The following is a 112543-nucleotide window of genomic DNA, read 5'->3' on the forward strand; positions in this document are numbered from 1 at the left end:
TGTTTGCCAATGTCGATACCGAGAAGCGTCATCGTATTCATGAGAGATCCTCCGCCGAAAACGAGAAAAGCCCTGCAAGCGTAAACCTGCAGGGCTTCTCGGTCAGGCTGACCATCTCATTAAACCCCGCTTGCGCAACGCAAGCGGGGCTTTTTTACTCCCATCGCCATACTGCTTTCGCAGCAACATTTCAGCTAATCAGAGTAAGGGCTCAAGAGCCTGAATAATGTGGTGTCCCAGGGCAGGTTCGAACTGCCAACCTTCCCCTTAGGAGGGGGATGCTCTATCCAATTGAGCTACTGAGACACTGATCGCCACCGTTCTTGCGGAGGACGGCCTGCATGTTAACGGCCAGTTCCCCGTTTGTCATGTCGTACCCTTCCTTTTTAAGCGTAGGCATTTTCGTCAGGAAATTCACGCCCATCGTGCAGATTGCACCAGGACAAAAATCCCATTCTTGCAAAATGCAATGCCGGCCTGCCTACCAATAGCACTAACCTATTGATTTTATTGATATAAAAGCCGATAAATCATTGGCATGCTGCCTGCTTTAACTGCTTTCATACACAAGCGGAGGCCAGCCTCATGAACAGCACTCTATTAGTAGCCAATGCAATCGCCCTGGCGATCGTATTGGGTGTTCATTTTGCTCCGAAGAATGACGAGGTCGCTGCCAACCAGCGAACGCCTCACTACCTTCAGCTGCAAAGGGCTCCTCAGCTTGCCGTCATGAACAACCCAACCCGCGCATCCGCACAGGACGCGAGTCAGGCGATGGCGGTCGCCATCACGCCATCTTCGGATCGCCTGGTTTTTTGAATTTTTTCATCAGGAGTACAGCATGTCCAAATGGGCCACAGGATTTCTCGCCTTATGTCTAATGAGCGGCATGTTGCATGTGGCCCTGACCGAGGACACCCTCGTGACTGCGCCGCTGGTTGTGTGCGCAGTATCTGGCATCCTGTTCCTGCTGGCGCTGATTGCTGGTCGCAAAATCAAGTTTGATCCCGTACTACGCTAACGCCTGCGAATCGAATTGCAATCTCCAAGGGGTCCTCAAAGGGCCCCTTGGCTTTTCCCCAGGCAGCTTCATCATCGCCCAGCGTCCGGATAAGGCAGGCCCGACTGCCATCCATCCTGAATATCCCCTCCCCCACACGTCCTCCCTAGTAAATCGGCCAATTGCCACTACTCTCTAATAGAGGGCGCAATGAGGGCGCGCTTTGACACGAGCTTATGAGGTCTTCGGACATCATCCGCCAGGGAAGCAGGCAACCGGAGACGCGGACCCGCCAAACTTACCAACCAGTCCGCATTTCTGATAATTGGTGCTGGCAGAAAGCCTTTATCCGGTTCAATATTTGTCACAGAATTGACGCCAACGAACTGGCAATCTTGAGGCATCATGCGGGCTTCTATCAATTCAGGTTGAACATTTGGCCCGAACGCTTGTCCTATCAGACATCCTGCGGCCAATCCCAAGAACCGCTCCCCTGAACTAACCGGTTAAATATATGCGCCCATTGAAACAGGCAATTTATTCCAGCCGTACGGCTGACAAGTTTGTCGTACGTCTGCCAGACGGAATGCGTGAACGCATTGCCGAAGTGGCTCGCAATCATCATCGCAGCATGAACTCCGAAATTATTGCTCGCCTTGAGCAAAGCCTTATTCAGGAAGGTGCGCTGGGCGAAGAGCTGAGCATGCGCCTGGACAGCCCGGAGCTGTCACTACACGAACGCGAACTGTTGCAACGCTTCCGCCAACTTTCTCATCGCCAGCAAAACGCGCTGGTTTCACTGATCGCCCATGACGCCGAGATGGCTGCAGACGCGTCCTGATTCAGCCGAATTCCCCAAGCCAGCTTAATTGCTGGCTTTTTTTTGCCTGAAATCCAGGCGTAAAAAAACCCGCCTGATGAGGGCGGGTTTTTAGCTCTGCAGGTCAAAGCAGGAAGATAGTAGCCAGCCCCAGGAAGATGAAGAAACCACCGCTGTCGGTCATGGCAGTGATCATCACGCTGGCACCCATTGCCGGGTCTCGTCCCAGCCGGGCCAGCGTCATGGGGATCAGCACCCCCATCAATGCTGCAAGTAACAGGTTCAGCGTCATGGCGGCCGTCATCACCACCCCCAACGACCAGCTGCCGTAGAGCAGATAGGCAACGATGCCGATAACCCCACCCCACACCAGCCCGTTGATCAGGCCTACCGCCAGCTCCTTGCGCATCAATCGCGAGGTATTGCCGGTACTCACCTGGTCCAGGGCCATGGCCCGAACAATCATCGTGATGGTCTGGTTACCCGAGTTGCCACCAATACCCGCCACAATCGGCATCAATGCCGCCAGTGCTACCAGCTTCTCGATCGAGCCTTCGAACAGGCCGATGACCCGCGAGGCGATGAAGGCGGTGACCAGATTCACTGCCAGCCAGGCCCAACGGTTACGCAGGGACTTCCAGACGGACGCGAAGATGTCTTCCTCTTCACGCAGACCCGCCATGTTGAGTACTTCGTTTTCGCTCTCTTCACGGATCAGGTCGACCATCTCATCGATCGTCAGACGACCTATCAACTTGCCGTTCTTGTCGACCACGGGTGCGGAGATCAAGTCATAACGCTCGAACGCCTGGGCCGCGTCGTAGGCATCTTCGTCCGGGTGAAAGCTCACCGGATCGCTGGCCATCACTTCAGCAACCTGCTTGTCGGGGTCGTTGACCAGCAGACGCTTGATCGGCAGGACACCCTTGAGCACGCCGTCGTAGTCGACGACAAAAAGCTTGTCGGTATGACCCGGCAACTCTTTCAAGCGCCGCAGGTAGCGCAGGACCACTTCCAGGCTGACATCCTCGCGGATCGTCACCATCTCGAAGTCCATCAGCGCGCCAACCTGTTCCTCGTCATAGGACAACGCGGAGCGCACGCGCTCGCGCTGCTGACTATCGAGGGTTTCCATCAGCTCGTGCACGACGTCGCGCGGCAGTTCGGAGGCCAGGTCAGCCAGTTCGTCGGCGTCCATGTCCTTGGCTGCTGCCAGGAGCTCGTGATCATCCATGTCGGCGATCAGGGTTTCACGAACCGAATCAGAAACTTCGAGCAGGATGTCGCCGTCGCGATCGGCCTTGACCAGCTGCCAAAGCGTCAGGCGGTCATCAAGCGGCAGCGCTTCGAGGATGTAGGCGACGTCGGCGGAGTGCAGGTCATCGAGCTTGCGTTGCAGCTCGACCAAGTTCTGCCGGTGAACCAGATTTTCGACCCGTTGATGGTGCGGCCCTTCCTGACGGTGAGTCAGGTCTTCGACCACACGTTGGCGCTGCAACAGCTCAACGACTTGAGCGAGGCGATCTTGCAGGCTTTCTTGCGTTTTCTTTACTTCAACTTCAGACATAGGCGAGCTCCACTCCCAGCAGCGGGGCACGCCGGGAGGATCAATCAGTCAATTCATGATTGGACAATCGGGATTTCAAGTGACTCTTTAAGTAACTACTGGGTAAGTCCATGAAGGTATTCCACAAGCCCCGGCGGGGCTGACGGGCGCAATCATACACCGCCGGGGAGTTTTAAACGTTAAAAAATCGCGGCTGGAAACAAGCGCTTGCAAGACAAACCTGAGTGCCGCCCTGACCGTTTAATGTGCGACGACCCATGGCGAAGAGAAAACACAGTGCTTGAGGAAAATGTAGCGGCCACCCTCCTCTAGGACCGTCATGGAGAACGATTAATGCCATCGCTTGGCTATTATTTTTCCTGGCTGGATTTTTCTGCCTGCCAGGCCCGCGCAGCCGCCACGACATTTCACCACTGCGAAGCGAGGCCGCAGCGCGGCGGTGCAATCGGATGAGAGAAGGGGCATCGCGGAAGAAGGCAAATCCCAGACGGCAAAAAGCCCGCTTTAGAGGCGGGCTTTTTGGTGTTTGGTGCACTCGACAGGATTCGAACCTGTGACCGCTCGGTTCGTAGCCGAGTACTCTATCCAGCTGAGCTACGAGTGCATTTGTGTTTTTATACCAGATCACAACTGGTTGGAGCCAAGTTATTCGCATTGCTGCAAACAACTCTTAAATGGTGCACTCGACAGGATTCGAACCTGTGACCGCTCGGTTCGTAGCCGAGTACTCTATCCAGCTGAGCTACGAGTGCATTTGTTGCCGCGCATTATAGGCCGTCTAATCTCTATGTCAAACACTTTTTCTAGTAATTTCAACAACTTACCGAAAAAGCCAGATTACAACGTACTAAGCAAATAATGGCGGAGAACGGGGGATTCGAACCCCCGACACCCTTTTGAGGTGTACTCCCTTAGCAGGGGAGCGCCTTCGGCCACTCGGCCAGCTCTCCGCAACACGGGGCGTATATTAACCAGCTTCTTCCCCGTTTGCAAACATAAAAAGCGATAAAAATTAATGGCTTGGTTCTTCGTCCTTCTCTTTCTTTATACGCAGGTAAATTTCCTCACGGTGGACCGCTACCTCTTTCGGGGCGTTGACACCGATACGCACTTGATTTCCTTTGACGCCGAGCACGGTCACGGTGATTTCGCCATCACCGATAATCAGGCTTTCTGCGCACCGACGAGTCAGAATCAGCATACCTTTCTCCTCACGCATTTCATTTCAGGGACAACAGTCTGCAAAAAAAAGGCACTCGACCTACCACCTGAAAAGGTCGCAGCCCTACATGCCTGAGTATTGACCAGCGCGAGCAAAAGAACAGCCTTGGGTCGCGCCTTTCAAAAAACAGCAGGCGCGGTCAGACCGCGCCTGTTGGCAAACGCATCACTCGCCTTGACGAGCCGGTGCGTCCAGTTCGAAAGCCGTGTGCAGAGCGCGCACAGCCAGTTCCAGGTACTTCTCTTCGATCACTACGGAAACTTTGATTTCCGAAGTCGAGATCATCTGGATGTTGATGCTTTCCTTGGCCAGGGATTCGAACATGCGGCTGGCTACGCCTGCGTGGGAGCGCATGCCGACGCCGACGATCGAGACCTTGGCGATCTTGATGTCGCCCACCACTTCACGGGCACCGATCTCGCGAGCGGTGTTCTCCAGCACGGTTTGTGCGGCCTGGAAGTCATTGCGGTGTACGGTGAAGGTGAAGTCGGTGGTGTTATCGTGCGCAACGTTCTGCACGATCATGTCGACTTCGATGTTCGCGGCACTGATCGGGCCGAGGATCTTGAACGCAACACCCGGGGTGTCTGGCACGCCACGGATGGTCAGCTTGGCTTCATCGCGATTGAAAGCGATGCCGGAAATGATCGGCTGTTCCATGGTTTCCTCTTCATCAATAGTAATGAGGGTGCCCGGACCCTCCTTGAAGCTGTGCAGTACGCGCAGCGGAACGTTGTACTTGCCGGCGAATTCCACCGCACGGATCTGCAACACCTTGGAACCGAGGCTGGCCATTTCCAGCATCTCTTCAAAGGTAATCTTGTCCAGGCGCTGGGCCACGGACACCACACGCGGGTCAGTGGTGTAGACGCCATCGACGTCGGTGTAGATCTGGCATTCATCAGCCTTGAGGGCTGCTGCCAGGGCCACGCCGGTGGTGTCGGAGCCGCCACGACCCAGGGTCGTGATGTTGCCGTGCTCGTCGACGCCCTGGAAACCGGCGACAACGACTACGCGACCGGCCTTCAGGTCACCGCGAATCTTCTGGTCATCTATCTGCAAGATACGCGCTTTGTTGTGCGCGCTGTCCGTCAGGATCCGCACCTGGTTGCCGGTGTAGGACACCGCTGGCACGCCACGCTTGATCAGCGCCATGGCCAACAGTGCAATCGTCACCTGCTCGCCAGTGGAAACGATCACATCCAGCTCACGGGGAACCGGTTGGCCGTCGCCACTGATTTGCTTGGCCAGATCGATCAGACGGTTGGTCTCGCCGCTCATTGCAGACAGCACAACCACCAGGTCATCGCCGGCATCGCGGAATTTCTTAACCTTGTCGGCGACCTGCTCGATTCTCTCGACAGTGCCGACCGAGGTGCCTCCAAATTTCTGTACGATCAAAGCCATTTCAAAGCCGCCTCTGCCCATGAAGGGCGCCCAAATAATCACTCAAACAGCGCGCCGGCCCGCCACTAGACAACAGGCCGGACACCCTGCCTTATAAACCCTGCTCTACAAATGGAACAGTCAGGGCCAGGGCCGCATCCAGTGCGCCAGCGTCAGTACCACCGCCTTGCGCCATGTCTGGACGACCACCGCCCTTCCCGCCCACTGCTGCAGCGGCTTGCTTCATCAAATCACCGGCTTTGAGTTGGCCAGTCAGGTCTTTGGTTACGCCTGCAACCAGAACGACCTTTTCCTCATGGACACTGCCGAGCAGGATCACTGCGCGGCCGAGTTTGTTTTTCAGTTGATCGACCAGCGCCAGCAGCGCCTTGCCATCCTGGCCGTCCAGACGCACGGCCAGCACTTTCACACCCTTGACGTCCAGGGCGGAGGCCGACAGATCGTCGCCCGCCGCGCTGGCTGCCTTGGCCTGCAACTGCTCGAGTTGCTTCTCCAGCAGACGGTTGCGCTCCAGCACAGCCGACAGCTTGTCGATCAGGTTATCGCGGCTGCCCTTGACCAGGTTGGCCGCTTCCTTGAGTTGTTCTTCAGCAGCGTTCAGGTACGCCAGGGCGGCAGCGCCCGTGACCGCTTCGATGCGTCGCACACCAGAAGCCACACCGCCTTCGCTGATGATTTTCAGCAGGCCGATGTCGCCGGTGCGGTTGGCATGGATGCCGCCACACAGCTCGACGGAGAACGCCCCGCCCATGCTCAGCACGCGCACGTTGTCGCCGTACTTCTCGCCGAACAGCGCCATGGCGCCTTTCTGCTTGGCGGTTTCGATATCGGTTTCTTCGGTTTCAACTGCGGAGTTCTTGCGGATCTCGGCGTTGACGATGTCTTCCAGCGCTTTCAACTGCTCAGGCTTGATGGCTTCGAAGTGGCTGAAGTCAAAGCGCAGGCGCTGACTGTCCACCAGCGAACCCTTCTGCTGGACGTGTTCGCCCAGCACCTGGCGCAGGGCGGCGTGCAGCAAGTGCGTGGCCGAGTGGTTCAGCGCCGTGGCGTGACGGACTTCGGCATCGACGTGAGTCTCCACCGGCGCGCCAATGGTCAGGCTGCCCGATGCCAGTACACCGTGATGCAGGAACGCACCGCCAGTCTTGGTGGTGTCGCGTACGTCGAAACGTGCCTCGCCCGCCTGAAGGAAACCGCAGTCGCCGATCTGCCCGCCGGATTCAGCGTAAAAAGGCGTCTGGTTGAGGACAACGACCGCCTCCTGACCTTCACTCAATACGTCAACCGACTGGCCGTCTTTATAGATGGCGACAATTTTTGCCGAACCGCTGGTGGCTTTGTAGCCGGTGAACTCGGTGGCTACGTCAACCTTGACCAGGGTGTTGTAGTCCAGACCGAACGAACTGGCGGAACGTGCACGGACGCGCTGGGCTTCCATTTCGCGCTCGAAGCCGGCTTCGTCAACGGTCAGGTTGCGTTCGCGAGCGATATCCGCGGTCAGGTCCATCGGGAAACCGTAGGTGTCGTACAGCTTGAACACCACATCGCCCGGCACCACGGTGCCTTTGAGTTCCAGCAGATCCTGCTCGAGAATCTTCAGGCCGTGCTCCAGGGTCTTGGAGAACTGTTCTTCTTCGGCCTTGAGCACGCGCTCGATGTTGCCCTGCTGCTTCTTCAGTTCCGGGAACGCTTCGCCCATCTCGGCAACCAGCGCCGCGACGATCTTGTAGAAGAAGCTGCCGGTGGCGCCCAGCTTGTTACCGTGGCGGCAGGCACGACGAATGATGCGACGCAGCACATAGCCACGACCTTCGTTGGACGGCAGCACGCCGTCGGCGATCAGGAAACCGCACGACCGAATGTGGTCGGAAACAACCTTGAGCGACGACTGATCGCCATTCTCGCAGCCGATTGCCTCAGCCGATGCCTTGAGCAGGTTCTTGAACAGGTCGATGTCATAGTTGGAATTGACGTGCTGCATCACCGCACTGATCCGCTCCAGGCCCATGCCGGTATCCACCGACGGTGCTGGCAACGGATGCAACACGCCATCGGCGGTGCGGTTGAACTGCATGAACACGTTGTTCCAGATCTCGATGTAACGGTCGCCGTCCTCTTCAGGCGAGCCCGGTGGGCCACCCCAGATGTGGTCGCCGTGATCGTAGAAAATCTCGGTGCAAGGGCCGCACGGGCCGGTATCGCCCATGGTCCAGAAGTTGTCGGACGCGTACGGCGCGCCTTTGTTGTCGCCGATACGGATCATGCGCTCGACCGGCACGCCGATTTCTTTGGTCCAGATGTCATACGCTTCGTCATCGGAGGCGTAGACAGTCACCCAGAGCTTTTCCTTTGGCAGCTTCAGCACGCCGGTCAGGAAGGTCCAGGCAAAGGTGATGGCGTCGTGCTTGAAATAGTCACCGAAGCTGAAGTTACCGAGCATTTCGAAGAACGTGTGGTGACGGGCGGTATAACCGACGTTTTCCAGGTCACTGTTCTTGCCGCCGGCGCGCACGCACTTCTGGCTGCTGGTCGCACGGGTGTACGCACGTTTTTCCTGGCCCAGGAAGCAGTCCTTGAACTGGTTCATCCCCGCGTTAGTGAACAGCAGGGTTGGGTCGTTGCCCGGAATCAAAGAGCTGGAGGCTACACGGGTGTGGCCTTGCTCTTCGAAGAAGCGAAGGAAGGCTTCACGGATTTCTGCGCTTTTCATTAGGTTCTTCCACGGAGGCTGCGGCCAAAGGCCTGTTCGAAACGTCAACAGACGAAGCGACGGCAAAGGGCCGCATTATATCGGCCCTGCGCGCGGGGTACAGCGTGTTTATACGATAGAAACGGTCAATTGGACGGCTAACGCTGTCAGTTGCGTGAAAACTCGACGAATGCCGCGATCACCTGTTCGATCCCGGCGCGGTCGACGTCCATGTGCGTGACCATTCTAAGCCGCCCGGCAGCGCTGAGGCGGATACCACGCTCAGCGGCAAAGGCCTTGAAGGCCTCGGCACGGTCGCCCATGTGCACATACACCATGTTGGTCTGCACGGGCTCGACGGCATAACCCGCCTTGACCAGCCCGTTGGCCAGCCACTGTGCGTTGGCATGGTCGTCAGCCAGGCGCTGTACGTTGTTGTCCAGAGCATACAGACCTGCCGCCGCCAGCAGCCCGGCCTGGCGCATGCCACCGCCGACCATTTTGCGCAGGCGCCGCGCCTTGCCGATCAGCTCGACCGAGCCACACAGCACCGAACCGACCGGCGCGCCCAGGCCTTTGGACAGGCATACCGAAACCGAATCAAAATGCCGGGTGATCTCCCGGGCGTCCACACCCAGCTTGACCGCAGCGTTGTACAGCCGCGCGCCATCCAGGTGCAGGGCCAGGCCGTTCTCACGGGTAAAAGCCCGGGCCCGCGCCAGGTATTCCAGGGGCAGGACTTTGCCTTGCATGGTGTTTTCCAGGGCCAGCAAGCGGGTGCGGGCGAAATGGAAGTCGTCCGGTTTGATCGCTGCGGCGACATCGGCCAGGTCCAGCGAGCCATCGGCCTGGACTTCCAGCGGTTGTGGCTGGATCGATCCCAGCACGGCCGCCCCACCCCCTTCGTATTTGTAGGTGTGGGCCTGCTGGCCAACGATGTATTCGTCGCCGCGCTCACAATGCGCCAACAGCCCCAGCAGATTGCTCATGGTGCCGGTGGGGACGAACAGCGCGGCGGCAAAACCCAGGCGCCTGGCCAGCTCGGCTTCCAGTTGATTGACCGTCGGATCTTCGCCATAGACGTCGTCACCCGTCGCGGCGCGTGTCATCGCCTCGAGCATGGCGGCGGTCGGTTGGGTGACGGTGTCGCTGCGAAGATCGATAACGCTCATGAATCTGGCCTCGGTAAGCAGGGGAAATCCCTTTCAGACAGGGATTACTGCGGTCATGTGGACGAATAATCAACCCTGGTACGGGAAAAAACACAAACCCTGTGGGAGCGGGCTTGCCCGCGATAGCCGACTGTCAGTCGATAGGGTCGAAGGCTGACACATCGCTATCGCGGGCAAGCCCGCTCCCACAGGGCTATGCGTCGACTTTGGCTATGCGCCAGGCAAAAAATTGTGTTAAAAACGCTGCGCCGCCAACTTTTATGGCGGCAAACGTTCTCAGGGCGGGGTGCAACTCCCCACCGGCGGTAATTGCGCGCAACGCGCATAGCCCGCGAGCGCTTGGTGGCAGTCCCGGCTTCGGCGGTACTGGCGGCAAGGTCAGCAGACCCGGTGTGATCCCGGGGCCGACGGTCATAGTCCGGATGAAGAGAGAACGGGATTGGCGCCAAAGGGCCGTCCGCGCGCATTCGTGCGAGCGTGCGCACCCTTAAATCCCATTCGATTCATATGCCCTGTTTTTCACACAAACAGGAGTCAGAACATGCAACCCACCGCAATCGACAGCAAAAGCAAAAACCATCAGGGCGAGCGCGTCGCGTTCATCCAGGCCTGCTGGCACAAAGATATCGTCGACCAGAGCCGTAAAGGTTTCCTGGCCGAAATGATTGCCCAGGGTTACCAGGAATCAGACATCGACTTCTTCGAAGTGGGCGGCGCGTTTGAAATGCCCCTGCACGCCAAGTTGCTGGCCAAGACCGGCCGTTATGCCGGCATCGTCGCCGCAGCCCTGGTGGTGGACGGCGGTATCTACCGTCACGAGTTCGTCGCCCAGTCGGTGGTCAGTGGCCTGATGCAGGTTCAGCTGGAAACCGAAGTGCCCGTGTTCTCGGTGTCGTTGACCCCGCATCACTTCCATGCCGGTGAAGAGCACCATAAGTTTTTCTTCGAGCACTTTGTGCACAAGGGCCAGGAAGCGGCGAAGACGTGTGCCGACACACTGCACAAGATCCGCGCGTTGCGTCGCGCTGAGCCGCGGGCGTTGGCCGTCTAAACACCGAACCCCGTAGGAGCTGACGAGTGCAACGAGGCTGCGATCTCTTGATCTGAAAAGAGCAAGATCAAAAGATCGCAGCCTTCGGCAGCTCCTACAGGAACCGCGTCAGGCCAGGTTTTCGTCGGTCGTCGGCACGATCAGGATACCGGCGCGCAGGCCGTTCTTGACCTTGGGGTTGGGGAAGATGATCCGGGCCCCCTCCTCCTCGATGATCCAGCGGGTCTGGGCGATGTCTTCAGCCAGCAAGTAACCCACTTCCAATTCCGAGAAATTCTCGACGTCCGCGGGCAGGTTCAAGCGGAAGCTGTCGCTGTGCTTGATGATTTCCCGTGCCACGCTGAACAGCTGCAGGCCGTCCAGAGAGTCATCGGCCAGCTCGGGCTCCTTGCCTTCGATAATGTGCTTGAGACGTGTCTCCAGGCGATCGACATTGACCCCGTCGTTGTGCCCGAACGGTCGCGCCTTGCCCAACTCCAGGGTGAAAGACTCGGCGCCCAGCTTATCGTAGGTGAACGAGCTGAATACGATCGACGGCTTGTTCTGCAGCAACACCGCCTCCATTCCCGCCGCGCGCAAACGCGCCAGCTCCTTGCGCGAATGCTGGCGACCTTCCTTCCAGGGGTACAGGGCGAACTGCTCGATCTTCGAGCCGCGAATGGCGGTGTGCAGGTCGTAGTGCAGGCGCTCGCGGTCGGGCAGGCTGAAAAAGCTCGCGGCCAAACGCTCCAGCTCACAGGCGCGCAGGGCTTCGGAACCGCTGCTTTGTTCATGACGGCCGTTGAACAGCCGATTGACGTCCTGCTCGATAAAGCGCTCACCCTTGCGAATCGCTTCCGGGTTGCCGAACAGGAAAAGAATACGGGCGCGCGGCTTCAAGTCGCCGCGGGCGATGTCATGCAACAGGCGATCGAGCAGCTCGATCGGTGCTGTTTCGTTGCCATGGATACCGGCTGACAGCAGCAGGTCCAGGCCGTTGTCGCGAGCTTCGGGGGGCCGGACTTCCAGCGCCCCCTCGCTCAACCAGCGCATCCGCACGCCTTCGACAGTCAGTTGAGTCTTCTCCGCCGGTTCGCGGCCGGCGAGGGTCAGTTCAAGCAGTTTGCCGAGGGCGAGCATAGAGCGACTTCCTTAATGGTCGTGATTGCAATCCGGGCCGTGCACGTGTTCCTCGTCGTCGCCGAGGTCAGCCGGTTCCATTTCCAGTTGCAGACTTACCAGATTAGTCGCCAATGGGCGCAGCAGCAGGTTGGCGTATTCGGCGTCACCTTCTTCGACGTCCACACCGATCAGCAACTGGCCACGACCATCCTGCTGGATCCACAGCTCTTTGCCTTGCCACATGACCGCGACGCGGGTGCAGGACGTTTCCAGTTGCGTGCCGTCGGTGTCTTCAAGGATCAGCTGCAGGGTATCGCTCATGTTCTTTTACGCTCTCTAAAGGAGATGAAGCGGCGCATGCAGCGCCGGCGTTCAATTGATCTGGAATGGATAAACCGCGCCCAGTTTAAGGATTTGCGTCAGTTCATCCAGTGCCGTCCGGCATTCAAGCAGCAATTGCGGGTCCGCAAGATCGCTCTCGGCCATGCGGTCGCGGTAGTGCTTGTCGACCCATTCGGTCAGCGAGCCGTACAACGGTGCCGTCATGATAACGCCTGGATTGACCGCCGCCAGTTCCGTTTCATTCAGCGCGACGCGCAACCTCAGGCAAGCCGGGCCACCGCCGTTTTGCATGCTTTGTTTCAAATCGAAGACTTTGACTTCACGGATCAGCCCGCCCGAACTGGTCAGGCCCTGCAGGTATTGCCATACCCGCTCATTGCCACGGCATTCTTCCGGCACGATCAACAGCATCGAGCCGTCGGGACGGGTCAGCAACTGGCTGTTGAACAGGTACGACCGAACGGCGTCTTCCACGGTGACCGCAGAACGCGGTACACAGATCGCCTGAAAATTCCCGCCTGCCTTGGCGAGTTTTCCGTGCAGCTCGGCGAGCATCTGGTCGGTGTCGAGGAACGCGTCCTCGTGATAGAACAGCACCTCGCCGTTACCGACCGCGATCACGTCGTTATGGAACACGCCCTGATCGATCACCGCAGGGTTCTGCTGACCGTAGACCACCGCGTCGTCACTCAGGCCGTGCAGGCGCGCGACCGCCTGGGAAGCTTCGAGGGTCTGGCGCGCCGGGTACTTCTGCGGAGCCGGGTAACGGGTATCGAAGGCACTGCGGCCGAACACGAAAAACTCGACGCCGGCTTCGCCGTATTCACGACAGAAACGCGTGTGGTTAGCCGCGCCTTCATCGCCGAACTGCGCCACGGCCGGCAACGCGGCGTGGTGAGCGAAGTGCTGCTGATCAGCAAACATCGCCCCCAATACGCGACTGGTGGTCGGGTGTTCGATGCTGCGGTGATATTTGCAGTTGAGGTTGGCGGCGGTGAAGTGCACTCGACCGTCGGCAGTGTCGGCGCTCGGGCTGACGGTGGCGGCGTTGGCCACCCACATGCTCGACGCCGAGCAACTGGCGACCAGCAAGGGCATGGCGTCCTTGGCGGCGCGCTCAATCACTTGCGCATCGGTGCCGCCGAAGCCCAGGCGCCGCAGGGCGGCTACGTCCGGCCGTTCCTGAGGGGCGAGGACACCTTGCTGAAAGCCCATTTCCATCAGCGCTTTCATTTTCGCCAGGCCTTGCAGCGCAGCTTCCTTCGGGTTCGAACACTGCTGGCTGTTGCTCTGGGACGCGACGTTGCCGTAGGACAGGCCGCCGTAGTTATGGGTCGGCCCCACTAGACCGTCAAAATTGACTTCATAGGATTTCATCAGCGAGGCTCCACGAGAATTCTGTTGTTAGGCTTCAGTAACCGGATTTGAGACCGAGGCGTGGCCATCGCCAGCAGGCGGCTCCCACAGGGATTTGCGTCGTACACACAGTGTGTAAACACCACCGAACCTGTGGGAGCCAGCCTGCTGGCGATTGGCATCACGCCATTTTCACGCCAGGCGTGAGGGCGGCAGGCAAGGTCAGGCTCGGCGTTTCCAGCGATGCCACCGGGTACGCGCAGTAATCTGCCGCGTAATAGGCGCTGGCACGATGGTTACCCGAGGCCCCCACCCCGCCGAACGGCGCACTGCTGGCCGCGCCCGTCAGCTGCTTGTTCCAGTTGACGATACCGGCCCGGCTTTCCAGCCAGAACTGCTGGTAACGCGCTTCGGAATCCGAGAGCAAGCCGGCGGCAAGGCCGTATTCGGTGTCGTTGGCCTCGGCGATCGCCGCTTCGAAATCAGCGTAGCGAATCACTTGCAGCAACGGTCCGAACAGTTCTTCGTCAGGACGCTCGGCCACGGCCGTTACATCCAAAATGCCTGGGGTCAGCAAGGCAGCCTGAGCCTGTGGCTGGGTCATTTCCAACAGCGCCATGGCGCCATTTGCCAGCAGATGCGCCTGCGCATCCATCAGGGATTTGGCCGCAGCCAGGGAAATGACCGAGCCCATGAACGGCGCCGGTTGCTGATCAAAAGCGCCCACTTCGATGGTCGAAGTCACCGCCACCAGGCGTGCCAGCAACGAGTCGCCCCAGGCGCCCTGGGGCACCAGCAGGCGGCGCGCGCAGGTGCAACGCTGGCCGGCAGAAATGAATGCCGACTGGATGATGGTGTAGACCGCCGCATCCAGGTCAGCCACCTGGTCAACCACCAGTGGATTGTTACCGCCCATCTCCAGCGCCAGGATCTTGTCCGGCCGACCGGCAAATTGCTGGTGCAGGTGATTGCCGGTGCGGCTCGAACCCGTGAAGAACAGGCCGTCGATGCCAGGGTTCGCCGCCAGGGCAATCCCGGTTTCGCGAGCACCCTGCAGCAGGTTCAACACGCCAGCCGGCAGGCCGGCTTCGATCCAGCATTTAACCGTCAGTTCGGCGACTTTGGGCGTCAGCTCGCTCGGCTTGAACAGCACGCTGTTACCCGCGAGCAAGGCTGGGACGATGTGGCCGTTGGGCAGGTGACCGGGGAAGTTGTAAGGCCCGAACACCGCGACCACGCCGTGTGGCTTGTGGCGCAGCACGGCAGTTGCGTCGCCCAGAGGGCCGCTCTTCTCACCGGTACGCTCACGATAGCTCTGAATCGAGATGGCAATCTTGTTGACCATGCTGGTCACTTCGGTCGCCGATTCCCAAAGCGGTTTGCCGGTTTCTTCGCCGATGGTCCGTGCCAGCTCGTCAGCGTGATTTTTCAACGCGGCGGCGAAGGCCTCCAGCACACTGATGCGCTCGTCCAGGGTGCGCCGAGCCCAGCCCGGGAACGCCTGACGCGCGGCTTGCACGGCGGATTCCACTTGGGCAGCGCTAGCGCCTTCACCGGACCAAAGCACTTGCTGGGTCACCGGGTTCAGCGACTGGAACGCTTCGCCCTGGCCAGACAGCCACTCACCTGCAATGTATAGCGAATTCATTATTTCGACTCCCGGGCAGCGGACAACGGAACGGCGCGCACCTGGTCGCCGGCGTTGAGTTGAAGGCGTTTGGCGGTCAGCGGGTCGACCACCAGGGTGCCGGCGGCGAAGCGTGCGGGAGCGGCAGTGATCCGGCAGTCTTCGCGCTTGCGGTTGTGAATCAGGAAAGGCGTGGCGTCGTCACCCGGGGTGCCGATGGCCAGCACCAGCGGCTGGCTGTCGCGCACTGCGCGGATCTTCGTGGTTTCGCACTCCACTGCCGGGCCTGCGTCGAAGATGTCGACGTAGCCCTGGTAGCTGAAACCTTCGCTCTTGAGCATGGCCAGTGCCGGCTCGGTGTCCGGGTGAACCTGCCCGATGATGTTGCGCGCATCCGGCGACAGGAAGCAGGTGTACAACGGAAATTTGGGCATCAGTTCGGCGATGAAAGCCTTGTTGCCGACGCCGGTCAGGTAGTCCGCCTGGCTGAATTCCATCTTGAAGAAATGCCGCCCCAGGCTTTCCCAGAACGGCGAGCGCCCGGCTTCGTCGGACATGCCGCGCATCTCGGCAATGATCTTGTTGCCGAACAGCTGCGGGAATTCGGCGATGAACAGCATCCGCGCCTTGGCCAGCATGCGTCCGTTGAGGCCGTTGCGGTAATCGGCATGCAGGAACAGCGAGCACAGCTCGGAGTTGCCGGTCAGGTCGTTGGCCAGGAACAGCGTCGGAATCTCGCGATAGATGTTCAGCTCTTGCGAAGCGCTGACCGTCAGGCCAACCCGGAAGTTGTACCAGGGCTCACGCAGGCCGACCGCGCCGGCGATGGCGGAAATGCCCACCACGCGACCGTTGTCATCTTCGAGCACGAACAGGTAGTCCGCATCGCCCCGCCCGGCTTCTCCGCGAAAGGTCTTCTCGGCCCAGCCGACCCGGTGGGCCAGCCGCTCTTCATTGGCCGGCAAGGTGGTCAGGCCGGTGCCAGTGCTGCGGGCCAGGTCGATCAGAGCGGGTAAATCGCTGCTGCGTACGGGACGAACGATCATGCTATCTCCTCAGTCGGGTCGCTTGCGCCACCCGCGAAACTTCGCTGCTATCTAGGCAATTCTTTCCAGGCGCGGCAGCGGGGTCAAACCGCTACCAGGCGCACGCTGGCACCTTCACCGACACCCAGGGCCTCGGCTGTTTCCAGGTCCAGGGTCACGGGTTTGCCCGGCGCGTAATCGAGCTCAAGCAACACGGCGCGGTAATCCTGCAACTGGGCATTGGCCACCAGGTACTGGCGCCCGACACCTTTGGCCGGCTCGCCGATTTTCACCGGTACCACACGGCTCTGGGCGATGGAGCGGATCCCCGAGACGCGCGCATGCAGGGTTGGGCCGCCGTCGAAAATATCGATGTAATGATCGGTCTCGAAGCCTTCGCGCATCAGGATGTCGAACGTGATCTGCGCCCGCGGGTGCACCTGGCCCATCGCTTCCTGGGCGGTGTCCGGCAGCAACGGCACGTAGATCGGGTAATGCGGCATCAGTTCGGCAAGGAAGGTGCGGCTTTTCAGCCCGCACAGGCGCTCGGCTTCGGCATAGTTGAGGTCGAAGAAGTTACGCCCGATGGCATCCCAGAATGGCGAGTCGCCGTTTTCGTCGCTGTAGCCAACGATCTCGGTTACCACGGAATCGGCAAAACGCTCCGGATGGCTGGCCACGAACAACAGGCGACCACGGGAGTTAAGCTCGGCCCAGGGCGAACCCACCAACTCACGCTGCACGTAGAAGCTGGTGAGCAAGCTGTTGCCGGTCAGGTCATGGCACTGGGACAACACGTGAATCTTGTTATGAATCTTCAGCTCGCGGGAAGCGTGCACGAAAGTTTCATTGCGAAAGCTGTAGAAAGGTTCCGAGTAACCAGCCGAGGCCACGATGGCCGAACAGCCCACCAGCTTGCCGGTGGCGGTGTCTTCGAGGACGAAGAAATAGGTTTCCTCGCCGTTGAAGCTCACTTCGGCGGCAAACGACGCTTCGCTCGCGGCAATCTTGTCGCTCAGGCGTTCAACGTCATCCGGCAAGGAAGTGACACCAATCGGGCTGTCCGCAGCCAGACGCTGTACCTCGCCCAGATCAGCCATTTGCGCGGGGCGCATCACCAGCATGGTGTCACTCCTTAATCTCAGAACTTACAAAAGAAAAAATCCCGGGCCATCCCTGAATCAACTCAGAGTCAACTGTGGGAGCCAGCCTGCTGGCGATAGCGTCCTGTCAGGCAACAATGATGTTGGCTGTCAGGCCCTCATCGCCAGCAGGCTGGCTCCCACAGTTTGATTCGGTCCGGCATAAAAATTGGGATCGACGCCTGAACGCTCAGGCGCCGAAAGGTCTATCAGGCTTGCGTCAACTTCGCCGCAGCGCGCTCGAAACGATCCAGGCCGGCATCGATATCGGCATCTTCAACCACCAGGCTCGGGGCGAAACGAATCACGTCCGGGCCCGCCTGCAGAATCATCAGGCCTTCTTTCTCGGCAGCGTTGAAGATGTCCTTGGCCTTGCCTTTCCAGGCGTCATTCAGCACGCAGCCAATCAGCAGCCCCAAGCCACGCACCTGGGTGAACAGGCCGTATTTTTCGCCGATTTGCTCAAGGCGCGCCTTGAACTTGGCGTGCTTGGCATTCACGCCAGCCAGCACTTCAGGGGTGTTGATCACGTCGATCACCGCTTCGGCGACCGCACAGGCCAGCGGGTTGCCGCCGTAGGTGGTGCCGTGGGTGCCAACCACCAGGTGCTTGGCCAGCGCTTCGGTCGTCAGCATCGCCGCGATCGGGAAACCGCCGCCCAGGCTCTTGGCGCTGGTCAGGATGTCCGGCGTCACGCCGTAATGCTGGTAGGCGAACAGCTTGCCGCTGCGGCCCATGCCGGTTTGCACTTCGTCGAACACCAGCAGCGCGTCGTGCTCGTTGCACAGCTCGCGGGCGCCTTGCAGGTAAGCCAGTTCGGCCGGCAGCACGCCGCCCTCGCCCTGGATCGGCTCCAGCACCACTGCACAAGTCTTGTCGGACACCGCCGCTTTCAAAGCGGCCAGGTCGTTGTAGGGCACGTGGGTGATACCAGTGATCTTCGGACCAAAGCCATCGGAATACTTGGACTGGCCACCGACGTTGACGGTGAACAGGGTGCGGCCGTGGAAGCTGTTCAGCGCCGCGATGATTTCGTACTTCTCGCTACCAAAACGATCAAATGCGACGCGACGCGCCAGCTTGAACGCGGCCTCGTTGGCCTCGGCACCGGAGTTGCAGAAGAACACGCGCTCGGCAAAGGTGGCGTCGATCAGCTTATGCGCCAGGCGCAGGGCCGGCTCGTTGGTGAACACGTTGGACACGTGCCACAGCTTGTTCGCCTGCTCTGTCAGGGCACCGACCAGCGCTGGATGAGCGTGGCCCAATACGTTAACGGCAATCCCGCCAGCAAAGTCGATCAACTCGCGGCCGGACTGGTCCCACACGCGGGAACCGGCGCCACGCACCGGAATGAATGCGGCAGGCGCATAGTTGGGAACCATTACCTGGTCAAAATCGGCGCGTTCTACCGCAGCGTGCTCAACGGACATCGGAGTCTCCTGAAGAGGAACACCCGCCTGGAACTGGCGAGCGATGGGGGGATTGTAGGGAGAGTTTTCGCCCTGGCCTTGCCGCCAAGCGACAACTTCTTATAGCGCAAACCCCGGTTTCAACCGGGTTTACGGCAATGCGACATATAGCTTCGCAAAGGCGCAGTTTAAACTGTCGAGCGTACTTATAGGCAGTACCGCGCAAACCGATGCTCAGTAGGAGCTGCCGCAGGCTGCGATCTTTTGATCTTGAAAAATCACAATCAAAAGATCGCAGCCTGCGGCAGCTCCTACCGGGACAGTGACCGATTAATTGGCGCTAGCCGCGCTCGGAAGGCACCGACGACAATTCGAACGGGCTGCTGCTGCGCCGCTGGTTGCGATCTTCCCGTGGCGTGGCACCGAAGAAGTTGCGGTAGGCGCTGGAGAAATGCGGCCCCGAGGAGAAACCGCAGGACAGGCCGATCTGGATGATCGACTTGCTGGTCTGCATCAGCATCTGCCGGGCCTTGTTCAGGCGCAGTTCCAGGTAATACTGGCTGGGCACGCGATTGAGGTATTGCTTGAAGATGCGCTCCAGCTGCCGACGGGACACGCACACATGCTGGGCGATTTCGTCGGTGGTCAGCGGCTCTTCGATGTTGGCCTCCATCAGCAACACGGCCTGGGTCAGCTTCGGATGGCTGGAGCCCAGGCGGTTCTGCAGCGGAATGCGCTGGCGCTCACCGCCTTCGCGAATGCGCTCGACCACCAGTTCCTCGGAAACCGCACCGGCCAGTTCCGCACCGTGATCACGGGCCAATACCGCCAGCAGCAGATCGAGTACCGAAAGGCCGCCGCACGCGGTGAGGCGATCGCGATCCCAGTCGAACAGATGACTGGTGGCGATGACTTTGGGGAAGCGCTCGGCGAAATCGTCCTGCCAGCGCCAGTGCACGGCGGCCCGATAACCGTCGAGCAAACCCAACTGCGCCAACGGGTACACACCGGCAGACAGGCCACCAATGACACAACCGGCTCGCACCAGTTGTTTCAACGAACTGCTGAGGGCCGGCGCGAGGGTGGCCGGCGGCTCGTCAGCGAGCAGAAACAGTTTCTGGAAGTTTTCCAGCTTGCCGGCCCAAGGCTCGCCCGGCAATTGCCAGGCACCTTCGGTCGGCGGTTCAGCCTGCAGGAACGACAGCTCGTAGACAACGTCCGGATGCACACGCTGGGCAACACGCAAGGCCTCCTCAGCCAGCGCAAGCGTCAGTGCTTTAGTGCTGGGCCAAATCAGGAAACCAATTCGATGGGCAGTCATGGAGGGCAGTCCGAAACGAAAACAGTGATGAAGGCATGGGCCAATGCTAGCCCGAAAGTGAAGGCAAATCTTGAAACCGGCACCGATAAACTATGGGGGGCCGGCCGGCTCGCGCCCGCCCCTACACCGATGATCTGTAGGAGCTGTCGAGTGGAACGAGGCTGCGATCTTTTGATTTGAACAATCAAGATCAAAAGATCGCAGCCTTCGGCAGCTCCTACAGGGGGATCGCGGCCAGCCTTCAGGCTGCGAAGCATGCACGATCCCGGTGCACAACGGCAGTCCTGATTACTTCAGGCTGCCCGAGAGGAATTGTTGCAGGCGCTCGGACTGTGGGTTGACCAGTACCTCGCGCGGATTGCCGCTTTCTTCGACGATGCCCTTGTGCAGGAACACCAACTGGTTCGACACCTCGCGGGCGAAGCCCATTTCGTGGGTCACCACCACCATGGTCCGGCCTTCCAGCGCCAGGGCCTGCATGACTTTGAGCACGTCGCCCACCAGTTCCGGGTCGAGGGCCGAAGTCGGTTCGTCGAACAGCATCACTTCCGGCTCCATCGCCAGCGCACGGGCAATCGCCACGCGCTGTTGTTCGCCGCCGGACATGTGACCCGGGTAGGCGTCCTTGCGATGGGCCACCCCCACCTTGTTCAGGTAGTGCTCGGCCTTCTCGCGGGCTTCAGCCTTGGACATGCCCAGCACGTGCACTGGCGCTTCCATGATGTTTTCCAGTGCAGTCATGTGCGACCACAGGTTGAAATGCTGGAACACCATCGACAGGCGCGAACGCATGCGCTGCAGCTGCTTGGGATCGGCGGCTTTCATCGCACCGTCCTTGTTTGCCACCAGCTTGAGCTCTTCATTGTTGAGCAGAATACGGCCCGCGTGCGGCTGCTCGAGCAGGTTGATGCAACGCAGGAAGGTACTTTTGCCGGAGCCACTGGAGCCGATGATGCTGATCACATCGCCAGCCGCCGCTTTCAGGGACACACCCTTGAGCACTTCGTGACTGCCATAGCGTTTATGCAGGTCTTGGACTTCAAGTTTGTACATGCGGTCGGTTCTCACAAAAACAGTCAGTCAGTCGTTGAGCAAGCGCCCGTGACGCAGCGCTTCGCGCCCCGCCACCTTGGCCAGCCAGAAACCGGGTTGGGCATAACGCAGCCGTTCAATGGCAAACAGCACCCCGGACGTACCAGCACACACCGTGCTGACCCGATCCGCCAGCGGATCGATCACTTCGAAAATCTCGTCACCGGCCTCGACCCACTCGCCGGGCTTACGCAAAAAGCTGATCACCCCCGGGTGCGGCGCGAACAGCAATTCAGTGCCTTCGAACGGCATGCCTTCGCAGGCATCCCGGCCAGCCTTGGGCCACTCACCGCTGATCAGGCCCTGCTCGGCCAGGAACGCGAGGATGCCTTCGGCATACGCTTGCGCTTCCCCGCGGCCGGTATCAGCCTGACCTCCGAGCTCGATGGTCGTCGCCAGGCACGCCAGTGGAATCTGCGCCTCGGGAAACTGCCGCGACAGGCGCAACCACGGCAGCGAGCAGGCCTCGTCGAAGGAACTGCCGCCGGAATCCTCCGCCAGCAAACCCACCTTCACATCCAGGTGCGCGGCGAGCGAACGCCACTGCGGCCAGTGTTGCGGCAGCGCGTACATGTGCAACGCCGCTTCGGCATCGCAATGCAGGTCCAGCACCACATCGGCGGTGCAGGCATGGCTGAGCAGCACGCGCTGCATGCCTTGCAACTGGCTCGAAGCCGGCGGCAATGCGTCGAGCGCATCGCTCATGGCCTGGCGAATCAGCTGAATGTTGGCGTGGGCATCATCGCCCAGGCGGCCTTGCACGGCAGCGGCCACCGGCGCACTCAACTCGACGAAATCGCGGTTGAAATTCTTGCCGCTGCCGGCCTCGAAGCGCCCTTGATGACTGCCCTGAAGCAACTGCCCAAGCCCCAGTGGGTTAGCCACCGGCACCAGTTCAATCACGCCGTTGAGCAAGCCTTGGGCTTCGAGTTCAGTCAGACGCTTTTTCAGTTCCCAAGCCGTGCGCATACCCGGCAGTTCGTCGGCGTGCAGGCTGGCCTGGATGTAGGCCTTGCGCTCACCGTTACCGAAGCGGAACACCGAAATCTGGCGTTCGCAGCCCAGGTGACTCCACGGCAATGGGTGGTCGATGCGTTCCATATCAATGCTTCCGCGGGGCCAGATAGCCCAGCCAGCGGCGCTCGGCCATCTTGAACAGGCGCACCAGGATGAACGTCAGGCACAGGTAGAACACGCCGGCGGTGATGTACGCCTCGAACGGCAGGTAATACTGGGCGTTCACGGTACGCGCGGCACCGGTGATGTCGATCAGGGTCACGATGGAGGCCAGGCTGGTGGTCTGCAGCATCATGATCACTTCGTTGCTGTACTGCGGCAACGCCCGGCGCAGGGCCGACGGCAGCAGGATGCGCTTGTACATCTTGTAGCGCGACATGCCCATGGCCTTGGCCGCTTCGATCTCGCCGTTCGGCGTGGCGCGCAGGCTGCCGGCGATGATTTCTGCGGTGTAGGCGCTGGTGTTGATCGCAAACGCCAGGCACGCACAGAACGTTGCGCTGGACAGCCACGGCCACAGGAAGCTTTCGCGTACGGCCTCGAACTGCGCCAGGCCGTAGTAGATCAGGAACAGCTGCACCAGCATCGGCGTGCCGCGGATTACGTAGGTGTAGAGCCAGGCGCTCATGTTCACCACCGCGTTCTTCGAGACGCGCATCAGGCCCAGGGGCAGCGCACACAGCAGGCCGAAAAACAGCGACAGGCCAAGCAGTTTCAGGGTGGTCAGCAGGCCGCCGAGGTACAGCGGCAAGGCCTCCCAGATGACGTTGTAGTCGAAGATCATAGATCAGCCGCCCTTACGCCTACCGAGTAGCGCTTCTCAAGTTGACGCAGTATCAGCAACGAGACGCTGGTGATCACCAGGTACATCGCCGCCACTGCGAGGAAGAAGGTGAAAGGCTCGCGGGTGGCATCTGCCGCCTGCTTGGCCTTGAACATCATGTCTTGCAGACCCACCACCGAAATCAGCGCGGTGGCCTTGGTCAGTACCAGCCAGTTGTTGGTGAACCCCGGAATCGCCAGGCGAATCATCTGCGGGACCAACACCCGGAAGAACACCTGAAAACTGCTCATGCCGTACGCCATGCCCGCCTCTGCCTGACCCTTGGGGATCGCCATGAAGGCGCCACGGAAGGTTTCCGACAGGTACGCACCGAAGATGAAGCCCAAGGTGCCGATACCGGCCGCCAACGGGTTCAGGTCGATGTAGTCGTCATAACCGAGCATCGGTGCCACGCGATTGAGCAGGTCCTGGCCGCCGTAGAAAATCAGCAGGATCAGTACCAGGTCGGGAATACCGCGGATCACCGTGGAATACAGATCGCCCAGCCACGCAAGCCAGCGCACCGGCGACAGACGCAATGCAACGCCGATCAGCCCCAGAACGATGGCCAGGGCCATGGACGACAAGGCGAGCTGAAGCGTCAGCCATGCGCCATCGAGGATGACAGCCCCGTAGCCTTTCAACATGATTCAGGTCCTCGAAAGTTGGGATGAAAAAATGGCGCAAACCTCAGAGATCCTGTTGCTTGCGCCATTTCGGACTTGTCGCCGGGACGTTGTTACTTGCCGTAGATATCGAAGGCGAAGTATTTGTCCTGGATTTGCTTGTACTTGCCATTGTCGCGGATGGCAGTGATCGCGGCGTTGATCTTGTCTTTCAACGCGTCACCCTTGCGCACTGCGATACCGACGCCGTCACCGAAGTATTTAACGTCGGTGAAAGCCGGGCCCACGAACGCAAAACCTTTGCCGGCGTCGGTTTTCAGGAAACCGTCGTCCAGCAGGGTAGCGTCAGCCACGGTACCGTCGAGACGGCCAGCGGCCACGTCGAGGTAGATTTCGTTCTGCGAACCGTACGGCTTGATCTCGGCACCCAGCGGGGCCAGCACTTCACGGGCGAAACGCTCGTGGATCGAACCACGCTGCACGCCGATGTTCTTGCCCTTGAGCTCGGTCAGGCCGTCGCTGACCTGAGTGCCGGCCTTCATGACCAGGCGCGCAGGGGTGTTGTAGTACTTGTTGGTGAAGTCCACGGACTTCTTGCGGTCTTCGGTGATCGACATGGAGGACAGGATCGCGTCGATCTTGCGCACCTTGAGTGCCGGGATCAGGCCGTCGAACTCTTGCTCGACCCACACGCACTTGACCTTCATCTCTTCGCACAGGGCGTTGCCGATGTCGTAGTCAAAACCCACGATGCTGCCATCCGGCGACTTGGAGGCGAACGGAGGGTAAGCCGCTTCGATACCGATCTTCACCGGCTTTTCGTCAGCGAAGGAAGGCAGCGACAGCACGGACAGTGCCAGGGCGCCAAGCAGCACGAGTTTCTTCATCTTGGTACTCCATCGGTATAGGGCTAAAAGGCAGAGTGAGCGACAGCCCAACATGCGAGTGAGTAAAACCGGAAAGCGATTGCTGCGTCCTACGTAACACACGTTGTTTTCAACGCACGCAACGACGAGCGAGTGATCGGCATTCTAACGACAGGCCCGAAGCCGATATTTCTTCAATGCGACAACAAATTACAGAAGCACCGAGAATGCCGCCTAGGCACGTTGACAGCCCTGCAATTTCATGCAAGAGCAAAAGAAAGTTAACCGATCTATGCTGCAAATTGCGGGCCTATTATTGGCAAAGCCTTCTAATCCGGCAAGCGTAGCGTGGGGACTTATTTTTTAGACAGGCTGGAGACGCCCAATGATGGGGCTTTGCGTTTCCCTATGCCCCGTATCGGAGCGGGCGGTTACACATTAAGTTACTTGAACGATAGCGGGTAACAGTGGGAAAAGGATGACAGGGGATGCCGATAATTATTGGCTGATGTTCGTTTAGCGTCTGACTGATCGCCATCGCTAGCAGGCTAGCTCCCACAGGGGGACATGCGCTGGACTCAGATTTTGAATCCACTGGAGATCCTTGTGGGAGCTAGCCTGCTAGCGATGGTGCCCGAACAGCCCCCACAAAAACCCCAGACAAAAAAAACCCATCCGGCACAACACCGGATGGGGTTTTACTGACTCAGAGAAGGCGATTAAGCCACATTCATCGTCTTGTGCGTATCAATCAGATGCTGCACCACACCCGGATCCGCCAAGGTGGAGATATCCCCCAACCCATCGTACTCAGCGGTCGCAATCTTGCGCAGAATCCGTCGCATGATCTTGCCCGAACGCGTCTTCGGCAGCCCCGGCGCCCACTGGATCACATCCGGTGAAGCAATCGGCCCGATCTCCTTGCGCACCCAGTTCTTCAACTCCAGGCGCAGCTGCTCGCTCGGCTCCTCGCCGCCGATCAACGTCACATACACATAAATGCCCTGGCCCTTGATGTCGTGCGGCACCCCCACCACGGCCGCCTCGGCGACTTTCGGGTGAGCAACCATCGCGCTCTCGATCTCGGCAGTACCCATCCGGTGGCCGGAAACGTTCAGCACGTCATCCACGCGACCGGTAATCCAGTAATAACCATCCTCGTCACGACGGGCACCGTCACCGGTGAAGTACATGCCACGGAACGTCTTGAAGTAGGTGTCGACAAAACGGTCATGGTCGCCATACAGCGTGCGCGCCTGGCCTGGCCACGAATCCAGAATCACCAGGTTGCCCTCAACGGCGCCTTCCAGAATGTTGCCCAGGTTGTCCACCAGTGCCGGCACCACGCCGAAGAACGGACGAGCCGCCGAACCAGGCTTCAAGCCATGCGCACCCGGCAGCGGGCTCATCATGTTGCCGCCGGTTTCGGTCTGCCACCAGGTGTCGACGATCGGGCAGCGCGACTGGCCGACCTTCTTGTAGTACCAATCCCAGGCTTCCGGGTTGATCGGCTCACCCACCGAACCCAGCAGGCGCAGGCTGCTGCCGTCAGCGCCTTCGACTGCTGCGTTACCTGCCGCCATCATTGCGCGGATCGCCGTTGGTGCGGTGTAGAGGATGTTGACCTTGTGCTTGTCGACGATCTTCGCCACCCGGGTGATGTCCGGGTAGTTCGGCACGCCTTCGAACAGCACCGTGGTCGCGCCATTGGCCAGCGGGCCATAGACGATGTAAGTGTGGCCGGTGACCCAGCCGACGTCGGCGGTGCACCAGTAGATTTCACCCGGGCGGTAGTCGAACACGCGCTCGTGGGTCATGGCCGCATACAGCAGGTAACCGCCAGTGGTGTGCTGCACGCCTTTAGGCTTGCCGGTGGAACCGGAGGTGTAGAGGATGAACAGCGCTTCTTCAGCGCCCATCTCTTTCGGCGCGCAGACACTGCCCGCCACTTTCATCAGGTCTTCGTACCAGATGTCGCGATGCTGGTTCCACTTGATGTTGCCACCGGTGCGCTTGCACACGATGACCTTCTGAATGCTGCTGGTTTCCGGGTTGGTCAGGGCGTCATCGACGTTGGACTTGAGCGGGATCTTCTTGCCGGCACGAATACCTTCGTCAGCGGTGATCACCACCTTGGATTTGCAGTCGATGATCCGACCCGCCAGGGCTTCCGGCGAAAAACCACCGAACACCACCGAGTGAATCGCGCCGATGCGGGTGCACGCCAGCATGGCGACCACGGCCTCGGGAATCATCGGCATATAGATAGTCACCACGTCGCCGCGATGCACATCCTGGCCGCGCAAGGCGTTGGCGAATTTGCAGACTTCTTCGTGCAGTTCACGGTAGGTGATGTTGCGGCTTTCGGAAGGGTCATCGCCTTCCCAGATGATCGCGATCTGATCGCCGCGCTCGGCCAGGTGGCGGTCCAGGCAGTTGTAGGAAACGTTCAGGGTGCCATCGGCGAACCACTTGATGTCGACGTGGTGATCGTCGAAGGAAGTCTGCTTCACCGTGGTGAAAGGCTTGATCCAGTCGAGGCGCTTGGCTTGCTCGCGCCAGAAGCCGTCCGGGTTGACGACCGACTGCTGGTACATGGCTTTGTAGGTTGCCTCGTCGGTCAGCGTGTTGGCCGCTACCTCGGGACGAACGGGATACAGGGAAGCCGCACTCATCTTTCTTACCTCGGTGGAATAGTTGTTTTTGTATGGCCCTGTTGTAGCCCGGGGCGGCCCTATAGAACCATTCGACGATGGTAGTAACAAGCCCCTACAAATTGCCCTGACAATCCCCTGAGCCCCTCAACCCCGCCTATCTACGCCCCCCCGTAGGAGCTGCCGAAGGCTGCGATCTTTTGATCTTCAAAGGTCGCCACGACCAAAAGATCGCAGCCTCCGGCAGCTCCTACCGGGATCGCATACACCAGTCTATTCCGCGATTGTTACGAAATCTGTCAAAAGTGTTTATCAAAACCCCACCTATATGAATCCACCCCCCACGCCTAAAATCCCTCTCGCCAACAAGGCAACCCCTGATTAACCAAGTTGCAGCCCCCACGAAGGCAGTTAATCAAAACCCCGGCAATCAAGTTCCACACGCAACCCCATAAAGGTTGCGTGACCCCACTCGACCTCTAAAAGGTAAAACTGAGATGAAAGCTTTATTAGTTCTGGCCCTCTCCAGCCTGTGCGCAACCGCCATGGCAGACGAGGCCCCGACTGATGTCGCACAGCAACAACCGGCCATTGAGGAATACACTTACTCCACCCACCTGGATATCGCCAAAGTGGTGTCCATGAGCGAAATCCCCAACGTCTGTGAAGTGGTGCCGATGAAAATGGAATACGACGATTCCCACGGCCAACGACACATCCTGCGCTACAGCATCATGGGTAACGGCTGCTCCAACGGCTAAACACCCGCCCTACTCTTTATAAACGGCTCGACCCGTCTCAATCAGACAGATGCAGCGCCGAGCCTTATATATCGATTTATCAGATATTTTTAAGCACTTATTTGCGCTTTTTAATCAACTTATCTGGCGTAGTATCCATTCCACACCCAAGGCACAAAACGCCAACGAACCTGGAGCAACCACCATGAAAACCCAACTGATCCTTGCCCTGACCCTCTCCGTACTGGCCGCCAACACCTTCGCCGCCGATGGTTACGATCGCACCGGCTCGGCAGCTTTCACCACCGAAGCCGCAGTCGCCTCCGACGGCTACGACCACACCGGCTCTGCGTCCTTCGCCGCTGATGGTGCCGATCACGTAGGCGCTGGCAAACTGGCTTCCGATGGTTTTGATCACACCGGCGCCGCCAAAGTCGCCGCAGACGGTTCCGATCACGTCGGCGCAGCGCGCTTCAGCTGATCATATCGCGTGACTTTACAGCCCGACTTCGGTCGGGCTTAGTTGTGTCTGGGGCCATCGAAAACCCGCTCAAAACACAACATGTAGTAAAAAAGCGCTTTTTTGGCTGTTTTTTGTACAAAACAAACGGCCCGGAAAAATTAATCAAAAAAAATCTTCACCCGCGATATCCAGCCAAAGCCCTGTAAACCCTCGCTCCGACCGAAAATCCCCTCTTCTTCACCGCCGCATGTGCGGATTCGCCCCACCACGGCCGCAAAAATTTCCCTATAATGCCGGCTTAAACGGGCCTGCAATATCCCCTTACAGGGATGACAGCCAGTCTGAAGCCCACGCCGAAGTCGTCATCGATTTTTGCGCCCGTCAGAGGCTCTCGGAACCCCGTACAAAATTATGTTTATTTGCCTGCGTGTACCGCTGCAAAAAACGCTATCCAACGCGGCCAGAACGGTCGTGTGAAAAACCAACCTTTCAGTTTTCACACGGGCATCTGGCCCTCACGCAGGAGACGACACGTCATGCTGAGCTGGGACGAATTCGACAAAGAAGACAGCGGCGAGACCGTGGTTAAAGGCGCCAACGCCGGCCACGCGACTGAAGCCAACATGGACCGCCTCGACACCGCCGGTGGTGTTGCTGCTCAAGAAGCTCGCGCTGTAACCGCGTCCGACTCCGCCGCCATCGCTCGCGCCAAGGCAGCCCTGGACAACCTCGACGTCGCCGAAGGCCTCGCCGAACTCGAAGGCGCCTCCGCCCGCGTCGCCGTTGACGAAAAGCGCATGATCAACTGCCGCGCCGACCTCAACCAGCTCGTACCTTTCAAGTACGACTGGGCCTGGCAGAAGTACCTGGACGGTTGCGCAAACCACTGGATGCCGCAAGAAGTCAACATGACCGCCGACATCGCCCTCTGGAAAGACCCGGAAGGCCTGACCGACGACGAGCGCCGCATCGTGATGCGCAACCTCGGCTTCTTCTCCACCGCCGACTCCCTGGTTGCCAACAACCTGGTGCTGGCCGTGTACCGCCTGATCACCAACCCGGAATGCCGCCAGTACATCCTGCGCCAGGCGTTCGAAGAGGCGATCCACACCCACGCCTACCAGTACTGCATCGAATCGCTGGCCATGGATGAAGGCGAGATCTTCAACATGTACCACGAGATCCCATCGGTCGCGAAAAAAGCCACCTGGGGCCTCAAATACACCCGTTCGATCTCCGATCCAAAGTTCGAAACCGGCACCGTCGAAACCGACAAAGAGCTGCTGCGCAACCTGATAGCCTACTACTGCGTTCTGGAAGGCATCTTCTTCTACTGCGGCTTCACCCAGATCCTCTCCATGGGCCGTCGCAACAAGATGACCGGCGTCGCCGAGCAGTTCCAGTACATCCTGCGCGACGAATCCATGCACCTGAACTTCGGCATCGACGTGATCAACCAGATCAAAATCGAAAACCCGCACTTGTGGGATGCCGAGATGAAGGAAGAGGCTTCGCAGATGATTCTGCAGGGCACTCAGCTGGAAATCGAATACGCCCGTGACACCATGCCTCGCGGCGTGCTGGGCATGAACGCGGCGATGATGGAGGACTACCTCAAGTTCATCGCAAACCGTCGCCTGTCGCAGATCGGTTTGAAGGAAGAGTACCCAGGGACGACTAACCCGTTCCCTTGGATGAGCGAGATCATGGACTTGAAGAAAGAGAAGAATTTCTTTGAGACTCGGGTTATTGAGTATCAGACTGGTGGGGCGTTGAGCTGGGATTGATTTCTTGGCTAGTCCCGATTGAACGATGGTTATTTAATCGTTAAATCGAATGAAAAAAGCCCCGACTTGATCGGGGCTTTTTTATTTGTGCGGAATCTTACGCAGCAACGGAAACCTCCTACAAATCTCTCAGCCTCTTCCGCATTGATACCTATTGAAAACATCCTTATGCTTTGCCCAGGTGCCTAAGAAACGCCCAACATAGAAGCACAGCCAATACGTCAGATACGCAATTCACCTTTGGTGATTGTGGTGCAGATGTGCAATGGCTTTGCTCGTTGGGATTTCCTTCCACTCTACGTTGGGTCTGGCACGCCTGAATTCACGTAGAGGTTATGGATATGCCGGAATACACCTTCTTCCCATCTCGCAATGGGGGCTCAGATAATGACTGATCCCTTCTGTGTAACTGTCTTCTCTCGCCGCAGCCTCTCCCTCCACACCCTCCTCCTGGAAAACCAGCCGTGGTTCTGCGCTCGCGATTTGGGTCGTTTAATGGGCTTCCATTTGAGTGATCGGATCGTGAGCAAACTGGATGAAGATCAGAGGCAAAGGTTGCTGATCGAATACTACGGCCAGCCGGAGGAACGGCTGATGATCAGTGAGTCCGGCGCGTATGCGTTGTTGGTTTATCACTACGCGCCGGAGAATCGGTTATTGCGTGAATGGTTAACTCATCAGGTAGTGCCGGCGTTACGTGATGCAGGGGGGGCGAAAAACCTAGACCGTCCAACAATGAGCTTGATGAAAGGGCCTGGAATGTCGCTCAGTCTCCTGCATTGGCAGGACGAAAACTGGATTCGATTGCGCGACATGCCTTGTCTATTGCTTGATCGCACGGGAAGGCGGTGGCCGGTGGTCAAGCCTTGGTGGCGGAAAATATTAGAGGTAGTTCAACCGACGAAGGGTTCAGATGTATAGCTTGGAATGCGTGGGAAGCTCGTGTAGGACCTAACGTAGGAATACACACTCATCTCTGTAGGAATTTTCCTAGACAGTCATGATGGCCACTCAGTATCTTCCGAGGGTTTTCAACCCTCGGCGATTGTATGGACATTGGAAAGAAGAACGAAGATTGGAGCGAGGCCGAGATAAAGGCATCCGTCGGTGCCTATCTGACGATGCTTACACTTGAGCAGAAAGGGCAAAAATTCAATAAAGCGCTAGAGAATCGCTTGCTTCGTCAGGGTGCATTGGCAGATCGCACCGAAGGTTCCGTCGAGTTCCGGATGCGCAACATCTCCACTGTCTTACAACGAATGGGACGCGATTGGATAGTGGGATACAAACCTGCGACGAATGTAGGCGCCAATGTCGAACAGGGCATTCGAGAAGCACTTGTCACTGACGTCTTTGAACCATCTGCCGACGAAGACACTCTTGAGCGTCGTGCCATAGCGCTAGAGCAGAAGACGTTCGAGAAGGCACCAAAAGGGATCTTGAAACCCAAGCAAGCTGTGTCCAGCAGAGCTGCTTACATTCGTGACCCCGAGGTCAGGGCTTGGGTTCGGCAGGAAGCTAAAGGTATCTGTGAGGGCTGCGGTAAGCCTGCACCGTTTGAGAAAGACGGTACGCCGTTTCTAGAAGTCCATCACGTTAAACATTTGGCGCAGAAAGGTTCGGATCGAACGAGCAATGCCGTTGCCCTTTGCCCGAATTGCCATCGACGCTGTCATCATTCGAACGACAGGGAAGCTTTTACCTTGGAGCTTTACACGAGGCTGAAGCGGCTGGTGCGGGAATGATCGCGAACTAACAGGTGTTGACAGATGGGTTAGCTAGGTTTAGCAGGCCATTCGTTATCAATGTGACCCTGCATACCAATTTTCATTGATAACGACATAGGCAGACTCTGCTAGAGCTCGTCTGCGCTCTCCAGGCAATCATTATATGCCTCCATGATTACGCAGATACCCAGCAGCATCGGTGTGCCCTGATGTTCATCAGGGTCACCCAGAACTTTAAAGCCAAGCCGGCTGTAGAATTTGACAGCACCAGGGGCTGCATCCAAATACAAGCCTTTAATGGGTATCTGCATATGCAGTCGTGCTGTTTCTATCAAAGCGTTTCGCATCAGGGCGAGGCCTACCCCACACTTCTGAAGCTTCTTATCCACGCCAAGCATGACGAGCCGTACGACGGGAATCTGTTTCGTTAGATTCGTCGCCTTGGAAAGCCCAGGCTTCGCCTTTTCCCGCGTGATTTCACTGACGGTTAGGGTGCAAAACCCCAAGAGATCGTGGCCGACAATTGCGCCGATGCCTTTAACGTTTTCGCTTTTCAAGGCCCGACGCAGCCGACCATTGAAATATTCATTGATTAGCGGTAGCCCGCAGTCGAAGTCTTTAGGGAAGTTGTACTTCTCAAACGTTGCTAGCAAATTGCAGTCGATTTCACACGTTACGGTCTCTGTAGTTTCCATGAGTCCCTCTCATCAAATTTATCAAAGCCTTGGTAGGCTTCGCGCTTTTGTCCTCATTGAGTACTTCTTGTAGTCGGGCGAAGGTTTTTTCCGAAACCTCAATCCTTCTGTGGTTTTCAAGTACAGCTTCAGCACGTTCAAAAGCGGAAGACATTATGAAAGACGTCATGTCTAAGCCAGATAGCAGTGCTGCTTTTCGGATAGTTTCTTTCGCGATATCCGTGGTCTTGATTTCAAGCCTTGCAGTTTTTGGCGCTTTAAGTAGTTCTAGTAATTCAGTCATGAGAATGCCTTTTGTGTAGTCAGTGGTTTTCCCTTTTAAATGGTTATCCTAGAGGCGCTTGCGCACCTTTACCGTTTTAAGCTTCATGGTAAGTCCCTTAGTGGTTCAGTTTTAGGTTCAGTAGGCGGGACATATCTAGCCTTACGGTACGGACCATAGCCGTACAACGCTCACCATGTCAAGGAGCATCCGTACATCACCCGTACGCTCCAACCATATCGAGCAGCAACGCTCGCAACTACTTGGCCTCTTTGGAGCCGGTAGTGATTGCTCGGTCACCCCGCTACTCCAAAACCTCAACATAACTCGACTCCCCACCGCCACTCGCCCCCGACAACCACCCCCAAACAAACACCAGCGTAGTCCGCCCCGCCTCATCAACGCCTACCGTGCCACGGGACCAGCCAGCCAGGATTTCGCCTTCGGTGGTGATGCAGTGATAAAGCAACTCGATAGTATCGGCGCCGGTCACGCGGCCAACCTGGTGGCCCATGCGAATTCGGCCGCCTTGGTAGGTGCTTGAAATGCCATCGCCCTCAACCAGGTAATGGAACACCGTGCCAGTGCCGGAGAGTCCGTGGGTGTTGCCGGCTACGGTGAAGCGGCGGTTGTTCAGGCGCTGGTTGATTTGAGGAAGGGGTATTCGCATGAGGGGCGCGTCCTTTAGGTCAGTGTGTTCATTCCGTTCTGGATGATCGTAAGCGATTTTGTCGTGACGGATGAAACTGCCTCTCCACACAAGGTCTACCTAAGGCCGGAGGACGTTTTGCGACCCCTTGGGTGACGAGCGATGCGAGGGTTCTGATCATTGCAATAAACCCTCCCTGAGACGCGTTGCCGAATTGGCCGTTGCATTGTTTCCGCTGCGAACGACAACCGCAATCTGTTGCAGGGAATCCGCCGGTAGTGCGTGCCAACCAAAGAACATCGTGCAGCTCTGTAAGCACGATGACACCCGATACGTTTCCCGGGCCTCGAGGGCCGATTGTGCTCAATCAAAAGGTTCGCGGTTTAAGGCTCGTGCTTGCGCTCAACACTGTCACCAAAGGCTCGAATGACCTCCAGTAGCGCCTTCACCCGCAGTGGCAAGTTCCCGGCCGGGTATACCGCGTGCATCTGCGGGTTGTCACCGTTGCTGGAGGTGAGCCGGTACTCGGGGCAGACCCGGCGCAGGCGCCCCGCTTGCACTTCGGGCTCCGCCAGCCAGTCCGCCAGGCGGGCGATGCCGATGCCCGCCAGGGCAGACTGGAATACCGCCACGCCCGAGCTGAAACGAAACCGTGGATGTACCCGAAGGCTGATGGCCTGCTGCTCACTGCGAAAATTCCATTCCTTGAGGATGCGCGGCGCCGTGTGCAGGATCAGCGCGTGGGCTTCCAGCGCGTCAATGGTTTCAGGCGTGCCGCGCCGCTGCAGGTAGCCGGGGCTGGCGTACAGATGACGCGAGTAACGCCAGAGTGGATAGCCGATCAGGTCACTGGATTGCGCGAACGCGCCGCGTATCGAGAAGTCCAGCTTGCTCTTGGCCGGGTCGAGGGTCTCATCGGTAAAGATCACGTCGACGTTCACGTCCGGGTAACGCTCGGCGTACTGGGCGATCAATTGCGGCAAAACACCGTGGCCGAGGAACTCCGGGGCGGAAAAACGCACCCAGCCGCTCGCCATGCCGCTGAGACCAGCCAGGTCTTCATCCGCCTCACGTTGCACATCCAGCATTTTGCAGGCATGGGGCACCAAGCGTTCACCCGCCTCGGTCAGGCTTACGGCGCTGGAGGAGCGATTAAACAACTTGGCCCCGGCACTTTCCTCCAGGCCTTGAACGGCGCGGGTCACCGCACTGGGGGAGCGCCCCAGCGCGCGTGCTGCCGCGATGAAGCTGCGCTTGCGCGCTACGGTCACGAAGGCTTCGAGCGCCCACAGCTGATCCAGAGCCATTGATCACCTCATTGCAGTTATCGCAACGTGGCATTGCAACACAAAAAAGACCGGTCCGTTAACCTTCGCGCTCAACTTACAAGGATGTAGGCAACCAGGAGCAAATGGACATGACCAAGATGGAAAAAATAATCGGGACATCAAAGGCCTCCGGGGGGGAACAGATTCGTGACTGGCAGGGCAGTCACTCAGCGAGTTCAACCCGTCAGGCGATACCGCAGGTTCATATCTCGTTCCAGGAGCAGCAAGCGCTTCGCGCCGGCCTGGCTTCCCTGTCCGTGACCGACAGCCTCTCGGGTATCCGTCACATGCCGGCCTTGGGGCAGTTGCTTGAGAGCGCCCTTTGCAGTGAAAAAATCGATCGCTTGCGCAACTTCCCCAAGGCCCCCGAGGAGGCAATGATCATCAGGGGGCTGCCCTTGGACTCACACCTGCCCGCCACCCCCTACGACAGGGCGCCGGGTATCGAGCAACTGCCGGTCGTGGCCGGCGCGATCCTGGCGGTGCTGCAAACCCTGCACACCCATCCGGTGGCCTACGAGGGTGAAAACGACGACACGGTGTTCCGCCACGTGTCACCCAAGCCACAGTGTGAAGACGAAAAGAGCTCTTACGGGTCGCGCATGGACCTGTGCATGCACGTCGACAACCCGCACCTGCCCTTGACCTGCGAACCGGTCTCAGCGTTGTCGGCCTGTCCGGAGTACCTGTGCCTGACCGGTCTGCGCTGCGAGCTGGATGTGCCGACCCGCATCGTTGCCATTAGCGAGGTGCTGGCCATGTTGCCCGCCTGGGTTGCAACAGCCTTGTCTCAACCGCAGTTCGCTATTTGCCGACCGGTGTCTTTCGGCAAGCCGGGCAATGTGCTGGAACAGGTGCCCCTGCTGTACAAAAGCGCAACCGGCGAGCTGTTTTGCCGTTACAACAAGGCCAGTGTCACCGCCACCGGCGCCATCGCGAACCTGGCCCTGCAGCTGTTCGAGGCCGCCGCCAATCACCCCGATGTGGTACGCCCCGTCCTGCTGCAACCGGGGGACATGCTGATCTTCAAGAACCAGCAAACCCTGCATGCCAGGGAAGGTTTTACCCCGCGCTACGACGGGCGCGACCGCTGGCTGCTGCGCGTTTTCGGGGTCAACGACCCGGCCCGGGTGCTGGCGCTGAACCCCCAACAACCCTTCATCGCAAGAGCCTGATGTTAATGGTCGATATTGTCATTCTTTGTGTGTTCGCCTTCGCCGCGGGCCTGATTGATGCGGCGGTGGGCGGCGGCGGCCTGATCCAGATACCCGCGTTGTTCAACGTGCTGCCGGCCGCCCCACCGGCAGCGCTGCTGGGCACCAACAAGGTCGCGGCCGCGTTCGGCACCGCGTTCGCGGCCAGGTCCTTCGTGCGCAAGGTGGTGATCAACTGGGGGCTGGTAATTCCAGCCGCTTGCGCCGCCTTTGTCATGGCCTTCTTCGGCGCGGCCACGGTTTCGTTCGTGCCCCAGTCGGTGATGCGCCCGATGGTGTTGGTATTGATCGTGGTGATGGCGATCTACACCTTCTGTAAAAAGGACTTCGGCGCCCTGCACACCCCCACACACATTGGTATCCGGCAGAAGTGGCTGGCGGTCGTCATCGGCGGTGCCATCGGTTTCTACGACGGGCTGTTCGGCCCTGGCACCGGTTCCTTCCTGATCTTCCTGTTTATTCGCTGCTTCGCCTTCGACTTCCTGCACGCCTCGGCGTCGGCCAAGCTGGTGAACATCGCGACCAACGTGGCGGCGCTGATGTTCTTCATCCCGACAGGTAACGTGCTGTACCTGATCGCCCTCCCCATGGCGGTCTTCAACATCCTGGGCGCGTTGACCGGCACCTGGCTGGCGGTGCGTAAAGGCGTGCCCTTTGTCCGGGCGCTGTTTCTGGTGTTGCTGGTGATGCTGATCAGCAAACTGTCCTACGACCTGCTACTGAAAATCTGAGGAAAGCCCATGCAGCCCATGTTTGATCGCCTGGTGGCGCTACTCGATGCCCACGCCGCCACCTATCGGGTGTTGATGCACGATGCCGAGGGGCAGTCGGCGCGGGTCGCCGAACTGCGGGGCACCGAACCCGGCCAAGGCGCCAAAGCCATGCTCTGCGCGCTAAAGGGTCAGGCCGAACCCTACGCCCTGGTGATACTGCCAGGGGACCAGAGGCTCGATATGAAGAAAGTCGGCGCGGCCCTGGGCGGAAAAAAAGCCGAGCTGGTCAACGCGCAAACGGCCATGCAGTTGACCGGGTGCAGGATCGGCGCCATCCCTCCGTTTACCTTCGATGAGCGGATTCAATTGATCGTCGACCCGTCCCTGACCACGGGCTACGGCGAAATCGCCTTCAACGCCGGTCGGCTGGATGCATCAATGGTGCTCGATACGCAGGATTACCTGTCAATTGCCAAGCCCCGGTTGGTGGACATCCGCCAGGGTTGATCACCGGCGGGCAGGGGTTGCGACGAAAGCCGAAACGCCGCGAGGTGTCAGGTTTTATGCGTTATCGTTAGCAACCATTGCGAGCAAGCTCGCACCTGCAAGGACCTGAGCCCACCATGAAATTCGACCTCGCCTACTGCCTCAGCCTCGACACCAAGCTGTCGATCTATGACGTGCGCGATTTGAATTTCGACGAGACGATGGCGTTCGATTCCGCCAAGGAACACTTCCAGTGCCCTAACGATGCTTGCCGGGCGGCATTTGATGCGGCGAATGTGTTGACGACGTTCAACGCCAAAAACGTGAACTACGTTCGCACCCCGCATTTCAAGAACACACCCGGCACCCGCCATGTTGCAGATTGCCCTTACGTCAGTCTCAAGTCGGCGGCGCCAGGGGTAGACGGGGTGGAAGGAGATGACAGTCGGGAGGAACATTTCCCATCCGAGCTGTTACTCACTCGGCGGCAGTACGTGCGTAAACCGCCGAGCCCGGCCTTGGCTCCGGATGCAGTGCGCAACACTGCGAAAGCACCTTCGGCCGCTGACCATGGCGAACACCCGACCTACGATTCGGCGCCGGACAAGACCACGGTCTTCGCGCACCCGGTGGAGTGTTTTGTCTCTAACTTCGGTGACAAGGAACTGCTCAAGCGCACACCGCTGAAGATTGGCGAGCACACCGCACCTTATGCCTCGTTCTTCAAGAAGGTCGAATACCTGCAGGACAATCAGGGCTTGATCTACTGGGGCAAGATCAAGGAGATCAAGGACTACACCCAAAGCTTTCGCATCGATTTCGAACAGAAGGTCTGGTTCAAGCAAGCGGACGAGGCGAAGAAGAAGCCCTATTCGGTCAACGTTTACCTGAGCAAGAAGCTGATCGAGAACTACCGCAAGCGCAAAGCGTTTCTGCAAGAGATCAAGCACGCCATCGACAGCGATAAAGAACTGTTTTGTTTCTTCTACGGGGTCACGCCGGAATTGAAGCAGGTGCCGAGCAAGAAAAACCCCGAGCAGACGTTCGGGGTATTCACTGCGAACATAGAGAACCTGGACCACTTCATTGTTCGGGAAGCGCCGGGGCTGGCTGAGAAGTAACTCAACCTACCCGACACACATCCCCAGCATCACCAAAACCAGCAGGCCAATGTAAACACGCGCATGAACTCGATCGGCAATTCTCCCGATCCAGGGCGCGGCCAATCGAATCCCCAACAACGACCCCAGCGTCAAAACCGCAAACGCCAGCACATCCACATAACCCATAAATCCAGGTCCCAAATCGAGCTTAGCCATCGCCATATAAGTGACTGTCCCGGCAAGGGCCACGGGCAAGCTCAGCGGGTTCGCCATGGAGGTCGCCTGGCTCATGCTTAGCCCGCAGCGCCGCAGCAGGGGCACAGTCATGACGCTGCCGCCTACGCCGAGAAAGGTCGCAATGGCGCCGATGCCTACGCCGCCTGCGGACACTTCTGCCCTCTCCAACCGTCGTGGCATTCGGTTCTCGGCATGGGAAAGAAATCCGCGTCTGAACAGGCAGTCGACGATTGTCACGACCAGGTAGGCGATGAAGGCATATCGAACAACTGCGCCGCTGACCCACATGGCGGCGACAGCGCCGACTATCGCGCCCAGCCCAATAAATCCAGCCAATGGCCACAGGTAATGGCCAATCAGGTTGCCGGCGCGCCAGTGTTTTGCGGTGGCGACCAGGGCGTTTACGATCATTACGCAGGTAGAAGTGGCAACGGCAATGTGCATGGCCGCTTGGCCGATGGGGGAGTCGGCGCCGTGGCTGGCCATGAGCATGCTGTACAGCAGTGGCACCACCACGAAGCCGCCGCCGAAGCCGAACAGTACGGCGGTGACGCCGGTCATGCAGCCGAAAAATGCCAGCAAGAGGTAGAACATTGTGTGTCGTCCGTCAGTGGGAGCGGTCGACGATAGAGCGAAGCGCCTTGGCCTGCTTCAGCAAGTCAGCCAATAATGTTTGCGTTTACGCCAAAAATGGACGTTGTTCGATGCGCAATGTTTCGATTGAAGTACTGGACGACACGCCGCGAGCGGTGGTGGCGACGGGTACGGATTATTCCTACGGCTATCTGCTACCTCGTCATATACACCGTCGGGCACAGCTGTTGTATGGCGCTACCGGGGTGATGCAGGTCAGCACGCGCGAGGGCAACTGGGTGGTGCCACCCCAAAGAGCGGTGTGGATTCCGGCGGGTGTGGCCCATGAGGTGCTGATGTTAGGGGTGAGCACGCGCAGCCTCTACGTCGAGCCCGCCGCCGTCGATTTAGGTCCCCGGTGCCAGGTGCTGGGTGTTTCGCCCTTGATGCGCAATTTGCTACTGGAGGCGGTGGAAATGCCCCTGGAGTATGACGAGCGCGGGCGCGATGGCGTGTTGATCGAGTTGTTGCTGCATGAACTGCGCCGCTGCGCGCACCTGCCGTTGCACATTCCGCTGCCGGTCGAGCCCAGGTTGCTCGCGCTGTGCCAGGGGTTTCTGCAGAACGCCGACGCTCATCAACCGCCGCAGCAGTGGGCTGATGCATTGCACGTCAGCCTGCGTTCGTTCAATCGTCTGTTTCGCCTGCAGACAGGCTTGAGCTTCAGCCAATGGCGCCAGCGCGACTGCGTCGTACTGGCGCTGGCGCGATTGGCGCAAGGCTCACCGGTAACGCGGATCGCCCTGGATTTCGGGTATGACAGCCCGGCGGCGTTCTCCACGATGTTTCGACGGGTGCTGGGGCAGGCGCCGTCCGTCTGGCTGAAGGGGACGAAAGTGTAAAAAACGAAAAATGAGTTTGATCCGGGCGCAAAACCACTGTACAAAAACACAGTAGATCAAAAACAGCACTCTCGAGCCCGGAGAACATCATGGCCTCTCAAGCGATCAAAATCACCCTGGAACGCATCGCCCTTTTCCAATTCACCCCCGCCCACTGCGCCCAGGCCCGGGCCATGCTGGATTGGAGTATCGAAGAGTTGTCCCGAGAGTCCGGGGTGTCGGTGGAGGCCATTCAACGATTCGAGAATCAGCAGCCGGTGCTGGATGTCACGCGGCTGGCGTTGGCCTATCGGTTTGAGTCGCAAGGGTTGGCGTTCTTCCCGGGTTTTGCGCCGGGTCGGGGTATGAATGTGCGCGGGTCGACGCCCAATCCTGTGGGTCGGGCGGATTATGCGATGGTTGAGTGAGCGATCATGGATTGACGAATATACCAATATAGGTATATTTTTATATGAGCACAAGGAAGTCGCTCCTGTGGGCTCGTGCGGTCTACACGGTGAGATTTGGCAATGCCATCTACGTTCTGCACTGCTTTAAAAAAAGTCATCTTCGGGAATTAAAACGGCGCAGAGCGACGTCGAATTAATCAGAACGAGACTCCAGGCAGCGCAGGCTCACGCAAAAGGATCGAAGAATGATTGAAATTGAAAAAAGCAGCGGCAACGTTTACGAAGACCTCGGGACACCCGAAGCCAGTGAAATGCAGGTCAAATCCCAGTTGGCGGCGAAGATTGGCGAGATCATCAAGGCCCGGCATTTGACCCAAGTTCAAGCGGCCGAAATTCTAGGGCTGACACAGCCTAAGCTTTCGCAAATGCTGCGAGGAAAGTTTCGTGGCATCAGCGAGTCCAAGATGATGGACTGCCTGTTATTACTCGGGCGTGATGTGCAGATCGTTATCAAGTCAGCCCCCCGTTCAAGGAAAGAGGGCCGAATTGAAGTGGTATTCGCCTGAAGACTACACATTCACCAACCGTGCGATGACGGATGGCCAGTGACAGAACTCACTGACTCGCCAGCCTGCCGAGACTGTTCAGAACTGCATCATCACCGTTCCTCAGATCACGTACGAATACTCACTCCAAGCCGTAGCTTTTACCCCGGGCTTTGTTGGTTCTGGTAAACCGGCTGCTCGACTTCGTACCACCAGGCTTCCCCGCGACAAGGTTGCTTCAGGTTAAACGCCTCCCCCATCTGCGGGGTCGTTATCGACACACTGCGCTCCCAGGCCAGTGCCATGATGCGGTCGAACGGTTCGTACCAGGCATGCATCGACAAGTCGAAAGTACCGTTGTGGATAGGCAGCAGCCAGCGCCCTTTGAGGTCGATGTGCGCCTGCAGGGTTTGCTCAGGCTGCATGTGCACATGCGGCCACTCGACGTTGTAGGCGCCGGTTTCCATCAGCGTCAGGTCGAACGGGCCGTGCTGCTCACCGATGCGCTTGAAGCCATCGAAGTACCCGCTGTCGCCGCTGAAGAAGATCCGCGTATCGGCGTCGATCATCACCCACGAAGCCCATAGCGTACTGTTGCCATCGAACAGACCACGCCCGGAAAAATGTTGCGACGGCGTGGCGATGAACTGGATGCCGTCGACCTCGGTACCTTGCCACCAGTCCAGTTGTCGCACCTTGCTGGCATCGATTCCCCACTTGATCAGCGTGTCACCGACACCCAGCGGCGCGAGGAAATAGTTGGCCTTGCTTGCGAGCTGGAGCACGGCCTGATAGTCCAGGTGATCGTAATGATCATGGGAGAGGATCACCGCTTCGATCGGCGGCAGTGCTTCGAGGCTGATCGGCGGTTGATGAAAGCGCTTGGGCCCGGCCCATTGCACGGGCGATGCGCGTTCGGCGAACACCGGATCAGTAATCCAGAATTTGTCGCGCATTTTCAGCAATACAGTCGAGTGGCCAAGGCGGTAGACGCTGTGATTGGGTGCGGCGATCAGCGCCTCGCGGGTCAGCGGCTGCACCGGCACCGCGGCGGCTGGGCGGGTGTTGCGCGGTTTGTGGAAGATCATGTTCCACATGATGCGCAGCATCTTGCGCAGGCCTTCGCGCTGGACGGGGGCATGGTTGCGAAAGAGCCCTTCGACCTGACGGGAAGATTCAGGTTCGCGAACCGTGTCTGAATCAGAGATGGCCATAAAAAACTCCAGAACGAGCGCAAACGATTGCGTGTTGGCTCGGTGAACCGGGATGAATGGCCAAGCATGCACGCATCAGCCAGAAATCTATTTTTACCAGCGCAGGATTAACACAACATTACACTGCACGGTGTAGTTTCAAGGTTGCATCAAAGCCGATCACAAGTAAACTGCTGAGTGTAATTCTTCTCTCTTCCTGCCGAAGCGTACTTATGACAGCTCCAAAGCGCCTGACCGATCGAAAACGCGAAGCCATCATCCAGGCTGCCATTGCCGAATTCCGCGCCAACGGTTTCGACATCACCAGCATGGACAAGATTGCCGCGACGGCAGACGTGTCAAAGCGCACGGTGTACAACCACTTCCCGAGCAAAGAGGAATTGTTTGCCGAGATCCTCAATCAATTGTGGGCCCGGGTCACCGCCGAACAGGACGTGGCGTACCAGCCCGACCAGCCCCTGCGCGGCCAGATGCGCCAGTTGCTGATGGCAAAGATGCACACGCTGGGGGATGAGAATTTTCTCAACCTGGCGCGCGTCGCCATTGCTGCCACCATCCATTCCCCCGAGCGCGGGCAGGACATGGTTGCGCGCATGAACGAGCGCGAGGGAGGCCTGACGGTGTGGATTCGTGCAGCACAGGCGGATGGTCGCCTGAAGCCGGTCGACCCGGCCTTCGCCGCGCATCAGATACAAGGCATGCTCAAGTCATTCGCGTTCTGGCCACAGATCTCCCTGGGTTTGCCGAGCATTGAGGCCGCGATGCAGGACCAGGTGGTGGATTCGGCCCTGGATATGTTCCTGGCCTGTTATCAGCTGGCATAAATGACAAGGTCTGACCGCTGGTCAACGTTGCGCTGACGCGGCATGAAACTTCGCGATGTGTTTCAGAATGAAACCGGCGCCAGCGCTATAGTGTGGCTCTGTCCTAACGACCCGCAGAGAGCACCATGACCACGACGACTGATTCCAAACCCGCAGCCCCTGTCGATCACCTGCGGTTCCACCGCCGTCATGCTCACCTCGCCCCGACCTTTGGCACCGACAAGTTCGCCCTGCGCGCCGAGGCATTCGCGCGGTTCTTCGGTACCCCGACCTTTCTCGGCGCACAGACGCTGATCGTAGTGCTGTGGGTGTGCCTCAATGTATTTGGCGTGGCGCACTTCGATCTGTATCCGTTCATCCTGCTCAACCTCGCGTTCAGCCTGCAGTCAGCCTACGCCGCGCCCTTGATTCTATTGGCCCAGACTCGCCAGGCAGCACGGGACAAAGCCCAGTCGGATGCCGACGCCCAGCACCGCGAAGCACTGGCGGTGGCCAACACCGAGCGCCAGGCACAGGCCGCGCACAACTCCGCGCAGTTATTGGAATTGCTGGAACAGAACACTCGCCTGACCGAGATGACAAAAGCGCTGACCGAGCGCATCGAGAACCTCACTTCGCAAATGCACCAGCACCTTGTGCTCGAGCACCCGCCAACTAACAATTGATCTGGCGGCTGGTCGGGCCACTTCGTCGGTACGCCTCACCCCTGCACAAGACTGCGCTGCGCCAGAATCTGCGGCACTTCCCTGCGGTTCATGTACACCCGCAACGGTTCGGTCACGTTGATCCGGTCATCGATGTTCTGATCCAGCAGCAACTGAATCGACTCCCGGTTGAGCGTCATGCCCTGCCCCGGCCCAGGCGACCAGACGAACTCACTCACAGGAATAATGCCGTCATCCGCCACGTCCATGCCGAAGGAATCCTCGCTGAAACGTACGATGTATTGGCCGGTTTTGCGGTTGAGGCCAACGAAACCCTTGAGCTGGTCGGCGGCCTGGCAGATGAGCTGGGAAGTGATGCGCATATAAACCTCACAACAAGTGATCGATGGTTTACACGCAAGGCGGGTTCACGGGTTTCCCTCTGCCGGGGAAACTGCCGTGGCCAAGAGTACTGCAAAGAAGCGTACAAATGCGCTGAAAAAAACTGCTTTAAACAGGTTTATGTCGGTCTGGCGATAGCGCTGTCGGCGCTCAGTTGTTAAAAGGGACGTCTTTGAAAACTGCGAAAGGACCTCGACCATGGCTGTCACCTTCACCCAAAGCGCTCTGCTGCTGAGCGTGCTGCTCGGTCTCGGCCAGGCACAGGCCGCCAGCGAGCCAAGCCCTACGGCGCTGGCAACCCGCCTGGGCATACCGCACCCGGCGGTGATTGCGCACCGCGGCGCGTCATTCGATGCACCGGAATCCACCGCTGCCGCCTACAAGCTGGCTCGCGACCTGGGCGCCGATTATCTCGAGCTGGACCTGCAGCGCAGCAAAGACGGCGTACTCTTCGCCCTGCACGACGACAACCTGCAACGCACCACCGACGTGGCCAGCAAGTTTCCCGAGCGCAAGGACAGCCCGGCCAACGCCTTTACCCTCGCCGAGCTCAAAACCCTCGACGCCGGCAGTTGGTTCAACAAGGCCTACCCAGACCGCGCGCGCCCCTCATTCGTCGGCCTGCAGATCCTGACCCTCGACGAAATCATCGACATCGCCCAGGGCAATCCGTTGCACAAGCCGGGCCTGTACATCGAGACCAAGGAACCGAAGCAGTTTCCAGGGCTTGAACGTGATTTGAAGGACAAGCTCCAGGACCGCGGCTGGCTGAGCCCCGCCGGGTCAAAGTTGGCAAAGAGCCCACTGGCCGTGGGCCAGGGCAAAGGCAAGGTGGTGCTGCAGACGTTCGAGAAGAGCAGCCTGGAACTGCTGGAAAAGGAAATGCCCCAGGTGCCGAAGATCTTGTTGCTGTGGGTCGGCCCGGGCAGCATCGAGCCCAAGTCCAAGGTGACCTTCGCTGAGTCCGGCGACAAGGACAAAGCCACCTACTACGCCAAACAGGAACCCAAGAGCAAAGCCGAATTCCAGCAATGGGTCGAGTACGCTAAATCTGCCGGCGCCATCGGCACCGGTCCTTCTGCGGCGTTGACCAAAGGTGGCGACCAGAGCTACTCCGATCTGGTGCAACCGTGGATGAACCAGTACACCCACGACCAGGGTTTGCTGGTGCACGTGTACACGATCGACGATGCGGTGGACTATCAGAAAGTCACGGATGCAGGGGTTGATGGCATCTTCACCAACCGTGCCAGTGAGCTGCTGAAGTTCTACAAGCGTCCCGCGGCGGCGAGCGTCGGGCAATTGTTGCAGAATAATGGGTATTGAGTCGGGACCGAGGTGAGTCGATCGCGGGCAAGCCGTGCTCCCACAGCGAGGACACTCAGTTCCAGCCGCAATAGGGAATTAAGCCTGAATTAAGTTGCCACAGTTAATCTGATCCCACTTAAACAGTTCATCCAAGGAAAGAACCTATGAAAACTTTGACTGCTCTCTTCACTGCTGCTGCCCTCACCCTTACCGCTGGCCTGGCCCAGGCTGACGTTCCAGTGGATCAGATCCCGCAACTGGTCAAGGACGGCAAGATCAAGCCGTTGGCAGAACTGAACCAGGTCGTCATGAAGCTGCACCCGGGCGCCACCATTACCGATAGCGACCTGGACAACCACTTCAATGGTTACGAGTACGAAGTGGAATTGCGTGACGCCCAGGGCGTTGAGTGGGATGTCGACTTGAACGCCGCGACGGGCGAAGTTCTGAAGAACAAAAAAGACGACTGATTGAACAATTAAAAAGCCGCACGATTTCACGATCGTGCGGCTTTTTGCTGTTCCGCAAAAAAACTACGCACTCAGGCGCGCCGTCACCTCATTCAACTGCCCGGACAAACCGTGCAGGTTGTGGCTGGCCGCTTCGGTACGCTGCACGTTATCCAGATTGGTGCTGGCAATGCTGGTGATCTCGGTCAGGTTCCGCGAAATATCCTCGGCCACTGAGGTCTGCTCTTCGGCAGCCGTAGCAATCTGGCGGTTCATGTCGCGGATCGCTTCCACCGCCAGGGTGATGCGCTCAAGCATGGCGCCAGCCTGGGTAACTTGCGCAACGCTTTCCTCACTGCGGGACTGGCCACTCTCGATTGCATGAGCCGCATCCACCGCACCGGTTTGCACCGTCTGGATAATCTGGTTGATCTCGATAATCGAAGCCGCCGTGCGCTGCGCCAGGCTGCGAACTTCATCGGCCACCACGGCAAAACCGCGTCCTGCTTCGCCAGCCCGTGCGGCTTCGATCGCGGCGTTGAGCGCCAGCAGGTTAGTCTGCTCGGCGATGCCGCGAATCACTTCCAGGACCTTGCCGATGCGCCCGCTGTCGGTTTCCAGCTGGCGAATGACCGTCGCGGTATTGGCAATTTCACCGCGCATCAAGGTGATGGTCTCAATAGTGCCCTGCATGACTTTTTCGCCCTCCTGCGCTGACTGGTCGGCGTCGTCGGCAGCACGTGCTGCGTCGGCTGCGTGACGCGCCACTTCCTGGGCGGTAGCGGACATTTCGTTCATCGCCGTCGCCACCTGATCAGTGCGGTTGAACTGTTCATTGGTGCCACCGGCCATGAGGCTCGCGATCGACTTCAACTCGCCGCTGGCGCTGTCCAGGTCCGACGCACTGCGCTGCAGACGACTAAACGTATCGGCGAGAAAGTCGCGCAGGGTATTGGCCGCAACGGCGAGCTTGCCCAACTCATCCTGCCGGGTGCTGGCCACTCGTTCGGCAAAACGTCCCTGGCTGAGTTGCGCCACGTAGTCGATCAATTTGCGGATCGGCTCAACCAGGTTGCGGTTGACCAGCCACAGGCTCAACAGGCCGATCAACAAACCCGAGACCAGCATCACCACGAGACCCAGCAACACGGTGCGATCGGCACTGGCGCTGATCACTGTCGACTGCTCAGTGCCCTGCTTACGCAACTCGCTGACCAGTTCGCTCATCTGCTCGCTGGCGGCACGGTCGACACCTTTGACCGCGGCGTCCCCCGCCGTGGGATCAGCACCCGCCGCCACATAGGCATCGCGTCCCTTCTGGTAAGCGGCGCCCAGCAGGCGATGCTCATCGCGCAGACGTTCGATGCGTGTCTTCAGTTGCGGTTCGATGCCCTTCTGCCCGGCCAGTTCACCGAGAATATTCTGCACGTCGCGCTGACGGTCCTCGAACTGCTTCCAGTACTTGGCCAGTTCAGCCGGTTGCTTGCCACGCAGCAGGACGTTTTTCCATTCCTGCACTTGCACCTTGAATTGCAGGTTGGCTTCGTCGATCAACTGCGAAGTGTGTAAAGGTCCTTCGATGAGATTGGCGTAGCTCTGAACGCCGCCAGACAAGAAGTGAAAGCAGGACAGCGCGATCAGCAACATCGCCAGCAGGCTGCCGCTCAACAAAGCGAGGATTTGTGCTCTCAGGGATTTTTGCAAAAACATCGAGTGGTATCTCATGGCAGGGATAAGACACGCCAGGCAGGCGTGCGAGATGTCCGGACATCCCTGTCGGCGACGCAGGTCCACGACCTTCATCGCAATCGAACCAGCTACCCGTCATCGGCGCGTCAAAGCCTTTCTTTAGCGATTTAGACCCAATGGCGCACAAGACTCATCCATCATCAAAACGTCATAAAACGGTAAGAATTCAGCGCCATGCTGCGGCTCAAGTGTCCCTGTAAAACTTTGCAATATTTGCCTCCCGCAGCGAGACCTCATGAACCACAGCATCGATCACAGCCATCGCGACCAGGACCTGTTTGGTCTGCTGTACGGTTTCAGTTTTCGGCCCGGCGAGCCTGGCCGAGAGATCGATTCGGCCCGGGCACTGCAGTGCCTGCAGCAGCCCCAGGACAGCGAGGAATTCCTCTGGCTGCACCTGAACCTGGCACACGCCGCCTGCGAGCGCTGGATGAAAAGCCATCTGGAATTGCCCGATGAGTTTTTCGAAGCCCTTCACGAAGGCTCGCGATCAACGCGCATCGAGCATGTGGATTCAGCGCTGCTGGCGGTGGTCAACGATGTGGTATTCAACCTCAGCAGCATGGTGTCCTCCGATGTGTCGACGTTGTGGGTCTGCGCCCGCAGCCGGCTGATCATCAGCGCGCGCCTGCAACCCTTGCACTCGGTGGACAAGCTGCGCTCGTCGGTCAAAGCCGGTGAACGCTTTCGTTCGCCTCTGGAGTTGCTGGTTCATTTGCTGCGCGATCAGGGCGAAGTGCTGACCCAGATTGTGCGGCGCACCAGCCTCAGCGTTGATCAGATTGAAGACGAGCTACTGTCCTCGCGACTGTCGACCAACCGCGCCGAACTGGGCGCCAACCGTCGGGTGCTGGTGCGCTTGCAGCGCTTGCTGGCACTGGAGCCGGGTTCATTGCTGCGCTTGCTCAATCGGCCGCCGCAGTGGTTGCAGAAGGAAGACGTGAAGGAGTTGCGCAAGTCCACCGAGGAGTTCGCGTTGATCATTAACGACCTGACGGCGCTGGGTGAGCGCATCAAATTGTTGCAGGAAGAAATCGCCGCCAATCTCAACGAGCAAAGCAACCGCACGTTGTTCACCCTTACCGTGGTGACGGTACTGGCACTGCCGATCAACATCATTGCCGGTTTTTTTGGCATGAACGTGGGTGGGGTGCCGCTGGCGGGAGATCCGCAGGGGTTCTGGATTCTGGTGGCGCTGGTGGCCACCTTCACCGTGATTGCCGGGCGCTGGGCTTTTCGCAAGCGGCAGGATTATTAAGATCAAAAGATCGTCCGAACGCGGCCCGAGCCTTCGGCGCCGCCTAAACGGTTGTGTGTCAGGCCTGGCAGGCCCGACGCTGCAGCACACGCTCGCGAATCACGTCATACACCCAGTGATAAACGTAGGTGTACGGCAGGAAGAACAGCAGCACGCCGATGTCCAGGACAAAAGCCTGCCACAGGCTGATATCCAGCCACCAGGCAATCAACGGCACGCCCAGCGCCACCAACCCGCCTTCGAACAGCAGCGCATGCACCACCCGAACCCAGGCTGTACGGACGATGGCAAGTCGTGTCAGTAAACGGTCAAACATGCCGTTGAACAGCACGTTCCAGGCCAGCGCCAGGGCCGCGATGGCCATCGTGACGACGCCCATGTCGAGCATCGGTTTATCCATGACCCACGCCAGCAACGGGGTACAGATGACAATGGCCAGCAGTTCAAAACCTACCGCCTGGAATACACGTTCTGTGATGGATTTGTCGGCGCTCATGACCTGACTCCTTGAGTGACTGTGGTTGCCATGATCCGCCATCAACCCGATACTTCATAACCAATAACCATCGATCAAGGCGATAGTTCAATGCCCTCCCACGAAGTGTTGCTGGCGTTTGTCCAGGCAGCCACTCAAGGCTCGTTTTCCGCAGCGGCGCGCAAGCTCGGGCGCAGCCAGTCGACCATCAGCGCTGCCGTGGCCAGCCTGGAAATCGACCTCAACCTGACACTGTTCGATCGCAGCAGCCGCAAACCCGGCCTGACACCGGCCGGGCATGTGATGCTGCAACGGGCCGAAGAGATCCTCGCGGCCACCAGTCGCCTGGAAATGACCGCCAGCCAGCTGTCACAAGGTGTCGAGGCAAAGCTCACCGTGGCGATCTCCGATACCTACCAGTCCGACCGGTTCGAGGCGGCGTTGGGGGCATTTGAGCAGCGTTACCCGGATCTGGAGCTGGAGTGCCTGATTGCCGAGTGCGATGACCTGGTGGCACTGGTCCAGCGCGGTCGGGCGCATGTGGCGTTTGCCGAGAAGCAAGACAGCTACCCACCGGACCTGGTCAGTTCGACGGTCGAGGAGCAAACGGAAATTGCCTTGTTTGTCTCGCGCAAACATCCGCTGGCGCAGCTCAGCCCTATCGATCAGGACCTGCTGCTGCAGCACCGCGAACTGCGCCTGGCGACCATCGTCAATCCGTATGAAAGCCGGGCCAAAGGGCGCGTGTGGTCAGCGCCCAGCTACCTGATGCTGCTGGAAATGGCCCAGGGCGGGTTCGGCTGGGCGCCATTGCCGCGCTGGCTGGTGGGACGATTTGGTGCGGGAGAGCTGGTGGAGTTGAAGGTGCGTGGCTGGCCGAAACCGTTATTCGTTGATGCACTGTGGTCGCGGCTGCATCCGCCGGGGCCAGCGGGGAGTTGGTTGTTGGGCAAGATGTTGGAATGAGAGCAAAAGATCGCAGCCTTCGGCAGCGCCTACAGGGGGATCGCATTTCAATGCAGGAGCCGCCGAAGGCTGCGATCTTTTGCTAATCCAAACCGCGCAACCGCTCCTGCAGAAACCGCCGTTCCGGCACCTGCTGCGTCAATTCCAGCGCCCGTAAATACGCCGCCCGAGCCTCCTCTACCCGGCCCAACCGCCGGCAAAACTCGGCGCGGGCCGAATGCGCCAAGTGGTAATCCAGCAGTTCACCGCGCTGCAAAATCCCGTCGATTAGCGTCAACCCCACCAATGGCCCATCCCGTTGTGCCAGCGCCGCCGCACGATTCAGCTCGACCACGGGCGACGGCACCGCCCGCAGCAACACGTCGTACAAACCCACGATCTGTGGCCAATCCGTATCCGCCGCAGTTGCCGCCTCGGCGTGCACCGCCGCTATTGCCGCTTGCAGGCAGTAAGGTCCGAACGGTCCGGCGGACAGTGCGCGCTCGATCAAGCCGCAGCCTTCGGCGATCAGCCCGGCATCCCACAGCCCGCGATCTTGCTCATCCAGCACAATCAACTCGCCGTCAGCAGAAGTTCGCGCCGGCCGGCGGGACTCGTGCAGCAGCATCAGCGCCAGCAGCCCCATCACTTCCGGCTCGGGCAGCAGTTCCATCAACAGACGGCCCAGGCGAATGGCTTCGCGAGTCAGATCCTCGCGGGTCAACTCATCACCGACAGACGCCGAGTAGCCTTCGTTGAACACCAGGTAAATCACCCGCAACACGCTGTCGAGGCGCTCGGGCAATTCCGTCAGGGTCGGCACCTGGTAGGGGATTTTCGCGTCACGGATCTTCGCCTTGGCCCGCACGATTCGCTGGGCAATGGTGGCGGGGGCCGCGAGGAACGCCCGGGCGATTTCTTCCGTGGTCAGGTCGCACACTTCCCGCAGCGTCAGCGGCACCTGCGAGTCGGCGGCGAGTGCCGGGTGACAGCAGGTGAAAATCAGGCGCAGGCGATCGTCTTCCACTTCCTCGCCACTCCAGTCCGCCTGCTCCAGTTCTTCCAGCTGCGCGATCAACAGGGGGCGAGAGGCGTTGAACCGGGCCCGCCGACGCAACACATCAATAGCCTTGAACCGCCCGGTAGACACCAGCCAGGTGCGTGGATTATCCGGTACGCCGTCCCGTTGCCAGCGCTCGACCGCGACGAAGAACGCTTCGTGCAGCGCCTCTTCAGCCAGGTCGAAATCCCCGAGCAGGCGAATCAGCGTCGCCAGGATTCGCCGCGAGTCTTCCCGGTAAACCTGCTCGACCCGAGCGCTGACGGCGGCGCCAGGCATCAGTCCGGCATGCCTTCGGTCACCAGCGTGACCAGTCGATCCAGGCTCTGCCCCCAACCATCGTGAAAGCCCATGGACTCGTGCGCCTGGCGGTCTTCTTCCGACCAATGCATCGCCCGCGCTGTGTACAGCGTTTTGCCCTCACGCTCTTCAAGCGTCACCTGGGCCGACATGAAAGGTTTGCCCGAAGGGATCCAGCCGGGGGTAAACGCGTCGGTAAACACCAGCCGCTCGGGCGCGACGATTTCCAGAAACACCCCCTGGGTCGGGTATTCGGCACCGTCCGGGGCGCGCATCAGGGTGCGAAATTGCCCGCCCACCCACAGGTCCATTTCGCATTCGGGCGTGGTCATGCCGTGGGGTCCCCACCACTGGGTGAGCAGGGCCGGCTCGGTCCAGGCGCGGAAAATCTTGCGCCGCGGGGCATCGATCAGGCGGCTGATGGACAACTCGAAAGCCGCAGGTTTTTGTTGAAGGGCATGCGGACTCATGAAGGATCTCCTGTTGTGATTGTTATTCAGGGATTCAACTGGCGAACGGGGCGCACCTCGACACAGCCGACCCGGGCCGCCGGGATATTCCCGGCGACCTGCAAGGCTTCATTAAGGTCCCGTGCATCGATCAGGTAGAAGCCGGCCAACTGCTCCTTGGTTTCGGCAAACGGGCCATCGGTGATCGACACCTTGCCGTTGCGCATGCGCACGGTGGTGGCGGTCTGCACCGACTCCAGCGCCTCGGCCGCGATCATCCGGCCGCTGCCCTGGATCGACTCGGCATAGGCCATGCACTCTTCGTCTTTGGGGCTCTCTGGCAGCGAATGCAGTTCACGCTCGTTGCTGTAGACCAGGCATAAATACTTCATGGCGCACTCCCGGATCGAACGGATCAACTATGGCTCAGTTTGGCGCCCAGGCGCCCTTTCCCGACGACCAGCCCACGCATCAGGGCTGCACATCGAACAGCATGGCGCCGCTGGCCATGTCGAACGGGGCCGACCAGTGCTCGTGCACGATGCGCCATTGCCCCGCGTCGCGACGGTAGCAGGCGGTGACACGCATCCAGCAGGCCTGGGTCTCGCCCTTCTCGTTGGTGCCGCCGCAATGGGCCAGCCAGTGGGCAAATGCAATGTGCTCGTCGGCGACGATGTTGACGTGATCAAAGTCGAAGGTGTGGGGCCCCGGGCACATCTCCATGCACTCCAGCCAATGCGCGCGGTAGGCGGCCTTGCCACGAAATTGCAGGGCCTTGACCGCATCGTAGGAGACGACGTCGTCGGCATACAGGGCCATGATTTTCTCCACATCCTTGCCGATCACCGCCTGGCGGTAGGTGTCGATCAGGGTCTGGATTTCTGTGGTAGCAGTCATGAGCGTTCTCCGTGATTGTTGTTGTGAAGACACCCTTAGTCGTCCGGTGGAATGCCAAATCGACAGCCAAAATAAAAATAAACCCTGCGCGCAAAATCGCTAGAATCCGGGAATCATTTGTGTTGGAACAAGGACTCTCCAGTGACAGTTCGACTCGTGCCTTATGAAAGCCTGACGACGCTCCAGCGCCAGCAGGTCGAGGCCATTGAAGTTCATCCGCAGCAGATCAGGTTCAGCGGCGATATCCACGGCGCGCTGCACTCCCTGCTGTCCAAGCCAGGCCCGGGGGTCAAGGGATTTGCCCTGCTGGTAGAAGGCGTTCCCGTCGCCTTCCTGCTGCTCAAACGCCCGCCGGTGCTGCCGGCCTGGGCCAATGAACACAGCGCCACCTTGCATGCCTTGCAGGTCGATCAACGGGCCCAAGGCAAGGGTTACGGCAAGGCCTGCCTGCAGGCCCTGCCCCACGTTGCGCGCCAGGCCTGGCCGCAAATCAGGGGGCTGGAACTGTCGGTGGATGCGGACAACACCGCGGCGATCGCGTTGTATGCCCGGTTTGGCTGGGTCGACAGCGGCGAAGCCTATCGGGGCCGGATCGGCTACGAACGACGAATGGGTCTGGTTTTCGAGGAGTCTGGTCATGCTCAACACCATTGAAGAACTGGAGGCGTTGTACGGCCTTCCCCACGATCGCGCCGTGCGCAAGCAGATTCCGTTCCTCAACGAGGATTACCAGGCGATGGTCCGCGCTTCGCCGCTGGTGATCATCAGTTCGGTAGGCCCCGACGGCATGGATGGCTCGCCACGGGGCGATACGCCCGGTTTCGTGCGCATCATCGATTCGCAGACCCTGGCCATCCCCGACCGCCCCGGCAATAATCGCATCGACACGCTGCGCAATGTGGTGCTGGATTCAAGGGTGTCGCTGCTGTTCATCATCCCGGGGATCGGCGAGACATTGCGCGTTAACGGCACGGCGCAAATCAGCGCCGAACCGCAGTTGCTGGAGAGTTTTGCGGTCAACGGCAAGCCGGCGCGCACGGTGATGCTGGTGACGGTGGACGCGGCGTATTTCCATTGCTCGAAGGCAACAGTGCGCTCGGACCTGTGGAACCCGGACAAATACCTGGATCGCTCGGCACTGCCGACGGCCGGGGCGTTTCACAAGCGGTTGAATGATGGGGCGTTTGATGCCGAATCGTATGACCGGGAAGCACCAGCGCGGGTGAAGGACAGTCTTTACTGACTCAAACATCCCCCGGTAGGAGCTGCCGAAGCTCCTACGGGGGGAGACCGAGGATCAGGATCAGAAGATCGCAGCCTTCGGCAGCGCCTACAGGGTCAGGATCATCTCATGCCACGCCATCCCGCCATGGTCCGACGTCGATGGCTTGATGTAGGCAAACCCGAAACCGGCATACAGCGGGACATGCCGCTCCTTGCACATCAGGTGAATGCTCGCCTTGCCCAGCCCGCGCATCCTCTCGATGAACTCGCCCAGCAACACTTTCGCCAGTCCCTGCCCCTGATAATCCGGGTGCACCACCACCGACATGATCACCACGTTAGGCCCTGCCGGATCGTGGCCGATCAGCTCCTTGAAGGCCTCGTCCGACATTTCCACTTCATACGCCGCACCGGAATTGATGAAACCGGCAACCACGCCATCCACTTCGGCCACGATGAAGCCTTCAGGCCAGGTGGCAATGCGGGTCGCAATCTTTTCCCGGGTCGCGGCCTCATCGCCCTCGTAGGCGAGGGTTTCAATGGCGTAGCAGCGATCCAGGTCGGCAGGCGTGACGAGGCGGATAACAGGGGTCATGACAACTCGATTTCAGCGATGAAAGGGCTGCAGATCATAGATTATTGCGGCTTGAGTGGCAGCCAGATTTCCAGCAAACCGGTGTGCCGTGTCGGGTTGAAGTCTGCACTGTAGCGCTCGAATTCCGGCGCATCCGCCGCCTCGCGCCCGGAACCCGGCAACCAGGTTTTCCAGATGTACTGGAACGTCTGGGGCAACCTGTCCAGTGAGCCTTTGTGCTCGAACACTGCATATTGCTGGGGCTGAACCTCGACCCAGCGGTACTTCTCGGGCAAGTCATCGAGCTTGCTGATCTCGACGCCGGCAATGTACTCGAAGCCGCCCTTGCCATCGGGATTGCAGCAGATGCCGTAGGTCACTTCGTCCTTCTGGCCAGGAATGTTGCCAATCTCGGGGATGAATTTTTCCCAGAGTTCAGGGATGCCGGCCGTAGTGTCCTGGGTGAATCGCCCGCCAAGCCCTGCAATCAGCAGGAAATGCCCATGCTCGAAGCGAGGTTCAGCTACTTCCACGGTTTTTTGCTCGTCCATGATTCGACTCCTTGAGTGTAAAAAGTGGGTTCGGCTGGGAGTATAGAAGCCAAACCCGATTCGCCAAATTACAGCGTGTGTAACTGCTCGGCCGCGCCGCCGCCGATAAATTCGTTATAGCCCGATAGAATCACATACACCGCGAAATAGCAGAAGATCGCTGCAGATGCCATGTAGGAGTAACGCAACAGCTTGTCGCCCAACAGCTTGCCGCCATGACTCGCAGCGAAGCACAGAGCACCACTCCACAACAGCCCGGCACAGAAGAAGCCCCCCAGGAACAGCGCCGACCCGAGCGGGCCACCGGCACCCGAACGCGCGATCAAGGTGCCGCCGACTGCGGCAAACCAGAGGATGGCACTGGGTGAGGACATGGCCAGGAAAATCCCGCGCAAGAATTCCTTGCGATGGGAGTTCTGCCCTACCTCGGCGGTTTGCGCCAATACCGCTTCGTGGTGAATGGCCGAATAGATCATCTTCGCCGCAAAGTACATCAGCAGCGCCGAGCCGCCGACCCACAACACCCAGCGCACGGTCTCGTACTGCAGCAAAACCGTCATGCCCGCCAGTGCCAGCACGGCGTAGATCAGGTCGCCGACGCAGGTTCCCAGGCCCAGGGCAAACCCCTGAAAATATCCGCGCTGCATCGCCAGGGTGATCATCGCGATGTTGGCCACGCCAATGTCCAGGCACAGCGAAAGGCTCAGCAAGAAGCCACTGGTGAACTCCATCGAACGGTTTCCTTCGGAAAATTTTGTTTACAAAGCCGCTGGACAGTTTGCCACAGCTGCCCTTACATTCCGCCACAGGCCACCGCAGTGGCCAACGTCGCTCGGACGGTTCCGGGCGCTTACGTTATCCGAGGCAACAATGGCCGAACAAGGTTCGCCGCGCCGCTTTGCGCGCATAGATCGACTCCCCCCCTATGTTTTCAACATCACCGCCGAGCTGAAAATGGCCGCCCGGCGTCGTGGCGAAGACATTATCGACTTGAGCATGGGCAACCCCGACGGGCCGACACCGCCGCACATTGTCGAGAAACTGGTCACCGTTGCCCAACGCGAAGACACCCACGGTTATTCCACGTCCAAGGGTATTCCACGCCTGCGCCGGGCGATTTCCAATTGGTACAAGGATCGCTATCAGGTCGACATCGACCCGGAAACCGAAGCCATTGTCACCATCGGCTCCAAGGAAGGCCTGGCGCACCTGATGCTGGCCACGCTGGATCAGGGCGACACCGTGCTGGTGCCGAACCCCAGCTACCCGATTCACATCTACGGTGCCGTGATTGCCGGCGCCCAGGTGCGCTCGGTGCCGCTGATTCCGGGTGTGGATTTCTTCGCCGAACTGGAGCGGGCCATTCGCGGCTCGATTCCAAAGCCGAAGATGATGATCCTGGGTTTTCCATCCAACCCCACCGCCCAGTGCGTGGAACTGGATTTCTTCGAGCGGGTGATTGCCCTCGCCAAACAGTACGACGTGCTGGTGGTACACGACCTGGCTTACGCCGACATCGTCTACGACGGCTGGAAAGCCCCCTCGATCATGCAGGTGCCGGGCGCCAAGGACATTGCGGTGGAATTTTTCACCCTGTCCAAGAGCTACAACATGGCCGGCTGGCGCATCGGTTTCATGGTCGGGAATCCGGAGCTGGTCAACGCCCTGGCGCGGATCAAGAGCTACCACGACTACGGGACCTTCACCCCGCTGCAGGTAGCGGCCATCGCCGCGCTTGAGGGGGATCAGCAGTGCGTCAAGGACATCGCCGAGCAATACCGGCAGCGGCGTAACGTGCTGGTCAAAGGCCTGCATGAATTGGGCTGGATGGTGGAAAACCCGAAAGCGGCGATGTACGTCTGGGCCAAGATTCCAGAGGCGTATGCGCACCTGGGTTCGCTGGAGTTCGCCAAGAAGTTGCTGGCCGAGGCCAAGGTCTGCGTCTCGCCGGGCGTGGGGTTCGGTGAATACGGCGATGATCACGTGCGCTTCGCCCTGATCGAAAACCTGGACCGGATCCGCCAGGCCGTGCGCGGCATTCGCGGGATGTTCCGCGCCGATGGGCTGGCCGGCAAAACCAGCGGCTGACGCCTGACCCGCGCCCAACCAAAATCGGCCACAAAAAAACCGCATCGCTGCGGTTTTTTTGTGCCTCAAACAGCGCTTACACGAACATCGACAACAGCAGGATAAAGCCCAACGCCACCACGGACAGGATGGTTTCCATCGCGGTCCAGGTCTTGAAGGTTTCTGCCACAGTCATGTTGAAGTACTGCTTCACCAGCCAGAAGCCGGCGTCGTTGACGTGGGACAGGATCAGCGAACCGGCGCCAGTGGCCAGCACCAGCAGCTCACGGTTCACGCCCGGGATCATGCCCACCACCGGCACCACGATGCCTGCACCGGTGATGGTCGCCACGGTGGCCGAACCGGTCGCGATACGGATCACCGCAGCCACCAGCCAGGCCAGCAGGATCGGCGAGATCTGCGCGTTGACCGCCATGTGGCCGATCACGTCACCCACACCGCTGGTTACCAGCATCTGCTTGAAGCCACCACCGGCACCAATGATCAGAATGATCGCGGCCGTCGGCGCGAGGCTGGCATCGAGCAATTTGAGGATCTGGTTGGAGCCGATGCCCTGGCGGTGGCCGAAGGTGTACAGCGACAGCAGCAACGCCAGCAGCAGCGCCGAGATCGGGTGACCGATCAGGTCCATGAACGAGCGGAAGAAGTTACCTTCAGGCAGTACGACATCGGCGAAGGTCTTGAGCAGCATCAGGAACACCGGCAGCAGCACGGTGATCAGGGTAATGCTGAAACTTGGCAGTTCTTTGGCGTCCGGCTCGCGCGCCAGTTGATCCACCAGCTCCTGATTGGGATGGCCGGGAATGTACTTGGCAATGAAGGTGCCGTAGATCGGCCCGGCAATGATGGCGGTTGGCAGCGCCACGATCAGCCCGTACAGGATGGTCTTGCCGATATCGGCACCGAACACGCCGATCGCCAGCAACGGGCCCGGGTGCGGTGGCACCAGGCCGTGCACTGCTGACAGGCCGGCCAGCAGCGGGATACCGATCTTGATGATCGATACACCGGTGCGCCGCGCGACGATGAACACCAGCGGGATCAGCAGCACGAAGCCGATTTCAAAGAACAGCGGGATGCCGACCAGGAAGGCAGCGAACATCATGGCCCACTGCACCTTGTCCTTACCGAATGCGCGAATCAGGGTCTGGGCGATCTGGTCCGCCCCGCCGGATTCGGCCATCATTTTGCCGAGCATGGTGCCCAGCGCCAGGATGATCCCGACAAAACCCAGCACCCCGCCGAAGCCATCCTGGAATGCCTTGATGATGGTGCCGATCGGCATGCCCGAGGTCAGGCCGAGAAACGCTGCGGCAATGATCAGGGCGATGAACGGGTGGAATTTGAACTTGGTGATCAGGACGATAAGCCCGATCACCGTGACCACTGCATCAAGCAGCAGGAACGTCTCGTGGGACATGCCAAACATTAGGGGTGTCTCCTGGTTGTTGTTGTTATTAAAGCGGGTAATTCGCAAGCCATCAGGACAGCGCTGTCTTTTCGCAGAAAACTCATACGCCGGATTTCAGGCCATGTTCCAGCCACCAGCGGTGTGCTTGAACGGCCAACTCGTCGACGCTATGGCTGGAGGCATCCAGCGCCAAGGTCAGCGGTTCGCCCTTGGGCGACTCGAGCGTGGCGAACTGGCTGTCGATCAGGGTCGACGGCATGAAATGGCCGGGGCGGTGGGACACACGCTCGGCGGCCACTTCTGGGGTCAATTCGAGAAACACAAAACCCAGGCCTGGCAGCGCACTGCGCAATACTTCGCGATAGCTGTGCTTGAGGGCCGAGCAGGTCAATACCGGGCGTTGGCCCTGGGCGTCGACACGGCGCAGTTCATCGCACAGGCTGTCGAGCCAGCCGGCACGGTCCTGATCATTGAGGGGGATGCCCGCGCTCATCTTTTCGATGTTGGCAGCAGGATGGAAAGTGTCGCCTTCGATGGCCGTTGCGCCGCTGAGCTGGCACAGCGCTTCGCTGACGCAGGTTTTGCCGCAACCGGCAACGCCCATGATGACCAGGGCGGTGATGGGATGATTCATGTAACACCTCAGCACGCAGACAGCGCTACCTTTGCCAGCTTTGACACTGGTTCAAAAGCAGAAGTTGCCGACGCCTTCTTGTCATTTTTGTGGGTTGCAACATTTCGTACCCAACGCCGAGAAGCGAGGTTCAGGCAAAACTCGCTTACGCATTTGCAGCTGCTTCGGGACAGCGCTACCTTAGTGCCTCGAATTTTGTTTGGCAAGCCGTCCGATGATCTCCCCTAAAAACGATAAGAATACGCGCACCACTGGCCGCCCTACCCTCAACGAAGTGGCGCGCCTGGCCGGTGTCAGCCCGATTACCGCATCCCGAGCCCTGCGCGGGGTCAGCACGGTGGCCGCCGACCTGGTGGAGAAGGTGCAGAAAGCGGCGCTGGAACTCAACTACGTGGTCAACCCCGCCGCCCGTGCCCTCGCCTCTGCACAGGGCCACTCCGTGGTGGTGCTGGTGCCGTCGCTGTCCAACCTGCTGTTCATCGACACCCTGGAAGCCATTCATCAGGTGTTACGTCCCAAGGGCTTCGAGGTGCTGATCGGCAACTTCCACTACTCGCGCGATGAAGAAGAAAACCTGCTGCGCAACTACATGGCCTATCAGCCAAGGGGCTTGCTGCTGACCGGTTTCGACCGCACTGAAAGCTCGCGACGCATGATCGAGGCCAGCAACATCCCGTGCGTGTACATGATGGAGCTCGACAGCGCTGCGGGCGTCAATTGCGTGGGCTTTTCGCAGTTGGCCGCCGGTGAAACGGCGGCGCAACATTTGCTGTCCCGCGGTCGCAAGCGCCTGGCCTACATCGGCGCCCAGCTGGACCAGCGCACCCTGTTGCGCGGCGAAGGTTTTCGCAAGGCGCTGCAACAGGCCGGGCTGTACGACCCAGATCTGGAGGTCCTGACTCCGCGCGCATCCTCCGTTGGCCTGGGCGGCGAGTTGTTCATGCAGTTACTGGCCAGTCATCCAGACGTCGATGCCATCTTCTTCGGCAACGACGACCTGGCCCAGGGTGCGTTGCTCGAAGCCATGCGGTTCGGGATCAAGGTTCCGGAGCAGGTGGCAATCCTGGGCTTCAACGACCTGCCAGCCTCAGCGCACATGGTGCCGCGCCTGAGCAGCATCAGCACACCGCGCGAGGCCATCGGCCGGCGTTCGGCGGAGTTGATGCTGACCTTGCTGGCAGGCAACACCGTGGCCAGGCCGGTGCTGGACATGGGGTTTGAGTTGAAGGTGCGCGAGAGCACGTAAATCCCGACGATTCTGGAAAAACGCGCCCCCCCCCTGCGCAAGGAGGCCGGTGTCATTGGTTGGCCATCAGCTCCACAAACGCCAACGCACCCTTCTGCAGCGGCTGGCTCTTGAGCCACACCGCATGCACCGGCAGCACCAGGCCATTCTCGATATTGCGGAAATTCAGGCGCTGCAGCCGGCCCGCGTCGAGTAATGGCTGCACCACCGACTGCGGAAAATTGCCCCAACCCAACCCGGCTTCAACCATGTCCAGCGCCATCGCCAGGGTGTCGGTGCGCCAATGGGACTCGCCCAACAGCGGGCGGGTGTCACTGATCGGCAGATCACGGCTGGCGACGATGATCTGGCGCAGGTGCACCAGGTCTTCCAGAAACAGCTCCTGCCCCGGTAACAACGGATAGTCCGCCGAGAGTGTGGCAATCATCCGTTCCGAACCGACAAACTGGAAGCGTTCGAGCACGTTCATGTTCAGCCCGGCGAACGCCAGGCACACGCTGACCCTGCCGCTGTGCAGCATGGCCAACACGTCATCTTGCGCAGCGGTGAGCAGTTCAATGTCCAGTAACGGAAAACGCCGGGCGATGACCTTGATCGCGGCCAACACCGCGCGCTTGTCCAGGTCGGCCACCACCCCAATCGACAACTTGCTTTCCAGCCCCAACGACAGCTCGATAGCGTGCACCTGCAACTGCTTGAGCTGCTCGGCGATCAACCGTGCATGGGGCACCAGCGCCGCAGCCATGGCGGTCGGCACCGGTTCGCGATGGCTGCGATCGAACAACAGGTAACCGAGTTCAGCCTCCAGGTTGGCTATACCCATACTGACCGCCGACGGCACCCGGCCCAAAGACCGAGCGGCAGCAGAAAACGACCCGCGCTCAATCACGGCAAGAAACAGTTCGATGCTGTCGCTGTTGAAACTCATGTTTAACCTGTCAATAAAACTGAAAGCATCTGACTTTTTCTGTCACCCCTATTGAAGCTATCTTGCGCCGCCTCCGCCAGTGGGTTCAACACATCTGGCTTTTTTTATTCGTCGCAAGAGGTTGTATTCATGCAAGGTGTCAAACGAAAGCTGGTCTATGTGTCGCTGTATGAAATCATCGGCATGACATTCTCGGCACTTGGCCTGGCGCTGTTGTCGGGCACATCGCCCGGCAGCACCGGTCCCCTGGCGGTGATCATTACCACCATCGCCGTGACCTGGAATTTCATCTACACCTCGCTGTTCGAGCGCTGGGAAAGCCGTCAGGTGTCGCGTACCCGCACCGTGAAACGGCGCATCGCCCATGCAGTGGGATTTCAACTAACCTTGATAGTGTTTCTGATCCCGTTGATCGCCTGGTGGATGAACATCAGCCTGGTACAAGCCTTCCTGCTGGACCTGGCACTGATCATCTTCATCCCCTGCTACACGTTCGCGTTCAACTGGTTGTTTGATCGCACCTTTGGTTTGCCCGCTTCTGCACTACCGGACCCGGCCTGATTGCCAGTCGGACACTACCCTGTCAGATTCCTGAAGCGGCTGAACGCTAAAGGAGTAGCTCGATGGAACATGCACTGAAGATTCTTGGTAAAGCGTCCTCGATCAACGTCAGAAAAGTCCTGTGGACCTGCGACGAACTGGGCGTTTCCTACGAACGTGAGGACTGGGGCAGCGGCTTCGCGTCAACCCACAGCCCCGAATTCATCAAGCTCAACCCCAACGCCCAGGTGCCGGTGATCATTGACGAGGCCGGCGTGTTGTGGGAATCCAACACCATCTGTCGCTACCTCGCGGGCAAGCACCATCACACCGAACTGCTGCCTGGCGAACCGGCAGCCCGGGCCCGCGTCGAGCAATGGATGGACTGGCAGGCCACCGAACTCAATCGTTCCTGGAGTTATGCGTTCACCGGGCTGGTGCGTCGGGATCCGGAGTTCCTTGACCCGCACCTGATCGCCACCGGGGTGCGCGGCTGGAACCAGAAAATGGCCATACTCGAGCAACAGCTCAAGGCCACCGGTGCCTATGTCGCCGGGCCGCATTTCACCGTGGCCGACATCGTCATCGGCCTGTCGATCAACCGCTGGCTGATGACCCCCATGGATCGCCCCGACTTGCCCGCCGTCGATGAGTATTTTCAACGGCTGGCGCAACGCCCGGGGTTTCTCAGGCATGGCTGCAATGGCTTGCCGTGAAGGTGGGTGAGTTCAATCGCGGCGGTCAGTTCAACTGTAACGTCGAGTTGAACTGACTGATCGCATCCACCACATGTCGCGAGCCCTGCTGGATTTCCAGGATCACCTCCCCGGCTTCGTTCGCCAGTTCAACCCCAAGCCCTGTGCGGCTCAGGCTCGACTGCATGCTCGTCACCGCACTCAGCGACAGGTCATGGTTCTTGCGTACCACTTCGACAATCTCCAGCGTCGCCTGGCTGGTCCTCGCTGCCAGGCTGCGGACTTCGTCGGCCACCACCGCAAAACCACGGCCGTGCTCCCCCGCCCGGGCCGCTTCGATGGCGGCGTTGAGTGCCAGCAGATTGGTCTGATCCGCAATGCCGCGAATGGTCTGGACAATGGTGCCGATGATTTCGGACTGCTTGCTCACAGCATCAATGCTCAGTGCCGCCTCGTTCAGGTCGCGGGAAATGTCCTGGATGATCTGCACGGTCTGCTGCACCACCTGGGAACCTTTCTGTGCGCAGGCGTCGTTTTGTACCGACGTGCTGTGGGCCGATTCGGCAGCGGTCTGCAGGGTGGTGACCTGAGGCGTGATGTCACTGGCGAACTTGACGACTTTGTACAGGCGCCCCTTGGCATCGAACAGCGGGTTGTAGGACGCTTCCAGGAACACCGTATGACCGTACTTGTCTCTGCGCTCGAAACGGTGCGAGTGATATTCACCGCGATTGAGCGAGGCCCAGAACGCTTTATAGGTCTGCGACTCGCTCTCAGCTCGATGGCAAAAAAGGCTGTGGTGCTGGCCCACGACCTCGTTCAGCGAGTAATGCATGGTTTTGAGGAAGTTATCGTTGGCCGTGATAACGGTACCGTCCGGCTTGAATTCGATGACGGCCATGGAGCGCCCGATAGCGGCGAGCAGGCTGTCGTTTTCGTGCTCCCGATTGATCCGGGCGGTGATGTCCGCCGCGACTTTCATCACGCTGCGCACCTGCCGATCAGCCCCGTAAACCGGCATGTAGCTGGCCTCCAGCCAGACTTCCCGACCGTTCCTGTCCAGGCGCTGGAACGTACCACTGACCGGCTCGCCCCGCGCCAGGTCCCGCCACAGTTTCGCGTATTCCTCGCTGCGGTAAAAAGCCTCCTCACAAAAAATCCGGTGGTGCTTGCCGCGCACTTCCTCGGCGCTGTAACCCATGGTGCTGCAGAAATTCTCGTTGGCATCGATGACGATGCCATCAGGCGTGAACTCGATGATTGCCATCGACCGGCTGACCGCAGCCAGCTTGGCATTGGCTTCGGTCAACGCGCCGCTGAAGCGCTCGATTTCCAGCAGGTCAGCCTTGTGATGTAGGTTAAACATGTCGTATCACCCTAAGCACGGTCTTTTGATTGAAGAAAGTTCGGCCTTTCTACGTATCCACCACAATGCTCCATGGAACATGGCATACGCCCCCCCATTAAATGGGGGGTTCGCTCAGGTGATAAATGATGTTCAATCGGAGGGTCCATGGTGCGACGCTCTTATCAAGACATCCTTCTCTTGATAGCCCGGAATCGAGCCAAACCTGACAGTCTCATGAGTAACTCCCTTTCGCGTACCACTCCTTGTTACGAGTCAGCATAGACAGGCAATAACCGTACGCAAGGCCACTAGTCGGCCATTACGCAGCATAAATTGAACTTTTTTCAGCGGGCGAACCTTACGGGCATCGCGGGGGACGTGATGCTTACGCCGCACAGCCGTGCAGCAGGAGCCCGAGGACCGGGCTCCCTTGTTGCGGGATCAATGGCCGAACACGTCCACCTTCTTGGCCTTCTTGTCCGCGCGCTTTTCATCAGCGGTTTTCGCCGGTTTTTTCTTCGCTGCTTTCTTTGAATCCATGCCTTTGGCCATGATACGTACTCCACTCATACGGGATGTGAGATCAGGTATACACCTATCGCCGTGCGCGCGTTCTTTTATAATCCCAGGCTTTGCGCACCAACAGACCGAACCCATGCCCGACACCCAGTACACTCTGCTCGCCGAGCCCTTGTGGCCGCTGATGAACAAGTTTTATCGAAGCCATCAATCGTCGATGAAAGCCGTGCGCGACGCCCAGCTATGGGTCGCCAGGCGTGAGCAAATCATCGGTGCATTGTGTTTGCGGCCGGTGGCGGACGGGCATTGGTTGACCGGACTGTTTGTTGACCCGGGTTGTCGTGAACAGGGGATCGCGGGCGCGTTGATCGCCGAGGCCATCAAGGGGCTGCAGGGGCCGGTGTGGTTGTTCTGTCATCCGGACTTGCGCGGCTTCTATGAGCGCCGGGGGTTCAGCTTCGACCCGGTGCTGCCGTATGCGATGGCTGAACGGTTGAGTCGTTATGCGCGCAGCAAGCCGATGATTGCGATGGGGGCAGGCCTGTAACCCGCCCCTGTGGGAGGACCCTATTGCATTGAGGTTAATTCTGGTCAGTCGTCAGCGTTCGGGTCGAGGTCCGGGAACATCACTTCAGTGAAGCCAAACTTGCTGAAATCGGTGATGCGCGACGGGTACAGTCGTCCGATCAGGTGATCGCACTCATGCTGCACCACCCGGGCATGGAAGTCCGAGGCAAAACGCACAATGGGTTGGCCTTTAGGATCAAAACCTTCGTAGCGGATTTCCCGATACCGATTTACCGCACCGCGCAGGCCCGGGACCGACAGGCAGCCTTCGAACCCCTCCTCCATCACCGGGCTCAGCGGCGTGATCAGCGGGTTGATCAGGATGGTCTGCGGCACGGCCTCGGCATCCGGGTAACGTTCACTGTGCTCGAACCCGAAGATCACCAATTGCAGGTCAACGCCGATTTGCGGAGCGGCCAGGCCGACACCGCCAACGCTCTCCATGGTCTGGAACATATCGTCGATCAACTGCCACAACTGCGGCGAGTCGTACATTTCGACAGGCACCGGCGGGGCGATGCGCAGCAGTCGCTCATCGCCCATTTTCAGGATTTCACGGATCATTTGATGACTTCGTCAGTGGATGGCTTGATCGAGTGATCCCGACCCAGTCCGGAAACATGTTGTTTAGGTTCTTCGGCGAGCTCACCGGGGACTTTCTCGCCCGGGTCCTTGCCTTCGCTGGACATGTGTTCGATCACCGCATTCATCTCCGCCCCCAGCAACAACACGGCAGCAGAAATGTAGAAATACAGGAGCAACACGATGATCGCGCCGATACTGCCATACATGGCGTTGTAGTTGGCGAACTCCTTCACGTACAAGCCAAAACCCACGGACGCGAGTATCCATACCACCACCGCCAGCACCGAGCCTGGGGTGATGAAACGGAACTCCTGTTTGACGTCAGGCATCACGTAGTAGATCAACGCCACCGCCACCATCAGCAGGATCACCACCACAGGCCAGCGGGCGATGGTCCACAGGGTCACGATGAAATACTCCATGCCCACCTGCGCGGCGATCCAGCCCATCACCTGCGGCCCGAGCACCATCAGCGCCGCCGCGATCAGCAGCATGCCGGCAATGCCGATGGTGTAGAAAATCGACAGCGGCAGACGTTTCCACGCCGGACGTCCTTCGACCACGTCATAGGCAGCGTTCATCGCACTCATCAACAGGCGTACGCCGGCAGACGCGGTCCACAGCGCGATCACGATACCTACCGAGAGCAACCCGCCCTTGGATTGCTGCAACTGGTCGATCACCGGGTTCACCTGCTCCACGGCCTGGGGCGGCAACACCAGCTCCGACTGCAGGCGCAACCAGGAGAAGAAGTCCGGCAGGTGCAGAAAACCGATCAGGGCGATCAGGAACAGAATGAAGGGGAATAGCGAGAACAACATCTGGTAGGCCAGCGCCGACGCATAGGTCGACATCTCGTCATCGATGAATTCGGTGACCGTGCGCACCATCACGCGGTGGATGGGCAGACCTTTCATGTCCGGGAAAATCATTAGCGTCTCCTTTCGCCGCAAAAATCGGGTTCAAGTCGGGGCGACTCAGGGGCCGTTGCCATCAATGTAGCCTGCATCAAAATAGCCTTGTTCGGCGGCTTTGAAACAAATTCTGTGTTCAAGTTCCAGCTGAAACAAAAACGGCCATCCGCAGATGGCCGTTCATAATAGCTTCACAGGCCCGATCAGGCCTTGTCGACGCCTTTCTTTACCGCGTCTTTGGCTTTGCCCACTGCTTGCTGAGCTTCGCCTTTCTTTTCCTGCACTACGCCTTCGGCACGCATTTTGTCGTTGCCGGTCGCCTTGCCTACGCCTTGTTTGACGTTACCGACTGCTTCGTTAGCTACGCCTTTTACTTTATCGCCAGTGCTGCTCATGGTGTCTCTCCTGTGAACAATTGAACGAACAAAAGTGCTTACAGAAAGATTGACCGGAGGGATTTGCCGGGAGTTTCATTTATTTTGCGCAGAAGATTTCATCGATCCGGGCAGGTTGGGCTTTATGTTTGCCCGCCAACACCCGAGAATGCGCAACGTATTCAGGCCATGGCGCTGAAGATCCAACCCTGTAGGAATGTTATGAAACTCGATAAAAAGCAGGCCATTGCCCGCAGAAACCAGGAACTCGGTGGTGCTGTGCTTGGCGTCAACAACTGCCATTTCACCGAATTGAACCGCAACCGCAATATCTGGTGGTTCGACATCCCGGTAGCACGCCTGGCCATTGGTCAGTACGAGTGGGTGCACCTGCTGATGCACACACCGGATACCGACGAACTGCTGCACCTGAAGGTGCCCACTGTGTTCCTGCGTGAGAAGCTCGAAGGGCTGGTGGTGCGCAACGAGGGCAAACGCAAAGCAGCCCTGAGCCTGGAACTGAGTGCCGACAAAGACTCGTACCTGCAAGACATGCGTCCAGCGGGCACCAACGTCAACTTCGCGCCGTTCCGCCTGTAATCGCCGGGGTAGAAGGACTGGCCGTTTGCGCGCCCGACGAAGTCTTGTCCGGAACGAAGACGAGGGTTTTCCCGTAGAGTTTCGCCAAGTCCATCTTGAATGGATGGAGGTCGATCAGGCGCTGCACCAGGTCCCGATCGATTTCACCTTTACGATATGGCTCCTGTTTTGTATCCAGCCACAATGGCAACAATCGAAGATTGAACGATTTGATTTCAGGTACCTGGTTATAGCCACGATTATTGAACAACATCTTCACCAGCGTCGGCAGGTGGCGCTGCAGCGCGACGTCATCCAAGCGTTCCAATTGCTTGATCACCGATAGCATTAATAAGTTTTTCAGTTCCTGATAAGCGGGATCGATGCTGTGGATAGACTCCAATAAATTCCCGAGGCTCACGCCTGTCCTGGCCTCTTGCAGAGTTCGCCTGATGGAATTTTGATTCAAGGACATCTGCACGTTACTGAGATTGGCGCCGCTGAACTTCACTTGATCAAGGTCAAGGTTGGTTAGGTCGGCGTCAGACAAATTACAGTGCGAGAGATCGGTAGATTTGAGTGTCGCCCCTGCCAAGTTGGCGCCACCGAAATACGAACCGGAAAAGTCGACATTCCCCAGTACCAGATTTGGCAGGTTTGCGTTGGCAAACAAAACTCCTTTCATATCAATGTCGTAGATCTGCGAATCAGGCCAGTTGACCGCAGAAAGATTCGCAAATCCGTGCCGGACACGGTCAGTGACTGCCGGAAGAGGTAACTGGAGCGGCGAGTAATGGCCAATGCAAACAGGACCTGAATGGTTTTTTAGCGCTGGTAAATCAAACGCATCGTCAGAACCAAATGTTAATGTTGACGCTTTCTTCTCAGCCAAGAAACGTTTGGCAGGGTTGAGGACTGTGTTGCCAGTGCGCTTCAGCGTCTTGGCAACAACACTTGATCCCCCGTTGGATCCTTGGCTCTCGCGAGAGCGAGAACAGTTCCTGGTGGGCGAAAGGGATAAGGGTGGCAGCGGCATAAGCATCACTCCATGAAAGATAGCATTGGCCAGGAGCCCGCAATCAAATCACGCCCCCATACCCAAGACTTTCAGAAAACGCACAACGGGCTGATGCATGCGTGCGGCAGTGCGAGCCATTGCGGAATCGCGCGCAAAAAAAATCCGCCGGCCGTTTCGGGCTGCGGATTTTTCGACGGTTCCAATGATCAGCCAGCGTCCCCCGATTGGCAGGCGACGCCAGTTGCCATTCAGGCCTTCTTCAGGCCCAGCTTCTTCAACTCCTCGTCGCGCAATTCGCGCCGCAGGATCTTGCCGACGTTGGTGGTCGGCAGCGCATCGCGAAACTCCACGGAGCGCGGCACCTTGTAGCCGGTGACATTGGCACGCATGTGCTCCATCACCGTTTCCTTGGTCAGGGTCACGCCCGGCTTGACGACGATGAAGAGCTTGATCGCTTCACCCGACTTCTCGTCCGGCACGCCAATCGCTGCGCACTGCAACACGCCTGGCAGGGTCGCCAGCACGTCTTCCAGCTCGTTGGGATACACGTTGAAGCCGGACACCAGGATCATGTCTTTCTTGCGATCGACAATACGCATGTAGCCATCCGGCTGGATCAGGGCGATGTCACCGGTCTTCAGCCAGCCTTCGCTGTCGAGGATCTCATCGGTGGCGTCCTGGCGCTGCCAGTAACCCTTCATCACCTGCGGCCCTTTCACGCACAGTTCACCGATTTCACCCAGCGGCTGTTCCACACCGGCATCATCGATGATCTTGCACAGGGTCGACGGTACCGGAATGCCGATGGTGCCGATCTGGATGTGCTGGATCGGATTCACCGTGGCCACCGGGCTGGTTTCGGTCATGCCGTACCCTTCACAGATGGAGCAACCGGTGACCGCCTTCCAGCGCTCGGCGGCCGCCAGCTGCAAGGCCATGCCGCCTGACAGGGTCACCTTCAGGGCTGAGAAGTCCAGCTTGCGGAAACCTTCGTTGTTGCACAGCGCAACGAAGAGCGTATTGAGGCCGACAAAACCGCTGAACTTCCACTTCGACAACTCCTTGACCATCGCCGGCAGGTCGCGCGGGTTGCTGATGAGGATGTTGTGGTTGCCGATCAACATCATCGCCATGCAATGAAAGGTGAAGGCGTAGATGTGGTACAGCGGCAGCGGCGTGATCAGGATCTCGCAACCTTCATTCAGGTTGGACCCCATCAGCGCCTTGCACTGCAGCATGTTCGCTACCAGGTTGCGATGGGTGAGCATCGCGCCCTTGGCCACGCCGGTGGTGCCGCCGGTGTATTGCAACACGGCCACATCGCTGCTGGCCGGGCAGGCTTCGGTGACTGGCTGGCCGTGGCCCTTGCTCAATACGTCGTTGAACTTGATCGCCTTGGGCAAGTGATAGGCCGGGACCATTTTCTTCACGTACTTGATGACGCTGTTGATCAGCAGGCGCTTGAGCGGCGGCAGCAGGTCGGCGACTTCGGTGACGATGACGTGCCTGACCCCGGTCTTGGGTACCACGGTCTGCGCCAAATGGGCCATGTTGGCCAGGCAGACCAGGGCCTTGGCACCGGAGTCGTTGAATTGATGTTCCATTTCCCGCGCGGTGTACAGCGGGTTGGTATTGACCACGATCAGCCCGGCGCGAATCGCGCCGAAGACGGCCACCGGGTACTGCAACACGTTCGGCAATTGCACGGCGATTCGATCGCCTGGCTGCAAGTCGGTATGCTGTTGCAGATAAGCGGCGAAGGCGCCCGACAGTTCGTACAATTGACCGTAGGTGAGTGTCTTGCCCAGGTTGCTGAACGCCGGCTTGTTGGCGAAGCGTTGGCAGGACTGCTTCAGCACTGCCTGAATATTCGGGTACTCGTCCGGATTGATGTCGGCAGCAATCCCGGCAGGGTACTTATCCTTCCAAAAGTCTTCGATCATGGAAGCCCACTCCTCAGCAACGCGAATTCAGCACCGCATTTGATGCGATTATTATTGGTGTTTGATCAGAGGCAAAACCGGCGTTTTCCAAAGGCCGGCAAGTCCCAAAGCGCGCCGAGAGTAGCAGCTTTGCCAAGGGTCGACTAGAGCCAAAAGCGGGCTCTACAGTCACAATGGTGACTCTTGAATATCTTATAGTCAGTTTTAGAGCAAAAATTCTATAGGTCGCCTGGAAGCAAAAGATCGCAGCCTTCGGCAGCTCCTGCAGAGGAACGCATTCTCATGCAGGAGCTGGGGAAGGCTGCGATCTTTGACGTCATCCAGCCCTAGTGATCACTAAGCAATATCACGCAACTCCCGCCGCAATATCTTGCCCACCGGCGTCATCGGCAACGATTCGCGTAACACAATATGCTTGGGTACTTTGTAAGCCGTGAAGTTTTCCTTGCAGTAGGCCTTCAGCTCTTCAAGGCTGACCCCGGACTCGCGCGCCACCACAAACAATTTCACCGCCTCCCCCGAGCGCTCGTCAGGTACACCGATCACCGCGCAGTTGGCGACTTTCGGGTGAGCCATCACCACGTCCTCGATCTCGTTCGGGTACACGTTGAAACCCGAGACGATGATCATGTCCTTCTTGCGATCAACGATGCGCACGAAACCATCCGGGTCGATCACAGCAATATCGCCGGACTTGAACCAGCCCTCGGCATCCAGTACTTCGGCTGTCGCCTCAGGCTTGTGCCAGTAGCCTTTCATGATCTGCGGGCCCTTGATGCACAGCTCGCCGCGTTCGCCCAAGGCTTGCTCGACGCCCTCATCGTTGATGATTTTCAGCGTGGTACCCGGTACTGGCAGGCCCACCGTACCAATGCGCGACTTGTCACCGTAGGGATTGGTGCAAGCCACAGGTGACGTTTCGGTCAGACCGTAGCCTGCGGTGATGCGGCATCCGGTGAGTTTTTCCCAGCGCTCGGCAGTGGCCTTGACCAACGCAGTGCCACCGGAATTGGTCAGCTTGAGGCTGGAGAAGTCCAGGGTCTTGAAATCAGGATGATCCATCAACGCGACAAACAAAGTGTTCAACCCCAGCAACGCAGAAAAACGCCAGTTCTTCAGTTCCTTGATAAAGCCCTTGATGTCCCGTGGATTGGTGATCAGCACGTTATGGTTGCCGGTGACCATCATGCACATGCAGTTCGCCGTGAAGGCATAGATGTGATACAGCGGCAGCGGCGCAATCATCACCTCCTGCCCTTCACGCAGCAGCGGCTGGCCGTCGGTACCGAACTGGCCGAGGCAGGCCCTCGCCTGTTGCATGTTCGCCACCAGGTTGCCATGGGTCAGCATCGCGCCCTTGGCCAGGCCAGTGGTGCCGCCGGTGTACTGCAGCACCGCGACATCGTCGAGGCCGGCGTTCAACGGCTTGATCCCCTGCCCCTTGCCCATGCGCAGCGCGCTCTTGAAGGAGATGGCCTGGGGCAGTGAATAGGCCGGAACCATTTTCTTCACTTTGTCGACCACGGTATTGATCAGCCAGCCCTTCGCGGCCGGCATCAGGTCGCCCATTTTGGCTTCGATCAAGTACTGGATGTCGGTGTCCGGCAGCACTTCCTGGACCTTTTGCCCGAACATATTCAGGTACACCAGCGCCCGGGCACCGGAATCCTTGAATTGATGACGCATTTCCCGCGCGGTGTACAACGGGTTGGTATTGACCACGATCAGGCCGGCACGCAAGGCGCCAAACACGGCGATCGGGTAATGCAGGACGTTCGGCATCTGTACCGCGATGCGATCGCCTGGCACCAGGTCGGTATGGGCTTGCAGGTAACCGGCAAACGCGGCGCTGTAGCGTTCCAGTTCGGCGTAGGTCAGGGTCACGCCCATGTTGCTGAATGCCGGGCGGTCGGCGAATTTCTTGCAGGAACGCTCGAACACCTCAATGACCGACTTGTAGGCCCCAAGGTCGATGTTCAGGGGTACGCCGGCCGGGCGTTTGTCATTCCAGAAATCAGGTTGCATTGTTCTTGTCCTCTTTACCTGAACCTATCCGGGCCGCTGTTCTGTCAGTTTCGTCAGACCTGACGCGAAAAGCGGAGCTTCACGGACACTAGCAGTTATGGCGAATCAGGCAAACATGACCGGTACCGTCATTGATCGTGTGAATCTTCCTGCCGTGGTGTAAGGCAGTTCGCACGGCCGCACCCGGAATGCGCTATACAATGCATCGACCCAGCGCAAAGGAATCGCCATGATCCACGACACTTTCTGGCTGACCGCGAGTGACCGCAGTCGCCTGTTCGTCAATCAGTGGCTACCCACCCCTCCCCTGAAAGCCATCGTGCTGCTGGCCCACGGCATGGCGGAGCACAGCGCCCGCTACCAGGGCCTGGCGCAAAAACTCTGCGACCAGGGCTACGGTGTCTATGCCCCCGACCTGCGGGGACATGGCAAAACCGCCGAACATGGAACCCTGGGGCATTTCGCCGACGATGATGGCTGGTGCAAGGTCGTCGGCGACCTGGCGAGCCTCAATCAGCACGTCGGTCAGCAGCATCCCGGGGTGCCGATCCTGCTGATCGGCCATAGCATGGGCAGCTACATCGCCCAGGCCTATCTGCTGCACCACAGCGCCAGCCTGCACGGCGCCGTGCTGAGCGGCTCGAACTTCCAGCCCGTGGCGCTTTATCGCGCAGCCCGGCAGATCGCCCGCGCCGAACGGCTGCGCCAAGGCCCCAAGGGCCGCAGTGCGCTGATCGAGTGGTTGTCGTTCGGCTCGTTCAACAAGCATTTCAAGCCGGTACGCACGCCTTTTGACTGGCTGAGCCGCGACCCGGCCGAAGTCGACAAGTACATCAACGACCCGCTTTGCGGCATGCGCTGCACCAATCAGCTGTGGGTCGATTTGCTGGGCGGCTTGCAGCAAATCAGCAAAGCGTCCAATCTCGCGCAGATCGATCCGGGCCTGCCGCTGCTGGTGATAGGCGGCGAATGTGATCCGGTGAGTGAAGGCAAGCGTCTCAAAGGTCTGGCCAATGCCCTGCGCAAGGCCGGCAGCCAGAATCTGCATCTGATTATTTACCCCCAGGCCCGGCATGAACTCTTCAACGAGATCAACCGCGATCAGGTTATCGACGATCTGTTGAACTGGATCGAGCAGGCGCTGAGCCACCGCCGACCCACCCGGTCGGAATAGTTTTTTTGCGATTTATTTATTCGTGACAGGAATTGAAACAGATGACCCAGGTTACCAACACCCCTTATGAAGCCCTCGAAGTCGGCCAGACCGCCAGCTACAGCAAAACGGTCGAAGAGCGCGACATCCAGTTGTTCGCTGCGATGTCCGGCGATCACAACCCGGTGCACCTGGACGCCGAATATGCTGCAGGCACCATGTTCAAGGAGCGTATCGCCCACGGCATGTTCAGCGGCGCCTTGATCAGCGCAGCCGTGGCCTGCGAACTGCCCGGGCCGGGGACTATCTATATCGGCCAGCAGATGAGCTTCCAGAAGCCGGTAAAGATTGGCGATACTTTGACCGTGCGCCTTGAAATCCTCGAAAAACTGCCGAAGTTTCGTGTGCGCATTGCTACACGCGTATTCAATCAGCGGGATGAGCTGGTGGTAGATGGCGAAGCGGAGATTCTGGCACCGCGCAAGCAGCAGACCGTGACGTTGACGACATTGCCGGCGATCAGCATCGGTTGAAGGGCAAAGATCGTCCACAAGCGGCCCGAGCCTGCAGACGATTTTCAGACGCAAAAAAACGCCGGATCAACCGGCGTTTTTTATGGCTGCCACAAACGCTTACGAGCGAGCGCGAGCCTGGTTACGCAGGGCTTTCACCTGGTCGTGGTTGCGCTGTACGCCGTGGTACTGACGCTCAACCAGGTCACGAATGCCCACCAGATTGTGCTTGTTGATTTTTTCGATGGCTTCTTTGTAAGCCTTCAGCGCATGGTCTTCACCGCGCTCGGCTTCGTTCAACACGGCTTCTTCATCCTTGCCGGTGAACATTGCCTTCACGTCAACCCAACGGCGGTGCAGATCGCCGCTGACGCTGGTGGAAGTTTCCGGATCGCCACCCATGGAGCGCACGGCTGCCTGCAGTTCTGCGGCGGCGGTTGCGCAATCAGCGGAACGGGTCACGAACAGGGTTTTCAGTTCTGGGTGCTTGATGTCTTCAGCGCAGGTCTTGAACCCTTCCTGACCGTCTTTGCTGACTTCGATCAGGTCGTTGAGTACAGAGATGGCTTCTTTATTCATGTCGGTCATTTTTCAATTCCTTGCGGGTTGATGAAAGATGCAATAGCTATTGCACCCTGCATGCCAGCTTTTCACTGAAAACAAATTGCTTATATTTCAATTGCTTATGTTTTATCGTGAAATCTGTATCCGCTTCTTTTGCATGATCTGTCATTTGGCCTGCATGCAGAATGCCTGTATTTTCAAATGTGACTGAATCAAGACGACCCATTGATGAACCCGCAAAAGCTCGAACTGCTGATTACTCGCCAAATGCCCTTTGGAAAATACAAAGGACGCATCATTGCCGACCTCCCCGGCCAGTACCTCAACTGGTTTGCCCGGGAAGGTTTCCCCCACGGCGAACTGGGCGGGCTGCTGGCCCTGATGCAGGAGATCGACCACAACGGCCTGTCGGAGCTGCTTGAACCGCTGCGCGCCAAACACGGCAAACCTGCCCCGCGTCATTGAAGACTGAGTAAGCCATGCCCGATAACACCCGCCGCGCCCGTGATGAGCTGTTCTGGCTGACGTTTGCCGATCGTTACTCGAAGGAACCTGGCCCGATCAATCTTGAAAACGGTTATTTCGGCCGAATGTCGCGCACGGTGGTTGAGGAATACCAGCGCAACATCGAGCTGATCAACCGCAGCAACTCGGTTCATGTGCGCCAGCGCTTCGAACAGATCGAAAGCCTGGAGATTCGCGCGCAGCTGGCGGAGCTGATGGGTGTGCGGGCCCAAGCCGTTGCCCTGACCCGTAACGCCAGCGACGCCCTGCAATCGCTGATCCGCAATTACAACCGCCTGCAGCCGGGCGATCAGGTGCTGATCTGCGACCTCGAATACGACACGGTAAAAGGAGCCATGCGCTGGCTGGCGCGTTATCGCGGTGTGGAGGTGATAGAGATTGATCACCAGCACCCGGCCTCTTTCGACTCGCTGCTGGCCAGTTACCGTGAGGCTTTCGAGCGTTACCCACGGCTCAAGCTGATGGCACTGACCCACGTCACCCATCGCACCGGGCTGGTCATGCCGGTGCAGGCCATTGCGGCGGCTGCGCGGGAACACGACATCGATGTGATCCTCGACGGCGCCCATGCGCTGGGGCAGATGAAGTTCAATCTCGAAGAGCTGGGCATTGCCTTCGCCGGTTACAACCTGCACAAGTGGATCGGGGCGCCGCTGACTCTGGGTTTCATGTACATCGCCCCGGAACGCCTGGCCGATATTGACCCGGACATGGGCGAGATGCATTTCCCGCTCAACGACATTCGCGCCCGCACGCCCTACAGCACCCCCAATATCCCGGCGCTGCTGACGCTGCCGCTGGTGTTCGAGGAACACTTGGCCATGGGCGGCTCCGCAGCCAAAGGCGCGCGGCTTAATTATCTGCGCAATGAGTGGGTCCGGGTGGTGCGGGATTGGCCGGGTATCGAGGTGATGACCCCGGACGACCCACGGTTGTATTGCGGGATAACTTCGATGCGGTTTACCCGGCATGCGGATCAACAGGTGATGGTCGACCGGCTGTTGAACAAGTTCAACCTGTTTACCGTTGTACGCAGCGGCGCGGCGAGTGGACCCTGTATCCGCATTACACCGGGGCTGACGACCACAGCGGCGGATATCGCGGCGCTGATCAAGGCGCTGATCAAGGCGCTGGACCAGTTGCGCTGATTCAACACCGCCCGCCTGCAGGAGCGAGCTTGCTCGCGAAAAACCTGAGCCCGCCAAGGGGTGTCAGGTTTCCAGCGTTATCGTTAACGACCATCGCGAGCAAGCTCGCTCCTACAGGGTTATGGCGTACACGGTGGGGCTTTCTTCAGACAAAAAAAACGGTGCACCGACCAAGCGCACCGTTAAAGCCGTAGAACACACAACGACGTGTCAGGTAAAACCAATCAGTCCAGCAGCGCCAACGCCTCTGCAGTGCATTCCTGGATGCGGGCCCAGTCGCCGTTCCTGATCCACTGCGGATCAAGCATCCAGCTGCCGCCCACGCACATCACATTTTTCAGCGCCATGTAGCTTTTGATGTTGGCCGGGCTTACGCCGCCAGTCGGGCAGAACTTAACTTCGCCGAACGGACCGCCCAAGGCTTTGATCGCCGCGACGCCACCGCTGACTTCCGCCGGGAACAGCTTGAAACGGCGATAGCCCAGGCCATAACCCTCCATGATCCCGGAAGCATTGCTGATCCCCGGCAACAGTGGAATCGGGCTGTCGACACTGGCTTCCAGCAGGTCACGAGTGATGCCTGGCGTGACGATGAATTGCGAACCCGCCGCCTCGGCCGCGGCCAGCATGCTGCGATCCAGCACGGTACCGGCACCGGTCATCAGTTCCGGGCGCTGCTCGCGCAGAATCTGGATGGCCTTGAGGCCGAACTGCGAACGCAAGGTCACTTCCAGTGCAGTCAGGCCACCGGCGGCAAGGGCATCGGCCAGGGGCAGGACGTCCTGCTCGCGAGCGATGGTGATGACCGGCAGAATCCGCGCCTTGGCGCAGAGGCTGTCGATCAGGGCAACTTTGTCCGCCATGGAAACGGTCGGGGGAGTGTTTTTCATAGCGGCTGATCCTTGGCTCATGGGCACCAGTAAATCTCTAACGTAGGTTGCAGAAACGCGCGAATCGGCATGGCGCCGACATCGTCACCGGCCAATGCGGCACTCAGGGTGGTCAGCTTGGACTGACCGGAAATCGATAGAACAGTGGTCTCGGCCGAAGCCAGCAGCGCACGACTCATGGTCAGGCGCTGATGCGGCACGGTCGGTGCCAGCATCGGGTAGCAGCGTCGGGTGCCATCGGCTGCCAATGCTTCAGCCAGGTTCGGGCTGTTGGGGAACAGCGACGCGGTATGACCGTCATCGCCCATGCCGAGTATCAGCACGTCGATCGGCGGCAACTCTGCCAACAGGCGATCGGCTTGCTCGGCGGCCAGCTCCAGGTTCGCCGTGGCGCTGTACAGGCTCAGGAATTGCGCCTTGGCCGCCGGGCCTTGCAGCAGGTAGCGCTTGAGCAGCCCGGCATTGCTGTCGGCATGCTCGACCGGCACCCAGCGCTCGTCGGCCAGGGTGACAACCACCTTGGACCAGTCGAGCTTTTGCCTGGCCAGGTTCTGGAAAAATGCCACCGGGCTACGGCCACCGGACACCACCAGCGTCGCGGTGCCGCGAGCATCAATAGCGTCACTCAGCTGCTTGGCCACATTCAGTGCCAAGGCATCGGCCAACAGCACCGGGCTCTTGTACTCATGGGCGCTGACGCCCTGAGGCAGTTTCAAATCAGATATCGCCATACCACGACCTCCCGTCCCGCGTGATCAGTGCAATGGAGCTCATGGGGCCCCAGGACCCGGCCGCGTACGGCTTGGGCGCATCACCGGATTTTTTCCACCCGGCGATCAACTGGTCACACCACTTCCACGCGGCTTCGATTTCATCTTTACGGACAAACAGGTTCTGATTGCCGCGCATTACTTCCAGCAACAACCGTTCGTAGGCATCGGGAATCCGTGCGCTACGCCAGGTATCGGAAAAATTCAGCTGCAACGGACCGCTGCGCAGCTGCATGCCCTTGTCCAGGCCTTGCTCCTTGGTCATCACGCGCAAGGAAATGCCTTCGTCCGGTTGCAGGCGGATAATCAGCTTGTTGCTGATCTGCAAGCGCTGCTCCGGCGCGAAGATGTAGTGCGACGGTTCCTTGAAATGGATAACGATCTGCGACAGCTTCTGCGGCATGCGCTTGCCGGTACGCAGGTAAAACGGCACTCCGGCCCAGCGCCAGTTGCGAATGTCGGCGCGCAGGGCGACAAAGGTTTCGGTGTCGCTCTGGGTATTCGAATTCGGCTCTTCCAGATAGCCCGGCACCGGCTTGCCTTCGCTGTAGCCGGCGATGTACTGGCCGCGCACCACTTGGGTGGTCAGGCCTTCCGGGCTGATCGGCGCCAGCGCCTTGAGCACCTTGACCTTCTCGTCGCGAATACTGTCGGCGGACAGATCGGCTGGCGGGTCCATGGCGATCAGGCAGAGCAGCTGCAGCAGGTGATTCTGGATCATGTCGCGCAGCTGGCCGGCCTTGTCGAAGTAGCCCCAGCGGCCTTCGATCCCGACTTTCTCGGCCACGGTAATTTCCACGTGGGAGATGTAGTTCTGGTTCCACTGGGTTTCGAACAGGCTGTTGGCAAATCGCAGGGCGATCAGGTTCTGGACGGTTTCCTTGCCCAGGTAGTGGTCGATGCGATAAGTGCGGTTCTCCGGGAAAAACTCGGCCACCGCGTCGTTCACCGTGCGCGAGGATTCCAGGTCCGAGCCGATCGGTTTTTCCAGCACCACGCGGGTATTTTCAGCCAGGCCGACTTTCGCCAGGTTTTCGCAGATGGCGCCGTACACGGCGGCCGGGGTAGCGAAATAGGCGATGACTCGCTGGGCGCTACCGGCTTGCTCCGCCAGGGCGACGTAATCATCGGCCTTGAGGAAATCGACATGCAGGTAACTCAAGCGGGCGAGGAAACGCTCGACCACGGCTTCGTCCAGCTCTTTGGCGCCGACGTAGCGGCGCAGCTCCGTGGCGATAAACGCCAGGTGCTCCTGTTGGCTGCCCGGCTCACGGGCCAGCGCGATGATGCGCGTGTCCTCGTGCAGCAGGCCGGCGCCGTCAAGCTGGTAGAGAGCTGGAAACAGCTTGCGCAGGGCCAGGTCGCCAAGGGCGCCGAACAAGGCAAAGGTGCACGGTTCAACCGTAATCGAAGGCATGATGTTGGTTCTTTTATCAAGTTAAGCTACAAATACCTTTTTTCAAGGCATCGCTCAAGAGAAAATGTAGTAATAACCACAACATTTTCGCAAAATATGGATTGCGAGTGGTGGTCAGTCGGAGCCATCAGTAGGATAGGCCACCGTCACGGGCCTCACCAAAGGCTCAATTCGCATAGCCGAGCGGCTTTTTACAGGTGAATCAAGGAACATATATGGACCGCGTGCGAAATTTACTGGAACAGATCCAGAATCGCCTTGAAGACCTGAACAAGGCCGAACGCAAAGTCGCCGAGGTGATCCTGCTCAACCCACAGCAGGCCACCCGCTTCAGCATCGCCGCCCTCGCCCAGGCCTCGAAGGTCAGTGAGCCGACGGTCAACCGTTTCTGCCGTTCGTTCGGTGTCAGCGGCTACCCGGAACTCAAGCTGCAACTGGCCCAGAGCCTGGCCAGCGGGGCCGCGTATGTCAGCCGTGCGGTGGAGGCGGACGATAATCCGGAAGCCTATACCAAGAAGATTTTCGGCAGCGCCATCGCCTCCCTGGACAGCGCCCTGCAGGCCCTGGACCCGAACCTGATCAGCCGCGCTGTCGACCTGTTGATCCAGGCCCGGCAAATCCACTTCTTCGGCCTCGGCGCTTCAGCACCGGTTGCGCTGGACGCGCAGCACAAGTTCTTCCGTTTCAACCTGGCCGTCACCGCCCATGCCGACGTGCTGATGCAGCGCATGATTGCGTCAGTGGCACATACCGGCGAACTGTTCGTGATCATTTCCTACACCGGCCGCACCCGCGAGCTGGTGGAAGTGGCGCGCATTGCCCGGGAAAACGGCGCCTCGGTGCTGGGCTTGACCGCTGAAGGCTCGCCCCTGGCCAAGGCCAGCACCCTGAGCCTGAATATTCCACTGCCGGAAGACACCGACATCTACATGCCGATGACCTCGCGGATCATTCAACTGACCGTGCTCGATGTGCTGGCCACCGGCATGACCCTGCGCCGGGGGGTGGACTTCCAACCGCATTTGCGCAAGATCAAAGAGAGCCTGAATGCGAGCCGGTATCCGGTGGGGGATGAGTTTAACTAAGCCCAACATCGGTGTTGCCTGGTCGGGCCTCGTCGCGGGCAAGCCTTTCTCCCACAGAGATCGTCAGTAAGCATGGATTTGTGTGCTTCGCAGATCCCTGTGGGAGCGGGCTTGCCCGCGATGAGGCCAGCCGCAACACCACCCATTCCGAGCTAAGCACCCACCCGCGCCTGCAAACTCAAATTCGCCTGCTCTCCCGGCGCCAGTCCCCGCCCACCGCCACTCGCCGCCTCGACACAGACGAATTCAGACATTTCGTTCCAGCTCACTCCCAGCAACGGCCGCGTCCCCGGGTGCCAGACCACGGTGTTTGCGTCATCCCCGGTATCGATGCACAACTGCCGCTGCCAGACAGGGTCCTTGAGCTGTAATTCGCCCTCGTGCTGGAACACCCGCTGGCAGCCACCATCCACCCGCAGTTCGCCTTCCTGCTGGCATGCCTGGCGGTTCAACTGGTCGTAACCTTGCACCCCATCGAGCCCAGACAGCGCTACCTCACCCACGTCGCCAATACGCCAGTAGGCATGCAAAGCCTGACTCAACTGACACGGCAGGCTGTCCTGGTGCTCAGTCGCCAGGCGCAGGTCCAGGCGCTCGCCAAGGTGCGCATGCAGGTCCACTTGCCAGTCGCACAGCTGCAGCTGCCAGTGCAGGCGCACGCCGTCGTCGTCCGTGCTGCTGTCGAGTAACTTCCAGTCGAGCAGACGCGCCCAGCCATGGGACGGCCAGGCGTTTTCGCTCGGATGGCGGCCATACCACGGCCAGCACACCGGCACCCCGCCTCGAATCGCGCCGACATGCGGCCACTTCGCCGCGCACCACAGCCAGGGTTTCTGGCCTTTGGGCTGGAAGTGCAGCAACTGCGCACCCTGGCGGCTGAACACCGCCTGGCAGAGCGGATGATCGATCACCAGCACGTCGCGCAGCTGATAGCGCTCCCACGCGAACACAGGACGCTCGCGCAAGGATTTGAAGAAGCGTTGTAGCGGATGCTCATGCATGTGCCGCAGTCCTGAAAATCATCTGTTACCGGGAAGTGCTCGCCCCAAAAAAAAGCGGACAGCCTTGGCCGTCCGCAAAAATGCGCACATGGAGAGAAGCTTATCGCAACAGCGTTAGAACACCGACTGAATTTTCAGGCCGGCCACAATCGCGTCGTCCACCTGATCCACACCACCGGGGTGCTTCACGTACTGCAGGTTGGGACGCACGGTCAGCCAGTTGGTAACGTGGAAACCGTAGTTGATTTCAGCGTTGTACTCAGTGTCCTGGATAGGCAGGAAGGCCGGGTTGTCGTAGTCGTCGATGCCATTGACGCCGTTGATCAGCTTGCGGTTTTTCTGCGCGTCTTCGTTGACGTGGATACGGGCGATGCCGATGCCCACATCATCTTTGGGGCGCGCGTTGAACGGGCCTTTGTAGACCAGCATCAGGTTCTGATAGTTGTCCACGACGTTGGTGTCCTTGTCATGGAAGGTGGCGTTGGCCGCGATGCTCAGGCCACGGCTCTTGTCGCCATTGTGGTCGGTGAGCTGTTGCTGGGCCACGAACCAGTAGCCGGACTTGCTGCTGTGGCTGCGGTACGCATCACCGCTGACGGCCGCGTCGTTGCCGTTGGCGTCTTCACGAACGTCGTCGGCCTTGGCGGTGCTTTTGTAGTAACCGACGCGGTACTCGCCCGGCAGGCTGTTGACGTTTGGCGACCACACCAACTCGACTGGAATGATGGTGCCCTTGGTGCCGCTGCCGCTGAGCTTGAAGCCGTTGCCGGTTTCCAGTTGCGACGGGTTCTGGTTGTACGCGCCGATCTGCGCGTAGAGCTCGTCGTTGATGTTGTACTTCACCCGGATCGCCGCCTGGCTGACCGGCCAGTTGTACCAGATGCCGCCCACCCAGTTACCCACTTGCGAGCCGCAGAACGCCAGGTTCTGGAAGTCGCACGGGAAGCTGTTGAAGTCTTCGCCTTCGCCGAAGTAACCAGCCTTGACGTCCAGGGCGCCATCGAAATACTTCTGCTTGACCCACAATTGCGTCAGGCGCCAGGTCTGACCCCGGCCCCAGACTTCCTGGGAAGAACTGAAGGTGCCAGCCCGTGGATCGCCGATGCGATCGTTGGAGATGTTCTTGCCGCTACGCTCGGTGATCGCCAGTTTGAACTCGGCGTCTTTCCAGCCGAAGATCTTTTCCAGGTCCAGTTGCGCCCCCAGGGCAAACTGGTCGCTGTAGCGCGCCGTGGTGTCATCGTTGTAACCGCCCTTGAGGTTGGAGCCGACTTCGCCCACGTACTCCAGCGTGAAATCGTAGCCCGCCTCGATCAGCTTGGTCCGCTCACCACCCCAGTCGCCCGTCATCCACTTCGACTCGGGGCTGAACGCTTCAGCGGCGTGCACGGTGCCAGCCAGGCTCATCGCCGCAATCGCTGACAATTGGCAGATCAGCTGAGCGTTGTTCTTCTTCTTCATCCCTACATCCTCGTTTTATTGTTATTAACTGTTTTTATCTAACGCGGTTTACACATCCTCGTTCCTGCATCAGCGACCCTTGAACTGGGCGACGTTGGCGCTGTGGGCTTCGGCTTTTGGTTGGCCGGCGACGCCCAGGCGCTCGCCGGTCTTGGCGTCGAATAACAAAACCTTCGACGGATCAAATTGCAGGGTCAGGGTCTCGCCGACATTCGGCGCGACGTCTGGCGCCAGGCGGCAGCACACCTTGGTGTCGTTGAGGTTGACGAACACCAGGGTGTCGGGGCCGGTCGGTTCGGTCACCTGGACCTCCGCGCGAATGGTCGGCAGCCCGTTCGGCTCGTTGCCCGCCAGCACGATCTGCTCCGGACGCAAGCCCAGAATCACTTCACGATCTTCCAGACCGGCGTCCTGCATGCCCAATGGCAACTCGCAACGGGCCTGGCCGCTGTCGAGCAATGCCAGCAGGCGACCGTCCTTGCGCTGCAAACGCAGGGGAATGAAGTTCATCGGCGGCGAACCGATGAAGCTCGCCACGAACAGGTTGGCCGGGTTGTTGTAGATGTCTTTCGGCGTACCGAACTGCTGGATGATCCCGTCTTTCATCACCGCCACTTTGTCGCCCAGGGTCATCGCTTCGATCTGGTCGTGGGTCACGTACACCGTGGTGGTTTTCAGACGCTGGTGCATCAGTTTCATTTCGGTGCGCATCTCGACCCGCAGCTTGGCGTCGAGGTTGGACAGCGGCTCATCGAACAGGTAAATCTTCGGCCGCCGCGCCAGTGCCCGGCCCATGGCCACACGCTGTTGCTGGCCGCCAGAGAGTTGGCCCGGTTTGCGGCTGAGCAGGTGTTCGATCTGCAGCAGCTTGGCGACGCGCGCAACTTCTGCGTCGATTTCGGCCGCCGGCATTTTGCGAATCTTCAAGCCGAAAGCGATGTTGTCGCGCACGCTCATGGTCGGGTACAGCGCGTAGGACTGGAACACCATGGCGATGTCGCGATCCTTGGGGCTCATGCCGCTGATGTCGGCGTCGTCCACCAGGATCGCCCCGCCGCTGATGTTTTCCAGGCCGGCGATGCAGTTCATCAGCGTGGATTTACCGCAGCCGGATGGACCGACCAGAATCAGGAACTCACCGTCATTGATCTTCAGTTCGATGTTCTTCAGGGTATCCGGCAAGCCGGCACCGTAAGTCTTGTTGACGTTGCGTAATTCGAGAGTTGCCATGTTCTACCCCTTGACCGCGCCGGACGTCAGCCCACGCAGGAAATACTTGCCAGCGAATATGTAGACCAGCAGTGTCGGCAACCCGGCGATCATCGCGGCGGCCATATCAACGTTGTATTCCTTGGCCCCGGTGCTGGTGTTGACCAGGTTGTTCAGGGCCACGGTGATCGGTTGTGCGTCGCCGCTGGCGAACACCACGCCGAATAGGAAGTCATTCCAGATCTGCGTGAACTGCCAGATCAGGCAGACCATGACGATCGGGATCGACATCGGCAGCAGGATCTTCCAGAAGATCGTGAAGAAGCCCGCGCCATCCAGGCGTGCCGCCTTGACCAGCGCATCCGGAATGCTCACGTAGTAGTTGCGAAAGAACAGCGTGGTGAACGCCAGGCCGTAAACCACGTGCACCAGCACCAGGCCGGTGGTGGTGTTGGCCAGGCCGAATTTGCCGAGGGTGAACGAGGCTGGCAGCAGCACGGTCTGGAACGGCAGGAAGCAGCCGAACAGCAACAGGCCGAAGAACAGTTGCGAGCCACGGAAGCGCCACATCGACAGGACGTAGCCGTTCATGGCCCCGATAAACGTAGAGATCAGTACCGCCGGCACGGTGATCTTCACCGAGTTCCAGAAGTAGCCGCCCACGGTGTCCCAGGCCTTGATCCAGCCGATGCCGTCAATTACGGTGGGCCAGCTCAGCAGGTTGCCGGTGCGAATGTCTTCCGGGGATTTGAAACTGGTCAGCAGCATCACCACCAGCGGGATCAGGTAGACCGCAGCGGCCAGCAACAGCGTGGCGTAAATGGCGATACGGCTGAAGCTGAGCGCCGGTTTGCCCAGTTGATTACTCATGGCGTTTGCCTCGCAGTTCCGAGTACAGGTAAGGCACCAGGATCGCCAGGATCGCACCGAGCATCATCATGGCGCTGGCCGAACCAATGCCCATCTGGCCACGGCTGAAGGTGAAGGAATACATGAACATCGCTGGCAGGTCGGACGAGTAGCCCGGGCCGCCTGCGGTCATTGCAGCCACCAGGTCGAAGCTCTTGATCGCGATGTGCGCGAGGATCATGAAGGCGCTGAAAAATACCGGGCGCAGGCTCGGCAACACGATCTTCAGGTAGATGGTCGGCAAGCTCGCACCGTCGACTTGCGCGGCACGGATGATCGATTGATCGACACCGCGCAAGCCGGCCAGGAACATCGCCATGACAAACCCGGAGGCTTGCCATACGGCAGCGATCACCAGGCAATAGACGACGCGATCCTGATCCACCAGCCAGTCGAGCCGAAAGCCTTCCCAGCCCCAGTCACGCAGCATCTTGTCCAGGCCCAGGCCCGGATTGAGCAGCCATTTCCAGGCGGTACCGGTGACGATCATCGACAGCGCCATCGGGTACAGGTAGACGGTGCGAATGAAGCCTTCCTTGCGAATGCGCTGGTCCAGCAGCACCGCCAGGAACACCCCCAGTACCAGGCTGATGCCGATGAACATGCCGCCAAACAGGGCGAGGTTCTTGCTCGCGACCCACCAGCGGTCGTTGTCCAGCAACCGGGTGTATTGCTGCAGGCCGACCCATTTGTAGCTCGGCATGAAGCTGGAATTGGTGAAGGACAGGACGAATGTCCAGATGATGTAACCGTAGAAACCAACCAACACGATGAGCATGCTCGGCGCGAGTACCAACTTGGGTAACCAGCGTTGCAGCGCATCGAACGGTGAGGCTTTGCTGAAAACCGCCACAGAGCTCATCGGGATAATCCAGGTTTAGATTTAAGGATCGGAGTGTGATCCCTCGTAGGAGCTGCCGCAGGCTGCGATCTGTTGATTTTGTTTTTTACAATCAAGATCAAAAGATCGCAGCCTGCGGCACTCCTACCAGGGGCTCACTCGCTGTCGGGGATTACTGGGCCGCTTTGACAGCCGATGCCAGTTGGGCGCTGGCCTTGGCCGGATCAGCGTCCTTGTCGTTCATGAAGTTGGTGACCACGTCGAAGATCGCGCCCTGCACGGCCAGGGAGGTGGCCATGTTGTGCGCCATGCTCGGTTGCAGGCCGCCGGACTTCTCGTCAGCCAGGAAGTCCTTGGCTGCGGTCTGGGCGCAGGAATCGAAGCCCAGGACGCTCATGTCGTTGAGCATGTCGGTGCGCACCGGGATCGAGCCTTTGTTCATGCTGAAGACTTTCTGGAAATCGGTACCCAGGGCGACCTTGGCCAGATCTTGCTGAGCGGCGATGTCGCCTTTGCGATCGGCCTTGAGCTTGAACACGGCCAGGGAATCGATGTTGTAGGTGAAGGCTTTTTCGGTGCCCGGGAACGGCACGCACTGGTAGTCCTTGCCGGCGACTTTCTTCGCCGCCGTCCATTCGCTTTTCGCCCAGTCGCCCATCATCTGCATGCCGGCCTTGCCGTTGATGACATCGGCGGCAGCGATGTTCCAGTCACGACCGGCGCGGTTCTGGTCCATGTAGCCGGTGAGCTTTTTCAGCTCGGTAAAAGCCTTGGTCATTTCAGCGCCAGACAGGGTTTTCTGGTCCAGGTCTACCAGGGCTTTCTTGTAGCCGTCGGCGCCCATGGTCGAGAGCACCACGTCTTCGAATACCGTGCTGTCCTGCCAAGGCTGACCGCCGTGGGCCAGGGCGATGAAGCCGGCGGCCTTGAGCTTGTCGCCGGCGGCGTAGAATTCTTCGAGGGTGGTGGGAGCCTTGTCGATCCCGGCTTTCTTGAAGACTTCCGGGTTGATCCACAGCCAGTTGACGCGGTGGATGTTCACCGGCACCGCAACGTAGTCACCTTCGTACTTGACGGTGTCGGAGACCTTCTTCGACAGCAGGCCGTCCCAGTTTTCCGCCTTGGCGACGTCGGTCAGGGTGTCGGTGCTGAGCAAGCCGGTGCTGCCCCACTCCTGGATGTCGGGGCCCTTGATCTGGGCAACGCCAGGCGGGTTCCCGGCGACGGCGCGGCTTTTCAACACGGTCATGGCCGTGGATCCGCCACCCCCGGCAACGGCGCCGTCTTTCCAGGTGAAGCCGTCTTTTTCAACTTGAGCCTTGAGCACATCGACCGCTGCTTTTTCACCACCCGACGTCCACCAGTGAACCACTTCCACCGAACCTTTGGCATCGGCGGCAAGAGCACTGAGAGGGAGCGCAGACAGGGAGGCAAGAGAAATGAGCGTAGCGAGGCGAGAAATCGCATTCATCTGGAAGTACCTTTCTTGTTGTTATGCATGCAAGTCTGGTGCTTGCGCTGCATGGATTTTAAACAGGAGTCAGCCCCTCGCAGGTAACGAAGGGACGCTGGAATGTCACCACATGGTTACACAGGAACGCCCTGGGACACCCACCCCAGAGCGGTGGCCAGGCTCGGAGCCAGGGGCAGGCCGGGAATGAGGACGGCCTGCCAGGCGTGATACAGATCGGGTTTTCCGGGCCAGATATCGGCACTGGGAACGTTTTGCGGGTCCAGTTCGTGATGCCAGCTGCCCGCTTCGCGATCGATGAAGTGACGGTCACAGAATTCCCAGAACAGCCGGTACCAGGCTTCGTACTGGCTGTCGCCGGTGCGCTTGAGCAATGCGCTGGCGGCGGCGCTGGCCTCGCAATGGGTCCAGTGCAGACGGTGCCGCACCACCGGGCGATTGCCCCAGTCGAGGGTGTAGACAAGGCCAGGAGCGCCATCGACCTCCCAGCCGTGATGGCAGTTGTGCTCGAAGAGTTTTTGCGCGTCGCTGAGCAGCCAGCCCGGCGTGAGCATCCCGGCCTGGACCCGTGCCGCTTCGAGGTGCAGCAACAGCCGCGCCCACTCGAACCCGTGGCCTGGCGTGGTGCCGTAGGGGCGAAAACCGTCGGCCGGGTTGTCGTGGTTGTACTCGCGCAGGGGCTGCCAGTCGCGGTCAAAGTGTTCGACCACCAGGTAGTCGTTGGCGGCGGCATGACCATGGATCAACCGCTCGACAATGCGCTGGGCGCGGCACAGCCAGCGTTTGTCCGTGGTGACATCGGCCAGGGCGAGGAAGGCTTCGGTGGCGTGCATGTTGCTGTTGGCGCCGCGGTAGCGCTCCTCTTCACTCCAGTCCCGATTGAAGGATTCGCGCATGGCGCCCTCCTCTTCACTCCAGAAACGCGTGTCGATGATGTTGATCGCGTCAGCGAGCAAGGCGTGCGCGCCAGGCCGTTGCGCGACGACAGCGGAACTGGCAGCCAAAGCGACGAAAGCGTGCAGGTAGGCGGCCTTGCCGGTGTTTGCGTCCTGATGATCGGCAACGGCGAACCAGCCACCATGCTCGGCATCGCGCATTGGGCCGCTGAGGGCCTTGACGCCATGGTCTACCAGCTCGGCAAAGCCCGGCAGGCCCTGGATGTGAGCCATGGCAAAGCTGTGGGTCATGCGTGCGGTGTTCATGGTTTCGGCGCGGGCATTGGCCGGCAGGCGGCCCTTTTCATCAAGGTTGCCGAAGCCCTCAGGCAGTCTGGAGGCTTTAGCGAACGCCAGCAGACGCAAGCCTTCGGCGGCCAGCCATTGCTGATGCGCGTGGGCGTTCAGCCAGCTGCTGAAGGCAGGTTGGAAGGTGTGCATGGTGTGCCTTTTTTGTTGTTATGACTGGGGGCAGTCTAAACAACGGGGAGTGGCGGGCTTGTAACGAAGGGGGTGGGTTATGTCACCACTTTGTGACATTTGATCTGAGTATAGGTTGGATCGACTGACGCCTTCGCGGGCAAGCCCGCTCCCACGGGGTTATGCACACAATTTGAGAATGCAGGTAATCCTGTGGGAGCGGGCTCGCCCGCGAAGAACGATTACGCGGTGTACCTAATCAACACTACGCGGCAACTGTAACGTCACCCGCAAACCACCTTCACGCAGGTTCTGCAGGCTGACTTCGCCGCCATGACTGTGGGCGATGTTGCGCGCAATGCCCAACCCCAACCCATACCCCTGCTGCTGCCCGGCCAACCGGAAGTGCGGCTCGAACACCTGCTCCAAACGCTGCTCCGGCACACCCGGGCCTTCATCATCGACATGCAGGATAAATGCGCTTTCATCGTCATCGATATGCAGGTGCGCGTTCTGCCCGTACTTCAAGGCATTGTCGATCAGGTTGCCAATGCACCGCTTCAGTGCCAGCGGCTTGCCGGGGTAGGCCGCCAGTGCCCGGCCCTGCTGGGTTACGCGACCGTTGCCGTTGGGCGCCAGGTACGGCTCCACCAGGCAATCGAGCACGTGATTGAGGTCCACTGCCTCGATGTTCTCGTGGATGTCGGTGTCTTTCACGCATTGCAGCGCACCTTTGACCAGCAATTCCAGCTCATCCAGATCGCGGCCGAACTTGGCTTGCAACTGTTCGTCCTCGAGCAATTCCACGCGCAGGCGCAACCGGGTAATCGGCGTGCGCAGGTCGTGGGATATGGCGCTGAACAACTGGCTGCGCTCGGTCAGGTAGCGGCTGATGCGTTCACGCATGGCGTTGAAAGCGCGGCCCACTTCGACCACTTCACTGCCACCGCCTTCAGCCACTGGTTCTACCTCGGCGCCCAGGGACATGTCTCGCGCGGCTCGCGCCAGGCGCTTGAGCGGCCGGCTTTGCCAGTGCACCAGCAAGCCGATGAACAACAGCAAAAAGCCGCTGGTGAGCACGATGAACCACACTTGCTGCGCAGGCAGGCCCTGCTCTTCCAGGCTGGTGTAGGGCTCGGGCAGGAGCGAGGCGATGTACAACCATTCGCCGGGCGCCATCTGGATCTGCGTGACCAGCACCGGTGGATTCACCGGTTCCAGGGTCAGCGCGTAATGCGCCCAGGAGCGTGGCAACTCGTCGAGTTTCAGGCCGCCGTTGAAAATTCGCAGGTCCTCGGGGCTGACGAAGGTCACGGAGATGTCCGCGTCCTGTCCCAGGGACTGGCGCAACACTTCGTCCACCGCCTTGAGCACCGCCGCTTTACGCGGGGTGATCGGCAGCACTTCCATGCCCAGGGGTTTGTCGTTGAGCGTCACGACAAAACGGGTGCCGCCCATGCTGCGCAACTGATCGAGGACCAGCGGCCTGAAGGCGACGGGCAGGGATCGAAAGTAACTGACGCTGGCGGTCATTGAGTGCGCGAGGCTGCGGGCACTGGTGACCAGGCCTTCAAGCTGGGTAGCACGCAGCTGCGACACCCAGATCACGCTCGACAATGTCTGCGCAAACAACACCGCCAACAGTGTCAGCAGCAACATCCGCCCCAGCAGCGAACGCGGCACCGGCACCCTGGCCGCCAGTTTGCGCAGGAACTCAGTGACCATTGCTGGCAACCACATTGGCTGCCAGCTGATAGCCGCTGCCGCGCACGGTGCGGATCAGCCGTGGCGGTTTTTCCGTGTCGCGCAGGCGTTGGCGCAGGCGGCTGACCGCCATGTCGACGATACGATCCAGGGGCATCAGGTCGCGGCCACGGGTGGCGTTGCCGATGGTGTCGCGGTCGAGGATTTCCTGGGGATGATCGAGAAACAACTTGAGCAAGGCGAAATCGGCGCCGGAGAGAATGACTTCCTCGCCGTCCGTGTGGAACAGTCGATGGCTGACCATGTCGAGGCGCCAGTCATCGAAGGCCAGCACTTCACCGCCGGAGCGTTCCTGGGCAAATTGTGCTCGCCGCAGCAGCGCCTTGATCCGCGCCTGCAGTTCCCGGGGACTGAAGGGTTTGCCGAGGTAGTCGTCGGCCCCGAGCTCCAGGCCGATGACGCGGTCGGCTTCATCGGAGCTGGCGGTGAGCATGATGATGGGCACCTGGGCCTGCCGCGGGTGCTGGCGGATCCAGCGGCACAGGCTGAAACCGTCTTCGTCCGGCAGCATCACGTCGAGGATCACCAGATCGCTCGGCGCCTCGTTCATGGCCTGCCGGAAGCCGGCCCCGTCCGGTGTGGTACGCACCTGGAAACCCGCGCGGGTCAGGTAGGTATCCAGCAACTCGCGTATTTCCTGATCGTCATCGACCAACAAAATCGACTTGTTGACTGAGCTCACGGGGCGGCGTCCTTGTTGTTTGGGTTGGGGCGGATTATGCCTGATGAACCTTGGAAATTTATTGCCTGTTCGGGGCCCATCGCGGGCAAGTCCCACACAAGGTAATGCGCACATTTTCAGATGCAGGTAATCCTGTGGGAGCGTGGCTTGCCCGCGATGGAGGCGACGCGGTTTCAGGCCTGGTCCAGCGCCACACCCGCCCCCATCAACCCGGAATACGGCGCCGTCACCAGCCACACCGGGATGCCCTTGAAGTAATCGCTCATGCACCCCTTGTCGGCAAAACACCGGGCAAAACCGCTTTCAATGAAGAAATCGGCAAAGCGCGGAATCACCCCGCCGACGATGTACACGCCGCCCCGTGCGCCAGTGGTGAGCACGTTGTTGCCCGCCACACGGCCGAGCCAGCAGCAGAACTGCTCCAGCACTTCCAGCGCAATCGGGTCGCCGGCCAGGCCGGCGGCGGTGATCGACTCCGGGGTGTCGAGCACCGCTTCGTGCCCGTCCACCGCACAAATCGCCCGGTACACTCGCGGCAAGCCACCGCCGCTCAACGCCGTCTCGGCGCTGACATGCCCGATCTCATTAAAAATATGCTGCCACAGCTGGGTTTCCCGCAGGCTGCTCAGGGGCAGATCGACGTGACCACCCTCCCCGGGCAAGGCGGCAAAACGCCCGGCGCCCAAGTCAAGCAAGGTGCCGACCCCCAGGCCGGTGCCCGGACCGATGACCACTGCCGGCCGCAACGGCTCCGGCGTGCCTGGGCAAACGACCCGAAACTCGTCCGGCTGCAACCGGGTCATGCCCAGCGCCATGGCTGAGAAATCATTGACCAGCAGCAGCTCATCCACCTGCAGGATCTGGCAGAACGCCTTGCGACTGAGTCGCCAGTGATTGTTGGTGAACTTGAATTCGTCGCCGCTCACCGGGCCAGCCACCGACAGGCACACCGAGCCGATGGAGCCCGGCGCCAGGTCGAGCCCGCTCAGGTAGAGGGCAATGGCCTCCTCCGGACTGGCGTGATCGGCCGTCGCCAGCACCTGGATGGCCTCCAGTTGCTGGTCTTTCCACAACGCAAACCGTGCGTTGGTGCCACCGATGTCACCGACCAAAGCCAGTTTCAATTAAGCGTCTCCAGGGCAGAAGTGAAGGCGCTGGCGCCCTGCTCCGCCGAGCTGAAGGCCATGCGCATGAAACCAAACAGTTCGCGACCGCTGCCGATGTTATTGCCCAACAGGCCCTTGGCAGGTTCGCGCGCTGCAAATTCGTCGGCGTCCACCTTAAGCTCCAGGGTGCCTTTGACGCCATCGACGCGGATGATATCGCCCTCTTGCACCCGGGCCAAAGCGCCGCCGACATAAGCTTCAGGGCTGACGTGAATCGCCGCCGGGATTTTCCCCGAAGCGCCGGACATGCGCCCGTCGGTCACCAGCGCCACTTTGAAGCCACGGTCCTGCAACACGCCAAGGAACGGCGTCATCTTGTGCAGTTCCGGCATGCCATTGGAACGCGGGCCCTGGAAGCGCATCACGGCGACGAAATCCTTCTCCAGCAGACCGGCCTTGAACGCATCGGCCAGGTCCTGCTGGTCCTGGAATACCATCGCTGGCGCCTCGACTATCTGGTTCTCCAACGCCACTGCCGAGACTTTCATCACGCCGCGCCCGAGGTTGCCCTCCATCACGCGCAGGCCGCCCTCGGGGGAAAACGCCCGGGCCACCGGACGCAGGATGCTCTCGTCGAGACTGTCGGTCGGGCCTTCGCGCCACACCAGCTCGCCGTTATCCAGGAAAGGCTCCAGGGTGTAGCGGCTCAGACCATGACCCAGCACGGTGTTGACGTTTTCATGGAGCAACCCGGCCGCCAACAGTTCGCGGATCAGGAACGACATGCCGCCCGCCGCCTGGAAGTGGTTGATGTCGGCTTTGCCATTGGGGTACACGTGGCTCAGGGTTGGCACCACCTCGGAAAGGTCGGCCATGTCCTGCCAGGTCAGCTGGATACCGGCCGCCATCGCGATGGCTGGCATGTGCAGGGTGTGGTTGGTCGAGCCGCCGGTGGCATGCAGCGCCACGATCGAGTTGACCAGCGAACGCTCGTCGACGATTTCGCCGATGGGCATGAAGTCGCCATTCTGCTTGGTCAGGCGGGTCACCTGATGGGCCGCTTCGCGGGTCAAGGCTTCGCGCAACGGCGTATTCGGGTTGACGAAGGAAGCACCCGGCAAGTGCAGGCCCATCACTTCCATCAACAACTGGTTGGTGTTGGCGGTGCCGTAGAAGGTGCACGTACCCGGGCTGTGGTAGGACTTCATTTCCGATTCCAGCAGCTCTTCGCGGCTGGCCTTGCCTTCGGCATAGCGCTGGCGCACATCGGCTTTCTGCTTGTTGGAAATACCCGAGACCATCGGCCCGCCGGGGACAAAGATGGTCGGCAGATGACCGAAGCGCAGTGCCCCCATCATCAGGCCCGGCACGATCTTGTCGCAGATGCCCAACATCAATGCGCCGTCGAACATGTTGTGGGACAGGGCCACGGCGGTCGATAGCGCGATCACTTCGCGGCTCGGCAGGCTCAGCTCCATGCCGGGCTCGCCCTGGGTCACGCCATCGCACATGGCCGGGGTACCGCCGGCGAACTGGCCGACCGACCCGATCTCGCGCAGTGCCTTCTTGATCTGCTCAGGGAAGACTTCGTACGGCTGATGCGCCGAGAGCATGTCGTTATATGACGAAACAATTGCGATGTTGGCGGAGTTCATCATCCGCAGGCTGTGCTTGTCTTCAGTGCCGCAACCCGCCACGCCATGGGCGAAGTTGGCGCACTGCAGCTTGCCGCGCATCGGACCGTCGCTGGCAGCACCGCGAATGAGCGCAAGGTAAGCCTCGCGGGTTGCGCGGCTGCGGGCGATAAGCCGTTCGGTGACCTCAAGGACGCGGGGATGCATGTGTAGAACTCCAGGCTAACGGATGTGGCGACCTGATTGTCTATGCTGAACAAGCACCGCTGTGATTGAGATGACAGACGGCTTTCTTGATCGGTCGGACCAGTTGATTCAGGTCACTCGTTGTAGATTGAACAAAATATTGCCACTAAAAAGGCTTGTTTTCTATTTTTATGCGAATAATCTTGTAATTCCAACAACAAAACGACGGCGGCCCAGTTAAATGACTCTTCGAATTGCAATAAATGGTTTTGGCCGTATCGGCCGCAACGTCCTGCGCGCACTGTATACCCAAGGCTATCGCCAGGACTTGCAGATCGTTGCTATCAATGACCTGGGTGACAGCTCGATCAACGCTCATCTGCTCAAATACGACACCGTTCACGGCACGTTCGACGCCGATGTGCAGCACGATCAGGAAAGCCTGACCGTCAACGGCGACCGCATTGCCGTCAGCGCGATTCGCAATCCGGCAGAACTGCCTTGGGCTGCGGAAAAAATCGACGTGGTGTTCGAATGCACCGGGCTGTTCACCGACCGGGCCAAGGCCGCCGCGCATATTACTGCCGGTGCGCGCAAAGTCATCATCTCGGCCCCGGCCAAGGGCGCCGATGCCACCGTGGTGTATGGCGTCAACCACGATATTCTGCGCCAGTCGCACCAGATCATTTCCAACGCTTCGTGCACCACCAACTGCCTGGCCCCTGTTGCGCAGGTGCTGCACCGTGAGCTGGGTATCGAAAGTGGCCTGATGACCACCATTCACGCCTACACCAACGACCAGAACCTGACTGACGTCTACCACACCGACCCTTACCGCGCGCGCTCGGCGACCCAGAACATGATCCCGAGCAAGACCGGTGCGGCTGAAGCAGTCGGGCTGGTGTTGCCGGAACTGGCGGGCAAGCTGACGGGCATGGCGGTACGGGTGCCGGTGATCAATGTGTCGCTGGTGGACCTGACCGTGCAGTTGAAACGCGAAGCCTCGGCTGATGAAGTGAACGCGCTGCTCAAGGAAGCCAGCCAGCATTCGAAGATCCTCGGATACAACACCCTGCCGCTGGTCTCCAGTGACTTCAATCACAACCCGCTGTCGTCGATCTTTGACGCCAACCACACCAAAACCAGCGGCAAGCTGCTGAAGGTGCTGGCCTGGTACGACAACGAATGGGGCTTCTCCAACCGCATGCTGGATAACTGCCTGGCGCTGTGTAACGCCGAATAAATCGGCAACTCACCACGAATTTCCGTAGGCGCTGCCGCAGGCTGCGATCTTTTGACAGCCAAATCAAAAGATTGCAGCCTGCGGCAGCGCCTGCACAGATTTTCACGATTAAGCGCTTGACCATGACAGTAGATGATAAGCATTATCATTCGCTCGAAATGGATCAGGTCCTCCCGTGAGTCAATCGCGCTTCAACCACGTCTTCATCGCCCAGCGGGTTTCCCTGCTGCGCACGCTGGAGCGGATGGTCAACAATCACAGCACCGCCGAAGACCTCCTGCAGGAAACCTACCTGCGAGTGACGCGCGCGCTCAGTGAACGGGCCATCGATCACCTTGAACCCTTTGTATTCCAGACCGCCCGCAACCTCGCGCTGGACCACCTGCGCGCGCGGCGCATCCAGTCGCGCACTCTGGTCGATGACGTGCCACCGGACGTGGTTGAAAGTGTCGCCGCGCCGGTCAGCAGCGCCGAGGATGCCGCACATGCCGAACAATTGCTGGAGCGCCTGAACGTGAGCCTCAATCAACTCAGCTCGCGCCAACAGAAGATTTTCATCCTCAGTCGCCTGCACGGCCACAGTTACCTTGAAATTGCCGAGCAACTGGACGTATCGATGAGCACCGTGCAAAAGGAACTGAAGCTGATCATGGCGATCTGCATCGGGGTTGCCGAACGCCTGAACGGCGCCTGAGTTCGCGAGGCTTTGCTACCCTTGCGTCTTTTCACGCTCCACTAAAAAAACAGCAGTGCACAGACACTGCCGAGGAAAACCCGTGACGCACACCCGCCGCTCGCCTCCGCCCTCCCCGGCGCAGGACCGCGCCAACGCGATGGACCAGGCCCTGGACTGGCTCATCGTGCTGGGCAGTCCGAGCGAGGAACAGTCTCAGGCATTTCAGGCCTGGCTCGCCGCCGACCCGATGAATGCCCAGGTGTTTGCCGAGGCGCAGGCGATATGGGATGGCCCGCAAGTGATGCTGAGTGCGCAGACACTGGCGGCCCGGCCGCCAAAGGTATCGGTACTGTCGCGCCTGCGTCCGCACTGGAAACCCCTGGCAACCGCCGCCGTGCTGATCCTCGGCCTGTTCAGCTTCAGCAATCTGCCCATACGCCTGCAGGCCGATCATCTGACCGTCGTCGGGGAGCGCCAGCGCCTGCAACTGGAGGACGGTTCAAAAGTCCTGCTCAATACCAACTCGGCGTTTTCCAGCACCATCAATGATCGGCAGCGCATTGCCCGCCTGTATCAGGGCGAAGCGTTTTTTGAAGTGGCCGGCAATCGTGGCCAGCCGCTGGAAATCGATGCCGGCCCGGTGAAGGCGAGCGTGCGCGATACCGCTTTTGCCGTGCGTTACCTGGACGGCGTGGCGCAGGTTCAGGTGCAGCGCGGGGATGTCGACCTGCGCGCCACACGCGACGATGCAAGGGTGCGCCTGTCGGCTGGGGAAAGTATTCGCATCGGCCCCAACGGTTTTGACCGCCCGGCCAAACTCGACGCCGCCACAGAACTGGCGTGGGTCCAGGGCCGCCTGGTGTTCGAGAATTGCCCGATGAGCCAGGTCCTGGCCGAACTGCGTCGCTATTATCCTGGCTGGATCATCAACAACAACGAGCAATTGGCGCAGATCAACGTGACCGGCAATTATCGCCTCGACCAGCCGCTGGACGTGGTGCGCTCCCTGGCCCACATCACCTCGGCGCAACTCAGGGAATTCCCGGCGCTGGTGATTTTGAACTAAATGAGAATTATTTTTACTCGATAGCTGACGCTCGTTCGTCTCGTTATAGCCAATGCAATTGATTCGCATCCACAAATGCCAATCAGCACCTATAAAGATTCGTGCGACACGGAGCGCTATCGATGTCCTCTCGCCTTACCCGCCAGTCCCCTACCCCTTCGCGCGTGCTGTCGCTGCTGACCGCCGCCATTCTGATGGCCGGCAGCGCGCCATTGCTGGCCGCCACCGCCGACGGCCAACAGACCCGCAACATCGGTGACTACGCCTTCGCCATTCCCCAGCAATCCCTGGTGTCGGCGCTGAATGCGTTTACCGCTGTGACGGGCTGGCAGGTCGGGTTTTCCGCCGAGCTGGCGCAGGGGGTGGCCTCGCCCGGCGTGCGCGGCTCCCTGCCGCCGGAAACCGCCCTCGATCGCCTGTTGGTGGGGACCAACCTGAGCTATCGCAAACTGGGCAACAACAACATCGTCCTGGAGTTGCGCAACAACACCGGCGCGCTGAACCTGCAGCAGGTAACCATCAGCGCGACCCGCCAGGAACAGGACGTGAGCAGCGTACCGAGCACGGTCACGGTGCACACCCGTGAAGAACTTGACCGCAACAACGTCAATTCCATCAAGGACCTGGTGCGCTATGAGCCAGGCGTATCCGTAGGTGGTACAGGGCAGCGCTCAGGCATCACCGGCTACAACATCCGTGGCATCGATGGCGACCGGGTGCTGACCCAGGTCGACGGTGTACAAGTGCCTGACGGTTTCTTTAACGGCCCCTACGCCCAGACCAATCGCAACTACGTCGACCCGGAAATCGTCAAGCGCGTAGAGATCCTCCGCGGACCGGCCTCGGTGCTGTATGGCAGCAACGCCATCGGTGGTGCAGTCAGCTACTACACCCTCGACCCGAACGACATCATCAAACACGGCCAGGATGTCGGCGCTCGCTTGAAGACCGGCTACAGCTCGGCCGACGAAAGCTGGCTGACCTCCGGCACCGTCGCCGGGCGCACTGGCGACTTCGATGGCTTGCTGCACCTGAGCCAGCGCAACGGGCATGAAACCGAGTCCTATGGCGAGACCGGCGGCACCGGGCTCAATCGCACCGAAGCCAACCCGGAAGACGTGCGTACTACCAACATCCTCGCCAAGCTGGGCTGGGACTATGCCGAGAACGGGCGATTCGGTCTGACTTACGAGCACTACAAGGACGACCGTGACACCAACCAGCTGAGTGCAGTGGGCGGACCGTTTAACGCCGGGCGCGGTTTTGGTTTTTATAAAGCGCGCAGCGGCAACGAAACCATTACCCGCGAGCGCTTTGGCCTTGAGCACCGCTTCGGCCTCGACAGCGCGCTCGCCGACAACATCAAATGGACCCTGAACTACCAGCTCGCCAAGACCGATCAGAGCACCCAGGAAATCTACGCGCCGTCGCGCACCGTGCTGCGTAATCGCAACACCACCTACAAGGATCGCCAGTGGGTGTTCGATGCCCAGGCCGACAAGGCGTTTGCCGTCGCCGCAACCGATCACCTCGTCACCTACGGCACCACCTTCAAGCAGGACAAAGTCACCGGCCTGCGCACCGGCGACGGCACCTGTCTGAGCGTGGGCGGGGCCTGCCGGGTGATCGGAGCGCCGAGCGCCGCCGACACCCTGACCCCGGCCAGCGATTTCCCGGACCCGACCATCAACACCTATAGCCTGTTTGCCCAGGATCAGATCAGCTGGAACAACTGGACCTTCGTACCCGGCCTGCGCTACGACTACACCCAGCTCAAGCCGCAGCTGACCGAGCGATTCCTGGCCACCGCCGACCAGAGCGGCAATGGCGAGGTGAATGACAGCACCAAGACCTGGCATCGCCTGTCGCCGAAGTTTGGCACCACTTACCAGTTCAACGACCACTACACCTGGTACGGCCAGTACGCCGAAGGCTTCCGCACACCGAGTGCCAAGGCCCTGTACGGCCGCTTCGAAAATACCTCCGGCGGTTATCAGGTCGCACCCAACCCCAACCTCGAACCGGAAAAGAGCAAGAGCTACGAAACCGGCCTGCGTGGCCAGTTTGAAGCCGGCAACTTCGACGTCGCGGTGTTCTATAACAAGTACCGCGACTTCATCAACGAGAACGCCATTACCCCGGGTTACGACGAACTCACCTTCCAGAGCAACAACATCAAGCATGCCACCATCAAGGGTGTGGAGCTCAAGGGTCGCCTGAACCTGGACACATTCGGCGCGCCCGATGGCCTCTACACCCAGGGTTCTTTGTCTTACCTGTACGGTCGCAACGATGACAGCGGCGAACCGCTGAACAGCATCAACCCGCTGACCGGCGTATTCGGTCTCGGTTATGACCAGGACAAATACGGCGCACTGCTCAGCTGGACCCTGGTCAAACGCAAGGACCGGGTCGACAGCACCAACTTCAATACCCCTGATGGCACCAGCACCCAGTTCAAGACCCCGGGTTATGGCGTGCTCGACCTCGCCGGTTTCTACAAGGTGACCGACGATGTGACCGTCAACGCCGGCCTGTACAACCTGACCAACAAGAAGTACTGGCAGTGGGATGACGTGCGCGGCTACGACAGCGTGGGCGAAGCCTCCGTGACCCAGCCTGCCAACCTCGACCGCCTGACCCAGCCGGGGCGTAACTTCTCGGTCAATCTGGTGTGGGATATCTGAACCACTGAAGCTCACTGTGCTGTTTGAAGAAAGGCGCAGTGAGATTTTTTACTCGACCGTGACTGCTGGTTCGTCTAGTTCATAACAAAATGACCAGTACTGATTTCTCAAGGAAAGAACGACATGTCTGCACAAACTTCGACTTCCGAGGCCAGCCCGGTGATGATTCCACGCTCCCAGCGAGTCCGGGAACTGACTCACGACCTGCACAAGAGCCTGGAAAACACAGTCGCCGAATTTGCCCCCACCGATACGCATGCCGGCTTCGCCCGGTTCGTCCAGATGCAATATTTGTTTCAATCGGAAATCCAGGGGTTGTACCAGGACCCGGAGCTGATCAAGCTCTTTCCCGACTTGCCGGAACGTTGCCGGGTAAAAGCGGCAGAGGCAGACCTGGCCGACTTGGGTTCGAGTATCCCTGAAGCAGTCCCGGGTGCGCTGCAGTCCCCTGCGTTTGCGGAGGCCCTGGCCTGGGTCCGGGTGTCCGAAGGCTCGAAACTGGGTGCCGCCATACTGTTCAAGCAAGCTGTCGGCCTGGGCTACAGTGAGACCCGGGGTGCGCGGCACCTGGCGGAGCCAGCAGGCGGCCGCGCGCGGGGCTGGAAAGCATTCAATGCCATCTTCGACAGTTTACAGTTGAGCGCCGAAGAAGAAGCTCAGGTGGATAAGGCATCCAGAGATGCCTTCGCTCGTCTGGAGTTGCTGCTCCGGACAGTAGGAAAAAGTCAGGTGAAGGCTCAGACCGTTTAAGCTGCCCCCTGTTGACGGCAAAAAACCGGTCGTTGAAGCGGCCGGACCTCTTACCTGATATTGGTCATGACTCAACCTCCAGCCTCTACTTCAAAACTGTCCCGCATCCTGTTTGGCATGCTCGCCTATATCAGCCTCGGAATCGGCCTGATTGCGATTGTGGTGCCCGGCCTGCCCACCACCGAATTCATCCTGCTCGCTGCCTGGGCCGCTACCCGAAGCTCCCCACGCCTTAGCGCCTGGCTGGAGAACCACCGCCTGTTCGGCCCGATGCTCCGCAACTGGCGCAACGGCAAAATCATCACCCGTCGCGCCAAAGTCAGCGCCACCCTGAGCATGTTGCTGTGTGCCGGGTTGATGCTGGTGATGCTCGATCACGGCTGGCCGATCTACCTTGCCATCGCCGGGATGAGCCTGGGCAATCTGTGGATCTGGTCGAGGCCCGAGTCCCTGGCACAACCTTCCTGAAAGACCGAGTCCTGCCCATCGCCAGCAGGCTGGCTCCCACAGGTGTCCGCCACAGTGACCTGGTTCAACGTGGGAGCGAGGCTGCTCGTGATAGCGAGCTTCCAGACACCCCGTAAACCCTCGCAAACGCTTGCGCTGACCGTTCATCGGCTTTTGCTCATGCAAAGCTTTCCTACGCCGATGCCTCTCCCATGGCGCTGAATGGACTTGGCGAACCGGGTCGATCCCGACCCACAGCCAAAACCTCATCCATTCGCGAGTTCGCCTTATGTTCGACTCTCTCTCCATCCGCCTGAAAATCGTGCTGCTGTCCGGCCTTTGCCTGCTGGGCGTGATTGCCTTGATCGTGGGCATGAATATCTACCAGACCAATCAGAACGACGAACTGGTCAGCGCCTCCAGCAGCAAAATGCTCACCGACAGCGTGCAGAATCTGCTGCAAGCCAAAGCCGCCGAGCAAGCGGTGCGGGTGCAGAAGACCTTCGGCGAGAGCCTGACGGTGGTTACGGCATTGGCGGATCAGATCAAGGACCTGCGCAACATGGCGGCCAAACGGTCCCTGGACGCGGGGGCTGTGCGTGAGGAATTGAACCAGAGCCTGCGAACCGCCTTTGAGCGCAACGGTAAAGTGCTGGGGTTCTGGCTGGCATTCGAACCCAACGGCCTGGACGGCAAGGACAGCGAATTTGCCAACGACGCAGCGCGCCAGTCCAACGAGGCCGGGCGATTTGCCAGTTACTGGAGCCGTGCCGGTGGTGCCGGGATCAACACGATCATGGTCGAAGACGACATGACCAAGACCACCCTCAACATCAACGGCACGCCCTATAACAGCTGGTACACCTGCCCTCGCGACAGCAAGCGAACCTGCCTGCTGGACCCGTATGCCGATACCGTCAACGGCAAGGAAATGCTGATGACCACCATTTCCGTGCCGCTGCTGGTGGATGGCACAACCATTGGCGTGGTCGGTGTGGATATCGCCCTCGATGCCCTGCAAGCCGCCGCTGTCGAATCCCAGCGCGACCTGTTCAACAGCGCCGGGCACATGCTGATCGTCTCCGGCAGTGGCGTGCTCGCGGGTTACAGTGTTGACGCCAGCAAGGTCGGCAAAAGCATCGCCGACACCCTGGGCACCGATGGCAAGGAAGTGCTGCAGTTGCTCAGCGCTGGCACAGCGAAAATCCTCGAGCAGGGCGAACTGATTCGCGCCGTGTATCCGGTCAGCCCGATTGCCGATTCCAAGCCCTGGGGCGTGGTGATCGACCTGCCGAAAAGCGTACTGCTGGCCGATTCGGTAAAGCTGCAAGCGGTACTCGATGAGGCCCAGCAAAGCGGCACCATCAAAGCCGTGCTGGTGGCTGTGGCGGCAGGCCTGGTCGGCCTGTTGCTGATATGGCTCACCGCCTCGGGCGTGACCCGGCCGATCAACAGCGTTGCCCAGATGCTCAAGGCGATTGCCAGCGGCGACGGCGACCTGACCCAGCGTCTGCAGTACAGCAAGAAAGACGAACTGGGCGAATTGGTCAGCTGGTTCAACCGCTTCCTCGACAAGCTGCAGCCGACCATCGCGCAGATCAAACAGAGCATTACCGATGCGCGCGGCACGGCCGACCAGTCTTCGGAAATTGCCCGCCAGACCAGCGAAGGCATGCAGGTGCAGTTCCGCGAGATCGATCAGGTTGCCACCGCGTCCAATGAAATGAGCGCCACCGCCCACGACGTCGCCAACAGTGCCTCCAATGCGGCCAACGCCGCCAAAGGCGCCGACCAATCGGCCCGCGATGGCATGCAGATCATTGAGCGCAGCACCCGCGACATCAATCAACTGGCCGACGAAGTCAGCAAGGCGGTCACCGAAGTCGAAGCGTTGGCGGTCAACAGCGAGCAGATCGGTTCAGTGCTGGAAGTGATCCGCAGCATCGCCGAACAAACCAACCTGCTGGCCCTCAACGCCGCCATCGAAGCCGCCCGCGCCGGCGAGAGTGGCCGTGGTTTTGCGGTGGTGGCTGATGAAGTGCGCAACCTGGCCAAACGTACCCAGGACTCGGTGGAAGAAATTCGCAGCGTGATCGAACGTATTCAGACCGGCACCCGAGGCGTGGTTGCCACCATGCACTCGAGCCAGACCCAGGCCCACAGCAACGCTGGCCAGATCCAGCAAGCGGTCCAGGCCTTGAGCAAGATCAGCGACGCGGTCACCGTGATCAGCGACATGAACCTGCAAATCGCCAGCGCCGCCGAGCAGCAAAGCGCCGTGGCCGAAGAGGTCAACCGCAATGTCTCGGCCATCCGCACCGTGACCGAAACCCTGACCGGGCAAGCGACCGAATCGGCACAGATCAGCAGCCATCTCAATTCGCTGACGACCCATCAGATGAAGCTGATGGATCAGTTCCGCGTCTGACCGGCCCCTGTGGGGGTGAGCCTGGAAATACTCGAACGAGCTCGCTTTACTGGAAATATCGCGCTGTTCGGTCCACTCTCGGACAGCGAAACGATTATCCAGGCCCCTGCCGGCGCTCCCGCCTGCGCGGCGACACCTGGCATTACCAACTGATACGGAGAGATGCCAATGGCTACGTTCGAGCCCGGTCACCTGCATATCGAGCGCACGGCGCTGAACAAGGATGACTACAGCTACGCGCTGAGCATCGACTATGAAGTGACCCAGGACCCCAAGGAAGGTGAAGGCATGCTGTTCAAGATGCATGGCTCGGTGCAGGGCAAGGAACTGCAGGAAGAGTTTTTCCTGCCCAAGGACCAGGCTTTCGATTTCGCCCGCCATGCCACTCGCCTGGCGCAAAAGCATGGCCTGCCCAAGGACGCCGGCATTGGTACGGTGCACAAGGCGTACGACCTGATGTTTGAAGACGTCCGGGCACAGCTCGACGTCAAATCCGGCGACCCGGTCAAACCCGAACACCTCGAATAACCGGCACAGCCCTGCAGGAGTAAAGCTGTAATGGAGGCCTGTGGGAACAAAGCAAGCTTTGCTCCCACAGGCCAATGCACACCAGGCAACCTTTGCTTCTGACGGGCCGCGATATCAGTCCAGGATTTCACCTGCAGCCCTGGCCAAGGCATACTTGCCACCCTCCGCACGCCAGAACCCCATCGCCCCATGCGCATTCACGTCAGCTTCATCGACCGAGTCGGCATCACCCAGGAAGTTCTGGCGTTGCTCGGTGGGCGCAACCTCAACCTGGATGCGGTCGAAATGGTGCCGCCCAACGTCTACATCGACGCTCCGACCTTGAGCCCGGAAGTACTTGAAGAGCTGCGCGATGCGCTGTTCAGCGTGCGCGGCGTGCAGGCCGTGACGGTGGTGGACATCCTGCCTGGCCAGCGTCGGCACCTGCAGCTCGATGCCTTGCTGGCCGCCATGACCGACCCGGTGCTGGCGCTCGACAGTGCGGGCAATGTATTGCTGGCTAACCCGGCACTGATTGCCCTGTATGGTCGCGAACCTGCCGGGGAAAGCGTGGCGGAGCTGTTTGCCGACCCGGCGCTGCTCGACGCGTTGCTGGAGCACGGCTTTCGCCTGCCGCTGCGCGAGATCACCGTCAACGGCCAGACCTTGCTGCTCGACGCCACGCCCATTACCGACGCCGGTGCGTTGCTGACCCTGTATCAACCCAACCGCATCGGCGAGCGCCTGTCAGCGCTGCACCACGACCATGCCGAAGGCTTTGATGCGCTGCTCGGCGAATCTCCCGCCATCCGCACCCTCAAGGCCCGTGCCCAGCGCGTGGCGGCCCTGGATGCCCCCCTGCTGATCCAGGGCGAAACGGGCACCGGCAAGGAACTGGTCGCACGCGCCTGCCACGCCATCAGCGCCCGTTACAGCTCACCTTTCCTGGCGCTTAACTGCGCGGCATTGCCGGAGAACCTCGCCGAAAGCGAACTGTTCGGCTACGCCCCCGGCGCATTCACCGGAGCGCAACGAGGCGGTAAACCGGGACTGATGGAACTGGCCAACCAGGGTACGGTGTTTCTCGACGAGATCGGCGAGATGTCTCCCTACCTGCAGGCGAAACTGTTGCGCTTTCTGAATGACGGCAGCTTTCGGCGAGTCGGTGGTGACCGCGAAGTGAAGGTCAATGTGCGCATCCTCAGCGCAACCCACCGCGACCTGGAAAAAATGGTCAGCGAAGGCTCGTTCCGCGAAGACCTCTTCTATCGCCTGAATGTCCTGAATGTCGAAGTCCCGCCGCTGCGTGAGCGGGGCCAGGACATCCTCCTGCTGGCCCGTTACTTCATGCAGCAGGCCTGTGCACAGATCCAGCGTCCGGTGTGTCGCCTGGCGCCCGGGACTTATCCGGCGCTTCTGGGCAACCGCTGGCCAGGCAACGTACGGCAGTTGCAGAACGTGATTTTCCGCGCCGCTGCCATTTGCGAGAGCAGCCTGGTGGACATCGGCGACCTCGACATCGCCGGCACCTCGGTGGCGCGCCAGAGCGACACCGAAGTCGACAGCCTGGAGCAGGCCATGGACGAGTTCGAGAAAACCCTGCTGGAAAAACTCTACGTCAGTTACCCCTCGACCCGGCAGCTCGCCAGCCGCCTGCAGACCTCCCACACGGCGATCGCGCATCGACTGCGCAAGTACGGCATCCCCACCAGGCAGTAGCAGTCGCTGAATGCTCCGGCCTGGCCCCCATCCTGTAGGAGCTGCCGAAGGCTGCGATCTTTTGACGTTGTTACTGTGTTGCCTGCGACAAGATCGCAGCCTTCGGCAGCTCCTACGGGACGAATTCCAATCGGAAGGCTTCTAACCTGCCTGGAAACGACCTCCAGCCGTACTGAAAGCGCTACAGCGGAACGATATCGCTACAACCGTCCCCAGCCACCGGTGTGCAAGGCTTTGATACAGATAGCCTTTTTTCCACGCCCCAAGCTGTAGCGATTTCGCTACACTCAAATCATTCCCCGCTGTCTTAAAATCACGCAACTAACTGTTTTATATAGCCTTTAAAACATTGGCCGCGATTTTGCTTATTACCCCTGCATAAATCAGGGCTAACGCCCAAGCATTCAATCGCGTCCACCAGACGAGTCTGGCCCCCTTAGGAGTTTCCATGAGCGAGTTGCGTTTTACTGAAGATCACGAATGGCTGCGCACCGAAGCTGACGGCAGCGTCACAGTCGGCATCACCGCCTTCGCGCAGAACGCCCTGGGCGACGTGGTTTTCGTACAACTGCCAGAGCTGCAGTCCTACGAAAAGGGCGCGGAAGCGGCCACCGTGGAGTCGGTAAAAGCGGCCAGCGGCGTGTACATGCCCCTGGACGGTGAAGTGTTGCAAGTCAACCCGGCGCTCGACAGCAGCCCTGAACTGGTCAACGAAGATCCAATGGGTGAAGGCTGGTTCTTCCGCTTTCAGCCAACCGACGCCTCTGCCGTCGCCAAACTGCTGGATCAGGACGCTTACGACCGTCTGATCAAAGCCAACGCCGAAGCCTGAGGAGCGCCGACATGACTCAAGTAAACCCTGCCGTTGTAACCACAAGCACCGCCAACGAATTCATCGCGCGCCACATCGGCCCGCGCGCCGGCGATGAGCAAGCCATGCTCAACAGCCTCGGTTTCGACTCCCTGGAAGCCTTGAGCGCCAGCGTGATCCCGGAAAGCATCAAGGGCACCAGCGTGCTCGGCATGGACGACGGCCTGAGTGAAGCCGACGCCCTGGCCATGATCAAAAGCATCGCCGGCAAGAACCAGCTGTTCAAGACCTTCATCGGCCAGGGCTACTACGGCACCCACACGCCGTCGCCTATCCTGCGCAACCTGTTGGAAAACCCGGCCTGGTACACCGCCTACACCCCGTATCAGCCAGAGATCTCCCAGGGTCGCCTCGAAGCATTGCTCAACTTCCAGACGCTGATCAGCGACCTGACGGGCCTGCCGATCGCCAACGCTTCGCTGCTCGATGAGGCCACCGCTGCAGCCGAAGCCATGACTTTCTGCAAACGCCTGAGCAAGAACAAAGGCAGCCACGCGTTCTTTGCATCGGTTCACTGCCACCCGCAGACCCTCGACGTGCTGCGCACCCGCGCCGAGCCTCTGGGCATCGACGTGGTCGTCGGCGACGAGCTTGAGCTGACTGACGTGACGCCGTTCTTCGGCGCACTGCTGCAATACCCGGCAAGCAACGGTGATGTCTTTGACTACCGCGCACTGACCGAACGCTTCCACGCCGCCAACGCTCTGGTGGCGGTTGCCGCTGATCTGCTGGCCCTGACTGTGCTGACCCCGCCAGGCGAATTCGGCGCCGACGTAGCCATCGGCAGCGCCCAGCGTTTCGGCGTGCCGCTGGGCTTCGGTGGCCCGCACGCAGCGTACTTCTCTACCAAAGATGCATTCAAGCGTGACATGCCGGGCCGCCTGGTCGGCGTTTCCGTCGACCGTTTCGGCAAACCGGCCCTGCGCCTGGCCATGCAGACTCGCGAGCAACACATCCGCCGCGAGAAGGCCACCTCGAACATCTGCACAGCGCAGGTTCTGTTGGCCAACATTGCCAGCATGTACGCCGTGTATCACGGTCCAAAAGGCCTGACGCAGATCGCCAAGCGCATTCATCACCTGACTGCGATCCTCGCCAAAGGCTTGAGCGCGCTGGGGCTGAACGTCGAGCAAGAAAACTTCTTCGACACCCTGACCCTTAACACTGGCGCCAACACCGCCAAGCTGCACGACCAGGCGCATGCGCAGCAGATCAACCTGCGCGTCGTCGATGGCGAGCGTCTGGGCCTGTCCCTTGACGAAACCACGTCGCAAGCTGATGTCGAAACCCTGTGGGCCCTGTTCGCCGACGGCCAGGCGCTGCCGGACTTCGCCGCCCTCGCTGCTGCAGTGGTCAGCACCATCCCGGCTGCGCTGGTTCGTCAATCGCCGATCCTGAGCCACCCGGTATTCAACCGTTATCACTCGGAAACCGAGCTGATGCGCTACCTGCGCAAGCTCGCCGACAAGGACCTGGCCCTGGATCGCACCATGATCCCGCTGGGTTCTTGCACCATGAAACTCAACGCTGCCAGCGAAATGATCCCGGTGACCTGGGCTGAATTCGGCGCCCTGCACCCGTTCGCCCCGGCCGAGCAAAGTGCCGGCTACCAGCAACTGACCGACGAACTGGAAGCAATGCTCTGCGCCGCGACCGGCTACGACTCCATTTCCTTGCAGCCGAACGCCGGTTCTCAAGGTGAATATGCCGGGCTGCTGGCTATTCGCGCTTACCACCAGAGCCGTGGCGAAGACCGTCGCGACATCTGCCTGATCCCGTCGTCTGCCCACGGCACCAACCCGGCGACGGCCAACATGGCCGGCATGCGCGTGGTCGTGACCGCCTGCGATGCCCGCGGCAACGTCGACATCGAAGACCTGCGCGCCAAGGCCATCGAGCATCGCGAGCACCTTGCGGCGCTGATGATCACCTACCCGTCGACCCACGGCGTTTTCGAAGAAGGCATCCGCGAAATCTGCGGCATCATTCATGACAACGGCGGCCAGGTGTACATCGACGGCGCCAACATGAACGCAATGGTCGGCCTCTGCGCACCGGGCAAGTTCGGCGGCGACGTCTCGCACCTGAACCTGCACAAGACGTTCTGCATCCCTCACGGTGGTGGCGGTCCGGGCGTTGGCCCGATCGGCGTCAAATCGCACCTGACCCCGTTCCTGCCGGGTCACGGCACCATGGAGCGTAAAGAAGGTGCGGTCTGCGCGGCACCGTTCGGCAGCGCGAGCATCTTGCCGATCACCTGGATGTACATTCGGATGATGGGCGGCGCGGGCCTCAAGCGTGCTTCGCAGCTGGCGATCCTGAATGCGAACTACATTTCCCGTCGCCTCGAAGAGCACTATCCAGTGCTTTACACCGGCAGCAATGGCCTGGTAGCCCACGAATGCATCCTGGACCTGCGCCCACTCAAAGACAGCAGCGGCATCAGCGTCGATGACGTGGCCAAGCGCCTGATCGATTTCGGCTTCCATGCACCGACCATGTCGTTCCCGGTCGCTGGCACCCTGATGATCGAACCGACCGAAAGCGAATCCAGGGAAGAACTGGACCGCTTCTGCGACGCCATGATCCGCATCCGCGAAGAAATCCGCGCAGTGGAAAACGGCACGCTGGACAAGGACGACAACCCGCTGAAGAACGCTCCGCACACTGCGGCGGAACTGGTCGGCGAGTGGACTCACCCGTACAGCCGTGAGCAGGCGGTCTACCCTGTAGCGTCGCTGATCGAAGGCAAATACTGGCCACCGGTCGGTCGCGTCGACAACGTGTTCGGTGATCGCAACCTGGTGTGCGCCTGCCCGTCGATCGAAAGCTACGCTTAAACCAATGAGGGGCGGGTGCGCCTGCTCCTCTTTCTCAAGAACACCACAAAATCTGTGGGAGCTGGCTTGCCTGCGATGGCGGCCTGTCAGACAGCGTCGATGGCGACTCAACCAACGCCATCGCAGGCAAGCCAGCTCCCACAGGACCGTGTCCAGTTAAAAATTCCGCCAATTCCCATAACAAGAAACCGGAGAACAACCATGGCTTTAAGCGTGTTCGACCTGTTCAAGATTGGCATCGGCCCCTCCAGTTCCCACACCGTCGGCCCAATGCGCGCTGCCGCGCGTTTCGCCGAAGGCTTGCGCCGTGAAGGACTGCTGGCTGCAACCGCCTGCGTCAAGGTCGAGCTCTACGGCTCACTCGGCGCCACCGGCAAAGGCCACGGCAGCGACAAGGCCGTATTGCTCGGGCTGGAAGGCGAACACCCGGACACCGTGAACACCGAAACCGTCGCTGCTCGCCTGCAAGAGATTCGCGGCAACGGTCGCTTGAACGTGCTGGGTGAACACAGCATCGCGTTCAACGAGAAAGAACACCTGGCGATGATTCGCAAACCGCTGCCGTATCACCCCAACGGCATGATTTTTCGTGCATTCGATGCGGCCGGTTTGCAAACCCGCAGCCGCGAGTACTACTCGGTAGGCGGCGGGTTTGTGGTCGATGAGGATGCAGCCGGGGCCGACCGCATTGTCGAAGATGCCACCAAACTGACGTTCCCGTTCAAGAGCGCCAAGGACCTGCTGGGGCATTGCGCAACCTACGGCCTGTCGATCAGCCAGGTAATGCTGACCAATGAAAGTGCCTGGCGACCTGAAGCCGAAACCCGCACCGGCCTGCTGAATATCTGGCAAGTGATGCAGGATTGCGTGGCCGCCGGTTGTCGCAACGAAGGCATCCTGCCCGGTGGTTTGAAGGTCAAGCGTCGCGCTGCGGCGCTGCATCGGCAATTGTGCAAAAACCCCGAATCGTCCTTGCGCGATCCGCTCTCGGTACTGGACTGGGTCAATCTGTATGCCCTGGCGGTCAACGAAGAAAACGCCAACGGCGGACGAGTCGTGACGGCGCCCACCAACGGCGCGGCGGGGATTATCCCGGCGGTGCTGCATTACTACATGCGCTTCATTCCTGGCGCGAACGATGACGGCGTGGTGCGCTTCCTGCTCACCGCAGCGGCCATTGGCATTCTGTACAAGGAAAACGCCTCGATCTCCGGTGCCGAAGTCGGTTGCCAGGGCGAAGTTGGAGTGGCCTGCTCAATGGCGGCCGGAGCCTTGTGCGAAGTCCTCGGCGGCAGCGTGCAGCAAGTGGAAAACGCGGCGGAAATCGGCATGGAACACAACCTCGGCCTGACCTGCGACCCCATCGGCGGCCTGGTGCAAGTGCCTTGCATCGAGCGCAATGCGATGGGCTCGGTCAAGGCCATCAATGCGGTCCGCATGGCCCTGCGCGGTGACGGGCAGCACTTCGTCTCTCTCGACAAGGTTATCCGCACCATGCGCCAGACCGGCGCCGACATGAAAAGCAAATACAAGGAGACCGCCCGCGGCGGTCTGGCGGTCAACATTATCGAGTGCTGATGCGCGCGCATTGGCCTCTGCACATTTTTTCAGGAGCAAAACATGTCCACCGAACAATTGCTGACTACCCCCCTGCACGCCCTGCACATCGAACTAGGCGCGCGCATGGTGCCGTTCGCCGGCTACGACATGCCGGTGCAATACCCGCTGGGCGTGATGAAAGAACACCAGCACACCCGCGACCAGGCCGGGTTGTTCGATGTCTCGCACATGGGCCAGATTCGCCTGACCGGCGCCAAGGCAGCCGAGGCCCTGGAAACCCTGGTACCGGTAGACATCATCGACTTGCCGGTGGGCATGCAGCGCTATGCGATGTTCACCAACGAGGCCGGAGGCATTCTCGACGACCTGATGGTCGCCAACCTGGGTAACGACGAATTGTTCCTGGTGGTCAACGCCGCCTGCAAGGACCAGGACCTGGCGCACCTGCGCAAGCACATCAGCGAGCAGTGCACCATCGAGCCGCTGTTCGAAGAGCGTGCGCTGCTGGCCTTGCAAGGCCCCGCCGCCGTGACCGTCCTGGCGCGCCTGGCGCCTGAAGTGGCCAAGATGACCTTCATGCAGTTCACGCGCGTCCAGCTGCTGGGCGTGGAATGTTTCGTCAGTCGCTCGGGCTACACCGGCGAAGACGGTTTCGAGATCTCCGTGCCGGCCGCGAATGCCGAAGCCTTGGCCCGCGCCCTGTTGGCCGAGCCGGAAGTGGCCGCGATCGGTCTGGGGGCTCGCGACTCCCTGCGCCTGGAAGCCGGCCTGTGCCTCTATGGCCACGACATGAACACCGAGACCACCCCGATCGAGGCGAGCCTGCTGTGGGCCATCTCCAAGCCGCGCCGTGCCGATGGCGCACGGGCCGGCGGTTTCCCGGGCGCCGAAAACATCTTCGCGCAACAACAGGGCGGCGTCAGCCGCAAACGCGTAGGCCTGCTGCCGCAAGAGCGCACGCCGGTGCGCGAAGGCGCGGAAATCGTCAACGACGCGGGCGAGATCATCGGCAGCGTCTGCAGTGGCGGTTTTGGACCGACCCTGGGCGCCCCTCTTGCCATGGGTTACCTCGACTCGGCGTACGTCGCGCTCGATACGCCGGTCTGGGCGATCGTGCGTGGGAAAAAGGTGCCTTTGCTTGTAAGCAAAATGCCATTTGTTCCACAACGCTACTATCGCGGCTGATT

Annotated in this window: 110 protein-coding genes, 4 tRNA genes, 1 pseudogene and 1 riboswitch; of the genes and pseudogenes, 50 read left to right on the forward strand and 65 right to left on the reverse strand. The window is 59.7% G+C overall.

Annotation, left to right across the window (positions count from 1 at the left end; all coding sequences use genetic code 11):
- On the forward strand, positions 1-227 hold a 227-nt coding region (locus EQV97_RS17270; protein WP_240889348.1), incomplete at its 5' end, for a hypothetical protein.
- Between the two features lie 2 nt (positions 228-229).
- On the opposite strand, the gene EQV97_RS17275 is transcribed toward EQV97_RS17270, so the two are convergent.
- Positions 230-306, reverse strand: a tRNA-Arg gene (locus EQV97_RS17275).
- Positions 307-585: 279 nt separating this feature from the next.
- Between EQV97_RS17275 and EQV97_RS17280 the strand changes: the two genes are divergently transcribed.
- From EQV97_RS17280 to EQV97_RS17290, 3 genes are all read left to right on the forward strand, one after another.
- Positions 586-819 carry a hypothetical protein gene (locus EQV97_RS17280; protein ID WP_122840237.1) on the forward strand — a complete coding sequence of 78 codons (234 nt, stop codon included), beginning with the start codon at positions 586-588 and terminating at the stop codon, positions 817-819.
- 22 nt (positions 820-841) lie between these two features.
- A complete protein-coding gene (locus EQV97_RS17285) occupies positions 842-1021 on the forward strand; it encodes a PA3371 family protein (protein ID WP_240889349.1) in 180 nt (59 codons plus the stop codon).
- A 493-nt stretch (positions 1022-1514) separates the two neighbouring features.
- On the forward strand, positions 1515-1841 hold the full coding sequence (locus tag EQV97_RS17290) for an Arc family DNA-binding protein (protein ID WP_003178899.1): 327 nt from the start codon (positions 1515-1517) through the stop codon (positions 1839-1841).
- A 103-nt stretch (positions 1842-1944) separates the two neighbouring features.
- On the opposite strand, the gene mgtE is transcribed toward EQV97_RS17290, so the two are convergent.
- The 8 genes from mgtE to ltaE all read right to left on the reverse strand — a co-directional run bounded on the left by mgtE (position 1945) and on the right by ltaE (position 9877).
- A complete protein-coding gene (gene mgtE, locus EQV97_RS17295) occupies positions 1945-3387 on the reverse strand; it encodes a magnesium transporter (protein ID WP_240889350.1) in 1443 nt (480 codons plus the stop codon).
- Between the two features lie 527 nt (positions 3388-3914).
- Positions 3915-3991 (reverse strand) — tRNA-Arg (locus EQV97_RS17300).
- A gap of 71 nt (positions 3992-4062) precedes the next feature.
- Positions 4063-4139, reverse strand: a tRNA-Arg gene (locus EQV97_RS17305).
- A gap of 107 nt (positions 4140-4246) precedes the next feature.
- Positions 4247-4337 (reverse strand) — tRNA-Ser (locus tag EQV97_RS17310).
- Positions 4338-4399: 62 nt separating this feature from the next.
- Positions 4400-4588 carry a carbon storage regulator CsrA gene (gene csrA, locus EQV97_RS17315; protein ID WP_002554426.1) on the reverse strand — a complete coding sequence of 63 codons (189 nt, stop codon included), beginning with the start codon at positions 4586-4588 and terminating at the stop codon, positions 4400-4402.
- Positions 4589-4774: 186 nt separating this feature from the next.
- Positions 4775-6016, reverse strand: a complete 1242-nt coding sequence (locus EQV97_RS17320) for an aspartate kinase (RefSeq protein WP_031319071.1) — start codon at positions 6014-6016, stop codon at positions 4775-4777.
- 91 nt (positions 6017-6107) lie between these two features.
- On the reverse strand, positions 6108-8726 hold the full coding sequence (gene alaS / locus EQV97_RS17325; protein ID WP_122840234.1) for an alanine--tRNA ligase: 2619 nt from the start codon (positions 8724-8726) through the stop codon (positions 6108-6110).
- 146 nt (positions 8727-8872) lie between these two features.
- Positions 8873-9877 carry a low-specificity L-threonine aldolase gene (gene ltaE / locus EQV97_RS17330; RefSeq protein WP_240889351.1) on the reverse strand — a complete coding sequence of 335 codons (1005 nt, stop codon included), beginning with the start codon at positions 9875-9877 and terminating at the stop codon, positions 8873-8875.
- A gap of 268 nt (positions 9878-10145) precedes the next feature.
- Positions 10146-10316: riboswitch (FMN riboswitch) on the forward strand.
- Between the two features lie 102 nt (positions 10317-10418).
- On the opposite strand from ltaE, the gene EQV97_RS17335 reads away from it, so the two are divergent.
- Positions 10419-10928 carry a 6,7-dimethyl-8-ribityllumazine synthase gene (locus tag EQV97_RS17335; protein WP_045057445.1) on the forward strand — a complete coding sequence of 170 codons (510 nt, stop codon included), beginning with the start codon at positions 10419-10421 and terminating at the stop codon, positions 10926-10928.
- Between the two features lie 108 nt (positions 10929-11036).
- On the opposite strand, the gene astE is transcribed toward EQV97_RS17335, so the two are convergent.
- The 14 genes from astE to acs all read right to left on the reverse strand — a co-directional run bounded on the left by astE (position 11037) and on the right by acs (position 27350).
- Positions 11037-12047, reverse strand: coding sequence for a succinylglutamate desuccinylase (gene astE, locus EQV97_RS17340; RefSeq protein ID WP_122840232.1), 1011 nt, complete (start codon positions 12045-12047; stop codon positions 11037-11039).
- A 12-nt stretch (positions 12048-12059) separates the two neighbouring features.
- A complete protein-coding gene (locus EQV97_RS17345; RefSeq protein ID WP_045057447.1) occupies positions 12060-12350 on the reverse strand; it encodes a hypothetical protein in 291 nt (96 codons plus the stop codon).
- Positions 12351-12401: 51 nt separating this feature from the next.
- Positions 12402-13748 carry an N-succinylarginine dihydrolase gene (gene astB / locus EQV97_RS17350; protein WP_122840231.1) on the reverse strand — a complete coding sequence of 449 codons (1347 nt, stop codon included), beginning with the start codon at positions 13746-13748 and terminating at the stop codon, positions 12402-12404.
- Positions 13749-13908: 160 nt separating this feature from the next.
- A complete protein-coding gene (gene astD, locus EQV97_RS17355) occupies positions 13909-15378 on the reverse strand; it encodes a succinylglutamate-semialdehyde dehydrogenase (RefSeq protein ID WP_240889566.1) in 1470 nt (489 codons plus the stop codon).
- Positions 15375-16400, reverse strand: coding sequence for an arginine N-succinyltransferase (gene astA / locus EQV97_RS17360; protein WP_122840229.1), 1026 nt, complete (start codon positions 16398-16400; stop codon positions 15375-15377). Before astA ends, astD begins: the two co-directional genes overlap by 4 nt.
- A gap of 83 nt (positions 16401-16483) precedes the next feature.
- A complete protein-coding gene (aruF, locus tag EQV97_RS17365; protein ID WP_045057451.1) occupies positions 16484-17503 on the reverse strand; it encodes an arginine/ornithine succinyltransferase subunit alpha in 1020 nt (339 codons plus the stop codon).
- A gap of 227 nt (positions 17504-17730) precedes the next feature.
- A complete protein-coding gene (locus tag EQV97_RS17370) occupies positions 17731-18951 on the reverse strand; it encodes an aspartate aminotransferase family protein (RefSeq protein ID WP_122840228.1) in 1221 nt (406 codons plus the stop codon).
- 319 nt (positions 18952-19270) lie between these two features.
- Positions 19271-20251 carry a transcriptional regulator ArgR gene (argR, locus tag EQV97_RS17375; RefSeq protein ID WP_122840227.1) on the reverse strand — a complete coding sequence of 327 codons (981 nt, stop codon included), beginning with the start codon at positions 20249-20251 and terminating at the stop codon, positions 19271-19273.
- Between the two features lie 288 nt (positions 20252-20539).
- Entirely contained in the window at positions 20540-21304 is a 765-nt protein-coding gene (locus EQV97_RS17380; RefSeq protein ID WP_045057453.1) for an ATP-binding cassette domain-containing protein, read from the reverse strand.
- Positions 21305-21331: 27 nt separating this feature from the next.
- Positions 21332-22444 carry a M14 family metallopeptidase gene (locus tag EQV97_RS17385; RefSeq protein WP_240889352.1) on the reverse strand — a complete coding sequence of 371 codons (1113 nt, stop codon included), beginning with the start codon at positions 22442-22444 and terminating at the stop codon, positions 21332-21334.
- A gap of 1 nt (position 22445) precedes the next feature.
- On the reverse strand, positions 22446-23144 hold the full coding sequence (locus EQV97_RS17390) for an ABC transporter permease (protein ID WP_045057455.1): 699 nt from the start codon (positions 23142-23144) through the stop codon (positions 22446-22448).
- Positions 23141-23830 (reverse strand): ABC transporter permease, encoded by a 690-nt coding sequence (locus EQV97_RS17395; RefSeq protein WP_045057456.1) that lies wholly within the window; start codon positions 23828-23830, stop codon positions 23141-23143. The genes EQV97_RS17390 and EQV97_RS17395 overlap by 4 nt, the downstream gene beginning before the upstream one ends.
- 92 nt (positions 23831-23922) lie before the next feature.
- A complete protein-coding gene (locus EQV97_RS17400) occupies positions 23923-24696 on the reverse strand; it encodes an ABC transporter substrate-binding protein (RefSeq protein WP_240889353.1) in 774 nt (257 codons plus the stop codon).
- Positions 24697-25394: 698 nt separating this feature from the next.
- Positions 25395-27350, reverse strand: a complete 1956-nt coding sequence (gene acs / locus EQV97_RS17405; protein WP_122840225.1) for an acetate--CoA ligase — start codon at positions 27348-27350, stop codon at positions 25395-25397.
- A gap of 476 nt (positions 27351-27826) precedes the next feature.
- Between acs and EQV97_RS17410 the strand changes: the two genes are divergently transcribed.
- The 5 genes from EQV97_RS17410 to EQV97_RS17430 all read left to right on the forward strand — a co-directional run bounded on the left by EQV97_RS17410 (position 27827) and on the right by EQV97_RS17430 (position 32064).
- Positions 27827-28090, forward strand: coding sequence for a DUF2790 domain-containing protein (locus EQV97_RS17410; RefSeq protein ID WP_122840224.1), 264 nt, complete (start codon positions 27827-27829; stop codon positions 28088-28090).
- A gap of 184 nt (positions 28091-28274) precedes the next feature.
- On the forward strand, positions 28275-28550 hold the full coding sequence (locus EQV97_RS17415; protein WP_122840223.1) for a hypothetical protein: 276 nt from the start codon (positions 28275-28277) through the stop codon (positions 28548-28550).
- Positions 28551-29068: 518 nt separating this feature from the next.
- Entirely contained in the window at positions 29069-30319 is a 1251-nt protein-coding gene (locus EQV97_RS17420) for a ribonucleotide-diphosphate reductase subunit beta (RefSeq protein WP_045057829.1), read from the forward strand.
- A gap of 387 nt (positions 30320-30706) precedes the next feature.
- Positions 30707-31240: a Bro-N domain-containing protein gene (locus EQV97_RS17425; protein ID WP_240889354.1), complete on the forward strand. Its 534-nt coding sequence runs from the start codon at positions 30707-30709 to the stop codon at positions 31238-31240.
- Between the two features lie 128 nt (positions 31241-31368).
- Positions 31369-32064, forward strand: coding sequence for an HNH endonuclease signature motif containing protein (locus EQV97_RS17430; RefSeq protein WP_240889355.1), 696 nt, complete (start codon positions 31369-31371; stop codon positions 32062-32064).
- A gap of 110 nt (positions 32065-32174) precedes the next feature.
- Here the strand turns inward: EQV97_RS17430 and EQV97_RS17435 are convergent, their stop codons facing one another.
- The 4 genes from EQV97_RS17435 to EQV97_RS17450 form a co-directional block, all read right to left on the reverse strand.
- Positions 32175-32741, reverse strand: a complete 567-nt coding sequence (locus EQV97_RS17435; protein ID WP_240889356.1) for a GNAT family N-acetyltransferase — start codon at positions 32739-32741, stop codon at positions 32175-32177.
- Positions 32713-33024 (reverse strand): DUF1778 domain-containing protein, encoded by a 312-nt coding sequence (locus EQV97_RS17440; RefSeq protein ID WP_225571137.1) that lies wholly within the window; start codon positions 33022-33024, stop codon positions 32713-32715. Before EQV97_RS17440 ends, EQV97_RS17435 begins: the two co-directional genes overlap by 29 nt.
- A gap of 283 nt (positions 33025-33307) precedes the next feature.
- On the reverse strand, positions 33308-33673 hold the full coding sequence (locus tag EQV97_RS17445; protein ID WP_240889357.1) for a hypothetical protein: 366 nt from the start codon (positions 33671-33673) through the stop codon (positions 33308-33310).
- Between the two features lie 362 nt (positions 33674-34035).
- Positions 34036-34959, reverse strand: coding sequence for a LysR family transcriptional regulator (locus tag EQV97_RS17450; protein ID WP_240889358.1), 924 nt, complete (start codon positions 34957-34959; stop codon positions 34036-34038).
- 110 nt (positions 34960-35069) lie between these two features.
- On the opposite strand from EQV97_RS17450, the gene EQV97_RS17455 reads away from it, so the two are divergent.
- The 4 genes from EQV97_RS17455 to EQV97_RS17470 all read left to right on the forward strand — a co-directional run bounded on the left by EQV97_RS17455 (position 35070) and on the right by EQV97_RS17470 (position 38514).
- On the forward strand, positions 35070-36155 hold the full coding sequence (locus EQV97_RS17455) for a TauD/TfdA family dioxygenase (protein ID WP_240889359.1): 1086 nt from the start codon (positions 35070-35072) through the stop codon (positions 36153-36155).
- Positions 36156-36160: 5 nt separating this feature from the next.
- Positions 36161-36925, forward strand: a complete 765-nt coding sequence (locus EQV97_RS17460; RefSeq protein ID WP_225569416.1) for a TSUP family transporter — start codon at positions 36161-36163, stop codon at positions 36923-36925.
- Positions 36926-36934: 9 nt separating this feature from the next.
- Entirely contained in the window at positions 36935-37414 is a 480-nt protein-coding gene (locus tag EQV97_RS17465) for a YbaK/prolyl-tRNA synthetase associated domain-containing protein (protein WP_225569417.1), read from the forward strand.
- 116 nt (positions 37415-37530) lie between these two features.
- Positions 37531-38514, forward strand: coding sequence for a hypothetical protein (locus EQV97_RS17470; RefSeq protein WP_240889360.1), 984 nt, complete (start codon positions 37531-37533; stop codon positions 38512-38514).
- 6 nt (positions 38515-38520) lie between these two features.
- Here the strand turns inward: EQV97_RS17470 and EQV97_RS17475 are convergent, their stop codons facing one another.
- The gene (locus EQV97_RS17475; protein ID WP_240889361.1) at positions 38521-39327 is read right to left on the reverse strand and encodes a sulfite exporter TauE/SafE family protein; all 807 of its coding nucleotides are present in this window, start codon (positions 39325-39327) and stop codon (positions 38521-38523) included.
- Positions 39328-39437: 110 nt separating this feature from the next.
- On the opposite strand from EQV97_RS17475, the gene EQV97_RS17480 reads away from it, so the two are divergent.
- The 4 genes from EQV97_RS17480 to EQV97_RS17495 all read left to right on the forward strand — a co-directional run bounded on the left by EQV97_RS17480 (position 39438) and on the right by EQV97_RS17495 (position 41163).
- Positions 39438-40208 (forward strand): helix-turn-helix transcriptional regulator, encoded by a 771-nt coding sequence (locus EQV97_RS17480; protein WP_240889362.1) that lies wholly within the window; start codon positions 39438-39440, stop codon positions 40206-40208.
- 89 nt (positions 40209-40297) lie between these two features.
- On the forward strand, positions 40298-40615 hold the full coding sequence (locus EQV97_RS17485; protein WP_122840212.1) for a helix-turn-helix transcriptional regulator: 318 nt from the start codon (positions 40298-40300) through the stop codon (positions 40613-40615).
- A 44-nt stretch (positions 40616-40659) separates the two neighbouring features.
- Positions 40660-40794, forward strand: a complete 135-nt coding sequence (locus tag EQV97_RS17490; protein ID WP_240889363.1) for a type II toxin-antitoxin system RelE/ParE family toxin — start codon at positions 40660-40662, stop codon at positions 40792-40794.
- A 48-nt stretch (positions 40795-40842) separates the two neighbouring features.
- Complete coding sequence (locus EQV97_RS17495) at positions 40843-41163, forward strand: helix-turn-helix transcriptional regulator (RefSeq protein ID WP_122840210.1); 321 nt, start codon at positions 40843-40845, stop codon at positions 41161-41163.
- A gap of 140 nt (positions 41164-41303) precedes the next feature.
- Here EQV97_RS17495 and EQV97_RS17500 read toward each other — a convergent pair whose 3' ends face one another.
- Complete coding sequence (locus tag EQV97_RS17500; protein WP_240889364.1) at positions 41304-42356, reverse strand: MBL fold metallo-hydrolase; 1053 nt, start codon at positions 42354-42356, stop codon at positions 41304-41306.
- Between the two features lie 212 nt (positions 42357-42568).
- Between EQV97_RS17500 and EQV97_RS17505 the strand changes: the two genes are divergently transcribed.
- Together EQV97_RS17505 and EQV97_RS17510 are read left to right on the forward strand one after the other, a co-directional pair.
- Entirely contained in the window at positions 42569-43180 is a 612-nt protein-coding gene (locus EQV97_RS17505) for a TetR/AcrR family transcriptional regulator (RefSeq protein ID WP_225569422.1), read from the forward strand.
- 125 nt (positions 43181-43305) lie between these two features.
- Positions 43306-43845: a DUF1003 domain-containing protein gene (locus tag EQV97_RS17510; RefSeq protein WP_122840207.1), complete on the forward strand. Its 540-nt coding sequence runs from the start codon at positions 43306-43308 to the stop codon at positions 43843-43845.
- A gap of 35 nt (positions 43846-43880) precedes the next feature.
- On the opposite strand, the gene EQV97_RS17515 is transcribed toward EQV97_RS17510, so the two are convergent.
- The gene (locus EQV97_RS17515) at positions 43881-44207 is read right to left on the reverse strand and encodes a DUF2025 family protein (RefSeq protein WP_225569423.1); all 327 of its coding nucleotides are present in this window, start codon (positions 44205-44207) and stop codon (positions 43881-43883) included.
- 217 nt (positions 44208-44424) lie between these two features.
- Here EQV97_RS17515 and EQV97_RS17520 point away from each other — a divergent pair, with 217 nt between their 5' ends.
- Positions 44425-45552 (forward strand): glycerophosphodiester phosphodiesterase, encoded by a 1128-nt coding sequence (locus EQV97_RS17520; RefSeq protein WP_122840205.1) that lies wholly within the window; start codon positions 44425-44427, stop codon positions 45550-45552.
- A 146-nt stretch (positions 45553-45698) separates the two neighbouring features.
- Entirely contained in the window at positions 45699-46004 is a 306-nt protein-coding gene (locus EQV97_RS17525) for a PepSY domain-containing protein (RefSeq protein WP_122840204.1), read from the forward strand.
- A 63-nt stretch (positions 46005-46067) separates the two neighbouring features.
- Here the strand turns inward: EQV97_RS17525 and EQV97_RS17530 are convergent, their stop codons facing one another.
- Positions 46068-47693 carry a methyl-accepting chemotaxis protein gene (locus EQV97_RS17530; protein ID WP_240889365.1) on the reverse strand — a complete coding sequence of 542 codons (1626 nt, stop codon included), beginning with the start codon at positions 47691-47693 and terminating at the stop codon, positions 46068-46070.
- A gap of 274 nt (positions 47694-47967) precedes the next feature.
- Here EQV97_RS17530 and EQV97_RS17535 point away from each other — a divergent pair, with 274 nt between their 5' ends.
- Entirely contained in the window at positions 47968-48990 is a 1023-nt protein-coding gene (locus tag EQV97_RS17535; RefSeq protein ID WP_122840202.1) for a transporter, read from the forward strand.
- A gap of 58 nt (positions 48991-49048) precedes the next feature.
- On the opposite strand, the gene EQV97_RS17540 is transcribed toward EQV97_RS17535, so the two are convergent.
- Positions 49049-49486, reverse strand: coding sequence for a multidrug/biocide efflux PACE transporter (locus EQV97_RS17540; protein WP_240889366.1), 438 nt, complete (start codon positions 49484-49486; stop codon positions 49049-49051).
- Positions 49487-49576: 90 nt separating this feature from the next.
- Between EQV97_RS17540 and EQV97_RS17545 the strand changes: the two genes are divergently transcribed.
- Positions 49577-50431, forward strand: a complete 855-nt coding sequence (locus EQV97_RS17545; RefSeq protein ID WP_122840200.1) for a LysR family transcriptional regulator — start codon at positions 49577-49579, stop codon at positions 50429-50431.
- An 82-nt stretch (positions 50432-50513) separates the two neighbouring features.
- On the opposite strand, the gene EQV97_RS17550 is transcribed toward EQV97_RS17545, so the two are convergent.
- The 4 genes from EQV97_RS17550 to EQV97_RS17565 all read right to left on the reverse strand — a co-directional run bounded on the left by EQV97_RS17550 (position 50514) and on the right by EQV97_RS17565 (position 53116).
- Positions 50514-51749 carry an RNA polymerase sigma factor gene (locus tag EQV97_RS17550; RefSeq protein ID WP_240889367.1) on the reverse strand — a complete coding sequence of 412 codons (1236 nt, stop codon included), beginning with the start codon at positions 51747-51749 and terminating at the stop codon, positions 50514-50516.
- The gene (locus tag EQV97_RS17555) at positions 51749-52240 is read right to left on the reverse strand and encodes an SRPBCC family protein (RefSeq protein WP_122840198.1); all 492 of its coding nucleotides are present in this window, start codon (positions 52238-52240) and stop codon (positions 51749-51751) included. The genes EQV97_RS17550 and EQV97_RS17555 overlap by 1 nt, the downstream gene beginning before the upstream one ends.
- Positions 52241-52266: 26 nt before the next feature.
- Positions 52267-52611, reverse strand: coding sequence for a YciI family protein (locus tag EQV97_RS17560; protein WP_045060730.1), 345 nt, complete (start codon positions 52609-52611; stop codon positions 52267-52269).
- A 79-nt stretch (positions 52612-52690) separates the two neighbouring features.
- Positions 52691-53116 carry an SgcJ/EcaC family oxidoreductase gene (locus tag EQV97_RS17565; RefSeq protein ID WP_122840197.1) on the reverse strand — a complete coding sequence of 142 codons (426 nt, stop codon included), beginning with the start codon at positions 53114-53116 and terminating at the stop codon, positions 52691-52693.
- A 141-nt stretch (positions 53117-53257) separates the two neighbouring features.
- Between EQV97_RS17565 and EQV97_RS17570 the strand changes: the two genes are divergently transcribed.
- Positions 53258-53770, forward strand: a complete 513-nt coding sequence (locus EQV97_RS17570; protein WP_240889368.1) for a GNAT family N-acetyltransferase — start codon at positions 53258-53260, stop codon at positions 53768-53770.
- Positions 53754-54359: a pyridoxamine 5'-phosphate oxidase family protein gene (locus tag EQV97_RS17575; protein WP_240889369.1), complete on the forward strand. Its 606-nt coding sequence runs from the start codon at positions 53754-53756 to the stop codon at positions 54357-54359. The genes EQV97_RS17570 and EQV97_RS17575 overlap by 17 nt, the downstream gene beginning before the upstream one ends.
- A gap of 87 nt (positions 54360-54446) precedes the next feature.
- Here the strand turns inward: EQV97_RS17575 and EQV97_RS17580 are convergent, their stop codons facing one another.
- The 3 genes from EQV97_RS17580 to EQV97_RS17590 form a co-directional block, all read right to left on the reverse strand.
- Complete coding sequence (locus tag EQV97_RS17580; protein ID WP_122840194.1) at positions 54447-54935, reverse strand: GNAT family N-acetyltransferase; 489 nt, start codon at positions 54933-54935, stop codon at positions 54447-54449.
- A gap of 41 nt (positions 54936-54976) precedes the next feature.
- Positions 54977-55465 (reverse strand): GyrI-like domain-containing protein, encoded by a 489-nt coding sequence (locus tag EQV97_RS17585; RefSeq protein WP_122840193.1) that lies wholly within the window; start codon positions 55463-55465, stop codon positions 54977-54979.
- Positions 55466-55533: 68 nt separating this feature from the next.
- The gene (locus tag EQV97_RS17590; protein ID WP_225569430.1) at positions 55534-56196 is read right to left on the reverse strand and encodes a LysE family transporter; all 663 of its coding nucleotides are present in this window, start codon (positions 56194-56196) and stop codon (positions 55534-55536) included.
- A gap of 139 nt (positions 56197-56335) precedes the next feature.
- Between EQV97_RS17590 and alaC the strand changes: the two genes are divergently transcribed.
- Positions 56336-57553 (forward strand): alanine transaminase, encoded by a 1218-nt coding sequence (alaC, locus tag EQV97_RS17595; protein ID WP_122840191.1) that lies wholly within the window; start codon positions 56336-56338, stop codon positions 57551-57553.
- Between the two features lie 76 nt (positions 57554-57629).
- On the opposite strand, the gene EQV97_RS17600 is transcribed toward alaC, so the two are convergent.
- Positions 57630-58982 (reverse strand): GntP family permease, encoded by a 1353-nt coding sequence (locus EQV97_RS17600; protein WP_045061550.1) that lies wholly within the window; start codon positions 58980-58982, stop codon positions 57630-57632.
- An 82-nt stretch (positions 58983-59064) separates the two neighbouring features.
- Entirely contained in the window at positions 59065-59598 is a 534-nt protein-coding gene (locus tag EQV97_RS17605) for a gluconokinase (protein ID WP_122840190.1), read from the reverse strand.
- Positions 59599-59812: 214 nt separating this feature from the next.
- Here EQV97_RS17605 and EQV97_RS17610 point away from each other — a divergent pair, with 214 nt between their 5' ends.
- A complete protein-coding gene (locus EQV97_RS17610; protein ID WP_240889370.1) occupies positions 59813-60844 on the forward strand; it encodes a LacI family DNA-binding transcriptional regulator in 1032 nt (343 codons plus the stop codon).
- 52 nt (positions 60845-60896) lie between these two features.
- Here EQV97_RS17610 and EQV97_RS17615 read toward each other — a convergent pair whose 3' ends face one another.
- Positions 60897-61772 (reverse strand): LysR family transcriptional regulator, encoded by an 876-nt coding sequence (locus EQV97_RS17615; protein WP_240889371.1) that lies wholly within the window; start codon positions 61770-61772, stop codon positions 60897-60899.
- Between the two features lie 129 nt (positions 61773-61901).
- Between EQV97_RS17615 and EQV97_RS17620 the strand changes: the two genes are divergently transcribed.
- Together EQV97_RS17620 and EQV97_RS17625 are read left to right on the forward strand one after the other, a co-directional pair.
- Positions 61902-62333 (forward strand): PACE efflux transporter, encoded by a 432-nt coding sequence (locus tag EQV97_RS17620; RefSeq protein WP_122840187.1) that lies wholly within the window; start codon positions 61902-61904, stop codon positions 62331-62333.
- 62 nt (positions 62334-62395) lie between these two features.
- Positions 62396-63028 (forward strand): glutathione S-transferase, encoded by a 633-nt coding sequence (locus EQV97_RS17625; RefSeq protein ID WP_122840186.1) that lies wholly within the window; start codon positions 62396-62398, stop codon positions 63026-63028.
- A gap of 25 nt (positions 63029-63053) precedes the next feature.
- Here EQV97_RS17625 and EQV97_RS17630 read toward each other — a convergent pair whose 3' ends face one another.
- Positions 63054-64373 (reverse strand): PAS domain-containing methyl-accepting chemotaxis protein, encoded by a 1320-nt coding sequence (locus EQV97_RS17630; RefSeq protein WP_122840185.1) that lies wholly within the window; start codon positions 64371-64373, stop codon positions 63054-63056.
- Between the two features lie 637 nt (positions 64374-65010).
- On the opposite strand from EQV97_RS17630, the gene EQV97_RS17635 reads away from it, so the two are divergent.
- Positions 65011-65421, forward strand: coding sequence for a GNAT family N-acetyltransferase (locus EQV97_RS17635; RefSeq protein WP_122840184.1), 411 nt, complete (start codon positions 65011-65013; stop codon positions 65419-65421).
- Positions 65422-65465: 44 nt separating this feature from the next.
- On the opposite strand, the gene def is transcribed toward EQV97_RS17635, so the two are convergent.
- The 3 genes from def to EQV97_RS17650 form a co-directional block, all read right to left on the reverse strand.
- Positions 65466-66005 carry a peptide deformylase gene (gene def, locus EQV97_RS17640; protein WP_122840183.1) on the reverse strand — a complete coding sequence of 180 codons (540 nt, stop codon included), beginning with the start codon at positions 66003-66005 and terminating at the stop codon, positions 65466-65468.
- Positions 66002-66958: a YihY/virulence factor BrkB family protein gene (locus EQV97_RS17645; protein WP_045061541.1), complete on the reverse strand. Its 957-nt coding sequence runs from the start codon at positions 66956-66958 to the stop codon at positions 66002-66004. The genes def and EQV97_RS17645 overlap by 4 nt, the downstream gene beginning before the upstream one ends.
- Positions 66959-67143: 185 nt before the next feature.
- Complete coding sequence (locus EQV97_RS17650; RefSeq protein WP_045061540.1) at positions 67144-67335, reverse strand: CsbD family protein; 192 nt, start codon at positions 67333-67335, stop codon at positions 67144-67146.
- A 201-nt stretch (positions 67336-67536) separates the two neighbouring features.
- Between EQV97_RS17650 and EQV97_RS17655 the strand changes: the two genes are divergently transcribed.
- A complete protein-coding gene (locus EQV97_RS17655) occupies positions 67537-67914 on the forward strand; it encodes a hypothetical protein (RefSeq protein ID WP_109634211.1) in 378 nt (125 codons plus the stop codon).
- Here EQV97_RS17655 and EQV97_RS17660 read toward each other — a convergent pair.
- The 3 genes from EQV97_RS17660 to fadD2 form a co-directional block, all read right to left on the reverse strand.
- Positions 67889-68929 carry a pentapeptide repeat-containing protein gene (locus EQV97_RS17660; protein WP_240889372.1) on the reverse strand — a complete coding sequence of 347 codons (1041 nt, stop codon included), beginning with the start codon at positions 68927-68929 and terminating at the stop codon, positions 67889-67891. The genes EQV97_RS17655 and EQV97_RS17660 overlap by 26 nt on opposite strands.
- 230 nt (positions 68930-69159) lie before the next feature.
- Positions 69160-70854, reverse strand: a complete 1695-nt coding sequence (fadD1, locus tag EQV97_RS17665; protein ID WP_225569437.1) for a long-chain-fatty-acid--CoA ligase FadD1 — start codon at positions 70852-70854, stop codon at positions 69160-69162.
- Between the two features lie 336 nt (positions 70855-71190).
- Entirely contained in the window at positions 71191-72879 is a 1689-nt protein-coding gene (fadD2, locus tag EQV97_RS17670; protein ID WP_240889373.1) for a long-chain-fatty-acid--CoA ligase FadD2, read from the reverse strand.
- A gap of 229 nt (positions 72880-73108) precedes the next feature.
- Between fadD2 and EQV97_RS17675 the strand changes: the two genes are divergently transcribed.
- Together EQV97_RS17675 and EQV97_RS17680 are read left to right on the forward strand one after the other, a co-directional pair.
- Entirely contained in the window at positions 73109-74053 is a 945-nt protein-coding gene (locus tag EQV97_RS17675) for an alpha/beta hydrolase (RefSeq protein ID WP_122840179.1), read from the forward strand.
- A 41-nt stretch (positions 74054-74094) separates the two neighbouring features.
- Positions 74095-74565 carry a MaoC family dehydratase gene (locus EQV97_RS17680; protein ID WP_045061536.1) on the forward strand — a complete coding sequence of 157 codons (471 nt, stop codon included), beginning with the start codon at positions 74095-74097 and terminating at the stop codon, positions 74563-74565.
- 99 nt (positions 74566-74664) lie between these two features.
- Here EQV97_RS17680 and EQV97_RS17685 read toward each other — a convergent pair whose 3' ends face one another.
- Positions 74665-75132 (reverse strand): PA2169 family four-helix-bundle protein, encoded by a 468-nt coding sequence (locus EQV97_RS17685; RefSeq protein WP_045061535.1) that lies wholly within the window; start codon positions 75130-75132, stop codon positions 74665-74667.
- Between the two features lie 204 nt (positions 75133-75336).
- Between EQV97_RS17685 and EQV97_RS17690 the strand changes: the two genes are divergently transcribed.
- Together EQV97_RS17690 and EQV97_RS17695 are read left to right on the forward strand one after the other, a co-directional pair.
- Positions 75337-75573, forward strand: a complete 237-nt coding sequence (locus EQV97_RS17690) for a DUF3820 family protein (RefSeq protein WP_045061551.1) — start codon at positions 75337-75339, stop codon at positions 75571-75573.
- 14 nt (positions 75574-75587) lie between these two features.
- On the forward strand, positions 75588-76781 hold the full coding sequence (locus tag EQV97_RS17695) for an aminotransferase class V-fold PLP-dependent enzyme (RefSeq protein ID WP_240889374.1): 1194 nt from the start codon (positions 75588-75590) through the stop codon (positions 76779-76781).
- Positions 76782-76800: 19 nt separating this feature from the next.
- Here the strand turns inward: EQV97_RS17695 and EQV97_RS17700 are convergent.
- The 4 genes and pseudogenes from EQV97_RS17700 to zwf form a co-directional block, all read right to left on the reverse strand.
- Positions 76801-76875, reverse strand: a pseudogene (locus tag EQV97_RS17700) (outer membrane lipoprotein carrier protein LolA); the annotation flags it as partial.
- A 130-nt stretch (positions 76876-77005) separates the two neighbouring features.
- Entirely contained in the window at positions 77006-77671 is a 666-nt protein-coding gene (locus EQV97_RS17705) for a bifunctional 4-hydroxy-2-oxoglutarate aldolase/2-dehydro-3-deoxy-phosphogluconate aldolase (protein ID WP_122840177.1), read from the reverse strand.
- Positions 77672-77688: 17 nt separating this feature from the next.
- Positions 77689-78402, reverse strand: coding sequence for a 6-phosphogluconolactonase (pgl, locus tag EQV97_RS17710; protein ID WP_122840176.1), 714 nt, complete (start codon positions 78400-78402; stop codon positions 77689-77691).
- Positions 78389-79858, reverse strand: coding sequence for a glucose-6-phosphate dehydrogenase (gene zwf / locus EQV97_RS17715; protein WP_045060432.1), 1470 nt, complete (start codon positions 79856-79858; stop codon positions 78389-78391). Before zwf ends, pgl begins: the two co-directional genes overlap by 14 nt.
- Before the next feature lie 224 nt (positions 79859-80082).
- Between zwf and EQV97_RS17720 the strand changes: the two genes are divergently transcribed.
- Positions 80083-80943: a MurR/RpiR family transcriptional regulator gene (locus tag EQV97_RS17720; protein WP_175649041.1), complete on the forward strand. Its 861-nt coding sequence runs from the start codon at positions 80083-80085 to the stop codon at positions 80941-80943.
- Positions 80944-81095: 152 nt separating this feature from the next.
- Here EQV97_RS17720 and EQV97_RS17725 read toward each other — a convergent pair whose 3' ends face one another.
- The 11 genes from EQV97_RS17725 to edd form a co-directional block, all read right to left on the reverse strand.
- Entirely contained in the window at positions 81096-81944 is an 849-nt protein-coding gene (locus EQV97_RS17725) for a D-hexose-6-phosphate mutarotase (protein WP_122840175.1), read from the reverse strand.
- Positions 81945-82058: 114 nt separating this feature from the next.
- On the reverse strand, positions 82059-83405 hold the full coding sequence (locus tag EQV97_RS17730; protein ID WP_122840174.1) for a carbohydrate porin: 1347 nt from the start codon (positions 83403-83405) through the stop codon (positions 82059-82061).
- 69 nt (positions 83406-83474) lie between these two features.
- Positions 83475-84635, reverse strand: a complete 1161-nt coding sequence (locus tag EQV97_RS17735; protein WP_225569441.1) for an ABC transporter ATP-binding protein — start codon at positions 84633-84635, stop codon at positions 83475-83477.
- A 3-nt stretch (positions 84636-84638) separates the two neighbouring features.
- The gene (locus EQV97_RS17740) at positions 84639-85484 is read right to left on the reverse strand and encodes a carbohydrate ABC transporter permease (protein WP_122840172.1); all 846 of its coding nucleotides are present in this window, start codon (positions 85482-85484) and stop codon (positions 84639-84641) included.
- The gene (locus EQV97_RS17745; protein ID WP_045059712.1) at positions 85477-86385 is read right to left on the reverse strand and encodes a sugar ABC transporter permease; all 909 of its coding nucleotides are present in this window, start codon (positions 86383-86385) and stop codon (positions 85477-85479) included. The genes EQV97_RS17740 and EQV97_RS17745 overlap by 8 nt, the downstream gene beginning before the upstream one ends.
- A 151-nt stretch (positions 86386-86536) precedes the next feature.
- Positions 86537-87835, reverse strand: a complete 1299-nt coding sequence (locus EQV97_RS17750) for an ABC transporter substrate-binding protein (protein WP_240889375.1) — start codon at positions 87833-87835, stop codon at positions 86537-86539.
- A 116-nt stretch (positions 87836-87951) separates the two neighbouring features.
- Positions 87952-89211: an AGE family epimerase/isomerase gene (locus EQV97_RS17755; RefSeq protein ID WP_122840170.1), complete on the reverse strand. Its 1260-nt coding sequence runs from the start codon at positions 89209-89211 to the stop codon at positions 87952-87954.
- A 234-nt stretch (positions 89212-89445) separates the two neighbouring features.
- Positions 89446-90915 (reverse strand): ATP-binding protein, encoded by a 1470-nt coding sequence (locus EQV97_RS17760; RefSeq protein WP_122840169.1) that lies wholly within the window; start codon positions 90913-90915, stop codon positions 89446-89448.
- Positions 90905-91636, reverse strand: a complete 732-nt coding sequence (locus EQV97_RS17765) for a response regulator transcription factor (protein WP_045057899.1) — start codon at positions 91634-91636, stop codon at positions 90905-90907. Before EQV97_RS17765 ends, EQV97_RS17760 begins: the two co-directional genes overlap by 11 nt.
- A 173-nt stretch (positions 91637-91809) precedes the next feature.
- Positions 91810-92760: a glucokinase gene (locus tag EQV97_RS17770; RefSeq protein ID WP_045057898.1), complete on the reverse strand. Its 951-nt coding sequence runs from the start codon at positions 92758-92760 to the stop codon at positions 91810-91812.
- On the reverse strand, positions 92757-94583 hold the full coding sequence (edd, locus tag EQV97_RS17775; RefSeq protein ID WP_045057897.1) for a phosphogluconate dehydratase: 1827 nt from the start codon (positions 94581-94583) through the stop codon (positions 92757-92759). The genes EQV97_RS17770 and edd overlap by 4 nt, the downstream gene beginning before the upstream one ends.
- A gap of 220 nt (positions 94584-94803) precedes the next feature.
- Between edd and gap the strand changes: the two genes are divergently transcribed.
- From gap to gcvT, 13 genes are all read left to right on the forward strand, one after another.
- A complete protein-coding gene (gap, locus tag EQV97_RS17780) occupies positions 94804-95805 on the forward strand; it encodes a type I glyceraldehyde-3-phosphate dehydrogenase (RefSeq protein ID WP_122840168.1) in 1002 nt (333 codons plus the stop codon).
- Between the two features lie 175 nt (positions 95806-95980).
- Entirely contained in the window at positions 95981-96499 is a 519-nt protein-coding gene (locus EQV97_RS17785) for a sigma-70 family RNA polymerase sigma factor (RefSeq protein ID WP_122840167.1), read from the forward strand.
- A gap of 82 nt (positions 96500-96581) precedes the next feature.
- On the forward strand, positions 96582-97547 hold the full coding sequence (locus EQV97_RS17790; protein WP_122840166.1) for a FecR domain-containing protein: 966 nt from the start codon (positions 96582-96584) through the stop codon (positions 97545-97547).
- A gap of 122 nt (positions 97548-97669) precedes the next feature.
- On the forward strand, positions 97670-100234 hold the full coding sequence (locus tag EQV97_RS17795) for a TonB-dependent hemoglobin/transferrin/lactoferrin family receptor (RefSeq protein WP_240889376.1): 2565 nt from the start codon (positions 97670-97672) through the stop codon (positions 100232-100234).
- 123 nt (positions 100235-100357) lie between these two features.
- Positions 100358-100984: a biliverdin-producing heme oxygenase gene (locus EQV97_RS17800; RefSeq protein WP_225569445.1), complete on the forward strand. Its 627-nt coding sequence runs from the start codon at positions 100358-100360 to the stop codon at positions 100982-100984.
- Positions 100985-101050: 66 nt separating this feature from the next.
- A complete protein-coding gene (locus tag EQV97_RS17805) occupies positions 101051-101452 on the forward strand; it encodes a YbaN family protein (RefSeq protein WP_122840163.1) in 402 nt (133 codons plus the stop codon).
- Positions 101453-101720: 268 nt separating this feature from the next.
- Positions 101721-103859: a methyl-accepting chemotaxis protein gene (locus EQV97_RS17810; RefSeq protein WP_122840162.1), complete on the forward strand. Its 2139-nt coding sequence runs from the start codon at positions 101721-101723 to the stop codon at positions 103857-103859.
- A gap of 168 nt (positions 103860-104027) precedes the next feature.
- Positions 104028-104387, forward strand: coding sequence for a DUF5064 family protein (locus tag EQV97_RS17815; protein WP_045058212.1), 360 nt, complete (start codon positions 104028-104030; stop codon positions 104385-104387).
- Positions 104388-104576: 189 nt separating this feature from the next.
- Positions 104577-106085: a sigma-54-dependent transcriptional regulator gene (locus EQV97_RS17820; RefSeq protein ID WP_045058213.1), complete on the forward strand. Its 1509-nt coding sequence runs from the start codon at positions 104577-104579 to the stop codon at positions 106083-106085.
- A 448-nt stretch (positions 106086-106533) separates the two neighbouring features.
- Entirely contained in the window at positions 106534-106917 is a 384-nt protein-coding gene (gene gcvH / locus EQV97_RS17825; RefSeq protein ID WP_122840161.1) for a glycine cleavage system protein GcvH, read from the forward strand.
- 11 nt (positions 106918-106928) lie between these two features.
- Complete coding sequence (gene gcvP / locus EQV97_RS17830) at positions 106929-109796, forward strand: aminomethyl-transferring glycine dehydrogenase (protein ID WP_225569448.1); 2868 nt, start codon at positions 106929-106931, stop codon at positions 109794-109796.
- Positions 109797-109997: 201 nt separating this feature from the next.
- Entirely contained in the window at positions 109998-111374 is a 1377-nt protein-coding gene (locus EQV97_RS17835) for an L-serine ammonia-lyase (protein ID WP_240889377.1), read from the forward strand.
- Positions 111375-111416: 42 nt separating this feature from the next.
- Positions 111417-112541 (forward strand): glycine cleavage system aminomethyltransferase GcvT, encoded by a 1125-nt coding sequence (gcvT, locus tag EQV97_RS17840; protein WP_122840158.1) that lies wholly within the window; start codon positions 111417-111419, stop codon positions 112539-112541.
- The last annotated feature ends 2 nt before the right edge of the window (positions 112542-112543 follow it).

The organism is Pseudomonas sp. TMW22090, assembly GCF_022496665.1.
In the GTDB taxonomy this organism is placed as follows: Bacteria; Pseudomonadota; Gammaproteobacteria; order Pseudomonadales; family Pseudomonadaceae; genus Aquipseudomonas; species Aquipseudomonas gregormendelii.

What these genes read in the sequence shown, in the direction of transcription:
- EQV97_RS17280 (WP_122840237.1), top strand. Translation starts at nt 586, where the DNA reads ATGAACAGCACTCTATTAGTAGCCAATGCAATCGCCCTGGCGATCGTA.
- EQV97_RS17285 (WP_240889349.1), top strand. Translation starts at nt 842, where the DNA reads ATGTCCAAATGGGCCACAGGATTTCTCGCCTTATGTCTAATGAGCGGC.
- EQV97_RS17290 (WP_003178899.1), top strand. Translation starts at nt 1,515, where the DNA reads ATGCGCCCATTGAAACAGGCAATTTATTCCAGCCGTACGGCTGACAAG.
- mgtE (WP_240889350.1), bottom strand. Translation starts at nt 3,387, where the DNA reads ATGTCTGAAGTTGAAGTAAAGAAAACGCAAGAAAGCCTGCAAGATCGC.
- csrA (WP_002554426.1), bottom strand. Translation starts at nt 4,588, where the DNA reads ATGCTGATTCTGACTCGTCGGTGCGCAGAAAGCCTGATTATCGGTGAT.
- EQV97_RS17320 (WP_031319071.1), bottom strand. Translation starts at nt 6,016, where the DNA reads ATGGCTTTGATCGTACAGAAATTTGGAGGCACCTCGGTCGGCACTGTC.
- alaS (WP_122840234.1), bottom strand. Translation starts at nt 8,726, where the DNA reads ATGAAAAGCGCAGAAATCCGTGAAGCCTTCCTTCGCTTCTTCGAAGAG.
- ltaE (WP_240889351.1), bottom strand. Translation starts at nt 9,877, where the DNA reads ATGAGCGTTATCGATCTTCGCAGCGACACCGTCACCCAACCGACCGCC.
- EQV97_RS17335 (WP_045057445.1), top strand. Translation starts at nt 10,419, where the DNA reads ATGCAACCCACCGCAATCGACAGCAAAAGCAAAAACCATCAGGGCGAG.
- astE (WP_122840232.1), bottom strand. Translation starts at nt 12,047, where the DNA reads ATGCTCGCCCTCGGCAAACTGCTTGAACTGACCCTCGCCGGCCGCGAA.
- EQV97_RS17345 (WP_045057447.1), bottom strand. Translation starts at nt 12,350, where the DNA reads ATGAGCGATACCCTGCAGCTGATCCTTGAAGACACCGACGGCACGCAA.
- astB (WP_122840231.1), bottom strand. Translation starts at nt 13,748, where the DNA reads ATGAAATCCTATGAAGTCAATTTTGACGGTCTAGTGGGGCCGACCCAT.
- astA (WP_122840229.1), bottom strand. Translation starts at nt 16,400, where the DNA reads ATGATCGTTCGTCCCGTACGCAGCAGCGATTTACCCGCTCTGATCGAC.
- aruF (WP_045057451.1), bottom strand. Translation starts at nt 17,503, where the DNA reads ATGCTGGTGATGCGCCCCGCGCAAATGGCTGATCTGGGCGAGGTACAG.
- EQV97_RS17370 (WP_122840228.1), bottom strand. Translation starts at nt 18,951, where the DNA reads ATGTCCGTTGAGCACGCTGCGGTAGAACGCGCCGATTTTGACCAGGTA.
- argR (WP_122840227.1), bottom strand. Translation starts at nt 20,251, where the DNA reads ATGACTGCCCATCGAATTGGTTTCCTGATTTGGCCCAGCACTAAAGCA.
- EQV97_RS17380 (WP_045057453.1), bottom strand. Translation starts at nt 21,304, where the DNA reads ATGTACAAACTTGAAGTCCAAGACCTGCATAAACGCTATGGCAGTCAC.
- EQV97_RS17385 (WP_240889352.1), bottom strand. Translation starts at nt 22,444, where the DNA reads ATGGAACGCATCGACCACCCATTGCCGTGGAGTCACCTGGGCTGCGAA.
- EQV97_RS17390 (WP_045057455.1), bottom strand. Translation starts at nt 23,144, where the DNA reads ATGATCTTCGACTACAACGTCATCTGGGAGGCCTTGCCGCTGTACCTC.
- EQV97_RS17395 (WP_045057456.1), bottom strand. Translation starts at nt 23,830, where the DNA reads ATGTTGAAAGGCTACGGGGCTGTCATCCTCGATGGCGCATGGCTGACG.
- EQV97_RS17400 (WP_240889353.1), bottom strand. Translation starts at nt 24,696, where the DNA reads ATGAAGAAACTCGTGCTGCTTGGCGCCCTGGCACTGTCCGTGCTGTCG.
- acs (WP_122840225.1), bottom strand. Translation starts at nt 27,350, where the DNA reads ATGAGTGCGGCTTCCCTGTATCCCGTTCGTCCCGAGGTAGCGGCCAAC.
- EQV97_RS17410 (WP_122840224.1), top strand. Translation starts at nt 27,827, where the DNA reads ATGAAAGCTTTATTAGTTCTGGCCCTCTCCAGCCTGTGCGCAACCGCC.
- EQV97_RS17415 (WP_122840223.1), top strand. Translation starts at nt 28,275, where the DNA reads ATGAAAACCCAACTGATCCTTGCCCTGACCCTCTCCGTACTGGCCGCC.
- EQV97_RS17420 (WP_045057829.1), top strand. Translation starts at nt 29,069, where the DNA reads ATGCTGAGCTGGGACGAATTCGACAAAGAAGACAGCGGCGAGACCGTG.
- EQV97_RS17425 (WP_240889354.1), top strand. Translation starts at nt 30,707, where the DNA reads ATGACTGATCCCTTCTGTGTAACTGTCTTCTCTCGCCGCAGCCTCTCC.
- EQV97_RS17430 (WP_240889355.1), top strand. Translation starts at nt 31,369, where the DNA reads ATGGACATTGGAAAGAAGAACGAAGATTGGAGCGAGGCCGAGATAAAG.
- EQV97_RS17435 (WP_240889356.1), bottom strand. Translation starts at nt 32,741, where the DNA reads ATGGAAACTACAGAGACCGTAACGTGTGAAATCGACTGCAATTTGCTA.
- EQV97_RS17440 (WP_225571137.1), bottom strand. Translation starts at nt 33,024, where the DNA reads ATGACTGAATTACTAGAACTACTTAAAGCGCCAAAAACTGCAAGGCTT.
- EQV97_RS17445 (WP_240889357.1), bottom strand. Translation starts at nt 33,673, where the DNA reads ATGCGAATACCCCTTCCTCAAATCAACCAGCGCCTGAACAACCGCCGC.
- EQV97_RS17450 (WP_240889358.1), bottom strand. Translation starts at nt 34,959, where the DNA reads ATGGCTCTGGATCAGCTGTGGGCGCTCGAAGCCTTCGTGACCGTAGCG.
- EQV97_RS17455 (WP_240889359.1), top strand. Translation starts at nt 35,070, where the DNA reads ATGACCAAGATGGAAAAAATAATCGGGACATCAAAGGCCTCCGGGGGG.
- EQV97_RS17460 (WP_225569416.1), top strand. Translation starts at nt 36,161, where the DNA reads ATGGTCGATATTGTCATTCTTTGTGTGTTCGCCTTCGCCGCGGGCCTG.
- EQV97_RS17465 (WP_225569417.1), top strand. Translation starts at nt 36,935, where the DNA reads ATGCAGCCCATGTTTGATCGCCTGGTGGCGCTACTCGATGCCCACGCC.
- EQV97_RS17470 (WP_240889360.1), top strand. Translation starts at nt 37,531, where the DNA reads ATGAAATTCGACCTCGCCTACTGCCTCAGCCTCGACACCAAGCTGTCG.
- EQV97_RS17475 (WP_240889361.1), bottom strand. Translation starts at nt 39,327, where the DNA reads ATGTTCTACCTCTTGCTGGCATTTTTCGGCTGCATGACCGGCGTCACC.
- EQV97_RS17480 (WP_240889362.1), top strand. Translation starts at nt 39,438, where the DNA reads ATGCGCAATGTTTCGATTGAAGTACTGGACGACACGCCGCGAGCGGTG.
- EQV97_RS17485 (WP_122840212.1), top strand. Translation starts at nt 40,298, where the DNA reads ATGGCCTCTCAAGCGATCAAAATCACCCTGGAACGCATCGCCCTTTTC.
- EQV97_RS17490 (WP_240889363.1), top strand. Translation starts at nt 40,660, where the DNA reads ATGAGCACAAGGAAGTCGCTCCTGTGGGCTCGTGCGGTCTACACGGTG.
- EQV97_RS17495 (WP_122840210.1), top strand. Translation starts at nt 40,843, where the DNA reads ATGATTGAAATTGAAAAAAGCAGCGGCAACGTTTACGAAGACCTCGGG.
- EQV97_RS17500 (WP_240889364.1), bottom strand. Translation starts at nt 42,356, where the DNA reads ATGGCCATCTCTGATTCAGACACGGTTCGCGAACCTGAATCTTCCCGT.
- EQV97_RS17505 (WP_225569422.1), top strand. Translation starts at nt 42,569, where the DNA reads ATGACAGCTCCAAAGCGCCTGACCGATCGAAAACGCGAAGCCATCATC.
- EQV97_RS17510 (WP_122840207.1), top strand. Translation starts at nt 43,306, where the DNA reads ATGACCACGACGACTGATTCCAAACCCGCAGCCCCTGTCGATCACCTG.
- EQV97_RS17515 (WP_225569423.1), bottom strand. Translation starts at nt 44,207, where the DNA reads ATGCGCATCACTTCCCAGCTCATCTGCCAGGCCGCCGACCAGCTCAAG.
- EQV97_RS17520 (WP_122840205.1), top strand. Translation starts at nt 44,425, where the DNA reads ATGGCTGTCACCTTCACCCAAAGCGCTCTGCTGCTGAGCGTGCTGCTC.
- EQV97_RS17525 (WP_122840204.1), top strand. Translation starts at nt 45,699, where the DNA reads ATGAAAACTTTGACTGCTCTCTTCACTGCTGCTGCCCTCACCCTTACC.
- EQV97_RS17530 (WP_240889365.1), bottom strand. Translation starts at nt 47,693, where the DNA reads ATGTTTTTGCAAAAATCCCTGAGAGCACAAATCCTCGCTTTGTTGAGC.
- EQV97_RS17535 (WP_122840202.1), top strand. Translation starts at nt 47,968, where the DNA reads ATGAACCACAGCATCGATCACAGCCATCGCGACCAGGACCTGTTTGGT.
- EQV97_RS17540 (WP_240889366.1), bottom strand. Translation starts at nt 49,486, where the DNA reads ATGAGCGCCGACAAATCCATCACAGAACGTGTATTCCAGGCGGTAGGT.
- EQV97_RS17545 (WP_122840200.1), top strand. Translation starts at nt 49,577, where the DNA reads ATGCCCTCCCACGAAGTGTTGCTGGCGTTTGTCCAGGCAGCCACTCAA.
- EQV97_RS17550 (WP_240889367.1), bottom strand. Translation starts at nt 51,749, where the DNA reads ATGCCTGGCGCCGCCGTCAGCGCTCGGGTCGAGCAGGTTTACCGGGAA.
- EQV97_RS17555 (WP_122840198.1), bottom strand. Translation starts at nt 52,240, where the DNA reads ATGAGTCCGCATGCCCTTCAACAAAAACCTGCGGCTTTCGAGTTGTCC.
- EQV97_RS17560 (WP_045060730.1), bottom strand. Translation starts at nt 52,611, where the DNA reads ATGAAGTATTTATGCCTGGTCTACAGCAACGAGCGTGAACTGCATTCG.
- EQV97_RS17565 (WP_122840197.1), bottom strand. Translation starts at nt 53,116, where the DNA reads ATGACTGCTACCACAGAAATCCAGACCCTGATCGACACCTACCGCCAG.
- EQV97_RS17575 (WP_240889369.1), top strand. Translation starts at nt 53,754, where the DNA reads ATGCTCAACACCATTGAAGAACTGGAGGCGTTGTACGGCCTTCCCCAC.
- EQV97_RS17580 (WP_122840194.1), bottom strand. Translation starts at nt 54,935, where the DNA reads ATGACCCCTGTTATCCGCCTCGTCACGCCTGCCGACCTGGATCGCTGC.
- EQV97_RS17585 (WP_122840193.1), bottom strand. Translation starts at nt 55,465, where the DNA reads ATGGACGAGCAAAAAACCGTGGAAGTAGCTGAACCTCGCTTCGAGCAT.
- EQV97_RS17590 (WP_225569430.1), bottom strand. Translation starts at nt 56,196, where the DNA reads ATGGAGTTCACCAGTGGCTTCTTGCTGAGCCTTTCGCTGTGCCTGGAC.
- alaC (WP_122840191.1), top strand. Translation starts at nt 56,336, where the DNA reads ATGGCCGAACAAGGTTCGCCGCGCCGCTTTGCGCGCATAGATCGACTC.
- EQV97_RS17600 (WP_045061550.1), bottom strand. Translation starts at nt 58,982, where the DNA reads ATGTTTGGCATGTCCCACGAGACGTTCCTGCTGCTTGATGCAGTGGTC.
- EQV97_RS17605 (WP_122840190.1), bottom strand. Translation starts at nt 59,598, where the DNA reads ATGAATCATCCCATCACCGCCCTGGTCATCATGGGCGTTGCCGGTTGC.
- EQV97_RS17610 (WP_240889370.1), top strand. Translation starts at nt 59,813, where the DNA reads ATGATCTCCCCTAAAAACGATAAGAATACGCGCACCACTGGCCGCCCT.
- EQV97_RS17615 (WP_240889371.1), bottom strand. Translation starts at nt 61,772, where the DNA reads ATGAGTTTCAACAGCGACAGCATCGAACTGTTTCTTGCCGTGATTGAG.
- EQV97_RS17620 (WP_122840187.1), top strand. Translation starts at nt 61,902, where the DNA reads ATGCAAGGTGTCAAACGAAAGCTGGTCTATGTGTCGCTGTATGAAATC.
- EQV97_RS17625 (WP_122840186.1), top strand. Translation starts at nt 62,396, where the DNA reads ATGGAACATGCACTGAAGATTCTTGGTAAAGCGTCCTCGATCAACGTC.
- EQV97_RS17630 (WP_122840185.1), bottom strand. Translation starts at nt 64,373, where the DNA reads ATGTTTAACCTACATCACAAGGCTGACCTGCTGGAAATCGAGCGCTTC.
- EQV97_RS17635 (WP_122840184.1), top strand. Translation starts at nt 65,011, where the DNA reads ATGCCCGACACCCAGTACACTCTGCTCGCCGAGCCCTTGTGGCCGCTG.
- def (WP_122840183.1), bottom strand. Translation starts at nt 66,005, where the DNA reads ATGATCCGTGAAATCCTGAAAATGGGCGATGAGCGACTGCTGCGCATC.
- EQV97_RS17645 (WP_045061541.1), bottom strand. Translation starts at nt 66,958, where the DNA reads ATGATTTTCCCGGACATGAAAGGTCTGCCCATCCACCGCGTGATGGTG.
- EQV97_RS17650 (WP_045061540.1), bottom strand. Translation starts at nt 67,335, where the DNA reads ATGAGCAGCACTGGCGATAAAGTAAAAGGCGTAGCTAACGAAGCAGTC.
- EQV97_RS17655 (WP_109634211.1), top strand. Translation starts at nt 67,537, where the DNA reads ATGAAACTCGATAAAAAGCAGGCCATTGCCCGCAGAAACCAGGAACTC.
- EQV97_RS17660 (WP_240889372.1), bottom strand. Translation starts at nt 68,929, where the DNA reads ATGCCGCTGCCACCCTTATCCCTTTCGCCCACCAGGAACTGTTCTCGC.
- fadD1 (WP_225569437.1), bottom strand. Translation starts at nt 70,854, where the DNA reads ATGATCGAAGACTTTTGGAAGGATAAGTACCCTGCCGGGATTGCTGCC.
- fadD2 (WP_240889373.1), bottom strand. Translation starts at nt 72,879, where the DNA reads ATGCAACCTGATTTCTGGAATGACAAACGCCCGGCCGGCGTACCCCTG.
- EQV97_RS17675 (WP_122840179.1), top strand. Translation starts at nt 73,109, where the DNA reads ATGATCCACGACACTTTCTGGCTGACCGCGAGTGACCGCAGTCGCCTG.
- EQV97_RS17680 (WP_045061536.1), top strand. Translation starts at nt 74,095, where the DNA reads ATGACCCAGGTTACCAACACCCCTTATGAAGCCCTCGAAGTCGGCCAG.
- EQV97_RS17685 (WP_045061535.1), bottom strand. Translation starts at nt 75,132, where the DNA reads ATGACCGACATGAATAAAGAAGCCATCTCTGTACTCAACGACCTGATC.
- EQV97_RS17690 (WP_045061551.1), top strand. Translation starts at nt 75,337, where the DNA reads ATGAACCCGCAAAAGCTCGAACTGCTGATTACTCGCCAAATGCCCTTT.
- EQV97_RS17695 (WP_240889374.1), top strand. Translation starts at nt 75,588, where the DNA reads ATGCCCGATAACACCCGCCGCGCCCGTGATGAGCTGTTCTGGCTGACG.
- EQV97_RS17705 (WP_122840177.1), bottom strand. Translation starts at nt 77,671, where the DNA reads ATGAAAAACACTCCCCCGACCGTTTCCATGGCGGACAAAGTTGCCCTG.
- pgl (WP_122840176.1), bottom strand. Translation starts at nt 78,402, where the DNA reads ATGGCGATATCTGATTTGAAACTGCCTCAGGGCGTCAGCGCCCATGAG.
- zwf (WP_045060432.1), bottom strand. Translation starts at nt 79,858, where the DNA reads ATGCCTTCGATTACGGTTGAACCGTGCACCTTTGCCTTGTTCGGCGCC.
- EQV97_RS17725 (WP_122840175.1), bottom strand. Translation starts at nt 81,944, where the DNA reads ATGCATGAGCATCCGCTACAACGCTTCTTCAAATCCTTGCGCGAGCGT.
- EQV97_RS17730 (WP_122840174.1), bottom strand. Translation starts at nt 83,405, where the DNA reads ATGAAGAAGAAGAACAACGCTCAGCTGATCTGCCAATTGTCAGCGATT.
- EQV97_RS17735 (WP_225569441.1), bottom strand. Translation starts at nt 84,635, where the DNA reads ATGGCAACTCTCGAATTACGCAACGTCAACAAGACTTACGGTGCCGGC.
- EQV97_RS17740 (WP_122840172.1), bottom strand. Translation starts at nt 85,484, where the DNA reads ATGAGTAATCAACTGGGCAAACCGGCGCTCAGCTTCAGCCGTATCGCC.
- EQV97_RS17745 (WP_045059712.1), bottom strand. Translation starts at nt 86,385, where the DNA reads ATGAGCTCTGTGGCGGTTTTCAGCAAAGCCTCACCGTTCGATGCGCTG.
- EQV97_RS17750 (WP_240889375.1), bottom strand. Translation starts at nt 87,835, where the DNA reads ATGAATGCGATTTCTCGCCTCGCTACGCTCATTTCTCTTGCCTCCCTG.
- EQV97_RS17755 (WP_122840170.1), bottom strand. Translation starts at nt 89,211, where the DNA reads ATGCACACCTTCCAACCTGCCTTCAGCAGCTGGCTGAACGCCCACGCG.
- EQV97_RS17760 (WP_122840169.1), bottom strand. Translation starts at nt 90,915, where the DNA reads ATGGTCACTGAGTTCCTGCGCAAACTGGCGGCCAGGGTGCCGGTGCCG.
- edd (WP_045057897.1), bottom strand. Translation starts at nt 94,583, where the DNA reads ATGCATCCCCGCGTCCTTGAGGTCACCGAACGGCTTATCGCCCGCAGC.
- gap (WP_122840168.1), top strand. Translation starts at nt 94,804, where the DNA reads ATGACTCTTCGAATTGCAATAAATGGTTTTGGCCGTATCGGCCGCAAC.
- EQV97_RS17795 (WP_240889376.1), top strand. Translation starts at nt 97,670, where the DNA reads ATGTCCTCTCGCCTTACCCGCCAGTCCCCTACCCCTTCGCGCGTGCTG.
- EQV97_RS17800 (WP_225569445.1), top strand. Translation starts at nt 100,358, where the DNA reads ATGTCTGCACAAACTTCGACTTCCGAGGCCAGCCCGGTGATGATTCCA.
- EQV97_RS17805 (WP_122840163.1), top strand. Translation starts at nt 101,051, where the DNA reads ATGACTCAACCTCCAGCCTCTACTTCAAAACTGTCCCGCATCCTGTTT.
- EQV97_RS17810 (WP_122840162.1), top strand. Translation starts at nt 101,721, where the DNA reads ATGTTCGACTCTCTCTCCATCCGCCTGAAAATCGTGCTGCTGTCCGGC.
- EQV97_RS17815 (WP_045058212.1), top strand. Translation starts at nt 104,028, where the DNA reads ATGGCTACGTTCGAGCCCGGTCACCTGCATATCGAGCGCACGGCGCTG.
- EQV97_RS17820 (WP_045058213.1), top strand. Translation starts at nt 104,577, where the DNA reads ATGCGCATTCACGTCAGCTTCATCGACCGAGTCGGCATCACCCAGGAA.
- gcvH (WP_122840161.1), top strand. Translation starts at nt 106,534, where the DNA reads ATGAGCGAGTTGCGTTTTACTGAAGATCACGAATGGCTGCGCACCGAA.
- gcvP (WP_225569448.1), top strand. Translation starts at nt 106,929, where the DNA reads ATGACTCAAGTAAACCCTGCCGTTGTAACCACAAGCACCGCCAACGAA.
- EQV97_RS17835 (WP_240889377.1), top strand. Translation starts at nt 109,998, where the DNA reads ATGGCTTTAAGCGTGTTCGACCTGTTCAAGATTGGCATCGGCCCCTCC.
- gcvT (WP_122840158.1), top strand. Translation starts at nt 111,417, where the DNA reads ATGTCCACCGAACAATTGCTGACTACCCCCCTGCACGCCCTGCACATC.